The sequence below is a fragment of the Streptomyces sp. NPDC006687 genome (assembly GCF_040636215.1).
In the GTDB taxonomy this organism is placed as follows: Bacteria; Actinomycetota; Actinomycetes; order Streptomycetales; family Streptomycetaceae; genus Streptomyces.
The window spans coordinates 111,181-222,168 of record NZ_JBEYJJ010000005.1 but is presented as its reverse complement, the minus strand read 5'-3'; the positions used below and the strand labels follow the sequence as shown (position 1 = coordinate 222,168).

General features: G+C 72.9%; 103 protein-coding genes and 2 tRNA genes (2 of these 105 cut by a window edge). 59 read left to right on the top strand and 46 right to left on the bottom strand.

Annotated features, from left to right (window positions below; all coding sequences use genetic code 11):
• Positions 1 to 389, top strand: the 3' portion of a protein-coding gene (locus ABZ716_RS08945) for an NAD-dependent epimerase/dehydratase family protein (protein ID WP_358957716.1). The gene continues 529 nt to the left of window position 1, outside the view; the window shows 389 of its 918 coding nt (coding positions 530–918); its start codon lies beyond the left edge, outside the window; the stop codon is at positions 387 to 389.
• 3 nt (positions 390 to 392) lie between these two features.
• Here ABZ716_RS08945 and ABZ716_RS08940 read toward each other — a convergent pair whose 3' ends face one another.
• From ABZ716_RS08940 to ABZ716_RS08930, 3 genes are read right to left on the bottom strand one after another with little or no spacing between them, the layout of a single operon-like run.
• Positions 393 to 902 carry a pyridoxamine 5'-phosphate oxidase family protein gene (locus tag ABZ716_RS08940; RefSeq protein ID WP_358811917.1) on the bottom strand — a complete coding sequence of 170 codons (510 nt, stop codon included), beginning with the start codon at positions 900 to 902 and terminating at the stop codon, positions 393 to 395.
• A 36-nt stretch (positions 903 to 938) separates the two neighbouring features.
• Positions 939 to 1,682, bottom strand: coding sequence for a VWA domain-containing protein (locus ABZ716_RS08935; RefSeq protein WP_358957713.1), 744 nt, complete (start codon positions 1,680 to 1,682; stop codon positions 939 to 941).
• On the bottom strand, positions 1,679 to 2,305 hold the full coding sequence (locus ABZ716_RS08930) for a PadR family transcriptional regulator (protein WP_358957801.1): 627 nt from the start codon (positions 2,303 to 2,305) through the stop codon (positions 1,679 to 1,681). The genes ABZ716_RS08935 and ABZ716_RS08930 overlap by 4 nt, the downstream gene beginning before the upstream one ends.
• A gap of 119 nt (positions 2,306 to 2,424) precedes the next feature.
• On the opposite strand from ABZ716_RS08930, the gene ABZ716_RS08925 reads away from it, so the two are divergent.
• From ABZ716_RS08925 to ABZ716_RS08915, 3 genes are all read left to right on the top strand, one after another.
• Complete coding sequence (locus ABZ716_RS08925; RefSeq protein ID WP_358811915.1) at positions 2,425 to 3,153, top strand: glucose 1-dehydrogenase; 729 nt, start codon at positions 2,425 to 2,427, stop codon at positions 3,151 to 3,153.
• Positions 3,150 to 4,115: an alpha/beta hydrolase gene (locus ABZ716_RS08920; RefSeq protein WP_358957710.1), complete on the top strand. Its 966-nt coding sequence runs from the start codon at positions 3,150 to 3,152 to the stop codon at positions 4,113 to 4,115. The genes ABZ716_RS08925 and ABZ716_RS08920 overlap by 4 nt, the downstream gene beginning before the upstream one ends.
• 94 nt (positions 4,116 to 4,209) lie before the next feature.
• On the top strand, positions 4,210 to 4,650 hold the full coding sequence (locus ABZ716_RS08915) for a DUF1801 domain-containing protein (protein ID WP_358811913.1): 441 nt from the start codon (positions 4,210 to 4,212) through the stop codon (positions 4,648 to 4,650).
• 27 nt (positions 4,651 to 4,677) lie between these two features.
• Here the strand turns inward: ABZ716_RS08915 and ABZ716_RS08910 are convergent.
• Positions 4,678 to 4,752: transfer RNA gene (locus ABZ716_RS08910), tRNA-Ala, on the bottom strand.
• Between the two features lie 66 nt (positions 4,753 to 4,818).
• Here ABZ716_RS08910 and ABZ716_RS08905 point away from each other — a divergent pair.
• The 4 genes from ABZ716_RS08905 to ABZ716_RS08890 all read left to right on the top strand — a co-directional run bounded on the left by ABZ716_RS08905 (position 4,819) and on the right by ABZ716_RS08890 (position 6,757).
• Positions 4,819 to 5,157 (top strand): hypothetical protein, encoded by a 339-nt coding sequence (locus ABZ716_RS08905; protein ID WP_358957708.1) that lies wholly within the window; start codon positions 4,819 to 4,821, stop codon positions 5,155 to 5,157.
• A 124-nt stretch (positions 5,158 to 5,281) separates the two neighbouring features.
• Entirely contained in the window at positions 5,282 to 5,662 is a 381-nt protein-coding gene (locus ABZ716_RS08900; RefSeq protein ID WP_358957705.1) for a hypothetical protein, read from the top strand.
• Positions 5,649 to 6,035, top strand: a complete 387-nt coding sequence (locus ABZ716_RS08895) for a hypothetical protein (protein ID WP_358957703.1) — start codon at positions 5,649 to 5,651, stop codon at positions 6,033 to 6,035. Before ABZ716_RS08900 ends, ABZ716_RS08895 begins: the two co-directional genes overlap by 14 nt.
• Positions 6,032 to 6,757: a class I SAM-dependent methyltransferase gene (locus ABZ716_RS08890; protein WP_358957700.1), complete on the top strand. Its 726-nt coding sequence runs from the start codon at positions 6,032 to 6,034 to the stop codon at positions 6,755 to 6,757. Before ABZ716_RS08895 ends, ABZ716_RS08890 begins: the two co-directional genes overlap by 4 nt.
• Here ABZ716_RS08890 and ABZ716_RS08885 read toward each other — a convergent pair.
• Positions 6,724 to 7,779 carry an acyl-CoA dehydrogenase family protein gene (locus tag ABZ716_RS08885; protein ID WP_358957698.1) on the bottom strand — a complete coding sequence of 352 codons (1,056 nt, stop codon included), beginning with the start codon at positions 7,777 to 7,779 and terminating at the stop codon, positions 6,724 to 6,726. The two genes, ABZ716_RS08890 and ABZ716_RS08885, sit on opposite strands and share 34 nt — an antisense overlap.
• Positions 7,779 to 8,924, bottom strand: coding sequence for an acyl-CoA dehydrogenase family protein (locus tag ABZ716_RS08880; RefSeq protein ID WP_358957695.1), 1,146 nt, complete (start codon positions 8,922 to 8,924; stop codon positions 7,779 to 7,781). The genes ABZ716_RS08885 and ABZ716_RS08880 overlap by 1 nt, the downstream gene beginning before the upstream one ends.
• A gap of 61 nt (positions 8,925 to 8,985) precedes the next feature.
• Between ABZ716_RS08880 and ABZ716_RS08875 the strand changes: the two genes are divergently transcribed.
• The 5 genes from ABZ716_RS08875 to ABZ716_RS08855 all read left to right on the top strand — a co-directional run bounded on the left by ABZ716_RS08875 (position 8,986) and on the right by ABZ716_RS08855 (position 13,814).
• Complete coding sequence (locus tag ABZ716_RS08875) at positions 8,986 to 9,792, top strand: SDR family oxidoreductase (RefSeq protein ID WP_358811907.1); 807 nt, start codon at positions 8,986 to 8,988, stop codon at positions 9,790 to 9,792.
• A gap of 20 nt (positions 9,793 to 9,812) precedes the next feature.
• A complete protein-coding gene (locus ABZ716_RS08870) occupies positions 9,813 to 10,451 on the top strand; it encodes a TetR/AcrR family transcriptional regulator (RefSeq protein ID WP_358811906.1) in 639 nt (212 codons plus the stop codon).
• 37 nt (positions 10,452 to 10,488) lie between these two features.
• Positions 10,489 to 11,646 (top strand): acetyl-CoA C-acetyltransferase, encoded by a 1,158-nt coding sequence (locus ABZ716_RS08865; RefSeq protein WP_358957692.1) that lies wholly within the window; start codon positions 10,489 to 10,491, stop codon positions 11,644 to 11,646.
• A gap of 177 nt (positions 11,647 to 11,823) precedes the next feature.
• Positions 11,824 to 12,030 (top strand): cold-shock protein, encoded by a 207-nt coding sequence (locus ABZ716_RS08860; protein WP_030292052.1) that lies wholly within the window; start codon positions 11,824 to 11,826, stop codon positions 12,028 to 12,030.
• Between the two features lie 95 nt (positions 12,031 to 12,125).
• Positions 12,126 to 13,814 carry a DEAD/DEAH box helicase gene (locus ABZ716_RS08855; RefSeq protein ID WP_358957688.1) on the top strand — a complete coding sequence of 563 codons (1,689 nt, stop codon included), beginning with the start codon at positions 12,126 to 12,128 and terminating at the stop codon, positions 13,812 to 13,814.
• A gap of 77 nt (positions 13,815 to 13,891) precedes the next feature.
• Here the strand turns inward: ABZ716_RS08855 and ABZ716_RS08850 are convergent, their stop codons facing one another.
• The 5 genes from ABZ716_RS08850 to ABZ716_RS08830 are packed head-to-tail and all read right to left on the bottom strand — an operon-like array spanning position 13,892 to position 18,274.
• Positions 13,892 to 14,827 (bottom strand): tyrosine-protein phosphatase, encoded by a 936-nt coding sequence (locus ABZ716_RS08850; RefSeq protein WP_358957685.1) that lies wholly within the window; start codon positions 14,825 to 14,827, stop codon positions 13,892 to 13,894.
• Between the two features lie 28 nt (positions 14,828 to 14,855).
• On the bottom strand, positions 14,856 to 15,938 hold the full coding sequence (locus ABZ716_RS08845) for a nitronate monooxygenase (protein ID WP_358957799.1): 1,083 nt from the start codon (positions 15,936 to 15,938) through the stop codon (positions 14,856 to 14,858).
• 16 nt (positions 15,939 to 15,954) lie between these two features.
• The gene (locus ABZ716_RS08840) at positions 15,955 to 16,683 is read right to left on the bottom strand and encodes a CoA-transferase (RefSeq protein ID WP_358957683.1); all 729 of its coding nucleotides are present in this window, start codon (positions 16,681 to 16,683) and stop codon (positions 15,955 to 15,957) included.
• Positions 16,680 to 17,531, bottom strand: coding sequence for a CoA-transferase (locus ABZ716_RS08835; RefSeq protein ID WP_358811901.1), 852 nt, complete (start codon positions 17,529 to 17,531; stop codon positions 16,680 to 16,682). The genes ABZ716_RS08840 and ABZ716_RS08835 overlap by 4 nt, the downstream gene beginning before the upstream one ends.
• Positions 17,528 to 18,274, bottom strand: a complete 747-nt coding sequence (locus tag ABZ716_RS08830; protein ID WP_358957681.1) for an enoyl-CoA hydratase family protein — start codon at positions 18,272 to 18,274, stop codon at positions 17,528 to 17,530. Before ABZ716_RS08830 ends, ABZ716_RS08835 begins: the two co-directional genes overlap by 4 nt.
• A 56-nt stretch (positions 18,275 to 18,330) precedes the next feature.
• On the opposite strand from ABZ716_RS08830, the gene ABZ716_RS08825 reads away from it, so the two are divergent.
• Together ABZ716_RS08825 and ABZ716_RS08820 are read left to right on the top strand one after the other, a co-directional pair.
• On the top strand, positions 18,331 to 19,107 hold the full coding sequence (locus ABZ716_RS08825; RefSeq protein WP_358957678.1) for an SDR family oxidoreductase: 777 nt from the start codon (positions 18,331 to 18,333) through the stop codon (positions 19,105 to 19,107).
• A 104-nt stretch (positions 19,108 to 19,211) separates the two neighbouring features.
• On the top strand, positions 19,212 to 20,120 hold the full coding sequence (locus tag ABZ716_RS08820) for an SDR family oxidoreductase (RefSeq protein ID WP_358957675.1): 909 nt from the start codon (positions 19,212 to 19,214) through the stop codon (positions 20,118 to 20,120).
• Positions 20,121 to 20,242: 122 nt separating this feature from the next.
• On the opposite strand, the gene ABZ716_RS08815 is transcribed toward ABZ716_RS08820, so the two are convergent.
• On the bottom strand, positions 20,243 to 20,920 hold the full coding sequence (locus ABZ716_RS08815) for an HAD family acid phosphatase (RefSeq protein ID WP_351883374.1): 678 nt from the start codon (positions 20,918 to 20,920) through the stop codon (positions 20,243 to 20,245).
• 229 nt (positions 20,921 to 21,149) lie between these two features.
• Between ABZ716_RS08815 and ABZ716_RS08810 the strand changes: the two genes are divergently transcribed.
• The 4 genes from ABZ716_RS08810 (at position 21,150) to pepN (ending at position 25,824) form a co-directional block, all read left to right on the top strand.
• Positions 21,150 to 21,968, top strand: coding sequence for a serine protease (locus tag ABZ716_RS08810; protein ID WP_358811897.1), 819 nt, complete (start codon positions 21,150 to 21,152; stop codon positions 21,966 to 21,968).
• 186 nt (positions 21,969 to 22,154) lie between these two features.
• Entirely contained in the window at positions 22,155 to 22,790 is a 636-nt protein-coding gene (locus tag ABZ716_RS08805; protein WP_358957673.1) for a response regulator transcription factor, read from the top strand.
• A 70-nt stretch (positions 22,791 to 22,860) separates the two neighbouring features.
• Positions 22,861 to 23,205: a chorismate mutase gene (locus tag ABZ716_RS08800; protein ID WP_351883380.1), complete on the top strand. Its 345-nt coding sequence runs from the start codon at positions 22,861 to 22,863 to the stop codon at positions 23,203 to 23,205.
• Positions 23,206 to 23,289: 84 nt separating this feature from the next.
• The gene (gene pepN, locus ABZ716_RS08795; protein WP_358957671.1) at positions 23,290 to 25,824 is read left to right on the top strand and encodes an aminopeptidase N; all 2,535 of its coding nucleotides are present in this window, start codon (positions 23,290 to 23,292) and stop codon (positions 25,822 to 25,824) included.
• Here the strand turns inward: pepN and ABZ716_RS08790 are convergent.
• Complete coding sequence (locus tag ABZ716_RS08790) at positions 25,821 to 26,099, bottom strand: hypothetical protein (RefSeq protein ID WP_358957668.1); 279 nt, start codon at positions 26,097 to 26,099, stop codon at positions 25,821 to 25,823. The genes pepN and ABZ716_RS08790 overlap by 4 nt on opposite strands.
• A 458-nt stretch (positions 26,100 to 26,557) precedes the next feature.
• On the opposite strand from ABZ716_RS08790, the gene ABZ716_RS08785 reads away from it, so the two are divergent.
• Both ABZ716_RS08785 and ABZ716_RS08780 read left to right on the top strand, forming a co-directional pair.
• Complete coding sequence (locus ABZ716_RS08785) at positions 26,558 to 27,949, top strand: aminotransferase class V-fold PLP-dependent enzyme (RefSeq protein ID WP_358957666.1); 1,392 nt, start codon at positions 26,558 to 26,560, stop codon at positions 27,947 to 27,949.
• Positions 27,946 to 29,355, top strand: a complete 1,410-nt coding sequence (locus tag ABZ716_RS08780; protein WP_358957664.1) for a SidA/IucD/PvdA family monooxygenase — start codon at positions 27,946 to 27,948, stop codon at positions 29,353 to 29,355. The genes ABZ716_RS08785 and ABZ716_RS08780 overlap by 4 nt, the downstream gene beginning before the upstream one ends.
• Before the next feature lie 57 nt (positions 29,356 to 29,412).
• Here the strand turns inward: ABZ716_RS08780 and ABZ716_RS08775 are convergent, their stop codons facing one another.
• Entirely contained in the window at positions 29,413 to 31,221 is a 1,809-nt protein-coding gene (locus ABZ716_RS08775; RefSeq protein WP_358811891.1) for a 5'-nucleotidase C-terminal domain-containing protein, read from the bottom strand.
• Positions 31,222 to 31,374: 153 nt separating this feature from the next.
• Here ABZ716_RS08775 and ABZ716_RS08770 point away from each other — a divergent pair, with 153 nt between their 5' ends.
• Positions 31,375 to 32,100 (top strand): SIMPL domain-containing protein, encoded by a 726-nt coding sequence (locus ABZ716_RS08770; protein ID WP_358811890.1) that lies wholly within the window; start codon positions 31,375 to 31,377, stop codon positions 32,098 to 32,100.
• Positions 32,101 to 32,256: 156 nt separating this feature from the next.
• Positions 32,257 to 33,684 (top strand): pyruvate kinase, encoded by a 1,428-nt coding sequence (gene pyk / locus ABZ716_RS08765; protein ID WP_358811889.1) that lies wholly within the window; start codon positions 32,257 to 32,259, stop codon positions 33,682 to 33,684.
• A gap of 73 nt (positions 33,685 to 33,757) precedes the next feature.
• Here the strand turns inward: pyk and ABZ716_RS08760 are convergent, their stop codons facing one another.
• A complete protein-coding gene (locus ABZ716_RS08760; protein ID WP_358957797.1) occupies positions 33,758 to 34,855 on the bottom strand; it encodes a serine hydrolase domain-containing protein in 1,098 nt (365 codons plus the stop codon).
• Between the two features lie 127 nt (positions 34,856 to 34,982).
• Complete coding sequence (locus tag ABZ716_RS08755) at positions 34,983 to 35,648, bottom strand: MerR family transcriptional regulator (protein WP_358957661.1); 666 nt, start codon at positions 35,646 to 35,648, stop codon at positions 34,983 to 34,985.
• Between the two features lie 53 nt (positions 35,649 to 35,701).
• Between ABZ716_RS08755 and ABZ716_RS08750 the strand changes: the two genes are divergently transcribed.
• Positions 35,702 to 36,187 (top strand): GNAT family N-acetyltransferase, encoded by a 486-nt coding sequence (locus ABZ716_RS08750; RefSeq protein ID WP_358957658.1) that lies wholly within the window; start codon positions 35,702 to 35,704, stop codon positions 36,185 to 36,187.
• Positions 36,188 to 36,193: 6 nt separating this feature from the next.
• Here ABZ716_RS08750 and ABZ716_RS08745 read toward each other — a convergent pair whose 3' ends face one another.
• Positions 36,194 to 36,928 carry a transcriptional regulator gene (locus tag ABZ716_RS08745; RefSeq protein WP_358957656.1) on the bottom strand — a complete coding sequence of 245 codons (735 nt, stop codon included), beginning with the start codon at positions 36,926 to 36,928 and terminating at the stop codon, positions 36,194 to 36,196.
• Positions 36,929 to 37,039: 111 nt separating this feature from the next.
• Positions 37,040 to 37,114, bottom strand: a tRNA-Leu gene (locus tag ABZ716_RS08740).
• A 99-nt stretch (positions 37,115 to 37,213) separates the two neighbouring features.
• On the opposite strand from ABZ716_RS08740, the gene ABZ716_RS08735 reads away from it, so the two are divergent.
• Positions 37,214 to 37,870, top strand: a complete 657-nt coding sequence (locus tag ABZ716_RS08735) for a response regulator (RefSeq protein WP_351883404.1) — start codon at positions 37,214 to 37,216, stop codon at positions 37,868 to 37,870.
• Positions 37,871 to 37,940: 70 nt separating this feature from the next.
• Here the strand turns inward: ABZ716_RS08735 and ABZ716_RS08730 are convergent, their stop codons facing one another.
• From ABZ716_RS08730 to ABZ716_RS08695, 8 genes are all read right to left on the bottom strand, one after another.
• Complete coding sequence (locus tag ABZ716_RS08730; RefSeq protein ID WP_355965622.1) at positions 37,941 to 38,657, bottom strand: ABC transporter ATP-binding protein; 717 nt, start codon at positions 38,655 to 38,657, stop codon at positions 37,941 to 37,943.
• Positions 38,654 to 39,622, bottom strand: a complete 969-nt coding sequence (locus ABZ716_RS08725; protein ID WP_358957653.1) for an ABC transporter ATP-binding protein — start codon at positions 39,620 to 39,622, stop codon at positions 38,654 to 38,656. The genes ABZ716_RS08730 and ABZ716_RS08725 overlap by 4 nt, the downstream gene beginning before the upstream one ends.
• A gap of 2 nt (positions 39,623 to 39,624) precedes the next feature.
• Positions 39,625 to 41,442 (bottom strand): branched-chain amino acid ABC transporter permease, encoded by a 1,818-nt coding sequence (locus tag ABZ716_RS08720; protein WP_358957651.1) that lies wholly within the window; start codon positions 41,440 to 41,442, stop codon positions 39,625 to 39,627.
• Between the two features lie 5 nt (positions 41,443 to 41,447).
• Positions 41,448 to 42,377, bottom strand: a complete 930-nt coding sequence (locus ABZ716_RS08715; RefSeq protein WP_351883410.1) for a branched-chain amino acid ABC transporter permease — start codon at positions 42,375 to 42,377, stop codon at positions 41,448 to 41,450.
• A 96-nt stretch (positions 42,378 to 42,473) separates the two neighbouring features.
• Positions 42,474 to 43,706 (bottom strand): branched-chain amino acid ABC transporter substrate-binding protein, encoded by a 1,233-nt coding sequence (locus ABZ716_RS08710; protein ID WP_358811882.1) that lies wholly within the window; start codon positions 43,704 to 43,706, stop codon positions 42,474 to 42,476.
• A gap of 299 nt (positions 43,707 to 44,005) precedes the next feature.
• On the bottom strand, positions 44,006 to 44,647 hold the full coding sequence (locus ABZ716_RS08705; protein WP_358957648.1) for a Tat pathway signal sequence domain protein: 642 nt from the start codon (positions 44,645 to 44,647) through the stop codon (positions 44,006 to 44,008).
• Between the two features lie 188 nt (positions 44,648 to 44,835).
• Entirely contained in the window at positions 44,836 to 45,303 is a 468-nt protein-coding gene (locus ABZ716_RS08700; protein ID WP_351883416.1) for a hotdog fold thioesterase, read from the bottom strand.
• A 48-nt stretch (positions 45,304 to 45,351) separates the two neighbouring features.
• Positions 45,352 to 47,625: an FdhF/YdeP family oxidoreductase gene (locus tag ABZ716_RS08695; protein ID WP_358957645.1), complete on the bottom strand. Its 2,274-nt coding sequence runs from the start codon at positions 47,623 to 47,625 to the stop codon at positions 45,352 to 45,354.
• 103 nt (positions 47,626 to 47,728) lie between these two features.
• On the opposite strand from ABZ716_RS08695, the gene polA reads away from it, so the two are divergent.
• Positions 47,729 to 50,449, top strand: coding sequence for a DNA polymerase I (polA, locus tag ABZ716_RS08690; protein WP_358957642.1), 2,721 nt, complete (start codon positions 47,729 to 47,731; stop codon positions 50,447 to 50,449).
• Positions 50,450 to 50,480: 31 nt separating this feature from the next.
• On the opposite strand, the gene ABZ716_RS08685 is transcribed toward polA, so the two are convergent.
• Positions 50,481 to 51,338, bottom strand: coding sequence for a DUF4184 family protein (locus ABZ716_RS08685; RefSeq protein ID WP_358957639.1), 858 nt, complete (start codon positions 51,336 to 51,338; stop codon positions 50,481 to 50,483).
• Positions 51,339 to 51,494: 156 nt separating this feature from the next.
• On the opposite strand from ABZ716_RS08685, the gene ABZ716_RS08680 reads away from it, so the two are divergent.
• The 3 genes from ABZ716_RS08680 to ABZ716_RS08670 all read left to right on the top strand — a co-directional run bounded on the left by ABZ716_RS08680 (position 51,495) and on the right by ABZ716_RS08670 (position 53,946).
• Positions 51,495 to 52,706, top strand: coding sequence for a lytic murein transglycosylase (locus ABZ716_RS08680; RefSeq protein WP_358957636.1), 1,212 nt, complete (start codon positions 51,495 to 51,497; stop codon positions 52,704 to 52,706).
• 106 nt (positions 52,707 to 52,812) lie between these two features.
• Positions 52,813 to 52,956 carry an SPW_0924 family protein gene (locus ABZ716_RS08675; protein WP_351883426.1) on the top strand — a complete coding sequence of 48 codons (144 nt, stop codon included), beginning with the start codon at positions 52,813 to 52,815 and terminating at the stop codon, positions 52,954 to 52,956.
• Positions 52,957 to 52,968: 12 nt separating this feature from the next.
• Positions 52,969 to 53,946 carry a DUF3068 domain-containing protein gene (locus tag ABZ716_RS08670; RefSeq protein ID WP_358957633.1) on the top strand — a complete coding sequence of 326 codons (978 nt, stop codon included), beginning with the start codon at positions 52,969 to 52,971 and terminating at the stop codon, positions 53,944 to 53,946.
• Here ABZ716_RS08670 and ABZ716_RS08665 read toward each other — a convergent pair.
• Both ABZ716_RS08665 and ABZ716_RS08660 read right to left on the bottom strand, forming a co-directional pair.
• On the bottom strand, positions 53,933 to 56,665 hold the full coding sequence (locus ABZ716_RS08665; protein ID WP_358957631.1) for an ATP-dependent helicase C-terminal domain-containing protein: 2,733 nt from the start codon (positions 56,663 to 56,665) through the stop codon (positions 53,933 to 53,935). The two genes, ABZ716_RS08670 and ABZ716_RS08665, sit on opposite strands and share 14 nt — an antisense overlap.
• 6 nt (positions 56,666 to 56,671) lie before the next feature.
• Positions 56,672 to 57,517, bottom strand: coding sequence for a class I SAM-dependent methyltransferase (locus ABZ716_RS08660; RefSeq protein WP_358957628.1), 846 nt, complete (start codon positions 57,515 to 57,517; stop codon positions 56,672 to 56,674).
• Positions 57,518 to 57,898: 381 nt separating this feature from the next.
• Here ABZ716_RS08660 and rpsA point away from each other — a divergent pair, with 381 nt between their 5' ends.
• The 4 genes from rpsA to ABZ716_RS08640 all read left to right on the top strand — a co-directional run bounded on the left by rpsA (position 57,899) and on the right by ABZ716_RS08640 (position 61,794).
• Positions 57,899 to 59,413: a 30S ribosomal protein S1 gene (gene rpsA / locus ABZ716_RS08655; protein WP_079425789.1), complete on the top strand. Its 1,515-nt coding sequence runs from the start codon at positions 57,899 to 57,901 to the stop codon at positions 59,411 to 59,413.
• 232 nt (positions 59,414 to 59,645) lie between these two features.
• Positions 59,646 to 60,584: a PAC2 family protein gene (locus ABZ716_RS08650; RefSeq protein ID WP_351883434.1), complete on the top strand. Its 939-nt coding sequence runs from the start codon at positions 59,646 to 59,648 to the stop codon at positions 60,582 to 60,584.
• Between the two features lie 77 nt (positions 60,585 to 60,661).
• The gene (coaE, locus tag ABZ716_RS08645; RefSeq protein WP_358811874.1) at positions 60,662 to 61,306 is read left to right on the top strand and encodes a dephospho-CoA kinase; all 645 of its coding nucleotides are present in this window, start codon (positions 60,662 to 60,664) and stop codon (positions 61,304 to 61,306) included.
• Between the two features lie 83 nt (positions 61,307 to 61,389).
• Positions 61,390 to 61,794: a tetratricopeptide repeat protein gene (locus tag ABZ716_RS08640; protein ID WP_351883438.1), complete on the top strand. Its 405-nt coding sequence runs from the start codon at positions 61,390 to 61,392 to the stop codon at positions 61,792 to 61,794.
• A 96-nt stretch (positions 61,795 to 61,890) separates the two neighbouring features.
• On the opposite strand, the gene ABZ716_RS08635 is transcribed toward ABZ716_RS08640, so the two are convergent.
• Positions 61,891 to 62,151 (bottom strand): DUF6343 family protein, encoded by a 261-nt coding sequence (locus ABZ716_RS08635; protein ID WP_351883606.1) that lies wholly within the window; start codon positions 62,149 to 62,151, stop codon positions 61,891 to 61,893.
• A gap of 167 nt (positions 62,152 to 62,318) precedes the next feature.
• Here ABZ716_RS08635 and ABZ716_RS08630 point away from each other — a divergent pair, with 167 nt between their 5' ends.
• From ABZ716_RS08630 to ABZ716_RS08620, 3 genes are all read left to right on the top strand, one after another.
• Complete coding sequence (locus tag ABZ716_RS08630) at positions 62,319 to 65,144, top strand: DEAD/DEAH box helicase (RefSeq protein WP_358957626.1); 2,826 nt, start codon at positions 62,319 to 62,321, stop codon at positions 65,142 to 65,144.
• Positions 65,141 to 66,346: a hypothetical protein gene (locus ABZ716_RS08625; RefSeq protein WP_358957623.1), complete on the top strand. Its 1,206-nt coding sequence runs from the start codon at positions 65,141 to 65,143 to the stop codon at positions 66,344 to 66,346. The genes ABZ716_RS08630 and ABZ716_RS08625 overlap by 4 nt, the downstream gene beginning before the upstream one ends.
• Positions 66,347 to 66,498: 152 nt before the next feature.
• The gene (locus ABZ716_RS08620) at positions 66,499 to 67,188 is read left to right on the top strand and encodes a chaplin (protein ID WP_358811871.1); all 690 of its coding nucleotides are present in this window, start codon (positions 66,499 to 66,501) and stop codon (positions 67,186 to 67,188) included.
• Here the strand turns inward: ABZ716_RS08620 and ABZ716_RS08615 are convergent.
• Complete coding sequence (locus tag ABZ716_RS08615; protein WP_358957621.1) at positions 67,181 to 67,840, bottom strand: DUF2293 domain-containing protein; 660 nt, start codon at positions 67,838 to 67,840, stop codon at positions 67,181 to 67,183. The genes ABZ716_RS08620 and ABZ716_RS08615 overlap by 8 nt on opposite strands.
• 141 nt (positions 67,841 to 67,981) lie before the next feature.
• Here ABZ716_RS08615 and ABZ716_RS08610 point away from each other — a divergent pair, with 141 nt between their 5' ends.
• Entirely contained in the window at positions 67,982 to 68,389 is a 408-nt protein-coding gene (locus ABZ716_RS08610; protein WP_358811869.1) for a cupin domain-containing protein, read from the top strand.
• Here the strand turns inward: ABZ716_RS08610 and ABZ716_RS08605 are convergent.
• Positions 68,353 to 69,798 (bottom strand): WGR domain-containing protein, encoded by a 1,446-nt coding sequence (locus ABZ716_RS08605; protein WP_358957619.1) that lies wholly within the window; start codon positions 69,796 to 69,798, stop codon positions 68,353 to 68,355. The genes ABZ716_RS08610 and ABZ716_RS08605 overlap by 37 nt on opposite strands.
• Positions 69,799 to 69,890: 92 nt before the next feature.
• On the opposite strand from ABZ716_RS08605, the gene ABZ716_RS08600 reads away from it, so the two are divergent.
• Entirely contained in the window at positions 69,891 to 70,535 is a 645-nt protein-coding gene (locus tag ABZ716_RS08600; RefSeq protein ID WP_358957617.1) for a uridine kinase, read from the top strand.
• Here ABZ716_RS08600 and ABZ716_RS08595 read toward each other — a convergent pair.
• Positions 70,532 to 71,482 (bottom strand): PfkB family carbohydrate kinase, encoded by a 951-nt coding sequence (locus ABZ716_RS08595; RefSeq protein ID WP_358957615.1) that lies wholly within the window; start codon positions 71,480 to 71,482, stop codon positions 70,532 to 70,534. The two genes, ABZ716_RS08600 and ABZ716_RS08595, sit on opposite strands and share 4 nt — an antisense overlap.
• The gene (locus tag ABZ716_RS08590) at positions 71,479 to 72,411 is read right to left on the bottom strand and encodes a pseudouridine-5'-phosphate glycosidase (protein ID WP_358957612.1); all 933 of its coding nucleotides are present in this window, start codon (positions 72,409 to 72,411) and stop codon (positions 71,479 to 71,481) included. Before ABZ716_RS08590 ends, ABZ716_RS08595 begins: the two co-directional genes overlap by 4 nt.
• Positions 72,412 to 72,570: 159 nt before the next feature.
• Here ABZ716_RS08590 and ABZ716_RS08585 point away from each other — a divergent pair, with 159 nt between their 5' ends.
• Positions 72,571 to 72,945, top strand: coding sequence for a cupin domain-containing protein (locus ABZ716_RS08585; protein ID WP_351883458.1), 375 nt, complete (start codon positions 72,571 to 72,573; stop codon positions 72,943 to 72,945).
• A gap of 49 nt (positions 72,946 to 72,994) precedes the next feature.
• Here the strand turns inward: ABZ716_RS08585 and ABZ716_RS08580 are convergent, their stop codons facing one another.
• The 3 genes from ABZ716_RS08580 to ABZ716_RS08570 all read right to left on the bottom strand — a co-directional run bounded on the left by ABZ716_RS08580 (position 72,995) and on the right by ABZ716_RS08570 (position 75,975).
• A complete protein-coding gene (locus ABZ716_RS08580; RefSeq protein ID WP_358957609.1) occupies positions 72,995 to 74,299 on the bottom strand; it encodes an MFS transporter in 1,305 nt (434 codons plus the stop codon).
• A 151-nt stretch (positions 74,300 to 74,450) separates the two neighbouring features.
• Entirely contained in the window at positions 74,451 to 75,014 is a 564-nt protein-coding gene (locus ABZ716_RS08575; RefSeq protein ID WP_358811860.1) for a methylated-DNA--[protein]-cysteine S-methyltransferase, read from the bottom strand.
• Between the two features lie 55 nt (positions 75,015 to 75,069).
• Positions 75,070 to 75,975: a glycerophosphodiester phosphodiesterase family protein gene (locus tag ABZ716_RS08570; protein ID WP_358957607.1), complete on the bottom strand. Its 906-nt coding sequence runs from the start codon at positions 75,973 to 75,975 to the stop codon at positions 75,070 to 75,072.
• Between the two features lie 268 nt (positions 75,976 to 76,243).
• Between ABZ716_RS08570 and uvrB the strand changes: the two genes are divergently transcribed.
• The 4 genes from uvrB to ABZ716_RS08550 all read left to right on the top strand — a co-directional run bounded on the left by uvrB (position 76,244) and on the right by ABZ716_RS08550 (position 82,367).
• Positions 76,244 to 78,394 (top strand): excinuclease ABC subunit UvrB, encoded by a 2,151-nt coding sequence (uvrB, locus tag ABZ716_RS08565; RefSeq protein WP_358957605.1) that lies wholly within the window; start codon positions 76,244 to 76,246, stop codon positions 78,392 to 78,394.
• A gap of 77 nt (positions 78,395 to 78,471) precedes the next feature.
• A complete protein-coding gene (locus tag ABZ716_RS08560) occupies positions 78,472 to 79,050 on the top strand; it encodes a TerD family protein (protein ID WP_351883466.1) in 579 nt (192 codons plus the stop codon).
• 44 nt (positions 79,051 to 79,094) lie between these two features.
• Positions 79,095 to 81,125, top strand: coding sequence for a TerD family protein (locus tag ABZ716_RS08555; RefSeq protein ID WP_358957603.1), 2,031 nt, complete (start codon positions 79,095 to 79,097; stop codon positions 81,123 to 81,125).
• Positions 81,126 to 81,380: 255 nt separating this feature from the next.
• Positions 81,381 to 82,367, top strand: coding sequence for a TerC family protein (locus ABZ716_RS08550; protein WP_358811856.1), 987 nt, complete (start codon positions 81,381 to 81,383; stop codon positions 82,365 to 82,367).
• A gap of 19 nt (positions 82,368 to 82,386) precedes the next feature.
• On the opposite strand, the gene ABZ716_RS08545 is transcribed toward ABZ716_RS08550, so the two are convergent.
• The 3 genes from ABZ716_RS08545 to ABZ716_RS08535 form a co-directional block, all read right to left on the bottom strand.
• On the bottom strand, positions 82,387 to 83,718 hold the full coding sequence (locus tag ABZ716_RS08545; RefSeq protein WP_358957795.1) for an MFS transporter: 1,332 nt from the start codon (positions 83,716 to 83,718) through the stop codon (positions 82,387 to 82,389).
• Positions 83,719 to 83,852: 134 nt separating this feature from the next.
• Positions 83,853 to 84,509 (bottom strand): MBL fold metallo-hydrolase, encoded by a 657-nt coding sequence (locus tag ABZ716_RS08540; protein ID WP_358811855.1) that lies wholly within the window; start codon positions 84,507 to 84,509, stop codon positions 83,853 to 83,855.
• A 10-nt stretch (positions 84,510 to 84,519) separates the two neighbouring features.
• Positions 84,520 to 85,215, bottom strand: coding sequence for a maleylpyruvate isomerase family mycothiol-dependent enzyme (locus tag ABZ716_RS08535; RefSeq protein ID WP_358957601.1), 696 nt, complete (start codon positions 85,213 to 85,215; stop codon positions 84,520 to 84,522).
• A 187-nt stretch (positions 85,216 to 85,402) separates the two neighbouring features.
• Here ABZ716_RS08535 and uvrA point away from each other — a divergent pair, with 187 nt between their 5' ends.
• A complete protein-coding gene (gene uvrA / locus ABZ716_RS08530) occupies positions 85,403 to 88,342 on the top strand; it encodes an excinuclease ABC subunit UvrA (RefSeq protein WP_358957598.1) in 2,940 nt (979 codons plus the stop codon).
• Positions 88,343 to 88,593: 251 nt separating this feature from the next.
• On the opposite strand, the gene ABZ716_RS08525 is transcribed toward uvrA, so the two are convergent.
• A complete protein-coding gene (locus ABZ716_RS08525; RefSeq protein WP_358957596.1) occupies positions 88,594 to 89,244 on the bottom strand; it encodes an NAD(P)H-binding protein in 651 nt (216 codons plus the stop codon).
• Between the two features lie 72 nt (positions 89,245 to 89,316).
• Between ABZ716_RS08525 and ABZ716_RS08520 the strand changes: the two genes are divergently transcribed.
• Positions 89,317 to 89,928, top strand: a complete 612-nt coding sequence (locus ABZ716_RS08520; protein ID WP_358814636.1) for a TetR/AcrR family transcriptional regulator — start codon at positions 89,317 to 89,319, stop codon at positions 89,926 to 89,928.
• On the opposite strand, the gene ABZ716_RS08515 is transcribed toward ABZ716_RS08520, so the two are convergent.
• A complete protein-coding gene (locus tag ABZ716_RS08515) occupies positions 89,918 to 90,805 on the bottom strand; it encodes a carbohydrate kinase (protein ID WP_358814637.1) in 888 nt (295 codons plus the stop codon). The genes ABZ716_RS08520 and ABZ716_RS08515 overlap by 11 nt on opposite strands.
• A gap of 82 nt (positions 90,806 to 90,887) precedes the next feature.
• Between ABZ716_RS08515 and ABZ716_RS08510 the strand changes: the two genes are divergently transcribed.
• On the top strand, positions 90,888 to 91,322 hold the full coding sequence (locus ABZ716_RS08510; protein WP_358957595.1) for a Rieske (2Fe-2S) protein: 435 nt from the start codon (positions 90,888 to 90,890) through the stop codon (positions 91,320 to 91,322).
• A gap of 17 nt (positions 91,323 to 91,339) precedes the next feature.
• Here ABZ716_RS08510 and ABZ716_RS08505 read toward each other — a convergent pair whose 3' ends face one another.
• On the bottom strand, positions 91,340 to 92,335 hold the full coding sequence (locus ABZ716_RS08505; protein WP_358957593.1) for a hypothetical protein: 996 nt from the start codon (positions 92,333 to 92,335) through the stop codon (positions 91,340 to 91,342).
• 235 nt (positions 92,336 to 92,570) lie between these two features.
• On the opposite strand from ABZ716_RS08505, the gene ABZ716_RS08500 reads away from it, so the two are divergent.
• The 13 genes from ABZ716_RS08500 (at position 92,571) to pgi (ending at position 108,472) form a co-directional block, all read left to right on the top strand.
• Positions 92,571 to 93,191: a papain-like cysteine protease family protein gene (locus ABZ716_RS08500; protein WP_358814640.1), complete on the top strand. Its 621-nt coding sequence runs from the start codon at positions 92,571 to 92,573 to the stop codon at positions 93,189 to 93,191.
• A gap of 5 nt (positions 93,192 to 93,196) precedes the next feature.
• A complete protein-coding gene (locus ABZ716_RS08495; RefSeq protein WP_358957591.1) occupies positions 93,197 to 93,964 on the top strand; it encodes a hypothetical protein in 768 nt (255 codons plus the stop codon).
• A 281-nt stretch (positions 93,965 to 94,245) separates the two neighbouring features.
• Positions 94,246 to 96,246 carry an excinuclease ABC subunit UvrC gene (uvrC, locus tag ABZ716_RS08490; protein WP_358957589.1) on the top strand — a complete coding sequence of 667 codons (2,001 nt, stop codon included), beginning with the start codon at positions 94,246 to 94,248 and terminating at the stop codon, positions 96,244 to 96,246.
• The gene (gene rapZ, locus ABZ716_RS08485) at positions 96,243 to 97,190 is read left to right on the top strand and encodes an RNase adapter RapZ (RefSeq protein ID WP_351883492.1); all 948 of its coding nucleotides are present in this window, start codon (positions 96,243 to 96,245) and stop codon (positions 97,188 to 97,190) included. The genes uvrC and rapZ overlap by 4 nt, the downstream gene beginning before the upstream one ends.
• Positions 97,187 to 98,281, top strand: a complete 1,095-nt coding sequence (gene yvcK, locus ABZ716_RS08480; RefSeq protein WP_355965575.1) for a uridine diphosphate-N-acetylglucosamine-binding protein YvcK — start codon at positions 97,187 to 97,189, stop codon at positions 98,279 to 98,281. The genes rapZ and yvcK overlap by 4 nt, the downstream gene beginning before the upstream one ends.
• Positions 98,272 to 99,267 (top strand): DNA-binding protein WhiA, encoded by a 996-nt coding sequence (whiA, locus tag ABZ716_RS08475; protein ID WP_030237199.1) that lies wholly within the window; start codon positions 98,272 to 98,274, stop codon positions 99,265 to 99,267. The genes yvcK and whiA overlap by 10 nt, the downstream gene beginning before the upstream one ends.
• 197 nt (positions 99,268 to 99,464) lie before the next feature.
• A complete protein-coding gene (locus ABZ716_RS08470; RefSeq protein ID WP_358957585.1) occupies positions 99,465 to 102,428 on the top strand; it encodes a M14 family zinc carboxypeptidase in 2,964 nt (987 codons plus the stop codon).
• Positions 102,429 to 102,659: 231 nt separating this feature from the next.
• A complete protein-coding gene (gene gap, locus ABZ716_RS08465) occupies positions 102,660 to 103,667 on the top strand; it encodes a type I glyceraldehyde-3-phosphate dehydrogenase (protein WP_351883499.1) in 1,008 nt (335 codons plus the stop codon).
• A 138-nt stretch (positions 103,668 to 103,805) separates the two neighbouring features.
• Positions 103,806 to 105,020, top strand: a complete 1,215-nt coding sequence (locus tag ABZ716_RS08460) for a phosphoglycerate kinase (protein WP_358957583.1) — start codon at positions 103,806 to 103,808, stop codon at positions 105,018 to 105,020.
• A gap of 6 nt (positions 105,021 to 105,026) precedes the next feature.
• A complete protein-coding gene (tpiA, locus tag ABZ716_RS08455) occupies positions 105,027 to 105,815 on the top strand; it encodes a triose-phosphate isomerase (RefSeq protein WP_358814646.1) in 789 nt (262 codons plus the stop codon).
• Positions 105,816 to 105,937: 122 nt separating this feature from the next.
• Positions 105,938 to 106,171: a preprotein translocase subunit SecG gene (gene secG, locus ABZ716_RS08450; RefSeq protein WP_351883505.1), complete on the top strand. Its 234-nt coding sequence runs from the start codon at positions 105,938 to 105,940 to the stop codon at positions 106,169 to 106,171.
• 107 nt (positions 106,172 to 106,278) lie between these two features.
• Positions 106,279 to 106,614 carry an RNA polymerase-binding protein RbpA gene (locus ABZ716_RS08445; RefSeq protein ID WP_007263454.1) on the top strand — a complete coding sequence of 112 codons (336 nt, stop codon included), beginning with the start codon at positions 106,279 to 106,281 and terminating at the stop codon, positions 106,612 to 106,614.
• Positions 106,615 to 106,765: 151 nt separating this feature from the next.
• Entirely contained in the window at positions 106,766 to 108,472 is a 1,707-nt protein-coding gene (gene pgi / locus ABZ716_RS08440; protein ID WP_358957793.1) for a glucose-6-phosphate isomerase, read from the top strand.
• Positions 108,473 to 108,536: 64 nt separating this feature from the next.
• Here pgi and pgl read toward each other — a convergent pair whose 3' ends face one another.
• The 3 genes from pgl to zwf all read right to left on the bottom strand — a co-directional run.
• On the bottom strand, positions 108,537 to 109,319 hold the full coding sequence (gene pgl, locus ABZ716_RS08435; protein ID WP_358957581.1) for a 6-phosphogluconolactonase: 783 nt from the start codon (positions 109,317 to 109,319) through the stop codon (positions 108,537 to 108,539).
• A gap of 253 nt (positions 109,320 to 109,572) precedes the next feature.
• The gene (gene opcA, locus ABZ716_RS08430) at positions 109,573 to 110,634 is read right to left on the bottom strand and encodes a glucose-6-phosphate dehydrogenase assembly protein OpcA (RefSeq protein ID WP_358957578.1); all 1,062 of its coding nucleotides are present in this window, start codon (positions 110,632 to 110,634) and stop codon (positions 109,573 to 109,575) included.
• On the bottom strand, positions 110,631 to 110,988 hold the 3' portion of the coding sequence (gene zwf, locus ABZ716_RS08425; protein WP_351883616.1) for a glucose-6-phosphate dehydrogenase. 1,172 nt of this gene lie beyond the right edge of the window; 358 of the gene's 1,530 nt are visible here — the last part of the coding sequence; its start codon lies beyond the right edge, outside the window; it ends in the stop codon at positions 110,631 to 110,633. The genes opcA and zwf overlap by 4 nt, the downstream gene beginning before the upstream one ends.

Below are 110,988 nucleotides of genomic sequence, written 5' to 3'. Positions count from 1 at the left end.
CCGAGGCCGTGCTCCCCGTCGGCCTCGACCAGCCGCACGCCTGGTCCTACGCCGACGACGTCGCGCGCACCCTGATCGCCGCCGCGGGGCACGCCGACAGCTGGGGCCGGGCGTGGCACGTGCCGTCGTTCTCGGAGCTCACCCCGAGGCAGCTGATGGGCCGCCTCGCGCAGGCCGCCGGGGCGCCCGCCCCCCGGCTGCGGACGATGACACCGCAGGAACTGGAGGCGGCCTGCGCCGCCGACCCCCTGATGGCCGAGGTTCCGGAGACGGCCTATCTGTACGACCGCCCCCTGCTGCTCGACGCCTCGGCGACCCGACGCGTCCTCGGCGTGCGGGCCACGCCGCTGGACGCCGTACTGGAGGAGCTGGTGCGGACCGCGCCCTGACCGTCAGGCGGTGGGGACCTCGTGGGCCGGTTCGTCGTCGGGGCCCCGGCGCAGGGTGTGGAGGCCCCGGGCGGGGGTCCAGGTGCGCAGGACCAGTTCCGTGCCGTCGACCGTGGTGTGGACGACCTCCGCCAGGTCGGCGTGGAAGAGGTGGAAGGGGTGCGGGGTGTCCATCTCCTCGGCGTAGCGGTGGAGTTCGGGAGGGTCGACGATCTCCACCGCGCGCCCCGAGATCCGCACGTCCCCGTCGGGCATGGTGTCGTCCGGGCCGGGGTTGGTGTGCAGGGCGAAGCGGGGATCGCGCTGGAGGTCGCGGGCCTTCAGCGATCCCGCCATCATGCCCAGCCACAGCTCGCCGCCGCGGAACTCCACGGTGAGCCCGGTGAGCCGGGGGGAGCCGTCCTCGCGGAGGGTGGCCAGGACGTGGTGGGGGAACTGTGCGAAGCGGGCCCGCACGGCCGCCGCGAACTCCGGTTCCGCCTTCTCGAACGCTGCCCAGTTGTTCGTCGTCATACGGCCATGAAAGCGTGCCCCGCCGGTCCGGGCCGGTCAGGCGCGCACGATGCCCGCCAGGCGTGCCGCCTTCAGCCAGGACGGGAATTCGCTGATGAGGCGGTCGTAGAGGGCGGCGTCGGACACGGCGCGCGGGTCGGGGCCCGCGTGGAAGTAGCCCGCGTTGTCCACCGCCCGCTTCTGCGGCACGGGCAGTTCGTCCAGGCGGCGCAGGAAGTCGAACTGGTTGCTGCGGGTGTTGCCGAAGCCGACGAACTGCCAGAAGAGGGGCAGGCGCGCCGCCTTGCACAGGTAGCGCTCCGCCGCGGTCTTGTCCACCGGGCCGCCATCCGTCTGGAAGACGACCAGGGCCGGTTCGGCGGCGCCCGAGTCCAGGTAGTGGTCGATCACCGCGTCCATCGCGAGGTGGTAGGAGGTCCGGCCCATGTGGCCGAGGCCGGCGGCGATCTCCGTGACCCGGCCCTCGTGGCCGCTCAGGGGGACCTCCTCGATGGCGTCGACGCCGGTGGAGAAGAAGACGACCGGGACGCGGCCGTCGTCGTCGAGGTGCGCCGACAGGCCGAGGACGCGGTCGGCGAACGCCTGCACGGTGCCGTCGTCGTAGTAGGGGCGCATGGAGCCGGAGTAGTCCAGGACCAGGTAGACGGCCGCCCGTACGCCGTCCAGGCCGTGCTTGCGGAGCGAGACGCCGGCGCTCTTGTAGAGGCTGACCAGGGCCGGGGCCGTCTCCTCCAGCTTGCGCAGGCTGATGGCGCTGCCGCCGTCGCCGTCGCCGCTCATGACGCGGCGTCCGTGCGGGGACGGCCGTCCAGGGCCTCGATGTCCTCCAGCATGGCCGCCGCCAGGTCCCGCTCGGAGGCGTAGTACCGCTCGGCCCATCTGAGGGTGAGGGTGGGGTACGCCCAGGCCGCCTCCTCCGGTGCGGCCGCCCGGTCCGCCTCCGCCCCGCGTCGCATCTCCTCGGCGAAATCGCGCTGCTGGAGCAGGAGTCCGCGCATCTGTTCCGGCTCCAGCAGATGGCCGAGCCACAGCCGCAGCATCGGCCCGTGCTTGAGCACCGGCGGGTCGACGGGCGTCTCGCGCGCCCAGCGCCGCACGGCGTCCATGCCGGCGCCGGTGATCCGGTACACCCGCTTGTCACGGGTGCCGGAGTCCTGCGCCACCCTCCGGGAGGAGGCGTAACCGGCCCGCTCCAGGCGTTTCAGCTCGCTGTAGATCTGGCTGAAAGAGGGGCTCCAGTAGAAGAAGCGCAGCGACCAGTCCGACCATTTCTTCAGGTCGTAGCCGGAGAGCTCCTCGCCGAAGGAGAGCAGTCCGAGCACGGCCCAGCTGGTCGCGGGGAGTGCGCGCCGGGCCGCCGCGCCGGAGGTCTCTTCTGCCGTCTCGTCTGCCACGCAGCGCAGTCTACGACCGGTTCCGGCGGCGCCCTTCCCCCTGTGGGATGCGACTGCTAGAAGTATTTCAATTAGTCATATGGGGGTGCGTGGTGCCGCTCAACTCGCATGCCGGGCAAGGGGGAAGCATGGTCCGGCTGGACGGGAAGGTCGTCGTCATCACCGGCGCCGGGCGCGGTCAGGGGGCCGAGGAGGCCCGGCTGTGCGCGCGGGCCGGGGCGCGGGTCGTCGTGACGGACCTCCGGGAGGAGGAGGGCCGGGCCGTCGCCGGGGAGCTGGGCGACCAGGGGTTGTTCGTACGGCATGACGTGGCCGACGCCGGCAGCTGGGCCGGGGTGGTGCGTGCGGCCGTGGACGCCTTCGGGGGTGTCTCGGCCCTGGTCAACAACGCCGCCCTGTGGCGCACCGCGCACGTCGAGGAGCAGAGCGCGGAGGGGTTCGAGGAACTGCTGCGGGTCAACCTGCTGGGGCCGTTCCTGGGCATCCAGGCGGTGGCCCCGGTGCTGCGCGCGGGCGGGGGCGGCTCGATCGTCAACGTCTCCTCCACCGCCGGGCTGGTCGGTATCCCGGGCCATGCGGCGTACGGGTCCACCAAGTCCGGGCTGCGCGGGCTGACCCGGTCGGCGGCGCTGGACCTGGCCGGGGACGGGATCCGGGTCAACTCGGTGCATCCGGGCGCCGTCGACACGCCGATGGTGGCGGGGGCGGTCGAGGGGCGGGACTGGTCGGACGTGCCGCTGGGGCGGATGGGGAGGCCGGGGGAGGTGGGGGAGCTGGTGCTGTTCCTGTGTTCGGACGGCTCCTCGTACGTGACGGGCGCCGAGTTCGTGGTCGACGGGGGGATGACGGCGCGATGAGCGGGGGTGTGGGGAGGGGGGACCCGCTGTCGCCGGAGGCGCGGAGGCTGTGCGACGCGATGGCGGCGGCCTTCCCCGGGCCGGGGGACGTCGCCGCGCTGCGGGCGGCGGCCGGGGCGGGGGCGGGCGCGAGCGGTGCGGCGGCCGCGGGGGAGCCGTGGGCCGGGGCGGGCGCCGTACGGGATGCCGTCGCCTCCGGGGTTCCGGTGCGCGTCTACGATCCCGCGCCGGGCGGGCGGGGACGGGTGCTCGTCGTGTACCTCCACGGTGGCGGCTGGGTGATGTGCGGGCTCGACACCCACGACGCCCTCTGCCGTGAGCTGGCCGGGACCTCCGGGGCGGTGGTCGTCTCGGTGGGTTACCGGCTGGCACCGGAACACCCCTGGCCCGCGGCGGCGGACGACGCCCTGGCGGTGGTGCGGTGGGCGCGGGCCGAGGCGGGCCGGCTGGGCTGCGACCCGGGGCGGGTGGTGGTGGCGGGGGACTCCAGCGGGGGCAACCTGGCGGCCGTCACCGCGCTGCGTGCGCCCCGGCTGCTCGCCGGCCAGCTCCTGGTGTACCCGCCGCTGGACGCGTCGATGGGCTCGGAGTCGGTGGCGGCGTACGGGCGCGGGTACTTCCACACCGCCGCGCACATGGCCTGGTACTGGGAGCAGTACGGCGGCGACCCCGCCCACCCGTACGTCTCGCCGCTGCGGGCACCCGATCTGTCCGGGCTGCCGCGCACGCTGATCGTCCTCGCCGGCTGCGACCTGCTGCGGGACGAGGGGCTGGCGTACGGGCGCCGGCTGGCGGAGGCGGGGGTGGACTGCGAGGTCCGGCTCCACCCGGGGGTCTTCCACGGCTTCCTCGGCCTGCCGCTGCCGGCCGCCGCGTCGGCCCGGGCGGGCGCGGCGGCGTGGCTGGCCGCCACGGGGAGGCGGGGGGCGGACCCCGGAAGCGGACGAGTGGCCTCCTCCTGAGCCCTCGCTCCCGGGCGCCGGTCCGTCTGTCAGTGGGGAGGGCTACGGTTGGTCGCAGGTCGGCACATCAGGTCGTCTGAGGGGGAGATCTGCCATGAGCAGGGCGCACGAGGGGTTTTCGGCCGAGGAACGGGCCGCGATGAAGGACCACGCGCAGGAGCTGAAGACGGCCGCGCGCCGCGGCTCGCGCGCGGACAAGGAGGCGGCGGCGCTCCAGGAGGTCCTGGCGAAGATCGCCGAGATGCGGGAACCGGACCGGATCATGGCCGAGCGGGTGCATGCGGTGATCACCGCCAACGCCCCGGCGCTCGCGCCGAAGCTCTGGTACGGGATGCCGGCGTACGCGCTGGAGGGGAAGGTCGTCTGCTTCTTCCAGAGCGCGGAGAAGTTCAAGGCGCGGTACGCGACGCTCGGTTTCAGCGATGTGGCGCGGCTGGACGACGGCCCGATGTGGGCGGCCGGCTTCGCCCTCACGGAGGTGACGGACGAGGTGGAGGAGCGGATAGCCGAGTTGGTGAAGCGCGCGGTCGGCTGAGCCGTCGCTTCCCGGGAGGAGTAGGGGGGCGGGGCGGCCGGATTCGAACCGGCGTCCTCCTCCATGCTGTGTAGGCGCACTACCTCTGTGCTACGGCCCCGCCCTTGTGTTCGATCTTAGGCGGGCGGCGGCGGGTGTGCACCGGGATATCCCCGGCATGATGTGTCCATGCCTGGATTTCTCCTGCGCAACTGCCTGCTCCTCGCCGTGGAGTTCGGGGCCGCCGCGCTGCTGCGCGATCCCGGGACGCCGTGGATCCCCGTGCTGCTGGCGGTGTTCGTGGCCGGCTCGGCCGTGCCGCACGGCACCGGGGCGGAGTTCGGGGCCCGCTTCCTGGTCGCCCTCACCGCCGTGGGGGTGGCCCGGACCTGGGCCACGGCGTGGGTGGGGCACGGGCTCGCGGCCCAGGCGGGGCTCGGGGTGCTGTTGCTGCTCCAGACGGCGGCCCTGCTCCGGCTCTCGCGCCGCGGTCGCCGCCCGCGCCGCCGCCGGAGCCGCCGCCGCTGAACCCGCCGCCGCTGAACCCGCCGCCCCGCCCGGCCCCCCGGGCCGGCCCCGCCGCTCCCCGATTCGCCTTCCCCGCGCCCGAATTCGTTCGCCCGCCCGCGTCCCCGCGCCTAGGGTCGCCCGCATGTCCAGCACCCCGCCGCCCCTGCCGCCGTCCACCGCAGGGCCCACCACCACCCTCTGGCGTCCCACCGGCCCCGTGGAGCTCGACCTGGTCCGTGCCCTCGGCTACCGCGCCTGGCCGCCCCGGCTGCCCGAGCAGCCGATCTTCTACCCGGTGCTGAACGAGGACTACGCGGTCCGCATCGCCCGCGACTGGAACGTCAAGCACGACGGCGCGGGCTTCGTGACCCGCTTCGAGGTGGACTCGGCCTTCCTGGAGCGCTACCCCGTCCAGCGCGCGGGCGGCGAGACGATCCTGGAGCTCTGGGTCCCGGCGGAGGAGCTCCCGGAGTTCAACGCCCACATCGCCGGGCGGATCGAGGTGGTCCATGAGTTCCGCTGAGGGGGTGGCCTACCCCGCCCCCTGCCCGTCGTGCCCCGCCGACACGGAGGTCGAGGCGGGCCTCGTGTGGACCGGGGGCCGGCTGGAGTGGGGGTACGCGTACCGCTGTCCGGGCTGCGGGGCGGAGGCCGCCGCGTGCGGCCGGGGTGTGCCCCCGGCCGACCTGCGGGACCGGCTCCTCGCCGAACACGGCCCCAGCCGCCTGGATTTCCCCGGAGGCGGGGTCGCCGTGATGCAGGTGCTCCGGGCCGTGCTCGGGATCTCCCTCGGCGAGGCGCGGCGGGTCGTGCGGGAGGGGTACGAGGCCACCGGGCCCGAGGTCGCCAGGGTCGCCGAAGCGGTGCGCGCGGGGGCAAGGAGAATAGCCGGATGACGACTCGTGCACGGTCCTTCGATGCCGCCGCCGCCCTCTATCACGCCTCCCGGCCCGGATACCCCGGCGCGCTGTTCGACGCCGTCGAGGAGCTCGCCGGGATGACCCTGCGCGGGGCCCGGGTGGCCGACGTGGGGGCCGGGACGGGGATCGCCAGCGCCCTGCTGCACGCACGCGGGGCGCGGGTGCTCGCCGTCGAGCCCGGGGACGGCATGGCCGCCGAGTTCCGCCGCGCGCACCCGGCGATCCCCCTCATGCGCGGCGACGGCGACCGCCTTCCGCTCGCCTCCGGCGGCTTCGACCTCCTGACCTACGCCCAGGCATGGCACTGGACCGACCCCGCCCGTTCCGTCCCCGAGGCCCGCCGCGTGCTGCGCCCCGGCGGGGCCCTCGCCCTGTGGTGGAACGACCTGGACCTCTCCGTGCCCTGGATCGCCGAGCAGGACGAGCGCATCGCCGAGCTCTTCGGGGCCCCCGCGGGCCTCCAGCCCCGGGAGGAGCCGGAGGCCCTGGACCTGACCACCCGTGAGGTCCGCTGGTCGCGCCGGATCCCGATCGACGCACACCTCGCCAACCTCTCCAGCCACTCCGCCTTCCTCCTCCTCGGGGAGCCCCGCACCCGGGAGTTCACCGCCGCCGAGCGGGCGCGGCTGCTGGAGCTGTTCCCCGACGGGACGGTGGAGGAGTCCTACGTGGTCACCCTGCGCGTGGCCGTCGTCTGAGGCAGGCCGCGGACCACCTCCGCCCGGCACTGCGACGGCCCGCCCCACGCGTCCCGCAGCGGCCGGGCCTTGCGCAGCCACAGGGACAGGTCCAGTTCCTCGGTGTAGCCGACCGCGCCGTGCAGCTGGAGGGCGGTGCGGGCGGCCGCGTACGCCGCCTCGCCCGCCGCCAGCTTCGCCGCCGCGACGTCCGCGTCCGACAGGGACAGCGCCGCCGCCCACACCAGCGGCCGGGCGAACTCCAGCCCCAGGAGGGTGTCCGCCAGCCGGTGTTTGACCGCCTGGAAGCTCCCGACCGGCGCCCCGAACTGGCTGCGCTGCTTCACGTACTCCACCGTGCGCGCCAGCAGCGCCTCGCCGACGCCCAGGCACTGGGCCGCCGTCAGCAGCCGGGCCCACCGCGCGGCCGTCCCGGCGGCGGCCGCCACGACCGGACCGGCCGCCAGCAGCTCCCCGCCCGCCGCCGGGAGGCCGAGCCCGCGCGCCGGGTCGAGGGAGGCCAGCCGCTCCCCGCCCCCCGGCGCCAGCCACAGCTCGGCCGAAGCCGAAGCCGACACCGAAGCCGCACCTGAACCCGCCCCCGTCACCCTGAAGCGGTACCGTGCCGCGTCCGGGTCCACGGCGTACGGGGAGCCGCCCGGCAGGGTCAGGGTGGCCAGGGCCCCGCCCCCCGCCAGCCCCGGGAGGAACCGTTTCGCCGGGCCGTCCTCCCCCCGCCCCGCCAGCTCCCCCAGCAGCACCGCCGCTGCGGCCGTCTCCACCACCGGCCCCGCCACCCCCGCCCGCCCCAGCTCCACGAAGCCCAGCGCCAGCTCCACCGGCAGCGGCCCCAGCCCCTCGTACGCCTCCGGCGCGGCCAGCGCCCACAGGCCCGTCCCCGCGAGCCGGGACCACAGGGCGAGCCCGGGCCCGTGGACCCCGGCCGCCCAGGCCCGTACGGTCGCCGGGACATCCGCCGCGCCCAGCAGGGAGCGCAGGGTCCGGGCGAAGTCGGTCTGTTCACCGGTCGGCAGGAAGCGCATCAGCGGCGGCCCTTCGGGAGGCCGAGCAGCCGCTCGGCGATGATGTCGCGCTGGATCTCGTTCGTCCCCGCGTAGATCGGCCCGGCCAGCGCGAACACCCACGGCTCGGCCCAGGGCCCGTCCGCCAGCTCCGCGTCCGGGCCCAGCAGGTCCAGGGCCGTCTCGTGCAGGGCGATGTCGTACTGCGACCAGAACACCTTGTTCAGGCTGGACTCGGCGCCGATCTCCCCGCCCGCCGCGAAACGGGTGGCGCCGGCCCAGGTGAACAGCTCGTAGGCGCGGGCGCCGACCACCGCGTCCGCGACCCGGTCGCGCAGCGCCGTGTCCGACGGGTCCCCCTTCTCCCGCCACAGCGCGGCCAGCCGGCCGGCGGCGGCCAGGAACCGGCCGGGGGAGCGCAGGGTCAGCCCGCGCTCGTTGCCGGTGGTGGACATCGCGATCCGCCAGCCCTGCCCCGGCTCCCCGATCACGTCCTCGTCCGGGACGAAGACCCCGTCCAGGAAGAGCTCCGCGAAGGCCGGCTTGCCGTCGAGCCGCCCGATGGGCCGTACGGTCACACCCGGCGCGCGCAGGTCGAACATCAGGTACGTCAGCCCCTGGTGGGGTCTGGCGGCCCCCGGGTCCGTCCGGAAGATGCCGAAGGCCCGGTCGGCGAAGGCGGCCCGCGAGGACCAGGTCTTCTGCCCCGACAGCAGCCAGCCCCCCTCGGTGCGCACCGCCCGGGACCGCAGGGAGGCCAGGTCGGAGCCCGCCTCCGGCTCCGACCACGCCTGCGCCCAGATCACCTCGCCGCTCGCCATGGGCGGCAGCACCCGCGCCCGCTGCCCGGGCGTGGCGTGGTCGAAGAGGGTCGGGGCCAGCAGGCTGATGCCGTTCTGCGAGACCCGGCCGGGCGCGCCCGCCGCCCAGTACTCCTCCTCGAAGACCAGCCACCGCTCGATGTCCGCACCCCGGCCCCCGTACTCCTCGGGCCACGACACCGCCGACCAGCGGCCCGCGTACAGCCGCGCCTCCCACTCCCGGTGCGCCGCGAAGCCCTCCTCCGTCTCCAGCGAGGGCAGCGGGGTCTTCGGCACGTGCTCGCGCAGCCAGGCCCGGGCCTCGGCCCGGAACGCCGCCACCTCGGGGGAGTGGTCGAGGTCCATCAGCCGTCCGCCTCCTTCGGGAGCCTTCCCTAACAAGTGTTTGGTAGGTTAACGTACGGCCATGAGCAGCGTCGAGGACTCCCGCGACCAGGCGCCCCCGTACCACCCCGCCCACGGCCTGCTGCGCGGCCGCACCGCCGTCATCACGGCCGCGGCCGGGGCCGGGATCGGCGGCGCCACCGCCCGCCGCTTCCTGGAGGAGGGCGCCCGGGTCCTGATCAGCGACGCCCACATCCGCCGGCTCAAGGAGAGCGAGAGCGCCCTCGCCGCCGAGTTCGGCGCGGACCAGGTCGCCTCCCTGCCCTGCGACGTCACCGACGAGGAGCAGGTGCGGGCCCTCTTCGCGCACGCCGGACAGCTCCACGGCGGGCTCGACATCGTCGTCAACAACGCCGGACTCGGAGGTACGGCCGCCCTCGTCGACATGACCGACGAGCAGTGGACCCGCGTCCTGGACGTCACCCTGAACGGCACCTTCCGCTGCACCCGCGCCGCCCTGCGCGCCCTGAAGGACTCCGGCCGGCCCGGGGTCGTCGTCAACAACGCCTCCGTCGTCGGCTGGCGCGCCCAGACCGGGCAGGCCCACTACGCCGCCGCCAAGGCCGGGGTGATGGCCCTGACTCGCTGCGCGGCGCTGGAGGCCGCCGAGTTCGGCGTACGTGTCAACGCGGTCGCCCCGAGCCTGGCCATGCACCCGCACCTGGTGAAGGTCACCAGTGAGGAGCTGCTGGCGGAACTCACCGCCCGCGAGGCCCTCGGCCGCTACGCCGAACCCTGGGAGGTCGCCAACGTCATCGTCTTCCTGGCCAGCGGCTACTCCTCTTACATGACGGGCGAGACGGTCTCCGTCAGCAGCCAGCACCCCTAGGCCCGGACGAGAATGGGCCCGTGCCAACGAACAAGCCGACCGCGAAGCCTGTCGCGAAGAAGAAGCCGCAGGTGACCCCCTCGCCCGAGCGGCGCCGGGAGCTCCTCGACACCGCCGCGGAGGTCTTCGCCGCCCAGGGCTACAACGCCACCACCGTCCGCAAGATCGCCGACGCCGCCGGGATGCTCGCCGGCAGCCTCTACTACCACTTCGACTCCAAGGAGTCGATGCTCGACGAGATCCTCTCGGCCTTCCTGAACGAGCTGTGGGACGGGTACGACACCGTCCTCGCCGCCGGCCTCGGCCCCCGGGAGACCATCGAGGCCCTCGTCACCGAGTCCTTCCGGGAGATCGACCGGCACCGCGCCGCCGTCGCCATCTACCAGAAGGAGGCCCGCACCCTCTCCGCGCAGCCCCGCTTCCACTACCTCTCCGACTCGCAGGTGAAGTTCGAGAAGGCATGGCTGGGCACGCTGGAGCGGGGCGTCGCCGCCCGCGTCTTCCGCGCCGACCTCGACATCCGCCTCACCTACCGCTTCGTCCGCGACACGGTGTGGGTCGCGGCGTCCTGGTACCGGCCGGGCGGGCAGCACAGCCCCGAGGAGATCGCCCGCCAGTACCTGTCCATGGTGCTCGACGGGATCGCCGTACGCCCCTGACCCCGCAGGTACGCCCTGACCAGCAGAGGAGCCCCCGATGCCCGAGGCATACATCATCGACGCCGTACGCACCCCCGTGGGACGGCGCGGCGGCGGCCTGTCCCGGGTCCACCCCGCCGACCTCGGCGCGCACGTCCTCAAGGCGCTCGTCCAGCGGACCGGGGTGGACCCGGCGGCCGTGGAGGACGTGGTCTTCGGCTGCCTCGACACGGTGGGCCCGCAGGCGGGGGACATCGCCCGGACCGCCTGGCTGGCCGCCGGACTGCCCGAGGAGGTCCCCGGGGTCACCGTCGACCGGCAGTGCGGCTCCTCCCAGCAGGCCGTGCACTTCGCCGCGCAGGGCGTGCTCTCCGGCACCCAGGACCTGGTCGTCGCGGGCGGCACCCAGAACATGTCCATGATCCCCATCGCCTTCGCCTCCCGGCAGGCGGCCGAACCGCTGGGCCTCACCGAGGGCCCCTACGCGGGCTCGGCCGGCTGGCGCGCCCGCTACGGGGACGCCCCGGTCAACCAGTTCCACGGCGCCCAGCTCATCGCCGAGAAGTGGGGGATCTCCCGGCGCGACATGGAGGAGTACGCCCTCACCTCCCACCGGCGGGCCGTGCGCGCCATCGACGAGGGCCGCTTCGACCGCGAGACCGTCCCGTACGGGGACGTGGCGGTGGACGAGGGGCCGCGCCGGGACACCACCCTGGAGAAGATGGCCGCGCTGAAGCCGGTCGTCGAGGGAGGCACCATCACGGCCGCCGTCTCCTCCCAGGTCTCGGACGGCGCGGCGGCGCTGCTGATCGCCTCCGAACGGGCGGTCGCCGAGCACGGCCTGACCCCCCGCGCCCGCATCCACCACCTGTCGGTGCGCGGCGAGGACCCCATCCGGATGCTGTCGGCCCCCATCCCGGCCACCGCCCACGCACTGAAGAAGACCGGCCTGACCCTGGACGCCGTCGACCTGGTCGAGATCAACGAGGCGTTCGCACCCGTCGTGCTGGCCTGGCTGAAGGAGACGGGCGCCGACCCCGCCCGGGTGAACGTCAACGGGGGCGCGATCGCCCTCGGCCACCCGCTGGGGGCGACCGGGGTGAAGCTGATGACCACCCTCCTGCACGAGCTGGAGCGCACCGGCGGCCGCTACGGGCTGCAGACCATGTGCGAGGGCGGCGGCCAGGCCAACGTCACCATCATCGAGCGCCTCTGACACGCCCGGGGGAACGGGGAGCGGACATCCCGGCCGAGGTGTGCTAGCTTTGAGGCGTTGCAGTTGTGGTACCCATGAACTTTATGTGCGCCTGACGGGATTGCTCCGACAGGCGCTTTTATTGTTTTTGCCGGAATCTCCCGGATGGGGCCCTTGCCGCCTATTCAGGAGATTCTCATGGCACTTGGCACCGTGAAGTGGTTCAACTCGGAAAAGGGCTTCGGCTTCATCGAGCAGGACGGCGGCGGTCCGGACGTCTTCGCCCACTACTCGAACATCGCCACCCAGGGCTTCCGTGAGCTCACCGAGGGTCAGCGCGTCTCCTTCGACGTGACCCAGGGCCAGAAGGGCCCCCAGGCGGAGAACATCCTCCCCGCCAACTAGTTTTCCCAGCATGCCGGGGTCCGCACCGCGAGGTGCGGGCCCCGGCTTGTCTGCTGTTTCACCAGTACCTGCCGGCTTCAGGAGGGCTTTTCCGCATGACCAGCTCCAGCTCCGCACGACCCAGCCGCCGCCCCAGCCGGGGCCGAGGCGCGGCCCAGGGACGTCCGAAGGCTGGTGCGGGACGGCAGAAGCCCGCACCGATCGCCCGGCCCCAGGAATTCACCATGCCCGAACCGCAGACCCCGGCCCTCCCGCCGGTGGCCGCGTTCGAGGACATGGACATGCCCGAGGCGCTGCTGAAGACCCTCGCCGCCCAGGGCGTCACCGAGCCGTTCCCGATCCAGGCCGCCACCCTGCCGAACTCCCTCGCGGGGCGTGACCTGCTCGGCCGCGGCCGCACCGGCTCCGGCAAGACCCTCGCCTTCGGCCTGGCCGTGCTCTCCCGCACCGCCGGCCGCCGCGCCCAGCCCAAGGCGCCGCTCGCGCTGGTCCTCGTACCCACCCGCGAGCTGGCGCAGCAGGTGACCGACGCCCTGGCCCCGTACGCCACGGCCGTCAACCTGCGCATCGCGACCGTCGTCGGCGGTATGTCGATCAACCGGCAGTCCGGCGCCCTGCGCCGCGGCGCCGAGGTGCTCGTCGCCACCCCCGGCCGTCTGAAGGACCTCATCGACCGCGGTGACGCCGACCTCTCGCAGGTGTCGGTGACCGTCCTCGACGAGGCCGACCAGATGACCGACATGGGCTTCATGCCGCAGGTCACCGCCCTGCTCAAGCAGGTCGAACCGGGCGGCCAGACCATGCTGTTCTCGGCGACCCTCGACAAGAACGTCGACAAGCTCGTCAAGATGTTCCTCACCGACCCGGTCGGCCACTCCGTCGACCCGTCGGCCGGCGCGGTCACCACCATGGAGCACCACGTCCTGTACGTCATGGACGAGACCGACAAGAAGGCCGTGGCGACGCGTATAGCCGCACGTGACGGCCGGGTCATCATGTTCGTCGACACCAAGCGCGGCGTCGACCGCATGGTCAAGAAGCTCCTCGCGGACGGCGTCCGCGCCTCCGGCCTGCACGGCGGCCGCTCGCAGCCGCAGCGCAACCGCACCCTGGACTGGTTCAAGACCGGCGAGGTCACCGCGCTGATCGCCACCAACGTGGCCGCGCGCGGCATCCACATCGACGACCTCGACCTGGTCGTCAACATCGACCCGCCGGTCGACCACAAGGACTACCTGCACCGCGGCGGCCGCACCGCCCGCGCCGGCGAGTCCGGCAGCGTCGTCACCCTGGTCCTGCCGGACCAGAAGCGGGACATGACCCGGCTGATGTCGGACGCCGGGATCTCCCCGCGCACCGCCCAGATCAAGTCCTCCGACGAGGAACTCGTCCGGCTGACCGGCGCCCGCGTGCCCTCCGGCATCCCCGTGGTCCTGGAGGTCCCGCAGCCCGCGCAGGCCAAGCCGCGGGGCGGCTCCGGCTCCGGTTCCGGCTCCTCCCGCCGCCGCTCGGGCGCCGCCCGCACCGCCGCCCCCGGCGCCCCCGCCAACGGCGGCCGCGGCCGCCGCTCCGGCTCCGGCGCGCCCGGCGGTTCCGGCCAGGCCCCGGCCGGCTCCGGGTCGGGCCAGGCCCGGCGCGCCCAGGGCGGCGGCCAGGGCAGCGGTTCCGCCGGCCAGGGCCGGCGCGCTGCCGGTGGCTCCGCCTCCGGTGGCGGCGGCGCGGCCGCGGCCTCGGCGCGCAGCCGGGTCGGCACGGGCGGCCAGGGCCGGCGCCGGGCGGTCTGATCCCCGCACCCCCTGACACGAGCACGCCGAAGGCGCCGGGCAGACAGCTGCCCGGCGCCTTCGCGCATCCCCGGCGGTTACCGGACCAGCTTGTTCTGGAGCTTCGTCAGCGTCCGCAGGTCCAGGCCCAGACCGTCCGTCAGGTAGCCGTAGAAGCCGCCGTAGTCGGCCTCCATCCGGGCGGTCGCGGCGTCCAGGTAGTCCTGCCGGACCTCCTGGAGCGGGATCAGCAGGTCCGGGTTCTGCATCCGGCCCGACTGCTTGAGCCCCGCCCGCACCTGGGCGTCGTACGCCGCCCGGAAGGTGTTGGACGCCAGGTAGTCGCTCGCGGCCGTCTCCTTCGGCACGGCCAGCGCGCGCAGCAGGACGTAACTCATCCACCCCGTCCGGTCCTTGCCCGAGGTGCAGTGGTAGAGCAGCGGACCCTGGGACCCGTCCGCGATCTCCCGCAGGGTCGCCGCGAACTGCGCCCGGTTCTCGGGGCTCGTCACGAACGTGCGGTAGATGTCCTGCATGTACGCCTCGGCCCGCCCGCCGCCGAGCATCTGCTCCTGCTTGACGGGGTCGCCGCTGGAGATCGCGCCGACCAGCGTGGCGTACAGGCCCAGGTCGCTGACCGGGCGGGGGGTGGGGGAGAGCCCCGGCGGCAGCTTGTCGGCGCCGTCGTACTGGAGCTCCGTCGGGATGCGGAAATCGACGGCCCTCGTGAGGCCCAGACCGGCGACGGTGGTGATGTCCGCCGCGGTCAGCCTGCTCAGTGCGTCGGAGCGGTAGACCAGCCCCTGGCGGACCAGCCCGCCGCTGTAGGTGGGATAGCCGCCGATGTCCCGGAAGTTGACGGCCCCCTGGAGGGGGACCTGCAGGATCGCCGGGGACGGCGACTGGAGCGGGTGGCGCGGGGTACGGGCCGCGGCTGCCGGAGCCGCCGCCGCGTGGGCGGCGGCGGGCAGGGTCCCGGCGGCGAGCACGGCGGCGACCGCCGCGGTCGCCAGGCGGATGCGGGCACGTCTCATACGGGCGACTCCTGTGACGGAGAGGGGATCACCCTGGTGGTGGCAGGGTGCCGGGCGGGTGCGGACCGGGCGCGTACAGCCGGTCCAGCACGGCGTGCGCTTCGGCCATGACGCGGCCGACGAGCTCCGCACACGACGGAAGGTCCTCGATCACCCCCGCGACCTGGCCCGATGCCATGACACCGAGGTCCGTACGGCCCTCGACCATGGACGCCTTCAGGAGCATCGGGGTGTTCGCGGCGAGCAGGACCTGGCTCCAGGACAGGTCCTTGCCGTGTTTCATCGCCAGGCCGTCGCGCACCATCCGGGGCCAGGACAGCCCCGACAGCTTCCGGAAGGCGGCCGCGTGCCGCACCGCGCGGGCCAGCGCCCTCGCCCGGCCCGCCCGCTCCAGGGAGGCCACCAGCTCGGTGCGCAGCATCCGGTGCGGCAGCCCGTCCACGGCCGTGGTGACGGTGACGTCCTTGACGGTGGCCTTCAGGTACTCGGCCTTGACGGCGTCGGGGACGGTCGAGTCGGAGGTCAGCAGGAACCGCGTCCCCATGGCGATGCCCGCCGCCCCGTACGCCAGGGCCGCCACCAGCCCGCGCCCGTCGCGGAACCCGCCCGCCGCGACCACCGGGATGTCCACGGCGTCGACCACCTGCGGCAGCAGCACCGTCGTGGCCACCTCCCCGGTGTGCCCGCCGCCCTCCCCGCCCTGCACGATCACCGCGTCGGCGCCCCAGGCCGCGACCTTCTCGGCGTGCCGGCGCGCCCCCACCGAGGGGATCACCACCACCCCGGCGTCCTTGAGGCGGACGATCAGCTCCCGGGAGGGGGCCAGCGCGAACGAGGCCACCCGCACCCCCTCGTCGATGATCAGCCGCACCCGCTCCGCCGCGTCCCCGGCGTCGGCCCGCAGGTTGACCCCGAACGGCGCGTCCGTCCGGGAGCGCACCTCCTGGACCGCCGCCCGCAGCTGTTCGGTGGTCATCGTCGCCGAGGCCAGGATGCCCAGCGCCCCGGCCCGCGCCGCCGCCGACACCAGGCGCGGCCCGGCCACCCAGCCCATGCCCGTCTGCACGATCGGGTAACGGACCCCGACCAGCCGGGTGAACGCCGTCTCCAGCACCCCGTCCGCCATGTCAGCCCCGTACCTCCCGCTCGCGCAGCCCGTCCGGGTCGATCACCTCGCGGATCAGCCGCAGCTCCCGCGCGGTGGGCTCACGGGTGTACGGGACGTCCTCGCCGATGGCCAGCTCGAACCCGGTGGCCGCCCGGACCTGCTCCACCGTCACCCCCGGGTGCAGGGAGACCAGCCGCATCGTGCGGTCCGGGCCGGTGAAGTCGAAGACCCCGAGGTCGCTGACCACGCGCGGCAGCCGGTGGAAGCGGGAGGCCGAGGGGCCGGCCGCCTCCGCGCGGTCGTACCCGACCCCGCAGACCATGTCGACGCGCTCGACGAACACCCGCGGGGAGTGCCGGGGCACCCAGTAACTGACCGGGTTGTTAAGGGTGTTGACGGGAGCGCCGCGCACCCCCAGCAGCTGGCGCGAGGGCCGCTCCCAGGCGCCGATGCAGGAGATGTTCTGGTTGCCGTACCGGTCGATCTGGCTCGCGCCCATCATCACGTGCCGCCGCCCGCCGGTGACCATCGTCAGGTGGCGGCGGTAGGGCAGCCAGCCCTCCACCGTCCCGTCGAGGCCGACCAGCATCGCCTCGCCGTCGGTCAGCAGCAGATCGGGGGCGAAGGTCCGCTTGGCCAGCCGCGCCCCGAAGGAGGGGACCGGGCCCATCGGGCTGGCGAGGACCTCCCCGTCACCCCGCCACGCCTCGGCGCAGGCGATCACGCAGTACTCGGCGCGCGTGGTCATCGCTGTTCCTCCTGCCAGGTGCGGACGGCGCTCTGGTAGTCGTGCTCGCCCGCCCCGGACAGGAAGCGGGCCGCGAACCGGGGCCAGGGGGTGGTCGCGTACAGCTTCTGGAACGCCTCGTCGCGGTCGTAGTCGGGCACGCAGGAGGTGAAGTGCGCCCCGTTCGGGGTCTCCACGACCCCGGTGACCGCGTGCCGGCTCACCAGGAGGGACTGCGGCGGCCCGGACTTGAGGAGCTCGGCGCTCTCCACCAGCTGCTCGCAGGAGACGTACGCGGTGTCGGCGGCCTCGCAGAAGAGGTCGTCGAAGTACGGGTCGGGGCCCAGGTACTGGGCGTTGCCCAGGCGGTCGGCGCGGTTGAGGTGGACCAGGGCCGCGTCCATGCGCAGGGCGGGGACGGCGGTGAACTCCTCGCCGTCGTCGTAGGGGGAGGTGACGGTGCGCAGCTGCGGGTTGACCCGCATGACGTCGGAGCCGAGGCCGGCGCGGACCGGAAGGAAGGGCAGGCGGTTCGCGGCGGCGTGCAGCCCCCACATGAACATGGCCTCGTCGTACTCGGTGAGCGCGAGGGCTCCGGCCTCGCGGGCGGCCCGGAAGTGCGGCTCCAGCGGGATGGAGTCGAGGGTGGCGAACGGGGCGATCAGCCGGCGGATCCGTCCGGCGGCGGCGAGCAGCCCGACATCGGGGCCGCCGTACGAGACCACGGTGAGATCGGTGATCTCGGAGCGGAGCAGTGCTCGCACCAGGGCCATCGGCTTGCGCCGGGAGCCCCAGCCGCCGATGCCGAGGGTCATTCCGCTGCGCAGCCGTCCGGCGACCTCGTCGGGGGTCATGGTCTTGTCCGTCATGCGGTGCCCTTCCCGAAGGTGTCGCGGACCCGGTCGGCGACCCCGCTGAGGTTGGCCTCGAAGGTGAAGCCCTGCTCGAAGCGGTAGCTGCGGCGCACGTCCACGGGGTCGATGCCGTTGATGGCGGCCTTGGCCAGCCGGATCAGGGTGCCGTCCTTCCTGGCGATCTCGGCCGCCAGTTCCAGGGCGGCGGCGGACAGCTCCGAGCGCGGGACGACCTTCCACACCGAGCCGTGGGCGTGCAGTTCGGCGGCGGTGGCGGTGCGCGAGGTGTAGTAGAGGGCGCGCATCAGGTGCTGGGGGACCAGCCGGGCCAGGTGGGTGGCGGCGCCAAGGGCCCCGCGGTCCAGTTCGGGCAGCCCGAAGACGGCGTCCTCGGAGGCCACGATCGCGTCCGCGTTGCCGGCCAGGCCGATGCCGCCGCCCAGGCAGAACCCGTGCACGGCCGCGACCACCGGCACCTCGCACTCGTAGACGGCGGCGAACGCCTCGTAGCAGCCGCGGTTGGCGCCGACGAGGGCGCTGTGGCCGATGTCGCGCTGCATCTCCTTGATGTCCACCCCGGCGTTGAAGCCCCGGCCCTCGGCGGCCAGGACCACGCAGCGCACGCCGGGGTCGCGGCCGGCGGCGCGCAGGGCGTCGGCGAGCTCGTACCAGCCGTGTACGGGAAGGGCGTTGACGGGTGGGAAGTCCACGGTGACGCGTGCGACGCCCTCGTCCGGGCGGGAGGTGGAGACACCCATGAGCGGATCAGCTACCTTTCCACCAAACATTTGTTAGGTGAGGAAGGTAGCAGCCGATGGAGCTCAAGGGGAGGGTCGTGGTCGTCACCGGCGGAACGCGGGGCGTCGGCGCCGGGATCGCCCGCTCGTTCCTCGCGGCCGGGGCGGAGGTCGTCGTCTGCGCCCGGCGCCCGCCGCGGGCGCCGGTGGCCGGGGGCGGGCGGGAGGCCGCCTTCACCCCCGTGGACCTGCGCGATCCGGACGCCGTCCAGGGGTTCCTCGACGGGGTCGCGGGGCGGTACGGGCGGCTGGACTGCCTGGTGAACAACGCCGGCGGGACCCCGTACCGGCCGCTGGGGGAGGGCGGTGCCGAACGGCACGCGCGGGTCCTCGCCCTCAACCTCGTGGCGCCGATGACGGCCTCCCTCGCGGCCTACCCGTGGCTGCGGGAGAGCCGGGGCTCGGTGGTGATGATCGGCAGCGTCAGCGGGACCCGCCCCTCGCCGGGCACGGCCGCGTACGGGGCGGCCAAGGCGGGGCTGGAGAACCTGGCCCGCTCCATGGCAGTGGAGTGGGCGCCCGAGGTACGGGTCAACTCGCTGGTGCTCGGGATGGTCCGCACCGAGCTGGCGCACCTGCACTACGGGGACGCCGAGGGTCTCGCGGCGGTGGCCGCCACCGTACCGCTGGGCCGGCTGGCCGAGCCGTCGGACGTGGGGGAGGCGGCGGTGTTCCTGGCCTCGGACCGGGCGGCGTACGTGAGCGGGGCGAGCCTGCTGGTGCACGGGGGCGGGGAGCGCCCGGCGTTCCTCGCGGCGGCGACGGCCAACCGCCCGCCGGGCGGCACGGGGTGAGGGGCGGGGCCGCCGGAACGGGCGGCCGAGGGGCTTCCGCACGGACGCTGCGGATGGCGCGGATTTCGAGGGCGTCGAGGACTTCGAGGATGGGGAGAGCGGGCATGGGCATCGCGGACGGACGCGTGGTCATCGTGACGGGTGCGGGCCGGGGGCTGGGCCGGGCCCACGCGCTGGCCTTCGCGGCGGAGGGGGCGCGGGTGGTCGTCAACGACCTCGGGGTGGGACTCGACGGGCTCCCCGGGCCCGGGAGCCCGGCCGCGCGGGTGGTGGAGGAGATCCGCGCCCTGGGCGGGGAGGCGGTGGCCCACGGCGGGGACATCGCCACCGGCGAGGGCGCCGACTCGCTGGTGGCCTGCGCCCTGGACGCCTTCGGGCGGCTGGACACCCTGGTCAACAACGCCGGGTTCCTGCGGGACCGGATGCTCGTCAACCTCGGGGAGGAGGACTGGGACGCGGTGATGCGGGTCCACCTCAAGGGCCACTTCCTGCCGCTGCGGGCGGCGGCCGCCTGGTGGCGGGCCGAGGCGAAGGCCGGCCGGCCGGTCGCGGCCCGGGTCGTCAACACCTCGTCGGGGGCCGGACTGCTGGGCTCGGTGGGCCAGGGCAACTACAGCGCGGCCAAGGCGGGGATCCTCGGCCTGACGCTCGTGGCGGCGGCCGAGATGGGCCGGTACGGGGTGCAGGTCAACGCGGTCGCCCCGGCGGCGCGGACGCGGATGACGCAGGAGACCTTCGCCGCGACGATGGCCGCCCCGGCGGCGGGGGCCTTCGACGCGATGGCCCCGGAGAACGTGTCGCCACTGGTGGTGTGGCTGGGCTCCGAGGCGTCCGCCGGTGTCACGGGCCGGGTCTTCGAGGCGGAGGGCGGCCGGATCACGGTGATGGAGGGCTGGCGGCCGGGCCCCACCGCCGAGCGCGGCTCCCGCTGGACCCCGTCGGAGGCGGGCGAGGCCGCCGCCGGGCTCCTCGCCGCCGCGCGGCCGCAGCTCCCGGCGTACGGCGCCCAGTAGGCCGTCCGCCGGTCACGCGACGGGCCCGGCCCCCTGGCGAGGGGTCGGGCCCGGCACTCGTGCGATGGGATATGACTACCCGCCATACCCGGCGTTCGAACCGCTTCCGGCGTAACGATTCGTCAGGAAAGCTTGCCGCCGTAGTCGGGGAGCTTGACGGTGCGCTCGGCGTGGCCGCCGACCAGGTCGCTGTCGTTGTTCCCGATGTTGGCGATGATCGTGTAGCCGTTGGCCTCGATCTCGGCGCGCTTGGCCGTCTTGTACGCGCTGACCTGGCTGAACAGCGCCGGCAGGTCCCGTACGTACAGGCCGGTCACCGGGTAGCCGACCGCCTTGAGGTTCCGCTCGGTCAGGGAGTACACGATCCCCGGGCGGGCGGTGACGAAGAAGATCGCGACCCCGCGCTGGTTCGCGTACTGGGTCAGCGCGCGGACCTTCTCGATCGCCGGGGTCGGGAACGTCCAGAACCAGTGGAAGTCCGTCTCCAGGGAGGAGTTGTCGATGTCCAGGACGATCGCGGGCTTCTCGCCGGCCGGGGCGGCCGCGATCCGCTGCTCGATGGCCGGGCGGGCGGCGTCGACGACGGCGGCCACGTCCCGCTGCCAGGTGGCGTAGTCGATGCCGAGGAGGGCCGCGTTGCCGCCCGGCGCGGAGGCGGTGACCGCTGCCGGGGCCGGGGCGGGCGCCGCCGCCGGGGCCGCGGCGGCGGCTCCGGCGGGCAGCAGGGTCATCACGGCGGCCGCGGCCGCCACGGTGGCGGCGGCGGTGCGGGACGTGCGGGTGCGGCGGGTGCTGCGCATGGGGGGCGCTCCTCGGTCACGGCTTGGCGCGTACGTGCTCACGACTTGGCATGTACGTGCTCAGGGTTGGCCAGAACTCCCCGCATGTCTACTGGCCGGTAGGAAACTTTTCGTGGCCGCCGGATGAATCCCCGTCGCGGGGCGGGGATGGGCGGGGCGGGGATTGTCCGAAAACGCCTTCTTGATGCCGCCCCGGACCCGGATGTGTCATGGACCCGTCATTCATCGGATGGCGCGCACAGCCCAACCCCCCACGAAAGGCAGTGTGTTGACCGTGTCCACCTTCACCAAGGTCCTCAAGCGCGGCCTCGCCGTCGGCGCCGTGGCCCTCGCCGCCGTCAGCCTCCAGCCCACCGGCGCCAGCGCCTCACCCACCCCCGTGGTCGGCGGCACCCGCGCCGCCCAGGGCGAGTTCCCCTTCATGGTCCGCCTCTCCATGGGCTGCGGCGGCGCCCTCTACACCCAGCAGATCGTCCTCACCGCAGCCCACTGCGTGAACGGATCCGGCGCCAACACCTCCATCACCGCCACCGCCGGCGTCGTCGACCTCCAGAGCAGCAGCGCCATCAAGGTCAAGTCCACCAAGGTGCTCCAGGCCCCCGGCTACAACGGCCAGGGCAAGGACTGGGCCCTCATCAAGCTCGCCAAGCCCGTCAACCTCCCCACCCTGAAGATCGCCGACACCAAGGCGTACGACAACGGCACCTTCACCATCGCCGGCTGGGGCGCCGCCCGCGAAGGCGGATCCCAGCAGCGCTACCTCCTCAAGGCCACCGTCCCCTTCGTCTCCGACGCCGCCTGCCAGGCCGCCTACGGCAGCTCCCTCGTCCCCTCCGACGAGATCTGCGCCGGCTACGACCAGGGTGGCACCGACACCTGCCAGGGCGACTCCGGCGGCCCCATGTTCCGCCGCGACGACACCAACGCCTGGATCCAGGTCGGCATCGTCAGCTGGGGCGAGGGCTGCGCCCGCGCCGGATACCCCGGGGTCTACTCCGAGGTCTCCACCTTCGCCGCCGACATCCGCAACGCCGCCGCCGGCCTGTAACCGCGCCGCCGGCCCGTACCCCCCGGGCCGGCCCCGGCACCCCCCACCCCGCGCACCTCGCCCTTCCGGCCGGACCCGAACCGGCCGGAAGGGCGAGCCCCGCGGCCGCCCGGTTGCGGGCCGCCGCGCCCCCGGGTCCCATGGGACGGGGACACCGGGACCGGGCGACAGCGGGGCAGGCAGCGCATGACGATCAGCGTGGTCATCGCCGACGGCCAGGACGCCGTCAGGACCGGCTTCCGGACGACCCTCGACCACCGGCCCGGCATCGAGGTCCTCGCCGACGGACACACCGCCCTCGCCGCCGTCGCCGCCCACCGCCCCGACGTCCTCCTCCTGGGCCTGCGCACGCCCGGACCGGACGCCCTCGACGTCACCCGCCGCCTCTCCGCCGAGGACAGCCCGCGCGTCGTCCTCGTCACCGCCTCCGCCCTCGACCCCTACGTCCACGCCGCACTCCACGGCGGCGCCTGCGGCTTCCTCCTCCAGGACGCCGGCCCCGCCGCCCTCGTCGAAGCCGTACGGGCCGCGGCCGCCGGGGACGCCCTCGTCTCGCCCGCCCCCACCGTCCGCCTGCTGCGCGAACTCGCCCCCCGCATGGCCGGCCGCCACCCCGCCCCGCCGCTCACCGCCCGCGAACAGGACCTCGTACGCTGCCTCGCCCGCGGGCTGACCGACACCGAGATCGGCGCCGCACTGGACCTCCCCCTGCCCGCCGTCAGGAACCACCTCACCGCCGTCCAGGCCAAGCTCACCGCCCGCAACCGCGTCGAGATCGCCGCCTGGGCCTGGGAGACCGGCCTCGCCGCCACCCCCGCCTGAACCCCGCCCCACGCCCCGTCTCACCCACCGACATACCGGGGGTGGCGCGCGCGACCGCACCGTATTCTCGATGACCATGAACACCAGCGACCGCGACAGCGGCACCGACCCCGCCGCGATCGACGAGAACGTCACCGCCGAACTGGCCCGCCTGCGCGACAGCATCGACAACATCGACGCGGCCGTGGTCCACATGCTCGCCGAACGCTTCAAATGCACCCAGCAGGTCGGCCACCTCAAGGCGCGCCACCACCTGCCCCCCGCCGACCCCGGCCGCGAGTCCCGGCAGATCGCCCGCCTGCGCCAGCTCGCCGAGAACGCCAAGCTCGACCCGGCCTTCGCCGAGAAGCTCCTCAACTTCATCATCGCCGAGGTCATCCGCCACCACGAGACCATCGCCGCCGGCGAGGACTGACCTTCCACGCCGGGGCGGCCGCCGCCCCGCCCCGGCCACCGGAACCCCCTAGGACCGGGCCCGCCCATCCGGCAGCATGGCCCCATGTCCGCACTGACGCGCGCCGAAGCGCAGCTCCGAGCCCAGATCCTCGACGTCCACCACTACGCCGTCACCCTCGACCTCACCACCGGCGACGAGACCTTCGACTCCACCACCGTCATCCGCTTCAGCGCCCGCACCCCCGCGGACACCTTCATCGAGCTGAAGCCGGAAGAACTGCGCTCCGCCACGCTCGACGGCCACCCCCTCGACCCCGCCGCCCTCACCGGAAACCGCCTCCCCCTCACCGGCCTCACCGAAGGCCCCCACGAGCTGCGCCTCGACACCCGGATGCGCTACTCCCGCACCGGCGAGGGCCTCCACCGCTTCACCGACCCCGCCGACGGCGAGACGTACGTCTACACCCAGATGTTCATGGACGACGTCCAGCGCGTCTTCCCCGCCTTCGACCAGCCCGACCTCAAGGCCGTCTTCCAGTTCACCGTCACCGCCCCCGCCCACTGGACCGTCCTCGCCAACGGCACCACCACCCGTACCGGCGACCGCGCGAGCGACGGCGCCGGCATCTGGACCTCCGCCCCCACCCCCGTCATCTCCACCTACCTCGCCGCCGTCGCCGCCGGGCCCTGGCACAGCATCACCACCGAACACGCCGGACTCCCCTTCGGCATCCACTGCCGCCAGTCCCTCGCCCCCCACCTCGACGCCGACGCCGACGAGATCCTTTCCGTCACCACCGCCTGCTACGACCGCTACCACGAGAAGTTCACCGAGCCCTACCCCTTCGACTCCTACGACCAGGCGTTCGTCCCCGAGTTCAACGCCGGCGCCATGGAGAACCCGGGCCTGGTCACCTTCCGCGACGAGTTCGTCTTCCGCTCCGCCGTCACCGACACCGAACGCCAGCGCCGCGCCATGGTCATCGCCCATGAGATGGCCCACATGTGGTTCGGCGACCTCGTCACCCTCGCCTGGTTCGACGACATCTGGCTCAACGAGTCCTTCGCCGAGTACATGGGCTACCAGACCCTCACCGAAGCCACCCGCTTCACCGGCACCTGGACCGAGTTCGGCATGGAACGCAAGCCCTGGGGCTACGCCGCCGACCAGCGCCCCTCCACCCACCCCGTCGCCCCCGGCCCCGACGACGTCCCCGACACCGCCTCCGCCCTCCTCAACTTCGACGGCATCTCCTACGCCAAGGGCGCCTCCGCCCTGCGCCAGCTCGTCGCCTGGCTCGGCGAGAAGGACTTCCTCGCCGGCATCAACACCCACTTCGCCCGCCACAAGTTCGCCAACGCCACCCTCGCCGACTTCGTGGACTCCCTCGCCGCCCACACCGACCGCGACGTCCACGCCTGGGCCGACATCTGGCTGCGCACCACCGGCATCGACACCCTCACCCCCCACATCCAGGACGCCGGCACCGGAGGCGGCCCCGGCGGCTGGACCCTCACCGTCGACCGCCGCGGCAGCCGCCCCCACCGCATCACCGCCGGCACCTACGCCCGCACCCCCGACGGCCTCCTCGAACGCACCGCCCTCCTCGACCTCGACGTCCCCAGCGACGAGGTCCTCTCCGTCGGCGGCCCCCGGCCCGACCTCCTCGTCCTCAACGACGGCGACCTCAGCTACGCCAAGGTCCGCCTGGACGACACCTCCCTCGAAACCGTCCTGCGCGGCCTCTCCCGCATCCCCGACCCCCTCACCCGCGCCGTCGTCTGGGGCTCGCTGCGCGACATGGTCCGCGACGGCGAACTCGACCCCGCCGACTACCTCACCACCGCCGAGGCCCACCTGCCCGACGAGAGCGACCTCGCCATCGTCCAGGGCGTCCTCGCCTTCGCCCGCCACCACGTCGCCGACCTCTACACCGCCCCCGCCGACCGCACCAGCGCCCTCACCACCCTCACCGCCATCACCCGCGACCTGCTGCGCCGCACCGAGGACGGCACCGACCCCGGACTGCGCCTCGCCGCCCTGCGCGCCTTCATCGACAGCGCCACCCAGCCCGACACCCTCGCCGCCTGGCTCGCCGACGGCGCCGTCTCCGGCGGCCCCGAACTCGACCCGGAACTGCGCTGGCGCATCCTGGCCCGCCTCGCCGTCCTCGGCGCCGCCGACGAGGACGCCATCGACGCAGCCCTCGCCGCCGACCCCAGCGCCACCGGCCAGCAGGGCGCCGCCCGCTGCCGCGCCGCCCTGCCCACCGCGGAGGCCAAGGCCGCCGCCTGGCAGCGCCTCTTCCACGACGACACCCTGTCCAACTACCTGTTCACCGCCACCGCCCAGGGCTTCTGGCAGCCCGAACAGAGCGCCCTCGTCGAGGAATACGTCACCCGCTACTACCCCGACGCCATCGCCCTCGGAGCCCGCCGCGGCCCCGCCATCGGGCAGGCCGCCGGCCGCTGGGCCTTCCCCGCCCACCACGCGGACCAGACCCACCTCCAGGCCGGCTACACCGCCCTGGAGGACCCCGAGATCATCCCGATGCTGCGCCGCGCCCTCGTCGACCAGCTCGACGACCTCGCCCGCACCCTGCGGGTCCGCGCCGCCCAGGCCGTCCGGGCCGACTAGCGGACCCAGCCGGCGATCCGCACCGGCACCCGGGCACCGGCCGTCAGGCCGCTGCCCGGACCGGCCGCCGTGAACACCAGCGGACACGTCCCGTCGGGCAGCAGCGGCACCAGGAAGCTGCCCGACGGGCCCGCCCCCACCGCCTTCAGCTGCCACACCGTGTACTGCGGCCCGGTGACGGCCCGGTCACCGGGCCGGGTCCGCGCCGAACCGGCGAAGTCCTCATCGCACCCGCGCCGCAGCGTGCCACCGCTGCCCGGCTGCCGGATCACCACCGCCGGAGGCTGGGGCTGCTGCGGCGCACTCGCCGACGGCTGCGGATTCCCCCCGTCCGTGGGCCGGGCGGAGGAAGGGGAGGCGCCGGGGGAGTCCGGAGCACCGGACGACGGCGGGGCGTTGTGCCCGGGGGACCGCGACGGCGGCGCGGACGGGGACACCGACGGCGCACCCGACGGCACGGGGAAGGGTCCGTCACCCCCGGCACCGAAGGGACCTCCGGCCGCCCCACGGACGTCGGCGCCGGCCAACACCACGCCGCCGGCCGGGCCGCCGCCGACCGTCCCCGCCCCGCACCCGGTACCGGCCGGCCGGCCCGAAACCACCCTCACCGCATTCCGGCGGTTACCCCGTTCGGGTCTGATCGTTGTACCGGCCGGGTGTCCCGCCCGGCCTCGGCCACCGAACAGACGCCCCCAGGCCCGCGGACCCCCCCCGCCCAGCCACGGAGGCCCCCATGACCGCGCCCACGCACCCGCCCGCGCCCCCGCTCGCCGGCGGACACGGCGGAGCCGACGCCCTGCGGCCCCTCCTCGACACCGTCCTGGCCGCCCTGCGCACCGGAGCCGCCGCCCGCGGCGGCCCCCTCCCCGCCGGCGGCCCCGACACCACCGCCGCCCGCGTCCGCACCGCACTGGGCGACGTCCTGCCCGCCCACGGCACCGGCGACCACGAAGCCCTCACCACCCTCGTCCACACCCTCACCGCAGGCGCCGCCGACCCCGCCGACCCCCTCTGCGCCGCCCACCTGCACTGCCCCCCACTCGCCGTCGCCGCAGCCGCCGACCTCGCCGTCAGCGCCCTCAACCCCAGCCTCGACTCCTGGGACCAGGCCCCCGCCGCCTCCGCCGTCGAAGAACGCCTCACCGCCACCCTCGCCGCCGAGCTCTACCCCACCCCCCACCCCGACGCCCTCCTCACCACCGGCGGCACCGAAGCCAACCAGCTCGCCCTCCTCCTCGCCCGCGAACGCCACGGCCCCCACCTCACCGTCATCCACGGAGCCAACGCCCACCACTCCATCCCCCGCGCCGCCTGGCTCCTCGGCCTGCCCCCCACCCTCACCCTCCCCACCCCCACCGGCACCCTCGACCCCGCCACCCTCGACGCGGCCCTGGCCCGCACCCCCGGCCCCGTCCTCGTCACCGCCACCGCCGGCACCACCGACGCCGGCCTCATCGACCCCCTCCCCGCCCTCGCCGACCTCTGCGACCAGCACGGCGCCGAACTCCACATCGACGCCGCCTACGGCGGAACCCTCACCTTCAGCCCCCGCCACCGCCCCCAGCTCACCGGCCTCGACCGCGCCCACTCCCTCACCCTCGACCTGCACAAACTCGGCTGGCAACCCGTCGCCGCCGGCCTCCTCGCCGTCCCCGACACCCAGCTGCTCACCCCCCTCGCCCACCAGGCCGACTACCTCAACGCCCCCGACGACACCCACGCCGGCCTCCCCGACCTCCTCGGCCGCTCCCTGCGCACCACCCGCCGCCCCGACGCCGTCAAAATCGCCGCCACCCTCCGCTCCCTCGGCCGCGACGGCCTCGCCCACCTCATCGACCGCACCTGCGCCACCGCCCAGCACCTCGCCGACCTCCTCGACGCCCACCCCGGCTTCGAACTCCACGCCCGCCCCACCATCACCACCGTCCTCTTCCGCCCCACCCCCGCGGACGACGACGACATCGCCACCCTGCGCCGCACCCTCCTCCACGACGGCACCGCCGTCCTCGGCCGCGCCACCGCCGACGGCCGCCTCTGGCTCAAGGCCACCCTCCTCAACCCCCACACCACGGCCGGAGACCTGCACACCCTCATCACCCACCTGGAAGGCAGAACCCACCGATGACCGCCCAGCACGATGCACCCCACGACCTCGTCGGAATCGGCATCGGCCCCGCCAACCTCTCCCTCGCCGCCCTCAGCCACGGCCTGCCCGCCCAAGGCTCCGACCGCCTCGCCACCGCCTTCTACGACCAGCGCCGCGACTTCCGCTGGCACCCCGGACTCCTCATCGACGGAGCCACCCTCCAAGTCCCCTTCCTCGCCGACCTCGTCACCCTCGCCGACCCCGCCAGCCCCTGGACCTTCCTCAACTACCTCAAACACAAGGAACGGCTCTTCCCCTTCTACTTCGCCGAGCAGTTCCACATCCAGCGCGCCGAATACGACGCCTACTGCCGCTGGGTCGCCGGCCGCCTGCCCGGACTCCACTTCGGCCACCAGGTCGACGCCGTCCGCTGGAACCCCGAACGCGACCTCTTCGAAGTCGACTACACCCAGCTCGACGCCGACGGAGAAGCCGAAGCCCTCGGCCGCACCTACACCCGCAACCTCGCCCTCGGCATCGGCACCGCCCCCCACGTCCCCGAAGCCCTGCGCCCCCTCGCCGACGCCCCCACCGTCCCCGTCATCCACTCCGCCGACTACCTCGACCACCGCGACCGCATCCTCGGCGCCGAACACGTCACCGTCATCGGCTCGGGCCAGTCCGGAGCCGAGGTCTTCCTCGACCTCCTGCGCGCCCGCCCCGCCGGCCGCGAACGCCTCACCTGGCTCGCCCGCACCCCCTCCTTCGCCCCCATGGAGTACTCCAAGCTCGGCCTGGAACACTTCACCCCCGACTACACCCGCTACTTCCACTCCCTGCCCGAACCCGTCCGCGACCGCCTCCTGCCGGCCCAGTGGCAGCTCCACAAGGGCATCGACGCGACCACCATCGCCGCCATCCACGAGGAGCTCTACCGCCGCACCCTGCACGGCGGCTGGCCCGACACCGTCCTCACCCCCGGAGTCACCGTCCGCACCGCCGGCCGCGTCGCCACCACCAAGGTCGAACTCCACCTCGAACACACTCAGCAGGGCACCCGCTCCCGCCTCACCACCGACGCCGTCGTCCTCGCCACCGGCTACCGGGACAGGCCCCTCACCAGCCTCTTCGCCGGCCTCGACCCCTACATGCGCAAGGACTCCTGCGGCCGCCCCCGCATCGACGACCGCCACCGCATGGTCCTCGACCCCTCCGTCAGCGGAACCGTCTTCGTCCAGAACGGCGAACGCCACACCCACGGCGTCGGCGCCCCCGACCTCGGCCTCACCGCCTGGCGCAGCGCCGCCATCCTCAACACCCTCACCGGCAAGGCCCCCTACCCCCAGCCCGACCGCACCGCCTTCACCACCTTCGGCCTGGAACAGCGCGAGCACACCCGCCCCCGCCCCTCCGCCGGCCTCCTCCCGCTCGTCGACCACCCCTGAACGCACACAGGGCCGGAACCCGCCCCAGCGGATCCCGGCCCCCACCACACGGCGCCCCTAGAAGACCGGCACCCCGGCCCGCGTCAGCCGCCAGTCCACCGAGGCGAACTGCGCCGGGTCGATCGTCCCCTTCGCCTTCACCCACTGGATGATCGTGTTACGGATCTCCTCCGAGTTCGCCCACACCTGCTGCGCCTGCGGCACGTGCGGGAAGTTGCCGCCGCCCGAAGCCCGGTAGTTGTTCACCGCCAGCACGAACCGCGCCGCCGGGTCCACCGGCTTGCCCTGGAAGGACAGCCCCGAGATCCGCGAACCCGCCGGCTCGGCGATGTCTATGTCGTACGACAGCCCGTAGACGGCGTCGTAGTTGTAGTCCGGAGTGGCCTCCGCGTTCGTGATCTTCGCCGGGTCCACCACGCCACCCGGCGCCGTCCGCACGTAGTACTTCGCCGAGTACTCCAGGTAGTCCTTCAGCTGCGCACCCGTCAGCACACGCGCCTCCAGGGTGTTCTCGAACGGGTACAGACCCGCCGCGTCCTTGATCGTCACCTGGCCCGCGGGGATCGCCGCGGTCCGCGAGAAACAGGACGCCTGCGACAGCACCGGCAGCGCCGCCCACTGCGTACCCGCCAGAGCCGCCTTCACCGTCTCCGCCTGCACGTGGTTGATCAGATCGATGATCGGCACGTCCTTCACCGGACCGTCCGCCGAGCTCATCGCCTCCTTCGAGGTACCGATCACCTGGTTGACGTACGCCACCACCTTGCGGTGCTCGTCCGACAGCAGACCCGTGATCTTCGGGTCCTCCACGGCCGTGTTGGAGTTCAGCACCTTCGCCGACACCTTCGCCACCGACCAGCGGCCCCGCTCCCAGGCCAGCTCGAAGTCGAACAGCGTCAGCCGCTGCCCCCACTTCAGCGGCTCCGACAGCACCACGTCCTTGCCCGTCGCCTTGTTCTTCACCCGGTACTCCGGGATCTCCGTGTGGGCATGGCCGACCAGGATCGCGTCGATACCCGGCACCTGCTCCGCCACCAGAGCCGCCGCGTTCTCGATGTACGGCAGCTGGTCCCCGTAGGAGGAGGTACCGCTCGACCCCGAGTGCGCCGCCACGATCACCACGTCCGCGCCCATCGACCGCAGCCGCGGCACGTACTTGGCCGCCTGCTCCTCCAGACCCGGGAACGTCATCTTCCCCTGCACGTTCGCCTTGTCCCAGATCGCGATACCCGGGTTGGTCAGCCCCAGCACCGCCACCTTCACGTCCCGCCCGTGCGGGGTCCGCAGCCGGTGCATGCTGTACGGGGCGAACGCCGGCTTCAGCGTCTTCGCGTCCAGCGCGTTCGCCCCCAGCAGCGGGAAGCGGCACTGCTCCTCGAACTTCCGCAGCACCGGAATGCCGTAGTTGAACTCGTGGTTGCCCAGCGCCGCCGCGTCATAGCCGATCGCGTTCATCGCCTGCGCCATCGGATGCACCGGACCACGCCGCGCGGTGATCGGGTCGACCTTCGCGTAGTAGTACGACAGCTGCGTGCCCTGGATGGTGTCACCCGCGTCGATCAGAAGGGTGTTGCACCGGCCCTTCTGCGCCCGCACCTGCTCCACCAGCGTCGAGATCTTCGCCAGGCCCACATCGTTGTGCGCCTTGTCGTCGAACTCCTTGTCCGTGAAGTAGTCCCAGTTGAAGACGTTCCCGTGCAGATCCGTCGTCCCCATCACGGTGAACGCGTACGTCCGCTGCTTCGCCGAAGGCGCCTCGGCACCCGGCACGGCGGCGGCGGCCGGCGCAGCCGTTGCCCCCGCCAGCGCCACGGCCGCACCGGTCGCGGCCGAAGCCCCCATGAACGTCCTACGGTCGAACCCCATGCCATCTCCCACTCGTCAGGCGTATGTCAGTACAGCGTCAAGCGCATGGACAACGGGCGTAGATTCTGACCGATGGGTAACAAGACGCAACACCCCGGCCAGGTTTCGATCCGATGACCAGACGCCCACGACCCGCAGTGCGACAGTGAAACCATGACCCAGGACGCCACGCACCCCACCCCGCCCACCCCCCACCCGCCCTACGGCACCCCCGAAGCCCCCCGCGTCGCCGTCCGAGGCGAAGCACACCTCGAAGTCGACCCCGAAATCGCCCGCATCGGCATCACCGTCACCGCCCGCGGCACCGACCGCCGCACCGCCCTCGACGACCTCACCCGCCGCAACAACACCGTCCTCGACCTCATCAAGAGCTACGGCGACCCCGTCGAAAAACTCGAAACCGGCGCCTTCTCCATCACCCCCGAACTAGGCCGCCACGGCCGCGGCGAACGCGTCCGCTCCTACCAGGGAACCGTCCACACCACCGCCGAACTCAGCGACTTCACCGCCCTCGGCGAACTCACCACCCGCCTCGCCGACCTCGACCTCACCCGCGTCGACGGCCCCTGGTGGGCCCTGCGCCCCACCTCACCCGCCCACGCCGAAGCCCGCCGCCAAGCCGTCCTCGAAGCCGTCCAACGCGCCCGCGCCTACGCCCAGGCCCTCGGCGCCGACCTCGCCGCCCTCGTCGAACTCGCCGACCTCGGCGCCGAGGACGCCACCCCCCTCGCCATGGCCGCCCCCGCCGGCGCCTACCGCTCCATGGCCTTCGCCGGAGCCGAGGACGACAGCCCCCCGCCCCTCGACCTCCAGCCCCAGCGGCAGACCGTCACCGCCCAGGTCAACGCCCGCTTCACCATGACCCCGCCCCAGCTCTGAAACCCGCACAGAACACCGAAGCCATGACCCGTCGGGGGTGCTCATCGGAGCACCCCCACGCACATTCAACAAACGTCAACAAGCCTTTGCCCAACGGTTGTTGAGCCGACACGCCACCCACACGTCCTACCCCCCGGTAGGGCATACCCTCGCCCCATGCGCCGAGCGAAAATCGTATGTACCCTGGGCCCCGCCACCGACACCTACGACCAGATCAAAGCCCTGGTCGAAGCCGGAATGGACATCGCCCGCCTCAACCTCAGCCACGGCACCTACGCCGAACACGAGGAGCGCTACCACCACGTACGCAAGGCCGCCGACGAAACCGGCCACAGCGTCGGCATCCTCGCCGACCTTCAAGGCCCGAAGATCCGACTCGGCCACTTCCACGAAGGACCCGTACTCCTTGAACGCGGAGACGAGTTCACCATCACCGTCGAAGACCACGAAGGCGACCGCCACACCTGCGGCACCACCTACAAGGGCCTCGCCGACGACGTCACCCCCGGCGAACGCATCCTCGTCGACGACGGCCGCGTCACCCTCGAAGTCACCACCATCGACGGCCCCCGCGTCCACACCCGCGTCATCGAAGGCGGCATGGTCTCCGACCACAAGGGCCTCAACCTCCCCGGCGTCGCCGTCTCCGTCCCCGCCCTCTCCGACAAGGACATCGAAGACCTCCGCTGGGCCCTGCGCACCGGCGCCGACGTCATCGCCCTCTCCTTCGTCCGCACCGGCCGCGACATCGAAGACGTCCACCGCATCATGGACGAGGAAGGCCGCCGCCTCCCCGTCATCGCCAAAATCGAAAAACCCCAGGCCGTCGACAACATCGACGACATCGTCGCCGCCTTCGACGGCATCATGGTCGCCCGCGGCGACCTCGGCGTCGAAATGCCCCTGGAACAAGTCCCCATCGTCCAAAAGCGCGCCATCAAACTCGCCAAACGCAACGCCAAGCCGGTCATCGTCGCCACCCAGATGCTCGACTCGATGATCGACAACTCCCGGCCCACCCGCGCCGAAGCCTCCGACGTCGCCAACGCCGTCATCGACGGCACCGACGCCGTCATGCTCTCCGGCGAAACCAGCGTCGGCAAACACCCCGTCGAAACCGTCCGCACCATGGCCCGCATCGTCGAAGCCGCCGAAGAAGACATCCTCGCCAAGGGCCTCCCACCCCTCACCGACCGCAACAAACCCCGCACCCAAGGCGGCGCCGTCGCCCGCGCCGCCGCCGAAATGGGCGACTTCCTCGACGCCAAATACCTCGTCGCCTTCACCCAGAGCGGAGACACCGTCCGCCGCCTCTCCCGCTACCGCTCACCCATCCCCCTCCTCGCCTTCACCCCCGACCCCGCCACCCGCTCCCAGCTCAACCTCACCTGGGGCGTCGAAACCTTCCTCGGCCCCCACGTCGACTCCACCGACGCCATGGTCGCCCAAGTCGAAGAACAACTCCTGCGCATCGGACGCTGCCACCCCGGCGACATCGTCGTCATCACCGCCGGCTCACCCCCCGGCGTCACCGGCAAGACCAACCTCGTCCGCATCCACCACATCGGCGACCCCGTCCACTGACACACCCCCCCACACACGAAAGCGCCGCCGGAGCCCAGCCCCGGCGGCGTACGCACACCCACCCCTCACCCACTCACCCGCACAACACCCGATCCACCAACCCCTCCAACCGCTGCGTCACCGCGTAATCCGCCGGATCCGTCGTCACCGCGACACTCACCGCACGACCCCCCGACGTCACCCCACCCCGCGTCTCGAACCCCGTGATGTCACCACCGTGCCCCCAATACACCCCACCACACGACAACGGCCGCCTCATCAACCCCAACCCGTACCCCGCACCCGAATCACCGATCGGCACCGTCGTCACCATCGCCTCCTGCTGCTCCGCCCGCAGCAACCGCCCCCCCAGCAACGCGGTGAAGAACCGGTTCATATCCGAGTTCGTCGACACCATCTGACCCGCCGCCCACGCCGCCGACGGATCGATCTCCGTCACATCCCGCAGCCGGCCACCAGCCCCCTCCTGGTGATAGGCGTGCGGATGCGCCTCACGGATCGTGCGATCACGCGGCGCCGGAAAATACGTGTGCCGCAACCCCAGCCGCCGCACCACCCGCCGGTCGATCTCCTCCGCCAACGGCCGCCGCGCCACCTTCTCCACGATCAGCCCCGCCAGCACGTAATTCGTATTGCTGTAGTGGAACGTCTTCCCGTCACGCGACGTCGCCCCATGCCTGAACGCGATCTCCAGCAACTCCCGCGGCTCCATGTACCGCCCCTGCGTGATCGCCTCCTCCACCTCAGCCTCATAGTCCGGAATCCCACTCGTGTGCTGGAGCAGCTGCCGCACCGTGACGGTCCGCCCGTCGAACCCGCCCCCCCGCACCACACCCGGCAGATACTCCTCCACCCGGTCATCCAGCCCCAGCCGCCCCTCACCCACCAACTGCAACACCACCACAGCGGTGAACACCTTCGTATTGCTCCCGATCCGCACCTGCCCATCCCCAGGCACCGCCGCCCCCGACGCCAGATCACCCACCCCAGCCGTATACGACCGCGAACGCCCCTCCCCATCCGACACGGACGCCAACGCCCCCGGCACCCCACCCTCCCGCACCAACCCGTCCAGCCCCCGCTGCACCGCATCCGGCCGACCCGCGGCAAACGCCACCGGCTGCCCAGCCACCCCCAACGCCACCACCCCGACCGCCACCGCAGCCACCATCCGCCTCGCCACCACACCCATGGGCCAACCCCCAGCCATCGCAGGAACACCGTGCTCCCCACCATCCCCCGCACCCGCCCACGCACGGCATCCCGCTACCCACCGACCCCAGGTGGGGCAAACCCCCCTAAGGCACCAGCCCCGGAACCACCTCCCACCCGTTCACCGCCCACACCAACCGCCAATACCGCTCCACCCGCGGATCCACCGGCCCCTCCACCCCCGGACCCCGCCGGAACACCACCCCGAACTCCTCATCACCCATCAGCTCCACCAACTCCACCCACGCCGCCACCTGCCCCGCCGACGGATCCTCCGGCAGATCCGGCGCAGCCACCCGCACCATCGCCGCCACCGACTCCTCCGCCCCCTCCACCAGCGCATCCACCAACCGCCGACGCTCCCACGCCGACCACCGCGTCACCTTCTGCATCAACCCGACCTCCTCAGAACCCGAACCACACCCGGCCACCACCCGCAACACCGCCCGACGCCACCGCAACACCCGGATCTGAATCTCCACCGCATCAGCCTGCACAGCAGCCACCTCAGCCACCGACAACTCCCGATCCAGCACCCGACGCACCGTCGGCAGATCCACACCCAGCTCACGCAACGTCCGCACCAACTCCAGACGCACCAACGCCCCGACGTCGTACAACCGGTACCCGGCACGACTACGACCGGCCGGCACGACGATCCCCTCATCGGAGTAGAACCGAACGGTCCGCACCGCCAGCCCCGACCTCCGAGCCAGCTCCCCGATCGACAACAGATCCGCCACGCCGTCCATGCACCCACCCTCAGGTCTCCACCCACTGGAGACTCAAGGCTAGATTTCAGCCCATGATCACCACCGAACGCCTCCGCCTGCGCCCCCTCACCCCCGACGACACCGACTGGTGGGTACGCCTCCACGCCGACGAAGAGGTCAACCGCTACGTCGGCGGCTACACCCACGCCCAGGCCGAAGCACGCCTGCACGACATACAGCGACAGTGGACCGAACGCGGCCACGGCCTCTGCGCCGTCGAACTCCGCACCACCGGCGAGACGATCGGACGCAGCGGCCTCAACTGGTGGGAACAGTTCGGCGAAACCGAGATCGGCTGGACCTTCGCCCGCCCCCACTGGGGCCACGGCTACGCCACGGAGGCGGCCCGAGCCGTCCTCGCCTGGGGCTTCGGCCCCCTGGGCCTGAACCGGATCACCGCCATGATCCACCACGGCAACACGGCCTCGACCGCCGTCGCCGAACGCCTCGGCTTCACCCCCCTCCGCGAGGACACCGTCCTCGACCGCCCCTGCACCGTCTACGCCCTGGACCGCTGACGGGCGTCAGTACTTCGGCCCGACGTGGGCGTCCATGAGCGCGACGGAACCCTTCCGGGCGATGGACACGTTGCGTGCGTTCGCCTGCTTCCACTGGACGCCGACGCCGTCCAGGGTGCGTGTGAACAGGCGGATGATGTCGTCGGACTTGTTGGTGAAGAAGTACCGCGGGTACTCGTACCGCTTCCCGTTCCGCACGGTCCAGTTGGTGATCCGGCACCCGTCGGAATGGATGAGCCCCCGTATGAACTCCCAGGGGTGCGCGTCGACGATCTCCTGCTGCCAGGGTTCGAGGGCGATGCGGCGCTCGTGCTTCCTGCCGGGCGCGTGCTGGGGGAACAGGCACGTCCAGTGGCGCCCGTAGCTGGTGACGGCGACACACCCCTGGCGCTGCACCACGGAGACGCTGTCCGTCGGCCGCACCGCCAGGATCGCGCTGCGGCACTGCTGGATGAGGCCGGGCCAAGCGTCGGCACAGAAGACGCGCAGGTAGTGCCCGCCCCGCGGGTGCTCACTGATGCAGCCGTCGCCGAGGTAGAGCCCGAGCAGATACGCGTAGGCGGCCCCGTCAGTCGGACGGGAGCAGGGTGCGAACTGGTTGAGGCGGGGAAGCGGGTCGATGCGGGCCTGCCAGGAGCGGATGGCTGCCCGGGATATCCCGGTTTCCCAGCTGACGGAGTTCAGGCTGCGCCCCTCGGCGAGCAAAGTGAGGGCGCGCTTACGCGTGGGGAGGTCGTACATGCGGCCGACACTGGCGTCCGGAATTCGTGCATGCGGCGCAATTGGGCGGGGTGTCCCTAAAAGGGGTGAAGGCCGCGCAGATATCTTGTGACCTTGGAAAGGAAGGAAAAGTGCCCCGGGTCGGACTCGAACCGACACTGTGTGGGTTTTGAATCCACTGCCTGCTGCCAATTGGGCTACCGGGGCCCGCGGAATCGAAGGTGAGGACCGACCCGCTGCGGGTCCACCTTACCGCAGGTGGGTAGGCTCGGGGGAGCTTGTTATGCCCCGCAAAGAGGAGCCTCCGTGACCGCCGAGCACGAGTCGACGCCCACGCCCGACGCCGACCAGTCGCACGTTCCGCCGCTGACGACCCGTGTCGTCATCGCCGAGGACGAGGCGCTCATCCGTCTTGATCTCAAAGAGATGCTCGAAGAGGAGGGGTACTCCGTGGTCGGCGAGGCCGGCGACGGGCAGACGGCCGTCGAGCTCGCGCGGGAGCACCGCCCCGACCTGGTCATCCTCGATGTGAAGATGCCCGTCCTCGACGGGATCTCCGCCGCCGAGAAGATCGCCGGGGAGTCCATCGCCCCGGTCCTGATGCTCACCGCCTTCTCGCAGCGCGACCTGGTCGAGCGGGCGCGGGACGCCGGGGCCATGGCGTACCTGGTGAAGCCGTTCAGCAAGAGCGACGTGGTTCCGGCCATCGAGATGGCCGTGTCCCGGTTCGCGGAGCTGAAGGCGCTGGAGAAGGAGGTCGCGGACCTCTCGGCGCGGCTGGAGACGCGCAAGCTGGTGGACCGGGCGAAGAGCATCCTGCAGACCCAGTACGGGCTGAGCGAGCCGGCCGCGTTCCGGTGGATCCAGAAGACGTCCATGGACCGTCGTATGTCCATGCAGCAGGTGGCCGAGGCGGTCATCGAGGACGCCGAGGAGAAGAAGCAGAACGCCGCCGGCAAGTAGGGCCGGGTACGCGTGTGGCCCGTCTCCCCCCGAGGGGAGGCGGGCCACACGGGTTTCAGGGGGGCGGCGGTCAGTCCTCGCCGAGGTACGCCTTGCGGACGTCCTCGTTGACGAGGAGCTCGCGGCCGGGGCCGGTCAGGACGATCTTGCCGATCTCCATGACGTGGCCCTGGTCGGCGAGCGAGAGCGCGGCCTGGGCGTTCTGCTCGACCAGCAGGATGGTGGTGCCGGACGCCTTGAGCTCGGCGATGGTCGCCATGATCTTCTGCATCATCAGCGGGGAGAGGCCCATGGAGGGCTCGTCCAGCATGAGCAGCTTGGGCTGGGACATGAGCGCGCGGCCCATGGCGAGCATCTGCTGTTCGCCGCCGGAGAGGGTGCCGGCGGCCTGCTTCCGTCGTTCTCCCAGGATGGGGAAGAGGTCGTAGGCGCGCTGGACGTCCTTCTGGATGCCTTCTTTGTCGCTGCGCAGGAAGGCGCCGAGGAGGAGGTTGTCCTCGATGCTCATGCGGGGGAAGATGTGCCGGCCCTCGGGGGAGTGGGCGAGGCCGAGCGAGACGATGTGGTGTGCGGGGACCTTCTTGAGGGACTTGCCCTGGAACTTGACCTGGCCGCCCTTGGGCTTGATCAGTCCGGAGAGGGTGCGCAGGGTGGTCGTCTTGCCGGCGCCGTTGGTGCCGATGAGGGTGACGATCTGGCCTTCTTCGACGGTGAAGGAGATGCCTTTGACGGCTTCGATCTTGCCGTAGGCGACGCGGAGGTCTTCGACCTCCAGGAGTGCGGTCACTTGGCTTCTTCTCCGTCCGTGCTGGTGGTGCTGTGCGCCTCGGGCTCGGCCTCGGCGGCTTCCGCTTCGGCGGCCTCGGTTTCGGCCTCGTTTTCGGCCTCGGCTTCGGTCTCGGCGGCTTCGGCGTGGGCTTCGGCGGCTTCGGCTTCGGCTGCTTCTTCTGCGCCGGGGGCGCCTTCGAAGGGTTCGCCGAGGTAGGCGGCGACGACGCGTTCGTCGCTCTGGACTTCGGTGGCGGTGCCTTCGATGAGCTTTTCGCCCTGGACGAGGCAGGCGACGCGGTCGCAGAGGTTGAAGATGAAGCGCATGTCGTGCTCGATGACGAGGACGGCGATGCCCTTGTCCCGGATGGCGAAGATGAGTTCTTCGGCGGCCCGGGTCTCCTGGGGGTTCATGCCGGCGGTGGGCTCGTCGAGGAGGATGAGGCCGGGGTCGCTGGCGAGGGCGCGGGCGATTTCGAGCTTGCGCTGTTCGCCGTAGGGCAGGTTGCGCGCGAGGTGGTCGGCCTTGTGGTCCAACCCGATGAAGGCGAGGAGTTCCATGGCCTTGTCGCGGCTGGCCTGTTCCTCGCGGCCGAAGCTGGGGAGGCGCAGGAGGGCGGACCAGAGTCCTTCTTTGGTGCGGGTGTGGCGTCCGACGAGGACGTTTTCCAGGACCGTCATGTTGTTGAAGAGACGGATGTTCTGGAAGGTGCGGGCGATGCCGGCCGCGGTGACCTTGAAGGACTTGGGGGGCAGGACCGTGCCCTTGTACCGGACTTCGCCCTCGGTGGGGATATAGAGGCCGGTGAGGCAGTTGAAGAAGGTGGTCTTGCCGGCGCCGTTGGGGCCGATGAGGCCGACGATCTCGCCGCTGTTGACAGTGAGGTCGACGTTCTTGACGGCGGTGAGGCCGCCGAAGCGCATGGTGACGCCTCGTGCGTCGAGGACCGTTTCGGTGGTCGTCGTCGTGGTGGTCGTCGTCATGGTCAGGCCCCTGCCTTGCTGAGGACTGTCGGCGCTTCGAGGTCCTGGTGGAGCTCGAGCTGGTTGCGGCGGTTGGGGATGAGGCCCTCGGGGCGCAGGCGCATGAGGATGACGAGTGCGATGCCGAAGACGAGGAGCTGGTATTCGCCGAGGAACTGGAGCTTGTTGGGGATCATGAAGAGGAGGGCGCCGCCGACGAGGGGGCCGGAGATGGTGCCCATGCCGCCGAGGACGACGGCGGCGAGGAGGAAGGCGGAGTTCGGGGGGACGGCGTTGGCGAAGACGTACTGGTCCGGGGTGACGGTGTAGTTCACGTGGGCCTGTACGGCGCCGGCGAGGCCGGCGAGGGTGGCGCCGAGGGCGAAGGCGATGAGCTTGACGCGGAAGCCGTTGATGCCCATGGCTTCGGCGGCGGTCTCGTCTTCGCGGATGGCGACCCAGGCGCGGCCGATACGGGATTCGGCGCTGCGGCGGAAGACCATGATCACGATGAGGGTGACCAGGAGCATCAGCAGGAAGTAGTTGGCGAAGCGGCCGACGGTGAATCCGAGGAAATCGTGGTTGGCGCCGAAGTCGAATCCGAAGAGGTTGACGTTGGGGACGCCGGCGATTCCGTTGGGGCCGTTGGTGAGGTCGGGGCCGGAGACGCCGTCGAGGTTGTTCATCGAGATGCGGAAGATCTCTCCGAAGCCCAGGGTGACGATGGCGAGGTAGTCGCCGCGCAGGCGCAGGGTCGGGGCTCCGATGAGGACGCCGAAGACCATGGATGCGGCGGCGCCCAGGAGGATGGCGGCCCAGAAGGGGAGGTGGACTCCGAAGGGGGAGTTGGGGGAGCCGGAGACGAGGGCTGCGGTGTAGGCGCCGACGCCGAGGAAGGCGACGTAGCCGAGGTCGAGGAGGCCGGTGAGGCCGACGACGATGTTCAGGCCGAGGGCGACGGTGGCGAAGATGAGGATGTTGACGCCGAGGGTCGCGTACTGGTCGTCGGTCTGGGTGAGGGGGAAGGCGGCGGCCGCGGCGAAGGCGCCGACGAGGGCGACGTTGCGGTGCTTGGCGGTGAGTGCGGTGAAGCGGGCGACCAGGCCGGCCTTGTTGAGCGCGCCGAAGCCGAAGCCGGCGGTGATCAGGAAGCCGATGAAGAGTTCCTGGTAGGGGGTGGTGACGCCGTAGGTGAAGATGCCCAGGGTGACGGCGAGGACGGCCGCGATGAGGAGGATCTCGGCGTAGGCCGGGAGGACGCGGGCCGGCTTGGGGGTGCCGCTGGCGTGGGCGGCCTTGGTGACGGCCCAGCTGTTGGCGATGTTGTGCTTGGTCTGCTCCCACCAGGTGTCTTCGGGGTCCGCGGGTTCGGTGGCGGGGCGCTCGAAGGGGAGGGAGCGGGCGCCGAGGTAGGCGGCGAGTGCGGTGACGATGGCGACGATGCCGCCGGGTTCGAGGTTGACGAGGCCGCCGAGGGCGTTGCTGATCGCCCAGGCGGTGTAGGCCACGGTGAGCAGGGTGCCGAGGGCGCAGAGCTTGATGGCGGCGTCGGTTCCGGCGGGGGCGGTCCAGCGCAGGCCCTTGATCCCGTAGGAGGCGAGGCCGAAGAGGGTGGTGAGGGCGCCGCCGACGAGGACGAGCCACTGGAGGCCGCCGGGGTATCCGTAGACGGTGAGGTCGCCGGGGAAGGCGGAGGTCCAGGTCCAGGCGAGGAAGCAGGAGACGACGGTGAGGGCGCCGCCGGCGGTGGCGAGGGCGCGGGCGGTCTTCTCGGGGAAGGAGATGCCGGCGCGGCGGGTGGCCGTGGTCTGCTGGATGGTGTCGGTGGTGGTGGTCGTCATGTTTCTCACGCCCTGTCCGCCACGCGCTCGCCCATCAGACCCTGGGGCCGGAAGAGGAGCACGAGGATGAGGAGTACGAACGCCCAGGTGTTGCCCCAGGACTGGCCGCCGAGCTGCTGCATGCCGGGTACGTCGGCGATGTAGGCGGTGGTGAGGGTTTCGGCGAGGCCGAGGACGAGGCCGCCGATCATGGCGCCGTAGATGTTGCCGATTCCGCCGAGGACGGCTGCGGTGAATGCCTTGAGGCCGAGGATGAAGCCCATGCGGTAGTTGACTTCGCCGTACTTGAGGCCGTAGGCGACGGCGCCGATGGCGGCGAAGGCGGCGCCGAGGGCGAAGGCGACCGTGATGATGCGGTCGGTGTTGATGCCCATGAGCTTCGCGGTGTCGGGGTCCTGGGCGGTGGCCTGCATGCCGCGGCCGGTTCGGGTCTTCTTGACGAAGAAGCCGAGGAAGGCCATGGAGATGGGAGCGGCGATCAGGAGGAAGACGTCACCGGTCTGGATGGTGATGCTGCCGAGGTGGAAGGCGCCGCCGGGGAGTTCGGGGAACTTGACGGAGGACTTCGCGTCGGGGTACCAGGCCCATACGGCCTGCTGGAGGACGATGGAGAGGCCGATGGCGGTGATGAGCGGCGCGAGGCGGGGTGCGTTGCGCAGGGGCCGGTAGGCGAAGCGTTCGGCTCCGACGGCGATGAGCGTGGCGACGATGATGGCGCCTATGAGCATCAGCGGCAGGGCTATCCACATGGTGGTGCCGCCGGGGAGCATCAGCCAGACCGTGAGGGCTCCGAACCCGCCGGTCATGAAGATCTCGCCGTGGGCGAAGTTGATGAGCTGGACGATGCCATAGACCATCGTGTAGCCGATGGCGACGAGCCCGTACATGGATCCCAGTAGCAGGCCGTTGACCAGCTGTTGCGGCAGTTCGTGCACCGCAGGTCCTCCGAGTCTTTCGACGGATGTGACACCGCGCGGGGCGCTGTGGTGCGGCGCCCCGCGCGGCAGGTGAGGGGGTGAGGGCTAGGCAGGTCAGCCGGCGAGGGTGCCGGACTCGACGGTCTTGAAGTCGTCGCCGTCGACCTTGTAGACGGTCAGCTGCTTGTTGGTGGCGTCGCCGAACTCGTCGAAGGAGACCTTGCCGGTCACGCCGTCGAAGTTGACGCCCTGGACGGCTTCGAGGACCTTGGCGCGGGCGTCGGACGGGAGCTTGCCGTCGTTGGCCTCGACGACCTTCTTGACGGCCTCGATGACGGCCCAGGCGGAGTCGTAGGAGTAGCCGCCGTAGGCCGAGTAGTCGTCCTTGTAGCCGGCCTTCTTGTAGTTGTCGACGAACTCCTTGGCGGAGGGGAGGCTCTCGACGGGGGCGCCGACGGAGGTGCAGAGGTCGCCCTGGGCGCCGGGGCCGGCGAGCTCGACGTACTTCTTGTCCTTCATTCCGTCGCCGCCGACGAGCGGGATGTTGGTGCCGGAAGCCTTGATCTGCTTGCTGAGGGGGCCGGCGGCGGGGTACTCGCCGCCGTAGTAGACGACGTCGGCGCCGGAGGACTTGACCTGGGTGACGATGGCGGAGAAGTCCTTGCTCTCCGGGTCGATGTGGCCTTCGCCGGCGACCTGGCCGCCGAGCTTGGTGAACTCGGCCTTGAAGGTGCCGGCGAGGCCGGCGCCGTAGGTCTTCTTGTCGTCGATGATGAAGACCTTCTTCTTGCCCGCCTTGTTGAAGAGGTACTGCGCCGCGTACGGGCCCTGGATGGCGTCCGTGGTGGCGGTGCGGAAGTAGCTCTTGTAGGTGCGGGTCTTCTGGCCCTCGGCCCACTTGGGTCCCTGGGTCAGGGAGGGGCTGGTGTTCGCCGGGGAGATCTGGGTGAGCTTGGCGTCGTCGAAGACCTTCTGCATGGCTTCGGAGACGGAGGAGTTGAGCGGGCCGACGACGCCGAGGACGTTCTTGTCGGCGGTGAGCTTGGTGGCGTTCTGCTGACCGGAAGAGGCCTGCGCCTGGTCGTCGAGGGCTTCGATCTTGAAGGTGACGCCCTTGACGTACTTCTTCTCGTTGGCCTGCTTGGCGGCGAGGTCGGCGGAGTTCTTGATGCCGAGGCCGAGGGCGGAGAGGTCGCCCGTCAGCGGGGCGTCGACGCCGATGACGACGGTGGTGCCGCCGTCACCGTTGGCGGAGCCGCCGGTGTCGTTGCGCGAGCCGCAGGCGGTGAGAGTGAGGGCGCCCGCGGCGAGGGCGGCGGTCACGGCTATGAGCTGACGAGAACGCACAATCAGTCCTTTCCAGGCGCCGCGTCCCCCCTGGGACGCGTCGAGTCGAACGCGGGGAACCGAACTGAGTAAATCCGGCGGTCGCGGTAACTGGCCGTGACTCTAGGCGGCTCATAGGGGGATATGGAGGGCTGAGGCCAATGATGTGACTCTCTTGTTATGCCACGGCGTAATACATAGCGGATGTGGGCGGGTGGAACGGGGGAATTCAGGCCGGTTCGTCTTGTCCGGATGCTGAGATGCGGCAGGACCGTGCGGCGGTTTGGGTCCTGACATGCCAGGGCTCTAGGGGGTTTTGGTCATGACGGACTCGGCGAGGGCTCGTCTCGGGTTTCGGGACATGCCCTGGTCAGCGCGACAGAAAGATCCCTGGCATAACGGTCACCGGGGATGTAACTGTGATCCTCTTTCTGGGTTCCATTACTCAGGGTTACTTCGAGGAATGGCAGTCCGGAATTCCGTGCTACATGCACGCAGTCTTTTGTCTCGATCAGTACGAGGAGCTCGCGCACTTCTCCCGCCGCCACCGCGGCCGGGAGGCGTGGCCGGATCGAGACGCTCAGGGCCGGGGACGGCTGCCCGATCCGCTCCACCGTGACCGGAGGTCCCGACGAGGTCCGCACACGGACAGTGAACGCGAACGCGGCGCCGTCGGGCGCCGGCTCCACCGGCGCCCCGTAGGTCAGGGAGAGGGTCTGGGACGGCGGGGACGGCGGCAGCGCGGCCGTGGGCTCGGGGCGGGTGGCGTGGATCCGGACGGCCGCGGCGGCCAGGACGGCGACCGAGGCCGCGGTGAGGACGGCGCGGCGGTGGCGGGCGTAGAAGGCGCGCGGGCGTCCGGTCCAGCCGGGCGCGGCGGGCGTACGGGGCCCGGTGGGCGCGTCCTCGTGGTCCCAGGTGCCCTCGCCGGGCTCCAGGGGGCCTATCCCGCCGCCGGTCACGCGGCGGCGCCGGGATGGTGCGCCGCCCGGAGGGCGGTGCGCGGTGGTGTTGCCGTGGGGGTGGCGGTGATGTGCCGCGGCGCCGGTCCGGTTCCCATGCGGGAACGCTAGACCGGCGCCGAGGTGCCGCACAACGGCCTGTCCTGGCCCGCTTGTTAAGGCTCCGTGTCGGTTTTCGAAGCCCGGGGTCAGGAGTCGGTGTCGCGCAGGAGGCAGGTGAGGCGGGCGGTGCAGACGCGGCGGTCCTGCTCGTCGGTGACGACGATCTCGTACGTGGCGGTGGAGCGGCCCCGGTGGACGGGGGTGGCGGTGCCGGTGACGATGCCCTCGCGTACGCCGCGGTGGTGGGTGCAGTTGAGGTCGACGCCGACGGCGATCTTCCTGCTGCCGCCGTGGAGCATGGCGCCGACCGAGCCGAGGGTCTCGGCGAGGACGGCGGAGGCGCCGCCGTGCAGGAGGCCGTAGGGCTGGGTGTTGCCCTTGACCGGCATCGTGGCGACGACCCGGTCGGCGGACGCCTCCAGGATCCTGATCTCCATGCGCTCGCCCAGGGCGCCGGCGGAGAACAGGGCGGGCAGGTCTATGCCCAGGGCCGCGTACTCGTCGAGGACTTCCTGGGGGAACTTCACGGCGTGCTGCTGCTGCTCGTCGGCCATGGGCCTGCTCCGTTCGTCAACGATCGTTAACCATCTGGGCCCGTTGTATCAGGCCGGTTCGAAGCGCACGACGACGGACTTGCTGGCGGGGGTGTTGCTGGTGTCGGCGGTGGAGTCCAGGGGGACCAGGACGTTCGTCTCGGGGTAGTAGGCGGCGGCGCAGCCGCGGGCGGTGGGGTAGTGGACGACGCGGAAGCCGGGGGCGCGGCGCTCGACGCCGTCCTTCCACTCGCTGACGAGGTCGGTGGAGGAGCCGTCGGCGAGGCCCAGCTCGGCGGCGTCGTCGGGGTGGACCAGGACGACGCGGCGGCCGCCGGTGATGCCGCGGTAGCGGTCGTCGAGGCCGTAGATGGTGGTGTTGTACTGGTCGTGGCTGCGCAGGGTCTGCAGGAGCAGCCGCCCGGCGGGGACCTCGGGGTACTCGACGGGGGCGGCGGTGAAGTTCGCCTTGCCGGTCTTGGTGGGGAAGCGGCGTTCGTCGCGGGGGGCGTGGGGGAGCTGGAAGCCGCCGGGGCGGGCGACGCGGGCGTTGAAGTCCTCGAAGCCGGGGACGACGCGGGCGATCCGGTCGCGGATGGCGGCGTAGTCGGCTTCGAACTCCTCCCAGGGGGTCCGTGAGGCGGCGCCGAGGACGGCGCGGGCCATGCGGGCGACGATGGCGGGTTCGGAGAGCAGCTGGGGGGAGGCGGGGGCGAGGTTGCCGCGGGAGGCGTGGACCATTCCCATGGAGTCCTCGACGGTGACGAACTGCTTGCCGCTCGCCTGGACGTCCTTGTCGGTGCGGCCGAGGGTGGGCAGGATCAGGGCGCGCCGGCCGGTGACCGCGTGGGAGCGGTTGAGTTTGGTGGAGACGTGGACGGTGAGGGAGGCGCGCCGCATGGCCGCCTCGGTGACGTCGGTGTCGGGGGTGGCGCCGACGAAGTTGCCGCCCATGGCGAAGAAGACCTTGGCGTGGCCGTCGCGGAGGGCTTCGATGGCGCGGACGACGTCGTAGCCGTGGTGGCGGGGCGCGGTGATGCCGAACTCGCGGTCGAGGGCGTCGAGGAAGGCGGGTGCGGGGCGTTCGAAGATGCCCATGGTGCGGTCGCCCTGGACGTTGGAGTGGCCGCGGACGGGGCAGACGCCGGCGCCGGGGCGGCCGATGTCGCCGCGGAGCAGGAGGAGGTTGACGACCTCGCGGATGGTGGCGACGGCGTGCTTGTGCTGGGTGAGGCCCATGGCCCAGCAGACGATGGTGCGCCGGGAAGCGAGGATCATGGCGAGGGCGCGTTCGATCTCGGCGCGGGTGAGCCCGGTGGCCTTCAGGGTGTCGTCCCAGTCGGCTTCCCTGGCGGCGGCGGCGAAGGCGTCGTAGCCGTGGGTGTGCTCGCGGATGAACTCCTCGTCGAGGGCGCCGTCGCCCGCTTCGATGACGAGCTTGTTCAGGAGGCGGAAGAGGGCCTGGTCGCCGCCGATGCGGATCTGGAGGAACAGGTCGTTGAGGGGGGTGCCCTTGATCATGCCGAGGGGGTTCTGGGGGTTCTTGAACCGCTCCATCCCGGCTTCCGGCAGCGGGTTCACCGAGATGATCTTCGCCCCGGCGGACTTGGCCTTCTCCAGGGCGGAGAGCATGCGCGGGTGGTTGGTGCCCGGGTTCTGCCCGGCGACGATGATCAGGTCGGCCCGGTGGAGGTCCTCCAGGGTGACGCTGCCCTTGCCGATGCCGATGGTCTCGACGAGAGCGGAGCCGGAGGACTCGTGGCACATGTTGGAGCAGTCCGGCAGGTTGTTGGTGCCGAACTCGCGGGCGAAGAGCTGGAAGAGGAACGCCGCTTCGTTGCTGGTGCGGCCGGAGGTGTAGAAGACGGCCTCGTCCGGGGAGGCGAGGGCGTTCAGTTCCTCGGCGATGATCCGGAAGGCGCGGTCCCAGCTGATGGCCTCGTACCGGTCGCCGCCCTCGGGCAGGTACATGGGGTGGGTGATGCGGCCCTGCTGGCCGAGCCAGTAGCCGGAGCGTGCGGCGAGGTCGTCGAGGGGGTGCTCGGCGAAGAACGCGGGGGTGACCCGGCGCACGGTGGCCTCTTCGGCGACGGCCTTGGCGCCGTTCTCGCAGAATTCGGCGGTGTGCCGCCGGTCGCCCTCGGGCCAGGCGCAGCCGGGGCAGTCGAAGCCGTCCTTCTGGTTGACCTTGAGGAGGGTCCGCGCGGTGCGGCGCAGGCCCATCTGCTCGTAGCCGATCTTGAGGGTGTGGGCGATGGCGGGCAGGCCGGCCGCGGCGTTCCGAGGGGGCCCGACGTGCGGCGCGTCCTGTGCCGGATCACCTGCGGGCGGCTTGGTGGCCATGTCGCTCCCCTTCGAGCTGTCTTCTCGTACACCCCGATCCTGTCACGCTCCGCCGACATCGCCGACGGCGGATTTGTCGGTGGGGGCGCCTAGGATCGGGGGCGTGGCAGAGACAGCATCGAAGAAGACCGACCAGCCGACCGCAGCGGACCGCCCCCGCCTGATGCTCATGGACGGGCACTCCCTGGCGTACCGGGCGTTCTTCGCGCTGCCCGCGGAGAACTTCACGACGGCGACGGGGCAGCCGACCAATGCCATCTACGGCTTCGCGTCGATGCTGGCGAACACGCTGCGCGACGAGGCGCCCACGCATTTCGCGGTGGCGTTCGACGTGTCCCGCAAGACCTGGCGGTCGACGGAGTTCCCCGAGTACAAGGCGAACCGTTCCAAGACCCCCGACGAGTTCAAGGGGCAGGTCGAGCTGATCGGCGAGCTCCTGGACGCGATGAAGGTGCCGCGGTTCGCGGTGGACGGCTTCGAGGCCGACGACGTGATCGCCACGCTGGCGACGCAGGCCGAGGCGGCCGGCTTCGAGGTGCTGATCGTCACCGGTGACCGGGACTCCTTCCAGCTGGTCTCCGAGCACACGACGGTGCTGTACCCGACCAAGGGCGTCTCGGAGCTGACCCGGTTCACGCCGGAGAAGGTCGTGGAGAAGTACGGGCTCACCCCGCAGCAGTACCCGGACTTCGCGGCGCTGCGCGGCGACCCGTCCGACAACCTGCCGGGCATCCCGGGCGTCGGCGAGAAGACCGCGGCGAAGTGGATCAACCAGTTCGGTTCGTTCGCGGAGCTGGTGGAGCGGGCCGAGGAGGTCAAGGGCAAGGCCGGGCAGAACCTCCGCGACCACCTGGAGGCCGTGAAGCTCAACCGGGTCCTGACCGAGATGGTCAAGGACGTGGAGCTGCCCGGCACCCCGGCCGACCTGGCGCGCGCCCCCTACGACCGGACCGCGGTCAAGGGCGTGCTGGACGTGCTGGAGATCCGCAACGCCTCGCTGCGCGAGCGGCTGCTGGCCGTGGACCCGGGCGCGGAGCAGGAGGAGGCGCCGGCTCCGGCGGCCGGGGTGGAGCTGGACGGGTCGGTGCTGGGCGCGGGCGAGCTCGCGCCGTGGCTCGCGGCGCACGCGGGCGGCCCCCTCGGCATCTCCACCGTGGACAGCTGGGCGCTGGGCCAGGGCAATGTCGCCGAGGTGGCGCTGGCGGCGGCGGGCGGCGCGGCCGCCTGGTTCGACCCGTCCGCGCTGGACGAGGCGGACGAGCGGGCCTTCGCCGCCTGGGCGGCCGACGCGTCCGCCCCCAAGGTGGTGCACAACGCCAAGGGGCTGATGCGGGTCTTCCCCGAGCACGGCTGGACCCTGGCGGGGGTCACCATGGACACCGCGCTGGCCGCCTACCTCGTCAAGCCGGGCCGGCGCTCCTTCGCGCTGGACGCGCTGTCGGTGGAGTACCTGGGCCGCGAGCTCCAGCCGCCGGCCGCCGACGGGCAGCTGGCCTTCGGCGCGGACGAGACCGCCGAGGCGGACGCGCTGATGGCGCAGGCCCGCGCCGTCCTGGACCTGGGCGAGGCGTTCACCGCCAAGCTCCCCGAGGTGGGCGCCGTCGAGCTGCTGCACGAGATGGAGCTGCCCACCTCCGAGCTGCTGGCGCGCCTGGAGCGGGCCGGTATCGCCGCCGACCGCGACCACCTGGAGGGCCTGGAGCAGCAGTTCGCGGGCGCCGTGCAGCAGGCGGTGAAGGAGGCGCACGCGGCGGTGGGGCACGAGTTCAACCTGGGCTCGCCCAAGCAGCTCCAGGAGGTGTTCTTCGGGGAGCTGGACCTGCCCAAGACGAAGAAGACCAAGACCGGCTACACCACGGACGCCGACGCGCTGGCCTGGCTGGCCACGCAGACCGACCACGAACTCCCGGTGATCATGCTGCGCCACCGGGAGCAGGCCAAGCTGCGCGTGACCGTCGAGGGGCTGGTCAAGTCGATCGCCGCCGACGGCCGGGTGCACACCAGCTTCAGCCAGACCGTCGCCGCCACCGGACGGCTGTCCTCCACCGACCCGAACCTGCAGAACGTGCCGGTGCGCACCGACGAGGGCCGCGCCATCCGCCGCGGCTTCGTCGTCGGCGAGGGCTACGAGTCGCTGATGACGGCCGACTACAGCCAGATCGAGCTGCGCGTCATGGCCCACCTCTCCGAGGACGAGGGCCTCATCGAGGCGTTCACCTCCGGCGAGGACCTGCACACCACCGTCGCCTCCCAGGTGTTCGGCGTGGAGCGCTCCGGGGTGGACGCCGAGATGCGCCGCAAGATCAAGGCCATGTCCTACGGCCTGGCCTACGGTCTGTCGGCCTTCGGCCTCGCCCAGCAGCTGAACATCGAGCCCGCCGAGGCGCGCGGCCTGATGGAGACCTACTTCGAGCGGTTCGGCGGGGTGCGCGACTACCTGCGCCGCGTCGTCGACGAGGCCCGGGCCACCGGCTACACGGCGACCGTCTTCGGCCGCCGCCGCTACCTGCCCGACCTCAACAGCGACAACCGCCAGCGCCGCGAGGCCGCCGAGCGGATGGCGCTGAACGCCCCGATCCAGGGCACCGCCGCGGACATCGTCAAGGTGGCGATGCTGCGCGTGGACAAGGCCCTGGCCGAGGCGGGGCTGGGCTCGCGGATGCTGCTCCAGGTCCATGACGAGATCGTCCTGGAGATCGCCCCCGGCGAGCGGGAGCGGGTCGAGGAGCTGGTGCGCCGCGAGATGGGCGCCGCCGTCCAGCTGCGGGCCCCGCTGGACGTGTCCGTGGGGGTCGGCGGCGACTGGGAGTCCGCCGCGCACTGACCCCGCCGGCCCGCCCGCGCGCCCGTCCCCGCTACGCCGCGGGGACGGGCGTCCGCGTCCGCTGGTCCGGGCGGACGTCGTCCCGGTCGCGGCGGTGGCGCAGCCGCACCAGGGCCCCGTACAGCAGGAGGCCCACGACGAGGCCGCCGCCGGCTCCGAAGCAGAGCGTCGGGATGATGTCCAGGGGGCTGCGGACCCGGTCGTAGAAGGTGAAGAAGCGCACGACCCGCAGGAGCGTCCCGGCCGCCGCGCAGCCGCCGATCAGCAGCAGCGCCCCCCACCGCTCCGCCCGGGTGAGGACCGGCACCGGCGGCGGCACGGGCAGCGCCGGCAGCCGGCGCAGGGCGCTCACCGTGAACCAGAGCAGGGCGCAGGCGGCCACCGCCGAGGTGCCGTACTGGAGGAAGGTGTACGGGGCCAGGCCGAGAGCGATGGGCCGGGCGAGCCAGGGCAGCGCGTCGGTGCCCCAGCGGCCGCCGTGCGTGAAGCTGTCCCACACGACGTGGGTGAGGGAGCCGGTGACCGCCGAGAGGTAGAACCGGAGTGCGAGCGCGGGCAGCCGGTGGCCGGCCCAGTGCTCGCCGCGGACGAAGGCGTGGACCCGTCCGCGCGCCGAGGCGGGCAGCAGGGCCGGCAGCGGCTCGCGCAGCAGCAGCCAGCACGCGGTGAGGGCGGCGGTGATGACGGCGTCCACGGTGAGCACGCCCAGCAGCGAGTGCGCGAAGCCGCCGTAGTGCATGAGGCCGCCGACGACCGCGTCCGCGAAGAAGAAGGAGTCCGGCGCGAACGATCCCAGCACCAGCGCCGAGGCGACGAGCGGCCCACGCGCGCGGCCCGAGCGGCGGATGACCGGAAGTACGGCGGCCGCGTGGCTGAGAGTGAACGGCACGGAGCCTCCCGGGAGTAGCCGATGTCGGGACAGTATGCGCGATCCACGCAGGCTCGTGGGGATGTGGTGAACATCGGCCGCACGGTGCGTGCCCTGTGCAGGGAGTTGACGTAGGGTCACGCGGACGTCCGGACGTCCAGTGGAGGGTTCCCGCTCATGTCGGCACGAATATTCGGACGCGGTCTGCGCCGGGGCGCGGCCGCGGCACTGGTATCGGCGCTGGTGGCCGCCGCGCTGACGGCCTCCCAGGGCCCGGCGGTCGCCGGACCGGAGCGCGTCGCGGCGGCCGGGGAGGACGCGGGGCGGCCGCCCGTCGCCGGCGGGGGTGCCGACGGGGATTCGTCGTACTTGACCGAACTGCCGCCCGTCACCCCGGAGCCCGCGGCCGCCCCCGTGCCGGACGGCGGGGCCGCCGGCGGGCAGCCGGAACCCGGGCCCGCGGCGCCCGTGGTCCAGCCGCTGGGGGAGGGCGCGCAGGGCATACCGGCCAGCGTGCTCGCCGCGTACCGGCGGGCCGAGCAGCGGGTGGGGGAGAGCGACCCCGGCTGCGGGCTGCGCTGGCAGCTGCTCGCGGCGATCGGCAAGGTCGAGTCCGGGCAGGCCGGCGGCGGCCGGGTCGACGCGAACGGGACCACCCTGCGGCCGATCCTGGGGCCCGTGCTCGACGGCAACGGCTTCGCGAACATCTCCGACACCGACGGCGGGGCCTACGACGGCGACGCCCGCTACGACCGGGCCGTCGGCCCGATGCAGTTCATCCCCTCCACCTGGGCGGCCTGGGGCCAGGACGGCAACGGCGACGGCCGCCGCGACCCCAACAACGTGTACGACGCGGCCCTGGCGGCCGGACGCTACCTGTGCGCGGGCGACCGGGACCTGAGGACGGGCCCCGGCCTGGACCGGGCGGTGCTCTCCTACAACCAGTCCGCGGAGTACCTGCGGACGGTGCGGTCCTGGTACGCGTACTACCTCCGGGGGGCGCACGAGATCCCGGACGGCACCGGCCCGGCCCCGCTCCCGAACCCCCGCCCGACCCCGGGCACACCGAAGCCGACGCCTACCCCTACGCCCTCGACGCCGACGCCCTCGAAGCCGACGCCGACCCCCACGCCTACGCCGACGCCCTCGAAGCCGACGCCGACTCCGACTCCGACGCCGACTCCGACGCCGACTCCGACGCCTACGCCTACGCCTACGCCGACTCCCACGCCAACCCCCACCCCCACCCCCACCCCGAAGCCCAGCGCGACCCCGAGCCCCTCCGCCTCCCCGAGCCCCTCCGCCTCCCCGAAGCCGACGGCCACGCCCGCCCCCTCGGCTTCCCCGGCCCCCTCCGGCTCCCCGAAGGCCGCCCCCGCCGCCCCCTAGCGCCGCACGCGGCTCCGGGACGACGCCGCCCGGCCGTTCTCATCTGATCCCCGCGTTGCTACGGTACGCCTCCCTGACGACCCATCAGATCCAGGGAGGCCCCGCCGTGCGCGCACTCCTCGCCGCCGCCATCGGGCTGGCCGCCGCGCTGGCCCTCGTCCTCGCCGTGACGGCGGCCGGGGCGCCCGAGGGCAGGACCTCGCCCAAACCCCTGCTCACCACCGCGCCCCCCGCGCCCGGACAGGAGTAAGGAGGTCCGGCCGTGCGACGCAGAGCGAGCCTCGTCCTGCTTGCCTTCGCGGTGTTCTGCGCAGCCCTCGCACCGCTGCTGCGCTGGTACGCGTACCCCCGCCTGGCCAAGATCCCGGCGGGCCAGTACCAGGCGATGGTCCTGGAGGCCAAGGACGCCACCCTCCTCGACTACGCCGGCGGGATGCAGCCGAAGAAGGTCGGCAAGGTGACCATCGTCCAGACCCTCAAGGGCAACGTCGAGGCGTCCCGGGAGATCGAGGCCGACGCGGGCAAGGACGTCGTCGTCTGGGACACCCTCAGCTACATCATCGGCCCCGACGGCGCGATGGTCTCCCGGATCCCCGAGCGCTACATCTTCGACGCCCACACCCAGGACCCGGTTCACGCCACCGGCGAGATGGTCGACGGCGACCCCGTCACCCGCCAGGGCATCGAGTTCAAGTGGCCCTTCTTCACCGAGCCGCGCGACTACCTCTACTTCGACGCGCAGACCAGGACCGCCTCGCCCATCCACTACGTCGGACCGCGCACCTACCGCGGCATGGACGTCTACTACTTCGAGCAGACCGTCCCCTGGACCAAGGTCCCCATGCCGAAGAAGATGCCGATCGAGGGCATCGACCCCGCGACGATCGAGCAGACCACCGGAACCACCCTCTGGTACACCGTCACGGCCCGCTTCTGGGTCGATCCGGTGACCGGCGCGCCCGTCAACGCCGAGCAGGACATCCAGCAGGAGATGCGCGGCGGTATCGCGGCCAGCGCCCCCGACGGGCGGCTCACCGCCTTCGCCGGGCACGTCACGATGCGCGAGGACTACGCGAAGTACACCCGTGACCTCGTGGCCGCCAACCGTACGAAGATCCTCGCGCTGCACACCTACGCCCCGGCCGGCCTCGCCCTCGGCGCCCTCGCGCTCCTGGCGGCCGCCCTCTGGCTGGAGGCCCGGGGTCGCCGGGCCCCGGGCGTCCCGGTCACCGACCCCTGAGGCGGGCGTTGGTGTGGCGGGTGGGCTCGGCCGTGGCCGGGTCCTCGGGCCAGGGGTGCCTGGGGTAGCGTCCGCGCAGCCCGGCCCGGACGGCTCGGTAGCCGCCCCGCCAGAAGGAGGCCAGGTCGGCCGTGACGGCGGCGGGCCGGCCGGCGGGCGAGAGCAGGTGCACGAGTACGGGGACCCCCGCCACCGTCGGTGTCCGGGCCAGCCCGAACAGCTCCTGGAGCTTCACCGCCAGCACCGGCTGCTCGCCGGAGTAGTCCACCCGGATCCGGGAGCCGCTGGGCACCTCGATCCGCTCCGGGGCCAGCTCGTCCAGCCGGGCCGCCTCGCCCGTGGCCCAGGGCAGCAGCCGGTTCAGGGCCTGGCCGGCGTCGATCCGGCCCAGGTCGGCGCGGCGCCGGGCGCGCGACAGCTCGGGCTCCAGCCAGTCGCCGGCCCGCTCCAGCAGCGCCGCGTCGTCGGCCACCTCCGGCCAGGCGCCGCCGAGCGTACGGTGCAGGAAGCCGAGGCGGGCGCGCAGCGCCACCGCGTCGGGGGACCAGCGCAGCAGGCCGAGGCCCTCGTCGCGCAGCCCGTCCAGCAGGGCGGCCCGCACGAGCGCCGGGTCCGGGTCCCGCAGCGGCCGGGCCACCAGCTCCACCGCCCCGAGCCGTTCGACGGACCGGGCGACCACGTCACCGCCCTCCCAGCGGACCTCCTCGCCGGAGGCGAGCAGATGCGCGGCGGCGGCCCGGGCGGTGTCCTCGTCGAGGACGGCGGCCAGCCGCACCCGGGCGGACGCGGAGTGCGGGGCCCGGTCGGCGACGGCCACGGCCAGCCAGTCCGCGTCGCGCAGGCCCGAGCCGTCCCCCAGCTCGGCTCCGGTGCCGGAGGCCATGAGGTAGCTCCCCCGTGCCTTGGCCCGGGCCACCCGCTCGGGGAACGCCAGGGCCGCGATGAGCCCGGCGGCGTGGTCGTCGGTACCGGCTGCGTGCCCGCCGCCGGGAGGCAGGTCCCCTACCCGCCCTTCGCCCGTTCCCCGGGGCTCCGCCCCGGACCCCGTTCCGGGCGCCGCGCGCCCGGTGCGCTCGAACGCCGCGCGGGCTGGACTTTCGCGCAGCGGCACTCCGGCCTCGCCGGCGTTCGAGGCGCCGGGGCCCGGGGCGCAGGTCCCGGTTCCGGGAAGGGGCGGGGTGGGGGAGGAGCCCCGCGCAGCGGTACCCGCGGGCCCGACGACGTCCAGCGCCCGCCGCAGGCGGCCGGTCTCCGCACGCCACCGGGCCGCGTACGCGTCGCCGCCCCGCCGCGCCGCCCGCCACGCGGCGGCCAGGTCGTCCCCGTACTCCCGCGGCGGCTCCTCGCTCAGCAGCGCCACCACCTCCGCCGCCCGCCGCGCGCCCAGCGCCCCCGCCCCGTCCAGCAGCGCCCGCGCCAGCCGGGGGTGCAGGCCCAACCGGGACATCCGCAGCCCCCGCTCCGTAGGCCGCCCGGCCGCGTCCACCGCGCCCACGGCCGTCAGCACCTCCCGGGCGGCGGCCATCGCCCCGGCCGGCGGCGGATCCAGCAGGGCGATCCCCGACGCGTCCGGGTCGCCCCAGCAGGCGGCCTGGAGCGCGAACTGCGCCAGGTCCGCGATCCGGATCTCGGGGGAGGGGAAGGCGGGCAGCCGCCCGTCCTCCGCCTCGGCCCAGCACCGGTACACCGTGCCCGGCGCCTCGCGCCCGGCCCGGCCCGCCCGCTGGCGGCCCGCCGCACGGGAGGCCCGTACGGTCGCCAGCGCGCCCAGCCCCCGCGCGTGGTCCACCCGCGGCTCACGGGCCAGCCCGGAGTCCACCACCACCCGTACGCCCGGCACGGTCAGGCTCGACTCCGCGACGGCGGTGGAGAGGATGACCCGGCGGTGCGCCGAGGGGGCCAGCGCCGCGTCCTGCACCGCAGCCGGGGCCCGCCCGTGGACCTGGAGCACCTCCGCGCCCACCCCGCCCAGCTGCCCGGCCACCCGGGCGATCTCGCCCACGCCGGGCAGGAAGCACAGCACATCGCCGGAACGTTCCGCCAGCGCCCGCCGCACCACCGACGCCACATGCGCCAGCTGTGCCGGATCCACCCGCATCCCGTGGGGCGGCCGCACCGGCCGGGCCGGCGGCGCCCACACCGTCTCCACCGGGTACGAGATCCCCGCGGCCTCCACCACGGGCGCGTCCCCCAGCAGCCGCGCCCAGCCCGCCGCGTCGGTCGTCGCCGAGGCCGCGACCAGGCGGAGCTCCGGACGCAGCGTCTCGCGCACGTCCAGCAGGAAGGCGGCGACGGTATCGGCGTCCAGATGCCGCTCGTGGCACTCGTCGAGGACCACCACGTCCGTCCCGGGCAGCTCCTGGTCCCGCTGGAGCCGCTGGAGCAGCACCCCGGTGGTGACCACCTCCACGGCGGTGGACGGGCCGACGAGGCGCTCCCCGCGCACCGTGAAGCCCACCGACTCCCCGACCGCCTCGCCCAGCAGCCACGCCATCCGCCGGGCCGCCGCCCGGGCGGCGATCCGCCGGGGCTCGGCGACCACCACCCGGCGCCGCGGGCCCCCGCCGGCCAGCCCGGCCAGCACCAGCGGGACCAGCGTGGTCTTGCCGGTGCCCGGCGGGGCGCACAGCACGGCCGTGCCGTGGCCGTCCAGGGCGGAGAGGAGCGCGGGCACGGCCTCCCGTACGGGGAGGGCGTCGAGGGCGGCGGCGCGGATCACGTCAGCTCAGTCCCGCTCGCACACGAAGACCGCCGTGCCCGGGATCAGGTTCCCGCGCAGCGGGGACCAGCCGCCCCACTCCTGGGCGTTCCACTCCGGCCACTCCGGCTCCACCAGGTCCAGCAGCCGGAAGCCGCCCGCGACCACGTCCCGGACCCGGTCGCCGAGGGTGCGGTGGTGTTCGACGTAGACGGCGCGGCCCTGCTCGTCCTGCTCGACGTAGGGGGTCCGGTCGAAGTAGGAGGCGGCCACCGACAGGCCCTCGGGGCCGGGGTCGTCGGGGAAGGCCCAGCGGATGGGGTGGGTGACGGAGAAGACCCAGCGGCCGCCGGGGCGCAGGACGCGGTGCACCTCGCGCATCACGTTGACCGGGTCGGCGACGAAGGGCACGGCACCATAAGCGGAGCAGGCGAGGTCGAAGGAGGCGTCGTGGAAGGGCAGCCGGCCGGCGTCGGCCTCGACGAGGGGCACCTCGCCGCCGATGCGCAGGGCGTGCTGGAGCTGGCGGTGCGAGAGGTCCAGGGCCACGGGGCGGGCGCCCTGCGCGGCGAGCCAGCGGGAGCACTGGGCGGCGCCGGCGCCGATCTCCAGGACGCACTTGCCCTTCAGGGAGGCGGCCGGGCCCAGCAGCCCGGCCTGCTCCTCGTCCAGGCCCTCCGGACCCCACACGAAGCGGTCGTCGCCCAGGAACGCGCCGTGCTCGCTCTGGTACTCGTCGGCGTTGCGGTCCCACCAGCCGCGGCTCGCGCGGCTGCTCTCCGCCTCCCCGGCCTCGCGCCGGGTGGCCTCGGCGTCGTCGTACGCGTCCTCGTCCTGCCGCGCGTCCTGGGGGGCGTAGTCCTCTTGGTTCATGGGGCCCGTCGTCGTAGTCTGCGGATGGCTGGTATGGCTGGTATGGCACCCGGACGGCTGAAAATCCGTGCGGATCGCTCATCAGGGCGTTTCCGCCCACGAATTGTGCCGGTTATGAGGCGATCCGCCCGTGGTGTGCGCCTTCGCGCATTGACCCTGTCCGGCTGCCCCCGTATGCTACAAGTTGCGCTGCGAGCCTGTGCTCCTCAGACGTAGCAGGCTGCGCTTGCATCTGTTGAATGTCCCCTCGGTTTTCGAGGCCCCTACCCCTTGCGGGGGATGGGCTTCCTTGGCTGTCCGGCTTCATCGGCAGATGCCGATAAGGGCTCCCGGCGTAGCAGTACCTACGACTTTCTGTCCGTAACCGGAGCCCTTTCCCACATGACGAGCAGCACCGAGACCACCGCCACCACCACTCCGCAGGTAGCGGTCAACGACATCGGTAACGCGGAAGCCTTCCTGGCCGCGATCGACGAGACGATCAAGTACTTCAACGACGGCGACATCGTCGACGGCGTCATCGTGAAGGTCGACCGGGACGAGGTCCTGCTCGACATCGGTTACAAGACGGAAGGCGTGATCCCGAGCCGCGAGCTCTCGATCAAGCACGACGTCGACCCGAACGAGGTCGTCAAGGTCGGTGACGAGATCGAGGCCCTGGTTCTCCAGAAGGAGGACAAGGAAGGCCGCCTGATCCTGTCCAAGAAGCGCGCTCAGTACGAGCGTGCCTGGGGCACGATCGAGAAGATCAAGGAAGAAGACGGCATCGTCACCGGTACCGTCATCGAGGTCGTCAAGGGTGGTCTCATCCTCGACATCGGCCTCCGCGGCTTCCTCCCGGCCTCGCTGGTCGAGATGCGTCGCGTCCGCGACCTCCAGCCCTACGTGGGCAAGGAGCTCGAGGCGAAGATCATCGAGCTGGACAAGAACCGCAACAACGTGGTCCTGTCCCGCCGCGCCTGGCTCGAGCAGACCCAGTCCGAGGTCCGCCAGACGTTCCTCACCACCCTGCAGAAGGGTCAGGTCCGCTCCGGCGTCGTCTCCTCGATCGTCAACTTCGGTGCGTTCGTGGACCTGGGTGGCGTCGACGGCCTCGTGCACGTCTCCGAGCTGTCCTGGAAGCACATCGACCACCCGTCCGAGGTCGTCGAGGTCGGCCAGGAGGTCACCGTCGAGGTTCTCGACGTGGACATGGACCGCGAGCGCGTCTCCCTGTCGCTGAAGGCGACGCAGGAGGACCCGTGGCAGCAGTTCGCCCGGACCCACCAGATCGGTCAGGTCGTCCCGGGTAAGGTCACCAAGCTGGTTCCGTTCGGTGCGTTCGTCCGCGTGGACGAGGGCATCGAGGGTCTGGTCCACATCTCCGAGCTGGCCGAGCGCCACGTGGAGATCCCGGAGCAGGTCGTCCAGGTCAACGACGAGATCTTCGTCAAGGTCATCGACATCGACCTGGAGCGTCGCCGGATCTCGCTGTCCCTCAAGCAGGCCAACGAGTCCTTCGGTGCCGACCCGGCCTCGGTCGAGTTCGACCCGACCCTGTACGGCATGGCCGCGTCCTACGACGACCAGGGCAACTACATCTACCCCGAGGGCTTCGACCCCGAGACCAACGACTGGCTCGAGGGCTACGAGACCCAGCGCGAGACGTGGGAGCGCCAGTACGCCGAGGCGCAGGTCCGCTTCGAGCAGCACCAGGCGCAGGTCATCAAGAGCCGCGAGGCCGACGAGGCCGCCGCTGCCGCGGGCGAGGCCGCCCCGGCCGCCGGTGGCAACGCCGGTGCGGGCATCTCGGGTGGTTCCTACTCCTCCGAGGGTGCGGACGAGACCTCCGGCGCCCTCGCGTCGGACGAGGCCCTGGCCGCGCTCCGCGAGAAGCTGGCCGGCGGCCAGAGCTGATCGCACCCCGGCACATGCTCCACGCCGCGGCGTGAGCTGAGCTGAACGGCGAGGCCCGTCCCCTTCGGGGGGCGGGCCTCGTCGCGTTGCCGGGACGTCTGCGCAGGACGTGGGCCCGTACGGAGTCACGCGCTCCGGTGTTTCGTTCGGGTGAACAGGGCCAACTGGGGAATGGGCGGGCGCCCTTGGACGTTCAGTGAAATGAACACGGTGAGAGGGAGGAGTGGTGACGGTGCGTGATCCACAGGGTCTGTACGAATGGGACGCCAAGGGTCTGGCGGTGGCCGACCTGGCGCTCGCCCAGGACTCGGCCGGACTGGTCATGCTCTACCACTTCGAGGGGTACATCGACGCGGGTGAGACCGGGGAGCAGATCGTCGAGCGGCTGCTCGACACCCTGCCCCATCAGGTGGTGGCCCGCTTCGACGCGGACCGGCTGGTGGACTACCGGGCCCGCCGCCCGCTGCTGACCTTCCAGCGCGACCGCTGGACGGAGTTCGAGGAGCCCCGGCTGGAGGTCCGCCTGGTCCAGGACGCCACCGGCGCGCCCTTCCTGCTGCTCTCCGGCCCCGAGCCGGATGTGGAATGGGAGCGCTTCGCCGTCGCCGTCCGCCAGATCGTCGAGCGGCTCGGCGTCCGGCTCTCCGTCAACTTCCACGGCATCCCCATGGGCGTCCCGCACACCCGGCCCGTCGGCATCACCCCGCACGGCAACCGCACCGACCTCATGCCCGGTCACCGCAGCCCCTTCGACGAGGCGCAGGTCCCCGGCAGCGCGGAGTCGCTGATCGAGTTCCGCCTCGGCCAGGCCGGGCACGACGTGCTCGGCGTCGCGGCGCATGTCCCGCACTACGTCGCCCGCTCCCCGTATCCGGACGCCGCGCTGACCGCACTGGAGGCGATCACCGCCGCGACCGGGCTGGTCCTGCCGGCCGTCGCCCACGCCCTGCGCACCGAGGCGCACCGCACGCAGACGGAGATCGACCGGCAGATCCGCGAGGGGGACGAGGAGCTCGTCAGCCTGGTCCAGGGGCTGGAGCACCAGTACGACGCCGCCGCCGGGGCCGAGACCCGGGGCAACATGATCGCCGAGCCGGCCGAGATCCCGACGGCCGATGAGCTCGGCCGCGAGTTCGAGCGGTTCCTGGCCGAGCGCGAGGGCGAGGCGTAACGGGTCCCGCTTCCCGGTTTCCGGGGCGGCGCGGCCCGGCCGGGGACGGCCGGGGGAGGGGCGTTAGGGTGCTGGACATGCTGAAGGTGGGCCTGACAGGCGGAATCGGTGCCGGCAAGAGCGAGGTCTCGCGGCTGCTGGCGGGGTACGGGGCGGTCGTCGTGGACGCCGACCGGATCGCCCGGGAGGTCGTGGAGCCCGGCACGCCCGGCCTCGCGGCCGTGGTGGAGGCGTTCGGGAAGTCCGTCCTGACCGACGGCGGAGCGCTGGACCGGCCGAAGCTGGGCGCGGTCGTCTTCGCCGACCCCGACAAGCTCCGCACCCTGAACGCGATCGTGCACCCGCTGGTCGGGGCCCGCTCCGCCGAGCTGGAAGCGGCCGCCGGACCCGACGCGATCGTGGTGCACGACGTACCGCTGCTCACCGAGAACGGGCTCGCGCCGCTGTACGACCTGGTCGTCGTCGTGGACGCCGCGCCCGGGACGCAGCTGTCCCGGCTCACCGCGCTGCGCGGGATGACCGAGGAGGAGGCCAGGGCGCGGATGGCCGCGCAGGCCACCCGGGAGCAGCGGCTGGCGGTGGCCACGCTGGTGATCGACAACGACGGCCCCCTGGAGGCGCTGGAGCCCCAGGTGCGCGCGGTGTGGCGGGAACTGACCGCCCGGGCCGCTGCGATGGGCGCGGGGGAGCGGGAGACGCGCGGCGCGGCCCCCGCAGAGTAGCGGATCGCAGTCGTCGGGTCACGGAGGAACAAGCCTGCCGCCGACGCGCGTTGAGGGCGTGCGCAGAGGGAAGGAGACTTACTGTGCCCGACACCACGCCCACGCCGCCGTCCCCGCGGCGGCCCTCCGGCCCGCCCAGCCCCGAGACGCACGTCATCGACTACCGGGCCGCCGAGCAGCTCCTCGCCGCCCGGGACCCGCGCGGTGCGGTCCGGCTGCTGGACTCCGTCATAGCCGCCCACCCCGAGAACACCGCGGCGCGGCTGCTGCGCGCCCGGGCCTTCTTCGCCGCGGCCCAGCTGCGTCCCGCGCAGCTGGAGTTCGAGCTGGTCCTGGAGCGGGAGCCGGACAACGCCTTCGCCCACTTCGCGCTGGCCCGCACCCACCAGCGCGCCGGCCGTCCGGAGCAGGCCCGCCGCCACTTCCGCCTCGCCGCCGCCCTCGACCCCCAGCCGGAGTACCTGGCGGCGGCCCGCTTCGAGGGCTGACGCCGCCGTAGCGCGGCCTGGCGGCTGCGGGCGTCGGCGGTGGCGTGGGGCCGTGGGCGGCCGATGGTGCCGACGGTGGTCCGGCGGCCGCGGGTGTCAGCGGTGGCGTGGGGGTTCGTACGGGGGGATGTCCGGGCCCGGCTGGTAGTGCGGGCCCTGGTGGATGTGGTGTACGACGACCGCCATGTCCACGGCGGCCAGCAGCGCCACCGCCGCGCAGGCCGCGGCCCAGCCCGGCCGCTCGGCCAGGGAGAACGCCGCCGCCCCGCCGGCCGCCCAGATCAGGCCCCACAGGCTGAGCCAGAACCGCAGCCGCAGCGGGCTGCGGGCGTTCACGGGCTCGTTTCCGGTACGCATGGTCATCGCCTCGTCCTGACGCCCTGCCTCCCCTCCCCTGGTCGTACCCGCTCCGGGACGGGGTACGCGCAGGTCAGCTGCGTTGTCAGTGGCCGCACCTAGACTCGGCAGCAGGGCCACCGCCATGACCGGGCGGTGCCGCGACAACAGGGAGGGGGAGCCGTCACGTGACCGCACAGCCGTCGCCGCCGCAGCCGTTGCTGCGCCGGGCCGCCGTCTTCCTCCCCGCGGCCGTCCCGCGCGAGGGGCGGGTGGCCTTCTGGTGCCCCGAGGGGGAGCCGCTGCCCGAGGGCGCCGGGACCCCGCAGCCGCTCCAGGTGGTGCGGCCGCACGGCTCCGGCGTCCGTACCCGTACCGTGCCCGCCGTGACCCTGTCCGTGGCCGAGGCCCTGCCGCTGCTGGCCCGCGCCGCCCACAGCCCGGCGGCCCATCCCGCCACGCGGGCGTGGGGTACGGCGGCGGTGCAGGCGCTGGTCCTCGTCGCGCGGGGCCGTCTGCTGCCCGGGCTCACCCCCGAGGGGGCCGACGCCTGGCGCGCGGGGCCGCTCGACGCCGATGACGTGGGGTACCTGCGCGCGGTGGCCGCCGCCCTCCCGTACGAGGGGTACGCCACCCCGCTCGCCGGGCGCCGCCCGCTGGCGCTGCCCGAGCCGCAGGCCCTGGTCCGGGCCTTCCTCGACGCCGTCGCCGACACTCTGCCCCGCACTCCGGCCGCTCCGTTCGCCGCCGGGCTGCCGTTCGCCGCGGCGGAGCCGCAGCCCGTGCCCGGGATACAGGAGTGGGCCGCGCAGGTCGCGGCCGGCGCCGACGCCGGGGTGGGGATCTCCCTGCGGCTCGACCTGTCCGCCTTCCGCCTGTTCGACGAGGCCGAGCCGGAGGACGTCCGCCGCGCCGGTGCCGCCGTGGTCCAGGTGCACAGCCTCGCCGACCCGACGCTGGTGACGGACGCCGGGCCGCTGTGGGCCGGTACCGCCGCCGCCGGATTCGGGCCGCGCGCCCGGGTCGATGCCGTGCTCGCCCTGCGCCGGGCCGGCCGGGTCTGGCCGCCGCTGCTGCGCCTGCTCGACCAGCCCGTGCCCGACGCCCTCGCCCTCTCCGACGCCGAGCTCGAAGACCTGCTGGGCGCCGCCGCGACCCGGCTGGAGCGGGCCGGAGTCGTGGTGCGCTGGCCGCGCGAGCTCGCCCGTACCCTCACCGCGACCGCCGTCGTCCGCCAGGCGGCCCCCGGCTCCGCCACCGACGGCACCGCCTTCTTCGACGCCGCCGGGCTGTTCGCGTTCTCCTGGGAGCTCGCCCTGGGCGGCGACCGGCTCACCCCCTCGGAGATGGACGCCCTCGCGCAGGCGCACCGGCCGGTGGTACGGCTGCGCGACCAGTGGGTGCGGGTCGATCCCGAGCTCGTACGCAAGGCGCGCAAAAGGGAGTTGGGGCTGCTGGACCCGGTCGACGCGCTGGCCGCCGTCCTCACCGGGAGCGCCGAGGTCGACGGAGAGCCCGTGGAGGCCGTGCCCGTGGGGGCGCTCGCGGCGCTGCGGGACCGGCTGACGGGCGAGCCGGCGCCCGTGGCGGCCCCGGCGGGACTGAAGGCCACGCTGCGCGACTACCAGCTGCGCGGCCTGGCCTGGCTGGACCTGATGACCTCGCTCGGGCTGGGCGGCTGCCTGGCCGACGACATGGGTCTGGGCAAGACGGTCACGCTGATCGCGCTGCACCTGCACCGGGCCCGTCCGGAGCCCACCCTGGTGGTGTGCCCGGCCTCGCTGCTGGGCAACTGGCAGCGGGAGATCGAGCGGTTCGCGCCGGGCACACCCGTACGCCGCTTCCACGGCGGGGACCGCAGCCTGGATTCCCTCCAGGGCGGCTTCGTCCTCACCACCTACGGGACGATGCGGGCCTCGGCCGGGCGGCTGGCCGCCCAGAGCTGGGGGCTGGTCGTCGCCGATGAGGCCCAGCACGTCAAGAACCCCCATTCCGCGACGGCCAAGGCCCTGCGCACCCTCCCCGCCCCGGCGCGGGTGGCGCTGACGGGCACCCCGGTGGAGAACAACCTCTCCGAGCTGTGGGCCCTCCTCGACTGGACCACGCCCGGGCTGCTGGGCCCGCTCACCACCTTCCGGGCCCGCCACGCCCGCCCGGTGGAGCACCAGCAGGAGGAGGACGGGGGCAACGAGGCGGCCGTCGCCCGGCTGGCGGCGCTGGTCCGGCCGTTCCTGCTGCGCCGCAAGAAGTCCGACCCCGGTATCGCGCCCGAGCTGCCGCCGAAGACCGAGACCGACCACCCGGTGTCCCTGACTTGGGAGCAGGCGTCCCTCTACCAGGCGGCGGTGGAGGAGGCGATGGCGGTGATCGAGGGCAGCGAGGGCATCGAACGGCGCGGCATGATCATGAAGCTGCTGGGCTCGCTCAAGCAGATCTGCAACCACCCCGCCCAGTACCTGCGCGAGGCCGATCCGCGCATCCCGCACCGCTCGGGCAAACTCGCCCTGCTGGACGAGCTGCTGGACACCATCCTGGCCGAGGGCGGCTCGGTCCTGGTCTTCACCCAGTACGTCACCATGGCCCGCATCCTCGAACGCCACCTCGCCACCCGCGGCATCCCCAGCCAGCTCCTTCACGGCGGCACCCCCGTACCCCGCCGGGAGGAACTGGTCGACCGCTTCCAGTCCGGAGAGGTCCCCGTCTTCCTGCTCTCCCTCAAAGCCGCCGGAACGGGCCTGAACCTCACCCGCGCCGGCCACGTCATCCACTACGACCGCTGGTGGAACCCCGCCGTCGAGGAACAGGCCACCGACCGCGCCTACCGCATCGGGCAGACCCAGCCCGTCCAGGTCCACCGCATCATCGCCGAGGGCACCGTCGAGGACCGCATCGCCGAACTCCTCGAAACCAAACGGGCCCTGGCCGACGCCGTCCTCGGCTCCGGCGAAGCCGCCCTGACCGAACTCGGCGACCGCGAGCTGGCCGACCTCGTCTCCCTGCGCAGGCCCGCATGATCACCGCGCGGGACGACCGCCGCCGCACCTTCGACGCCGTCCCCGCCGGAGCGCAGGCCGCCACCTGGTGGGGCCGGGCCTGGGTACGCGCCCTGGAGGAGCGCGCACCGGATCCGGCCCGCCTGGCGCGCGGCCGTGCGTACGCCTGCGAAGGCCATGTCGAGACGGTCACCGTCACCCCGGGCCGGATCGTGGCCTACGTGCGCGGCAGCCGGGCCCGCCCCTACCGGACCGAGCTGTCCCTGGGCTCCTTCACCGACGCCGACTGGGCCGAGGTGCTGGAGGCGGTGGCCGCGGACCCCGCCGCTCTGGCGGCCCTGCTGGAGCGGGAGGTTCCGCAGTCCCTCGCCGAGCGGATCCTGCCCGGGCCGGGCGAGCTCTCGGCGCGCTGCTCCTGCCCGGACCCGGCCCGGCCTCCCTGCAAGCACACCGCCGCCCTCTGCTACAGCGCCGCGCACCTCCTCGACGCGGACCCGTTCGTCCTGCTGCTCCTGCGCGGCCGGGGCGAGCGGGAGCTCCTGGACGAGCTGGCCCGCCGCAGCGCCGCCCACGCCGCGCGCGAACAGCCCGACGCGGCGCGGGACTTCCCCGGGGTACCGGCCCGCGCCGAAGTGGCCCGCACCGGCCGGCTGCCGCTGCCCGCCCCGCTCTCCGCCCCCGCCGTGGCCGGCCCGCCGCCCGCCTACCCCTCGGACCCGGCGGCCCCCGACCCGCTGGCGCTGGAGCAGCTCGCCACCGACGCGGCCGCCCGCGCCCTGGCCCTGCTCACCACGGGCGAGGACCCGATCGGCGGGCTGAGCCTGTGGCAGGACGCCGTCCGGCTGGCCTCCGCGCATCCCACGGCCGGTCTCACCGGCGCCGCCCGCGCCCTCTACCGCGACCTGGCCCGGGCCACCGGGCGGACCACCACCGACCTGGCCCGGGCCGCGGCGGCCTGGCGGCAGGGCGGCCTGCCCGCGCTCACCGCCCTCGACGAGCCGTGGGACCCGCCGGCCGGCCCCTTCGACCGGGCCCGCCCCCTACTGCTCGCCGCCGGACTGGGCTCCTTCCGCCCCGACCGCAACCGCCTCACCGCCCACACCCGCCAGCTCCGGCTGGGCCGCGAGGGCCTCTGGTACGCCTACGAGGCCCGGCCGGGGACGGAAGACTGGTGGCCCGCGGGCCGGCCCTCCCCGGACCCGGTCAGCGCCCTGCGGCGCTGAACCGGCGGGCGGTTCCCGGATCCTTAAGTAGGCATAACCCAGTACACGATGGAGTGAAATGCCTACCGGCTCTATAACCCGAACGGGTCCACCCGCGTTGTCTCCGGTACGGGCTCCACGCCCCTGAAACCCTCCGGAAGGCAGGAAAGCTGATGCGTCACAGTCGTCGGAACGGTCTGATCGCGGCGGTGGTCGCGGGCGGCGGACTCGCGGTGGCAGGGGTCGGCGGCTTCGCCCACGCCGACGCGGAGGCGGGCGGCTCCGCCCAGGGCTCGCCGGGGCTGCTCTCGGGGAACCTGGCGCAGCTGCCGGTGCATGTGCCGGTGAACGTGTGCGGGAACACCGTGAACGTGGTAGGTGTCCTCAACCCCGCGGCGGGCAACCGCTGTACCAACGCCGGCTCCGACAGCGGGCATCCGGACCCCAGGCCCTCCCATCCGGCGAAACCCGGGTCCTCCGGGAACGGGGGAGGGGCCGTGGCGGAAGGCCGGGCGAAGGGTTCCCCGGGGGTGCTGTCCGGCAACGGCATCCAGCTCCCCGTCGACCTGCCGCTCAATGTCAGCGGGAACTCCGTGAACGTCGTCGGCGTCGGCAACGGCTCCCACGGGAACACCTCCGTCAACGGCGAGACCCCCACCGGCGCAAAGCCGCCCCAGCCGGTCACCGGACGGCCCGTCACCCCGCCGCCCGCGACCCCGGCCCCCTCCGTGCCCTCCGTGCCCTCCGGTGACGCCCAGGCCCTCGCCCACACCGGCTCCGACGGGCTCGGCTACCTGCTGCCGGGCAGCGGCGCCCTACTGCTCGGCGGGGTGCTCCTCTACCGCCGCTTCCGCGTCAGCTGACGGGGGCGGTACGCCAGCCGTCGAGGATCGCGTCGATCCGCGCCGCCAGCCGGGCGCGGGCCTCGAACCGGTGCACCCCGGCCATCAGCAGCGCGTCGTACTCGGTGTCGGTGTGGCGTACGGCGGCCCGTACGGCCATCGACACCGCCTGCTCGTCCAGGGCCCGGCCGGCCGCCGTGCGGCCGACCCGGCCGCTGCCGCGCACCGAGGCGTGAGCGGCGATGGCCCGCGCCCGCTCCGGCGGGCAGCCGGGGAACAGCCGCAGGATCTCGGCGGCGAAGGCCGCCGTGAACCGGACGTCCTCGGCGGCGCGGCGCAGCCGGTCGCGCTCGCGGCGCCGGGCCCGGGCGTCGGCGTCCGCGAGGCAGGCGCGTTCGGCACGGGCCAGGGCGGCGTCCTCGACCAGCAGCCCCTGACGCTCGTAGCGGCGCCGCCCCCGGTGCCGGCGCACCACGACGGCCGACAGCGAACTGGCCTCCCGCGCCCGGCGGGTGAGGGCCGCGTCGCCGCGCGGCAGGTACACCAGGTGCCCGAGGTCGGCGCAGTCCAGGCAGCGCGGCACCCCGGACTCGCGGACGACGTGCCGCAGGGGTCCCCGCCGGCACCCGGCGCAGTGGACCGGCCTCAGGCACTCGAAGACGACGAGACTCATGCTGTGGTGATACCGCTGCCGGAGTCCCCTATCACCTTGCAGGGGGAGGTTGTTGGTTATTCAGAAAATCTGTCCGGACCTCGTCGCCTCCGCCTAGCGTGAGCCGGTGAGGGCCGCAGGCGCGCCCGTGGAGGAGAGCACATGGGCGGACGGCAGGCGACGAGGGAACAGCACCGGAGAACGACGGTCCCCGCGGATCTCACGGGCCGGGAGGTCGTCATACCCCCCGGAGGCTGTACGGGCTGGCACTACCACCTCGTACCGCTGATGGCGGTGGTCGGGTCGGGCACGCTCACCCGGATCCTGGCCGACGGCAGCGTCGAGGTCCACACCCCGGGAGCGACCTTCGTCGAACCCGAAGGCGACGACCACGTCCACCTCGGCCGCAACCTCGGCGCCGACCCCGTCGTCCTGCGCGTCACCTGCGAGCTGGCCGACGACGACCCCTGGGCCGTCCCCGCCCCGGTACCGCCCGGCGCCGCCCCCTGCGGCTGCCCGGAACACACCGCGGCTCAGACCAGCCGGCGTATCTCGCCGCGCACCCGGTAGAAGCCGCCGCTCGCCGGATGCAGCCCGTCCACCACGTACCGGGCCCCGGCCTCCCGTATCCCGCGCGGGAACTGCACGTTCCATCCGGGCTGGAAGCCGTCCGACACCACCTGGACCCTCATGCGGCCGCCGACCTGCACGCACTCGACCACCACACCGCCCGACGGGACCGAAGCCACCGACACCGTGGCCACCGCCGCCGCCGAGGCCGCCGGGGTGAAGACCGGCAGCGCCGCCGCGGACTTCACATCCATGGCCGTCGGCACACGGCCCTGCTGGGCCGCCGCGATCGCCGCCTCGCTCGCGTCCACGCACACCAGCGAGCCGTCCGTCGTGACCAGATACAGCCGCTCGTCCAGGTACTGCATGGACAGCGCCGACCCGCCGCCGGTCCCCAGCTTCCACAGCCGGCGCCCGTCGGCGTCGAAGCAGTACACCGAGGACGAGGAGTCACCGGCGAAGACATGCCGTCCGTCCGGCGACGTCGCGCAGGAGTACACCGCCGCGTCGCACGTGTACCTCGCCTCCACCGCGCCCGTCGCCTTCGACAGCCGCAGCACGGTGTTGCGCGCCGTGCCCGCGTACACCGCGTACCGCTCCTGCCAGCCGAACAGCACTCCGCCGGGCGTCGTGGTGTGCCACAACTGGCCCGTGCCGTCGGCCGCGTAGGCCGTCACCCCCGCGCTGTGGCCGTGGTAGACCGCCCGCTCGTCGGCCCGGACCATCCAGGCGCCGCCGCCGGAGGAGCGGCGCGACCACTGGTGCTCGTCCTCGTGGTCGATGACGGTCAGGCCGCCGTTCGCGTCGGAGACGTGGAGCACGCCCTCATGGATGTCGAGCCAGTAGATGTCCACATCGGCGCCTATCCCGTACGCCCCGAACGGCACCTTGGAGGACAGGTCGTACACCGTGCCGTCGTCGCAGCCGGCGTATATCCAGAACTCGTCCGCGACCAGGCACTTCACCCCGTCCGGCAGCGAGTAGCGGGCCAGCACCTCGCCCCCGTGGCTCACGGTGTACACGTCGCCCGCCTGGTTGCCGACCCAGCAGCGGTCCTCGTCCACATGGATGCCGAAGGCCGCGGAACCGGTGCGGAAGCGCCACAGCACGGGCGCCACCGCACGCGCCGTCGACGGGGCGGAGGTCACCTGGCGGCGCGTCACCGACCGCGCGGCCCGGGCCCCCTGGACCGCCGGGGCGTACCCCTTGCGGACCTTCTCGCCGATCTTCTTGGCCGCGGCCGCCCGGGCCTTCTCCACCGTCGGGAACGACGAGCTCTGCAGCTGTCCGGCCGCGCCGATACGGCCGTACCGCACGGAGACGACGAGGCCGTCGACGCTCACCTCGTAGAACTTGTGCGCCGCGCCGTCCTCCTGCGACAGCTCCAGGTACGTCGTCTCCCGAGCCATGACAGACCCCTCCCCAAGAGTCGGGCCGCCGGCTCCTGTTCACCGGTGATCCCTCGTGAAAAACGCTACGGGCGACCACTGACAATGGGCGGGTGAAGCTGGAAGCGATCACCTGGCAGCGGATGGCCGAGCGGCTCGCCGGCCACCTCGACGCGCCGCCCGCGCAGGGCGGCCCGTGGCAGCGCGTGGGCATCGACGGGGCGCCCGCGGCCGGCACCGGTGTCCTGGCGGAGGAACTGGCCGGGGCGCTGCGGCTGCGCGGGCGGTCGGTGCTGGTGGTGGCGGCCGGGGGGTTCCTGCGGCCGGCGTCGCTGCGGTTCGAGTACGGCCGCCAGGACGTGGACGCCTACCTCGGCGGCTGGTACGACACGGGCGCGCTGTGGCGCGAGGTCTTCGGGCCGACCGACCCCGGCGGCAGCGGACGGGTCCTGCCGGACCTGTGGGACCCGCTGACCGACCGGGCCACCCGCAGCCCCTACGCCGAACTCCCGCCGGGCGGCGTCCTGATCGTGCACGGCCCGCTGCTGCTGGGGCACTGGTTCCCCTTCGACCTCAGCGTCCACATCAGCCTCTCACCAGCGGCCCTGGCCCGCCGCACACCCCCAGCCGACCACTGGACCCTCCCGGCCTTCGCCCGCTACGCCCGCGAGACGGCCCCGGAGTCGACGGCGGACGCCCTGGTCCGCGCGGACGACCCCCGGCACCCGGCATGGACCGGCATCCGCCAGGAGGACTAGGGGCGGCCGCCCAGGCGGGTTATGGCGAGGGCGGCCGTGTGGCAGCCCGCCCGGGCCGCGGCCGCCGGGGTGGCGCCGGTGAGGCGGGCCGCCAGGAAGGCGCCGGTGAAGGCGTCGCCCGCGCCCGTGGTGTCCAGGGCGTCCGCCGGTTCCGCCTCGACCTCGGCCGTGATCCGGCCGGCCTCGGCGACGAGTGCCCCGCCCGTGCCCCGCGTCACCACCACCAGGGGGATGCGCCGGCTGAGCGCCTGCGCGGCCCGGGCGGTGTCCGTGACGCCGGCCAGCAGGCGGGCCTCGTCCTCGTTCGGCAGCAGGACTGAGGCCCCCGCCACCGCCGTGAGGAAGGTCTCGGGGCCCAGCCCGGCCAGGAACCCCGCCGACGCCGGGTCCACGCTGACCGGGACCCCGCGCGTCTGCGCGGCCCGCAGCGCGACCAGGGCCAGCTCCCTGCTGGGTTCGGCGAAGAACAGGTAGCCGGACAGGTGGAGGTGGGCCGCCCCGTCCAGCAGCGCGGGCGCCCAGTCGGCCGGGCACAGCCGCAGCGAGGCCCCGCTGTCGGTCAGGAACGTCCGCTCCGCGTCCGCGCCGACCAGCGCCACCACCGTCCCGGTCGGCTCGGCCGGGTCCACCACCAGCCGGGGCCGTACCCCCGCGTCGACCAGCGCCCGCTCGTGCCAGCGCGCCGACTCGCGGCCGACCCGCGCGAGGAGCCGTACCTCGGCGGTGCCCGTACGGGCCGCCCAGCAGGCCGCGTTGGCGCCGGCGCCGCCGGGCAGGGTGCGGATCCGGGCGGGGGTGTCGGTGGCCGGGGTGAGGGGCTCCTGGTGCACCGCCACCACATCCGTGACCACGTCCCCGACGACCACCAGCGCCCCCGGCACCGCCTGCGGTGCCCCCGTCGCCCCCGCCCCCGGAGACTGCCGTGCGCCCGCCCCCGGTCCCGTCATGCCAGGGCCGCCCACGCCCCGGCGATCTGGGCCCCGAGCCGCACGTTGCCCCGTACCGCGGCCAGGTTCGCCTCCAGCGAGGCCCCGCCCGTGGCCCGTACCAGGAACCCCAGCAGGAACGGGGTCACCCCCTGCCCCGTGATCCCGCGCTCCTCGCACTCGGCCAGCGCCTGCGCCAGGACGCGGTCGTGCAGCCCGGGGTCCAGCTGCTCGGAGCGGGGGACGGGGTTGGCCACCACCAGGGCCGACTCCGGGCCCGCCACCGCGTCCTGGGCGGCCATCATCTCCGCCACCGCCTCCGGCCGCTCCACCGTCCAGTCGACCGTCTCGCCGGAGTCGGCCAGGTAGAACCCGGGGAAGGCGCGCGTGCGGTAGCCGACGACCGCCACGCCGAGGGTCTCCAGCCGCTGGAGCGTGGCGGGGACGTCCAGGAGGGACTTCACCCCCGCGCACACCACCGTGATCCGGGTACGGGCCAGCAGGGACAGGTCCGCCGACTCGTCCTGGGTCTGCGCGAACCCGCGGTGCACCCCGCCCAGCCCGCCCGTGGCGAAGACCCGCAGCCCGGCCCGCGCCGCCAGGCAGGCCGTCGCCGAGACCGTCGTGGCACCGGTGGCACCGGTGGCGAGGGCCGGGGCCAGGTCGCGGTGGCCGAGCTTGCGTACCCCCTCGCCCGCCGCGATCCGCTCCAGGCGGGCCTTGTCCAGGCCCGCGTACGCCACTCCGTCGACCACCGCGACCGTCGCCGGGACGGCGCCCTCCGCCCGTACGAGGTCCTCCAGTTCGAGGGCCACCGACAGGTTGCGGGGGCGGGGCAGGCCGTGCGCGATGATCGTCGACTCCAGGGCGACGACGGGCCTGCGCGCGGCCAGCGCCTCGCGCACCTCTTCCGACAGGACCGGGACCTCGGCTGTTCTGTGCTGTGGCATGTCCCCATCCATGGCACGGGGCGCGCACCCGCAAACGCGCCCCCGCCGACTCCGGCGCGAAGCCGCCCTCCGGGCTCGACGGAGTGACGTGTGCGCCGCGTCCGCGCTGGACGCTCTGATCACCCCGTGGCCGGTGCGCTCGCCCTACGCTGGCGCACCATGAGCACCAGTGACCACAGCGCCCCCGCCTCCTTCGCCGTCTCCGTCGCGGACCTGCCCGACAGCGAGCTGGAGGCCGAGGACCTCGACCCCGGCCAGATCGTCTCGGGCACCCCGGTGGTGACGGGCAAGGTGCTCTGGGAGTCCGGGGACGGCTCCCAGATCCGGGGCATCTGGCAGATCACCCCCGGGGTGGTCACCGACACCGAGGCCGACGAACTGTTCGTGGTCGTCAGCGGCCGCGCCACCGTGGAGGTGGAGGGCGGCGCGACGCTGGAGCTGGGCCCCGGCAGCGCCTGCGTGCTGCGCAAGGGCGACCGGACCACCTGGACCGTCCACGAGACGCTGCGCAAGGCGTACCACATCAACCTCTGAGGCCGTCCAGGCCGTCCAGGCCGTCCAGACCGTTCTGGCCGCCCGCGCGCTACGGCGTGGCGGCCGCCGGGTGCCGTCGCGCGGTGAACAGGGCCAGGGCCGCCATCGGCAGCAGCAGCGCGGCGCCGATGGCGTTGAGCCAGCCGTAGCCGGCCTGCGACATCACCAGGCCGGCGGCCGCGCCGCCCACGCCGGCCGCCGCGTTCATCGTCAGATCGCTCAGGCCCTGGACGGCGGCCCGCGCCGGCTGCGGCACCGAGTCGGTCAGCAGCGCCGAGCCGGAGACCATGCCGGCGGACCAGCCCAGGCCGAGCAGGAACAGCCCGGCCGCGCTCTGCGCGTGGTTCCCGCCGGCCGTACCGGCGAGCAGGGCGGCGAGCGAGAGCAGGCCGGCCGCGAGCCCGATCACCGAGAACCGGCCGAGCCGGTCGGCGAGCCAGCCCATGACGGGCGAGAAGGCGAACATGCCCGCGATGTGCCCGCTGATCACCAGCCCGACCAGCTTGAGCCCGGCCCCGTGGTGGCCGAGGTCCACCGGGGTCATCACCATGATCGAGACCATGGTGGTGTGCGACACCGCGACGGTCAGCAGCGCCAGCCGGGCCCGCGGCGAGGCCCTGACGGCGGCCACCCCGGCGCGCAGCGAGCGGCCCTGGCGGGTCTCCTCCCCGGGCGCGGCCAGCGCCCGGGCGGTCAGGAGCGGGTCCGGCCGCAGCAGGACGCCGAGCAGGGTGGCGGTGAGGACGAAGACGGCGGCGGCCCAGACGAAGGGCCCCGCCGTCTGGGGTATGGAGGTGCCGGCGAAGCTGTCGCTGGCCGGGGCGGAGAGGTTGGGGCCGAGCACCGCTCCGAGGGTGGAGGCCCAGACGACCACCGAGATGGCGCGGGCCCGCCGGTCGGGGGCGGCGAGGTCGGCGGCGGCGAAGCGGGCCTGGAGGTTGGCGGCGGAGGCCGCGCCGAAGGCGGCCATGCCGAGCATGAGCAGCGGGAAGCTCTTCACCGAGGCGGCCAGGACCACCAGGGCCGCCCCGAGCGTGCCGATCGCGTACCCCGCGAGCAGCCCTGCCCGTCGCCCGCGGGCGGTGGTCAGGGCGGCGAGCGGGAGGGAGACCAGCGCGGTGCCGATCACCGAGGCGGTGGAGGCGAACCCGGACAGGGCCTCGGTACCGCTGATCTCGGTGGCGAGGACGGGAGCCAGGGCGATGCTGATGGGCACGCCCAGACCGCCCGTCATCTGCGCGGCGATCAGCACCGTGGAGATCCGCCGCCGGATACGGGGCAGATCGGCCGCGGTGACGGCCGGGGCGCTGCCCCGGGCGGACGGCGCCGGCGGCGTCGCGGGCGAGGCGCTCACGCCGCACACCCCCGTCGCGGTCGCGCGGACGCGACGTCCGGGGCGGGACGGTGGGCGGAGGGGCCGCAGGCGGCAGCAGTGAGCACCGCCGCAGTCTCGCACCCCTTACCGTCTGGGGGAACGGGGCTGCGACGGCCATCTCCGGGAACGGCTAGAAGAGGGGTTGCGGGAGGACGCCCTCCAGGGCGAGCAGGGTGCGCTTGGTCTCCACCCCGCCCCCGAAGCCCCCGATGCCCCCGTCGTTCTCCACCACGCGGTGGCAGGCCACCACCAGCGGCAGCGGATTCGACCCCATGGCGTTGCCGACGGCCTGGGCCGCGCCCGGCTGCCCCACCCGGGCCGCCAGTTCCCCGTACCCGACGACCGACCCGTAGGGCACCGTACGGTCGAGCTCCCGCAGCACCTGGCGGTTGAAGCCGGAGCTGAGCCGCCAGTCCAGGGGCAGCTCGAAGCGGCGCAGCGAACCGGCGAAGTACGCCTTCAGCTGGCGTATCGGCTCGGCCAGCAGTACCTCCTGGCCCGGGTCCGGACGCCAGGCGTCGGCGCCGAGCCGCGAGACCAGCGCGGCGATCATCCGGCCGGCCCGCTCCGGCCCGGCATGGAACTCCACCCGGACCAGACCCTCGGGGGTCGCGGCCAGGAGCAGGGGACCGATCTCGCTGGGGAGGACGGTCCATTCGAGATGCGGCCCGCGGGGCCGCTCGGTGCTGTCCACGCCTCAACGGTACGGCGCCCCACCGACAGCCCCGTCCGCCCGGCCCGCCCCGGAGCTAGAAGTAGCTGCCCACGGCCCCGCGTACGACGTCCGGGGCGTTCGTGATGATCCCGTCCACCCCCATCTCCCGCACCTTGCGGGCCGTGGGGGCGTCGTCCACGATCCAGGTGTCCACCTCCATGGTCTTGCCGTGGGCGCCGCGCAGCCCGTGCACCGCCGCCACCCAGTCGGCCGAGATGGTGGTGTGCCAGGGGTTGATCCGGTCGGTGAACTCGGCGTACCGGGGGAGGTCGGCCACGGCGGGAGTGCCGAGGAAGGCCGTGACCAGGTCGGGGCGCAGGCGGTGCACGACGCGTACGGACTCGGCGCTGAAGCTCTGGACCACCAGCCGGCGCGAGACGTGCTGGGTGTCCAGCCAGCCGGTCTCCCCCAGGAGCTTGAGCGTCTGCTCCTCGATCCCGGGGTAGAGCTCCGGCTTCTTGATCTCCAGCAGCAGCCGCTGGCGGTTGCCGTCGACCCGCTCCATGTACTCCCGCAGGGTGGGTACCCGGGCGCCGGCGAAGCGCGGGCCGAACCAGCTGCCCGCGTCCAGCCGGGCGATTTCCGCCGCGGTGAAGTCCTTGACCCGCCAGGGCTTGCGGTCGGGGAACACCTGCTCGGCGTCGGTGGTGCGGGCCAGGGTGTCGTCGTGGATCACCACGAGCTCGCCGTCCCTGGTCCGCTGGACGTCGTTCTCCACCCAGGTGAAGCCCAGCCGCATCGCCAGGTCGATGGAGGCGAGGGTGTTCTCGGGGGCGTAAGCGGAGGCCCCCCGGTGGGCGTAGACGGTGGGGCCGAGGAGCCCCGCCGAGTCGGGCGCGGAGCCGGGCGCGGTGGCGGCGGGCGATGCCGAACCGCCCAGCAGGGTGAAGGTCAGGCCCAGGAAGGCGGCGGCCGCCACGGCGGCGGTTCGGACGTACATGTGCGTTCTCCTCGGGTCGTGAGCCCTGTTCCTGCGTCAGGCGGATGCGGAGCGGCAGATGTTGTGGCTGTGCACTTCACGGCGGAGCGTTCACCGCGATCATGGGCTCGAAGATCACAGGGTCGCCACCGAACTACGACAAACGGACCAGAAAGGAGGAGGCCCGCTCCCTCCGACCGGCCCCTCTCCGGGCCCGGCGCGGCCCCCCGGACGGGTGCGGGGCCCGTGGGGGCGCCCGCCTGTCAGTGGGGGGCCGTACGGTGGAGTCATGCGGCCCGTATCGAAGATCGAACGCACGGTGGCGCCTTTCGAGGTCGTCAGCCCCTACCAGCCCAGCGGCGACCAGCCGGCGGCCATCGCCGAGCTGGAGAAGCGCATCCGCGCAGGTGAGAAGGACGTCGTCCTGCTCGGTGCCACCGGCACCGGCAAGTCGGCCACCACCGCCTGGATGATCGAGAAGCTCCAGCGCCCGACCCTGGTGATGGCGCCGAACAAGACCCTCGCCGCGCAGCTGGCGAACGAGTTCCGCGAGCTCCTGCCGAACAACGCCGTCGAGTACTTCGTCTCGTACTACGACTACTATCAGCCCGAGGCTTACGTTCCGCAGTCGGACACTTACATCGAGAAGGACTCCTCGATCAACGAGGAGGTCGAGCGGCTGCGCCACTCCGCGACCAACTCGCTGCTCACCCGGCGTGACGTGATCGTCGTCGCCTCCGTGTCCTGCATCTACGGCCTCGGCACCCCGCAGGAGTACGTGGACCGCATGGTCCCCCTCAAGGTGGGCGAGGAGATCGACCGCGACCAGCTCCTGCGCCGCTTCGTCGACATCCAGTACACCCGCAACGACGTGGCCTTCACCCGGGGCACCTTCCGGGTGCGCGGGGACACCATCGAGATCTTCCCGGTCTACGAGGAACTGGCCGTCCGCATCGAGATGTTCGGTGACGAGATCGAGGCCCTGTCCACCCTGCACCCGCTGACCGGCGAGATCATCAGCGAGGACCGCGAGCTGTACGTCTTCCCCGCCAGCCACTACGTCGCAGGCCCCGAGCGCATGGAGAAGGCGATCCGCGGCATCGAGGCGGAGCTGGCGGAGCGCCTCGCCGAGCTGGAGAAGCAGGGCAAGATGCTGGAGGCCCAGCGGCTGCGCATGCGCACCACGTACGACCTGGAGATGATGCGCCAGATCGGCTCCTGCTCCGGCATCGAGAACTACTCGCTGCACATGGACGACCGCGAGCGCGGCTCGGCCCCCAACACCCTGATCGACTACTTCCCCGAGGACTTCCTCCTCGTCATCGACGAGTCGCATGTCACCGTGCCGCAGATCGGCGCCATGTACGAGGGCGACGCCTCGCGCAAGCGGACCCTCGTGGACCACGGCTTCCGGCTGCCCTCCGCGCTGGACAACCGGCCGCTGAAGTGGGAGGAGTTCCAGCAGCGGATCGGCCAGACCGTCTACCTGTCGGCCACCCCCGGCGCCTACGAGCTCTCGCGCGCCGACGGCTTCGTGGAGCAGATCATCCGCCCCACCGGCCTCGTGGACCCCGAGGTCGTCGTCAAGCCCACCGAGGGCCAGATCGACGACCTGGTGCACGAGATCCGCGCGCGGGTGGAGAAGGACGAGCGCGTCCTGGTCACCACCCTCACCAAGAAGATGGCCGAGGACCTCACCGACTACTTCCTGGAGCTCGGCATCCAGGTCCGCTACCTGCACAGCGACGTGGACACCCTGCGCCGCATCGAGCTGCTGCGCGAGCTGCGCTCCGGCGAGTACGACGTCCTGGTCGGCATCAACCTGCTGCGTGAGGGCCTCGACCTGCCCGAGGTCTCCCTGGTGGCCATCCTCGACGCCGACAAGGAGGGCTTCCTGCGCTCGGGGACCTCCCTCATCCAGACCATCGGCCGCGCCGCGCGCAACGTCTCCGGCCAGGTCCATATGTACGCGGACAAGATGACCCCGGCGATGGAGAAGGCCATCGACGAGACCAACCGGCGCCGCGAGAAGCAGATCGCGTACAACACGGCCCACGGGATCGACCCGCAGCCGCTCCGCAAGAAGATCAACGACATCGTCGCCACCATCGCCCGCGAGGAGCTCGACACCGAGCAGCTGCTCGGCACCGGCTACCGGCAGTCCAAGGACGGCAAGGGTGCCAAGGCGCCCGTCCCCGCGCTCGGCACGGCCGTCGCGGCCAGGACCGGCAAGGCGGCCAAGGGCGCCAAGGGTGCCAAGGCCGCCGAGGTGCTCACCGACCGGCCCGCCGCCGATCTGGCCGCCCTGATCGAGCAGATGACCGAGCGGATGAGAGCGGCCGCCGCCGAGCTCCAGTTCGAGGTCGCGGCGCGGATCCGGGACGAGGTGGGCGAGCTGAAGAAGGAGCTCCGGCAGATGCGCGAAGCGGGCCTCGCCTGACCCGTGGGCGGTCAGTAGGGTGTGGGAACGGCCGCAGGTACACGCTGCCTGGGGGTGGCTATGGAGAGGGGACGCGCGTGACGGTCAACATGACCAAGGGCCAGGCCATCAGTCTGGAGAAGCAGGGTGGGGGCACGCTGACCGCGGTCCGGATGGGCCTCGGCTGGCAGGCGGCCAAGCGCCGGGGGCTGTTCGGCTCGCGCACCCGCGAGATCGACCTGGACGCCTCGGCGGTGCTCTTCGCCGACAAGCAGCCCGTGGACGTGGTGTTCTTCCGGCACCTGCAGAGCGACGACGGCTCGGTCCGGCACACCGGTGACAACCTCGTCGGCGGCGTCGGCCAGGGCGGGGACGACGAGGCCATCCTGGTCGACCTCCAGCGCGTACCGGTCCACATCGACACGATCGTCTTCACGGTGAACTCGTTCACCGGCCAGACCTTCCAGGAGGTGCAGAACGCGTTCTGCCGCATCGTGGACGAGACCAACGGCCAGGAACTGGCCCGCTACACCCTCGACGGCGGCGGCCAGTACACCGCGCAGATCATGGCGAAGGTGTCCCGGGCCGGAAGCGGCTGGCAGATGACGGCCCTCGGCACCCCGGCCAACGGCCGCACCTTCCAGGACCTGATGCCGGCGATCCTGCCGCACCTGTAAGCAGCACCGCACAAGAGAAGAAGGCACGGGGGAGGGGCTGCACGATGACGGCCGAACTGGTCCGGGGGCAGAACCACCCCGTGTCCCACAGCCGGGTGGAGGTCGGTGTCTCGGCGGACACCGCCCTGCTCGCGCTGGTCTCGCTGGCCGACGAGGAGGGCAGGCTCGGCGGCCCGGGCGCCCTGGCGCATCCGGGCGCCCCCGGGCTTCCCGGGGTACGGGTGTCCGGCGCGCCGTCCGGCCGGCACACCGTGACCGTCGACCTCGACGCCGTCGCGGCGGAGGTCCACCGGATCGGCGTGCTCCTCGTCCTGGCGCCCGGCGGCCCCCCGCGCTTCGGTGCCGTACCGCCGCCGCGGGTGTGTCTCGCGGGGGAGGGCGGGCCCGAGTTCGCCGCCTTCGCCCTCACCGGGCTGGACGCCGAGACCGCCCTGGTGGCCGTGGAGCTCTACCGGCGCCAGGGTGCCTGGAAGGTCCGTGCCGTCGGCCAGGGGTACGCGGGCGGGCTCGCCGCCCTCCTCGCCGACGGGGGACTCCCCGCACCGCAGGCCGCAGCCCTGGCCACCGAGGCCCTGCACCGGGCGGCCCCCGCGTCGGCCCCCGCAACGCCCGCCGCGGCTCTGCCCACCGCCCCGGCCGCGCCCGCCCCGGCTTCTTCCCCGGCGGACCCCGACCCGGCTTCGCCCGCCGACCTGGCCGCGCCGGTGCCCTCCGCGGCCGCCCCGGCCCAGGCCGCGTCGGAGATCGCCCCCGCCCCGGCCGCGCCCGTCCCCACTCCGGCCGTGCCCGAGCCCGTGCCGGCCGCGCCCGAACCCTCCCCGGCGGAGTCCGGCGAGCCCCGTCCCGGGATCGACTACGCCCACCCGCGCCGGCGCCGGACCACCGCCGAGCCGCCCGAGCCGGCCCCCCGCCCCGCACCGGCCCCCGCCGGCGAGCCCGACGGGCCCCCGGTCCCCGTCGCCGGCGACGCCAGCGGGTGGTCCATGGACGAGCGGCTCTACAACCAGGTCTGGGGCATGTTCGAGGACCTGGCCCGCACCGTCGCCGCCTACCGCAGCGCCGTCGACTTCGCCGACTCCCGCCTCGACCGCGAGCTGGACGAGGCCCTGGCCGACCCGCGCCGGCGCCTCGGCGGCGACGCCCGCGCCACCGCCCGGGCCCGCCGCGACGACCTCGTCGCCCAGGCCCGCGCCGTCCTCGACCGCGACCTGGCCCAGCTCACCGCCGAGTCCGAGGTCGTCGAACCCGCGCTGCCGGCCGCGTACGCCCGCTGGGACAACCCCGTGTGGCACGGACCGGACACCACCCCCGAAGAGGGCCCCCTCGCCCTGCGCCTGGGCAACCTCAGCCTGCCCGAGCACCCCGGCCTGAAGATCCCCATGCTGATGCGGCTCCCGCTGGAGCGCGGCCTGTGGATCGACAACGGCCGCACCGGCTCCGAGGCCGCGATGGCCATGGACACCGACCGGCTGCGCCGCGCCGCCATGGACATGGCCGTCGCCCACGCCGCCCGGCTGCTCGCCGTCCACCCCGCCGGCCGGTTCTCCGTCCACGTCATCGACGCGGCGGGGTCGGGCTCCGCCTCCCTGGCCCCGCTGGTACGCGCCGGGGTGCTGGCGGCCCCGCCCGCCGCGGGCGCCGCCGGGGTGGCCGAGACCCTCGCGAGGCTGACCCGGCGGGTGGACCTCGTCCAGATGGCGATGCGGGCCGGCGCGCCCGAGGACCTGCCGCCGGACCTGGACCCGGCCGACCAGCTGCTCCTCGTCCACGACTTCCCGCACGGCTTCGACGACCGCGCCGTCACCCAGCTGCGCTACCTGGCCGACGAGGGCCCGTCGGCCGGCGTGCACCTGCTGATGGTGGCGGACCGCGACGAGTCCTCCGCGTACGGGCCGCTCCTGGACCCGCTCTGGCGCTCGCTGCTGCGGCTGTCGCCCGTACCGGACCACCACCTCGCCGACCCCTGGGTCCACCACGCCTGGACCTTCGAGCCGGACCTGCCCCCGCGGGGCAGCCGGGTCCTCGACCAGGCACTGGAACGGGTGGCGCGGGCCCGCCGGTCCCCCCGGCCGTGAGGCGTCCATGACCGGCGGATGACTTCCCGATGGTCCGTCCTTGGTGATCCCTTTACCTTTCACCCCTTCCACGGGTACCCTGAACTCGCGGAGGGGAGTATTCCCACCACATCCAGCGCGGCGTGCCCGTCAGTACGGATCCTTCACCGGTCCCGGGGCGCCGGCCCGCGGTCCCCGAGCGGCCCGGGTGGAAGAGACCTCCGGCAGCGATGACGCTGACCCTGTGCTGAGCCATCCGCCGGAGGCGTGAATACCGTGGACGTTTCGTTGACCCTCTGGGTGCTGACCATCGCCGGTCTGGGCATCCTCATCGGCGCCGATTTCCTGATCGGCCGCAAGCCCCATGACGTGTCGCTCAAGGAAGCGGGCATCTGGACGGTCGTCTGGATCGTCCTCGCCGGACTCTTCGGCCTCGGCCTGCTGTTCTTCGGCAACGGTCAGGCGTCCCAGGAGTTCTTCGCCGGCTTCATCACCGAGAAGTCCCTGAGCGTGGACAACCTCTTCGTCTTCGTCCTGATCATGGCGAAGTTCTCCGTGCCCTCCCACCTCCAGCAGCGCGTCCTGCTGATCGGCGTGCTGATAGCCCTGGTCCTGCGCGCGGTGTTCATCGCCGCCGGCGCCGCGATCATCACCACCTTCTCGTGGGTCTTCTTCCTCTTCGGCGCGTTCCTGATCTACACCGCCTGGAAGCTGATCCAGGAGGCCCGCAAGGGCGAGGAGGAAGAGGAGTTCGAGGAGAACCGCCTGCTGAAGTCGGTCGAGAAGAAGTTCGGCGTCGCCGACCGCTACCACGGCACCAAGCTCTTCCTCCGCGACAACGGCAAGCGGATCATGACCCCGCTGATGGTGGTCATGCTGGCCATCGGCACCACCGACGTCCTGTTCGCCCTGGACTCCATTCCGGCCATCTTCGGCCTCACCCAGGACCCGTACATCGTCTTCACCGCCAACGCCTTCGCCCTCATGGGCCTGCGCCAGCTGTACTTCCTCATCGGCGGCCTGCTCAAGAAGCTGGTCCACCTCAGCTACGGCCTGTCCGTGATCCTGGGCTTCATCGGCGTCAAGCTGGTGCTGCACGCCCTGCACGAGTCCGGGGTGCACGTCCCGCAGATCTCCATCCCCGTCTCCCTCGGCGTGATCTGCGGCGTCCTGGTGGTCACCACGATCACCAGCCTGATCGCCTCGAAGAAGCAGGCGGCGGCCGAAGCCGCCGCCACGGAGCCCCGGAGCGTCGACGCCTGATCCGGTCCGGTGCCGAGGGCTAGGCGGGGGCGGCTTCGGCCGCCCCCGCCGCCGCGTCCGCCGCGCTGCCGTCCCGCGCCGCGGGCGGGGACGGGGGCCGGGGCGCGGACGGGCGGGTTTCCGGCAGGAGGGCGAAGCAGCCGAGGCTGAGCAGGGCCACCGCCGTCAGGTACACCGCCACGCCCCACGGCGGGCCGGAGCCGTCCGCGAGAGCCGTCGCGACGACCGGGGTCAGGGCGCCGCCCACGACACCGCCCAGGTTGTAGCCGACGGCCGCGCCGGTGCAGCGGATCCGGGGGGCGTACAGCTCGGGCAGGTACGCGCCCGCCACCGCGTACATCAGGACCATCGCCAGCAGGGCCCCGGCGCAGGCCACCGTCACCAGCAGCGGATCCCGGCTGCTCAGCAGGGCCACGAAGGGGAACATCCACACCGCGCACGCCGCGCTGCCGGCCAGGCACAGAGGACGCCGCCCCCAGCGGTCGCCGAGGGCCGCCAGCGGGGCCGTCACCAGCCCCATCAGCAGGACGGCGGCCATCGCCACCGCGAGCATCAGGGTGCGGTCCATGCCGAGGCGCCCGGTGGTGTAGGCCAGGGACCAGGTGGTGACGGCGTAGAACACCGCGTACCCGACGGACATCGCCCCGCCGGTCAGCAGGAGCAGCCGCCAGTGGCCGCGCAGCACCTCCGGCAGCGGGGCCTCGGCCCGCCGGCCGGTCTCGGTGAGGGCCCGGAACTGCGGGGTCTCCTCCACCGACCGGCGCAGCCACAGCCCGGCCAGCGCCAGCAGCCCGGCGCACCAGAACGGTACCCGCCAGCCCCACGCGGTGAACTGCGCGTCGCTCAGCAGGCCCGACAGTGCCAGCGTCAGGCCGTTGGCCAGCAGGAAGCCGGCGGCCGGGCCCATCTGCGGGAAGCTCGACCACAGCCCGCGCCGCCCCTCGGGGGCGTGCTCGGCGGTCAGCAGCACCGCCCCGCCCCACTCCCCGCCGAGCCCCAGCCCCTGGAGGAAGCGCAGCATGAGCAGCAGGGCGGGGGCGCCGACGCCGATGGAGGCGTACGTCGGCACGCAGCCGACCGCCACCGTGGCCAGGCCCGTCAGCAGCAGCGAGGCCAGCAGCACCGGACGGCGCCCGTAGCGGTCGCCGATGTGCCCGAAGACGACGGAGCCCAGCGGCCGGGCCAGGAAGCCCACGCCGAACGTGCCGAAGGCGGCGAGGGTTCCCGCCAGCGGGGAGAACGAGGGGAAGAACAGCGGGCCGAGCACCAGGGCGGCGGCCGTGCCGTAGACGAAGAAGTCGTAGAACTCGATGGCGGTCCCGACCAGGGAGGCCAGGGCGAGCCGCAGCATGGAGGGCGGGGAGGGGTGGTGTCGCATGGTGCAGCAACTACCCTGCCCCGCCGCCCCAGGACGTGCGTTCGGTCGAGTTCGACCGGAAGGAGCGCATGGCCGCCCGAGGTTGACGGCGGCACATGCGCTCGGGGTCACCAGCCCCGCTCGCGCCATTCCGCGAGGTGGGGGCGCTCGGTGCCGAGCATGGTGTCGTTGCCGTGGCCCGGGTAGACCCAGGTCTCGTCCGGCAGCTGCGCGAACAGCTTGTTCTCGACGTCGTCGATGAGGCTGGCGAAATTCTTCGCGTCGCCCCCCGTGTTGCCGACCCCGCCGGGGAAGAGGCAGTCGCCGGTGAAGACGTGCGGGTGCCCGTGCGGGTCGTCGTAGATCAGCGCGATGGAGCCGGGGGTGTGGCCGACCAGGTGGCGGGCGGTCAGGGAGACCCGTCCGACGGTGATCACGTCCCCGTCCCGGACCGGGACGTCCGTGGGGACGGGGATGCCCTCCGCGTCCTCGGCGCCCGCGTAGGTCCGCGCCCCGGTGGCGTCGACGACCGCCTGGAGCGCGCCCCAGTGGTCGCCGTGCTGGTGGGTGGTGACGACGGACGCGATGCCGTCGTCACCGATCAGGTGCAGCAGCGTGTCCGGCTCGGCCGCCGCGTCGATCAGGAGCTGCTCGCCGGTGGCCCGGCAGCGCAGCAGGTACGCGTTGTTGTTCATGGAACCCACCGCGACCTTGGAGATCATCAGGTCCGCGAGTTCGTGTACGTCGGCGGGACCGCCGACCTTCACCGCTCCGCTGTACGTCATGTCGCAAATCCTAGAGCGCGGGGAGTTCGGGCACGGCGTCGCCGGCTTCGATGGCGAGGTGGGCGCCCTTGAGGCCGCGGCCGGCCAGCCAGCCGAGCAGGTCGTCCCGTGCGCCGCTGAGGACCACCGGGGTGCCCTCGGTGCCGCCCGTGCGCGCGACGAACCCGCCGTCGGAGAACCGGAGGGTGACCGGGGGGACGTCGGGGCGGCCGGACCAGCGGTCGGCGAGGAAGGCGATCTCCCGGTCGGCGAACTCCTCCGGCAGGTCGCAGAGCTCGTAGCCGATGTTCAGGTCGACGTGGTGGAGCTCGACCTCGACGAGCCGGCGGAAGGGCACGTTCGAGGCGAGGTCGGTGACCCCGTTGCGCAGCTCGACCGTGCGCTGCCAGTCCTGATCGCGCTCGGTGGTGGCGAGGAAGCGGGCCGCGGAATCACGGAGGTCCGTCAGGTGTTCTTCCAGGGGCCGGCCTGCGTCGCGCTCGATGTCCGCGTCGCGGGCGGCGGCGCTCTCGTACATGGGGCGGCCCTCGAAGACGTTGACGAGGGCGTCGGCGTTGCGTGCCAGGTGGGCCAGGATGTGGCCGCGGGTCCAGCCCGGGAGGTGTGACTCCTCGGAGAGGGAGGCGTTGTCCAGTTTCGCGACCGCGTTCAGCAGCCGGTCGGTGGCTTCACGTACAGAGGCCAGGTCGTGCACATGATCAGTCATGGGCCCGAGCCTAGTGGCCCTGAGGCCCCCGCCACACGATCGGGTGAAGCCGTCTCCGGCGTGCCGTAAATCGAATGTGCGTGCTATACGCTCGGAAGTCCAGACCCACTCCATCGCAGAGGCGCCCCCCATACCCTGGACAGCCGGGGCCCGTGCCCCCGCTCACTCAAGAAAGGTGCGGACCGGCGTGACCGACCGTCTCATCGTTCGTGGCGCTCGCGAGCACAACCTGAAGAACGTCTCGCTCGACCTGCCCCGCGATTCCCTCATCGTCTTCACCGGACTCTCCGGCTCGGGCAAGTCCTCCCTGGCCTTCGACACGATCTTCGCCGAGGGCCAGCGCCGCTACGTCGAGTCGCTCTCGTCGTACGCCCGCCAGTTCCTGGGGCAGATGGACAAGCCCGACGTCGACTTCATCGAGGGCCTCTCCCCGGCCGTCTCGATCGACCAGAAGTCCACCTCCCGCAACCCCCGCTCCACCGTCGGCACCATCACCGAGGTCTACGACTACCTCCGCCTGCTCTTCGCCCGCATCGGCAAGCCGCACTGTCCCGAGTGCCGCCGCCCGATCTCCCGGCAGTCGCCGCAGGCGATCGTCGACAAGGTCCTCGCGCTCCCCGAGGGCAGCCGCTTCCAGGTGCTGTCCCCGCTGGTCCGCGAGCGCAAGGGCGAGTTCGTCGACCTCTTCGCCGACCTCCAGACCAAGGGCTACAGCCGCGCCCGGGTGGACGGCCAGACCGTCCAGCTCTCCGAGCCGCCCACGCTGAAGAAGCAGGAGAAGCACACCATCGAGGTGGTCATCGACCGCCTCACCGTCAAGGACAGCGCCAAGCGCCGGCTCACCGACTCCGTCGAGACCGCGCTCGGCCTCTCCGGCGGCATGGTCATCCTGGACTTCGTCGACCTCGCCGAGGACGACCCCGAGCGTGAGCGGATGTTCTCCGAGCACCTCTACTGCCCCTACGACGACCTCTCCTTCGAGGAGCTGGAGCCGCGCTCCTTCTCCTTCAACTCCCCCTTCGGCGCCTGCCCCGAGTGCACGGGCATCGGTACGCGCATGGAGGTGGACCCGGAGCTGATCGTCCCGGACGAGGACAAGTCGCTGGACGAGGGCGCGGTCTCGCCGTGGTCGCTCGGGCACACCAAGGACTACTTCCAGCGGCTGGTCGGCGCGCTCGCCGCGGAGCTGGGCTTCCGGACCGACATCCCGTGGGCCGGGCTGCCGCAGCGGGCCAAGAAGGCCCTGCTGTACGGGCACAAGACCCAGATCGAGGTCCGCTACCGCAACCGGTACGGCCGTGAGCGCGCGTACACCACCGCCTTCGAGGGCGCCGTCCCGTTCGTCAAGCGGCGGCACTCGGAGTCCGAGAGCGACGCCAGCCGCGAGCGCTTCGAGGGCTACATGCGCGAGGTGCCCTGCCCGACCTGTGAGGGCACCCGGCTCAAGCCGATCGTCCTCGCGGTGACGGTGATGGAGCGGTCCATCGCCGAGGTCGCCGCGATGTCGATCAGCGAGTGCGCCGACTTCCTGGGCCGGCTGAAGCTGGACGCCCGCGACAAGAAGATCGCCGAGCGGGTCCTCAAGGAGGTCAACGAGCGGCTTCGCTTCCTGGTCGACGTGGGCCTGGACTACCTCTCGCTCAACCGCGCCGCCGGCACCCTCTCGGGCGGCGAGGCCCAGCGCATCCGCCTGGCGACGCAGATCGGCTCCGGCCTGGTCGGCGTGCTGTACGTGCTGGACGAGCCGTCCATCGGCCTCCACCAGCGCGACAACCACCGGCTGATCGAGACGCTGGTACGGCTGCGGGACATGGGCAACACGCTCATCGTCGTCGAGCACGACGAGGACACCATCAAGGTGGCCGACTGGGTCGTGGACATCGGCCCCGGCGCCGGTGAGCACGGCGGCAAGGTGGTGCACAGCGGCTCGCTGAAGGAGCTGCTGAAGAACACCGAGTCCATGACCGGCCAGTACCTGTCCGGCAAGAAGTCCATCCCGCTGCCGGACGTACGCCGTCCCGTGGATCCGAAGCGCCGGCTCACGGTCCACGGAGCCAAGGAGAACAACCTGCGGGACATCGACGTGTCCTTCCCGCTGGGCGTGCTCACGGCGGTCACGGGCGTGTCCGGCTCCGGCAAGTCCACGCTGGTCAACGACATCCTGTACACGCACCTGGCGCGCGAGCTGAACGGCGCCCGGTCGGTGCCGGGCCGCCACACCCGGGTGGAGGGCGACGACCTCGTCGACAAGGTCGTGCATGTGGACCAGTCGCCGATCGGCCGGACGCCGCGGTCCAACCCGGCGACGTACACGGGCGTCTTCGACCATGTGCGCAAGCTGTTCGCGGAGACGATGGAGGCGAAGGTGCGCGGCTACCTGCCGGGCCGCTTCTCCTTCAACGTCAAGGGCGGCCGGTGTGAGAACTGCTCCGGCGACGGCACGATCAAGATCGAGATGAACTTCCTGCCGGACGTGTACGTCCCGTGCGAGGTCTGCCACGGCGACCGGTACAACCGGGAGACCCTGGAGGTCCACTACAAGGGCAAGTCCATCGCGGAAGTCCTGAACATGCCGATCGAGGAGGCACTGGAGTTCTTCGAGGCGGTCCCGACGATCGCCCGGCACCTGAAGACGCTGACCGAGGTCGGCCTGGGCTACGTCCGTCTCGGGCAGTCGGCGCCGACCCTGTCGGGCGGTGAGGCGCAGCGGGTGAAGCTGGCCTCGGAGCTGCAGAAGCGGTCGACGGGGCGGACGGTGTACGTGCTGGACGAGCCGACGACCGGTCTGCACTTCGAGGACATCTCGAAGCTGATCAAGGTGCTGTCGGGGCTGGTGGACAAGGGGAACTCGGTGATCGTCATCGAGCACAACCTGGATGTCATCAAGACGGCGGACTGGGTCGTGGACATGGGGCCCGAGGGCGGTTACGGGGGCGGTCTCGTGGTCGCCGAGGGCACGCCGGAGCAGGTCGCGTCGGTGGGGGCGAGCCACACGGGCAAGTTCCTGCGGGACATCCTGGGGGCGGAGCGGATCTCTGACGCCGCGCCCGTGCCGGCGGCGCGGCGTACGCGGAAGAAGGCCGCCGCGGCCCCGGCGAAGCGGGCCGCCGCGCGGCGCAAGGCGTAGCCGGTCCCGGGGCGGGGCCGGGGGGCCGCTGCGCGGGCTGTCTCCCCGCCCCGCCCTTTCTCCGTTTCCACCTCAGGTGCCGGTGCGGCTCACCACACGGCGCTACCGCGCCCGCGTCTCAAACGCCGGCGACCGAATAGCCCCGCCGGCGTTTGAGGCGCGGGGTCTGGGGCGGAGCCCCAGGGAGCGGGCGAAGGGTGGGTAGGGGACCGGCCCCGCGCAGCGGCGCCCCGGCCACGGCCGGCCAGGGGCTACGCGGCGACGCCCACCGCGTGGCCCGCCGTCGTGGGGTCGGACAGGGTGTCCAGGAGGGCTGTCGCCACGTCCGCGCGGGCGATGACGCGGCCGGCCGGGACGTTGGCGTCGAGGGCGCGGCGGTAGCGGCCGGTGCCGGGGCGGTTCAGGAGGCGGGGCGGGCGGATCACCGTCCAGCGGAGTCCGCTCGCGGCGATGGCGGCCTCCATGACCCCCAGGTCCGCGTACACGTCACGCAGCGCCCACTTCAGCAGCGGGTAGCCCACCCTCCGCAGCAGCACCCCGTCCCCCTCCGCGTGCGGCCCCAGCGGCGCCGCGCTGACCGCCGCCAGCCGCGCGACCCCGGCCCGTTCCATCGCCGCGACGACCGACCGCAGGGCCGGCCCGGCGACGGGCCGCAGCCGGGCCTGCTTGTTGCCGGCCGCCCCGAGCGCCGAGACCACCGCGTCCTGCCCCGCCAGGACCGGCAGCAGGGCCGACTCGTCCGTCAGGTCCTTCACCACCGCCACCCGCAGCCGCTCCTGCGCCGGCACCCCCAGCCGCGCGGGGTCGCGGACGACCGCCGTCACCCCGTGGCCCGCCGCAAGGGCCTGCCGGACCACCTCGCGGCCCACGCCCCCCGTCGCCCCGAACACCGTGATCTTCATCGTTGGCCCCCGTCGAGAGGATGAATAGGTTGGTGAGTATTCACTCACCCCGGTGTCCACTAGGGTGAGTGAATGCCCACCCCCAAGTCAACCCGGCCCGCCGCCGAGCGGCTCCTGGACGCCGCCGAGACCCTCATGCGCACCATCGGCCTCGCCAACACCACCACCAAGGCCATCGCCCGCGAGGCCGGCTGCTCGGAGGCGGCGCTCTACAAGCACTACGCCAACAAGGAAGAGCTGTTCGTCCGCGTGCTCATGGAGCGCACCCCCAACGCCGGGCCGCTCATGGCCGCACTCGGCGCCGACGCGGCCCCCGGCGGGCATCCGCTCCCCGAGGCGCTGGCCGACATCGCCCGGCACGCCTCGCTGTTCTACGCCGAGGCCATGCCGATGGCCGCCTCGCTGTTCGCCGAGCCCGCCCTGCTCACCCGCCACCGCGAGGGGGTCCAGGAGATCGGCGCCGGCCCGCACGTGGTGCTCGACGCCCTCGAAGGACGGCTGCGCCGGGAGCTCGGCGCGGGCCGGCTCCGGGCGGACGCCGACCCCCGCGCCGCCGCCGCGCTGCTGCTCGGCGCCTGCTTCCAGCGGGCCTTCTTCCTGCACTTCTCCGGCGCCGAGGTGGTCCAGCCGGTGGAGGAGTTCGCCCCGGCGCTCGCCCGGACGCTGTGGGCCGCTATCGGCTGAGGCCGAGCTCGTCCGCGTACGGCGGTTCGCAGCCGGCCCGGGTGCAGGTCAGCGCGGCGGCGCGGGCGGCGAAGGCGAGGGTGTCGGGCCAGTCCACCGCACCGGGGTCCGCCGCCCCCGCCAGCCGGTGCAGCAGCGCCGCGTTGACGGTGTCGCCCGCGCCGATCGTGTCCACGACGGCCACCGGACGGCCCGCCGCCCGGTGCTCGGCGCCGTCGGAGGTCCACACCGTCAGACCGGCCGCGCCCCGGGTCAGCACCACGGCCGACGGGCCCGCCGCCAGCCAGTCCACGGGCCGCCCGCCCAGCCAGTCCGCGTCCTCCTCGGACAGCTTCAGCACCGAGACGTACGGCAGCCGGCGCAGGAACCGCTCCCGGTAGCCGGCCGGGTCCGTGATCAGCGCCGGGCGGATGTTGGGGTCGAGCAGGGTCAGCAGCCCGCGCCCCGACTCCCGCCGCAGCAGGGCCTCGTACGCGCTCGCACCCGGCTCCAGCACCAGTGAGCAGGTGCCCAGCGCCAGGGCCCGCGCCCCGGGCGGCAGCGCGGGCGGCAGGGCGAACAGCCGGTCGGCGGTGCCCTCGACGTAGAACCCGTACGAGGCCGAGCCGTCCGGCGCCAGCGAGGGCACGGCCAGGGTGGTCGGCTCGGGCCCGCGCTGCACCAGCGAGAGGTCCACCCCGGCGGCCCGCAGCCCGGCCAGCAGGCTCTCGCCGAAGCCGTCCGCCGAGACCCGGGAGCAGAAGGCCACCGGGGCCCCCAGCCGGCCCAGCGCCAGGGCGGTGTTGTACGGTCCGCCCCCGGGCCGGGGCAGCAGCGCGCCGGGCGGCTGCGCCAGGGGCACGAGGTCGATCAGGGCTTCTCCACCGACGACGATCACGCGGGGGAAGCTACCCCATCGGTCGCCGGTATCGTCGGGTGGGCCCCGCCCGGGGCCCGTCCCCTCGCGCCAGGAGAACCGCATGACCGCGTCCCAGCCCGCCGCCCGCCGTACCGTCCTCAAGGGCGCCGCCGCGCTCGCCGGGGCCGTGGGCGCGGGGGCGGCGCTCAGCGCCTGCTCGGCCGGCGGTGAGGGCGGTGGCGCGGGCGGCCCCGCCGTGCCGAAGGAGCCGGTCGAGCTGGGCGCCGCGACCGAGGTTCCCGTCGGCGGCGCGAAGCTGTTCCGCGAGCACAAGCTCGTCGTCAGCTGCCCGGCGGAGGGCCAGTACAAGGCGTTCAGCGCCCAGTGCACGCACGCCGGCTGCGTCCTCGACAAAATCGACAAGGGTGAGGGCAACTGCCCCTGCCACGGCAGCCGCTTCGACGTCACCACCGGCAAGGTGCTGCGCGGCCCGGCCTCCGACCCGCTCCCGGCCGTCCCCGTCAAGGCGGAGAACGGCAAGCTGATCGCGGGCTGAGCCGCGGCAGCCGCCCGCTACCCCCACTCCCAGCCGATGCCCAGGATCCCCGGGCGGACCGCCTCTTCCACCAGGTGGACGGCCCGGTGGCGGCCGCTCGGGGTGAGGTCGGACAGGCGGGTGCGGGGGGCCGCCGGGGAGGTACGGGCGAAGCGGTGGCAGCGGACGGGCAGGGCCGCCTCGTCGAAGCGGACCTGGAGCATGTACTGGCCGCCCGCGTAGGTGAAGCCGCGGACGTACTCGGTGCTGCGGGGGCCGGTGCCGTCCTCGATCCCGTAGCCGAAGACGTACGTGTCCCCGCGCCGCAGCCGCGCGTCGAAGAGCAGCTCCGCCACCACCACCCCGGCCTCCGGATGGCTGCGCACCCGGCCCGTACGGCAGTTCTCGTACGCCGTCACCGCCACCCGGGCCGCGTCGCAGCCGGGGTCGCCGTGGTGGACGGCCAGGTAGCGGTCGATCCCGTCGCGGTGGGCCCGGACGATCTGCTGCGACTCGCGCGTGCGCAGCTCTCCCTCCGGGCCGATCCGGACCCGCTCGTGGTGGCCGACCGTGTGCAGGCCGCCGTCCGCCGGGAGTTCCATCGCCGCCAGCAGCCGCTCCACCGCCGCACCGGCGCTGATCAGGGCCCGGTAGGGCCGGGCGGCCGGGCGGGCGGGGCCGGCGCCGGGTTCCGGGTCGGCCAGCAGGCGCAGGAGGGAGCCCCGGGGCAGCTCCAGGATCTCCTCCAGGGCGGAGACCGCCCGCAGCGACTCCCGGTGGCGCGGGCGCCGGGCGCCCTGCTGCCAGTAGCTGAGGCTGGTGACCCCGAGTTTGATGCCGCGGGCCCCGAGCCGGTGCTGCACCCGGTGCAGGGGCAGCCCGCGGGCGGCCAGGGCGGCGCGCAGGGCGAGGTGGAAGGGGCCGGTGCGGAGCAGCCGGCTGAGATCCGCCGCGTCCGTGGCGTCCGTGGCTTCCGTGGCGTCCGTCGCGCCGGCCGGGTCCGCCGTGCCTGACGTGCCGCCGGTCGGCAGCATGGCGACTCTCCTCTGTGAACGTTCACACGCGCCGGGGTGGGGGGCCGGGCCGTGGTTCGGGGAGACCAGGTGGAACGGGGGCATCCGTTCACACCGCAGCCCCACCGTTCACACTGCAATGTCACCGCGTATTGAAGCGTGTTGACCTGATCGCGACAACTCCCTGATGCTCCTCCACAGCGTCCGGACGCGCTCCTCCACCCCACACCTGAGTCCCCACCTCGGGAGGAACGCGATGCGCAACACAAGAGAGCGGCTCATCCCGGCCGCCTCGTTCCTGTCCGCCCTGCTGCTCGTCCTGCTGGCCTTCGGCCCGGGTGCCGGTACCGCCACCGCCGCCCCGGCCGCCGGAGCGGGCGCCGCCCCCTCGGCGCTCTCGTACAAGCGGCTCGACATCACCATGCAGGCCCAGCAGAAGAGCAACTGGTGCTGGGCCGCCAGCGGCAACACCGTCGCCACCTGGTTCGGCCGCTCCTACAGCCAGAACCAGTTCTGCAACGCCGCCTTCAACCGCCAGCAGGGCACCGAGTGCCCCAACAACCAGGCCACGCTGGGCAACGTCCAGACCGCGCTGCGCTGGGCCGGCATCAACTCCGGCAGCTACGTCACCGGCTGGCTCCAGTACTCCACCGTGCAGAACGAGATCAACGCCGACCGGCCCGTGGAGACGCGGATCCAGTGGTCGGGCGGCGGCGGCCACATGCACGTCCTCTACGGGTACGACACCGCCAGCAGCTGGGTCTACTGGGGCGACCCCTGGCCCTCCAGCGACCGCTACAACTGGGCCTCCCACGCCTGGTACGTGGACAACAACACCTTCTCCTGGACCCACTCCCTCTACCGGATCGGGGCGTGACCGCCATGACCGCTCGCGTCGCCGCCGCGGCCCTCGCGGCCGCCGCCCTCGTCGCCGCCCTGGCCGGGTCCGCCTCGGCGGCGCCCGTGCCGCAGCCGCAGAGCGCCACCGCCGAGATCCGGGCCGCCGCGCACCAGGCCGCTGCCGCGCCGGACACCCTGGCGACCCTGTCCCGGTTCTTCGCCCGCGAGGGCAAGGTGTCGGTGGCCGGGGCCCGGCCCCGGATCGAGGGGGACGCCATCCCGGTGAGCTACCTGGCGCCGGAGTTCGTCGCGGGGAAGGCCGGGGCCGCGGTGGCCCGGGTGGAGTTCCTGGCGAGCGAGGCCGTCTCCTCCGACGGGCAGAAGGCCGCGCTGTGGACCGCCAGGACGGGGTCCGGCTGGGAGGTGGTGAACATCGCCACCGGCGACGACGAGTTCCGCTACGCGCGGCTCGGGGAGGAGAAGCTGCCCGGGGGCACCGTGTTCCGGGAGCCGCAGATCGACGCGTGGTACGTCGCCGGGGGCCAGCGGGTGCTGCCGCTGGACGAGGACGCCGTACGGGCCGTGGGCCCGGGCGGGGTCTCGCTCGGGGCGTACCGGGCGCGGGTCGCCGCGGCGTACGGGGACAAGCTGCCGGGGTCCGCGTATGCCGAGCGGGGGCTGGCCGGCGGCTTCGCCTCGGCGGCGCCCGCCGCCGGTTCCGGCTCCGGGGACACGGTCGTGCTCGCCGGCGGGGCCGGGGTGCTGGCCCTGGGGGCCGGTGTCCTGCTTTGGCGGCGCCGTACCGCTTGAGGGTCTCTCCCGCAGGGTCCGGACCGGCCGGTGGTCGGTGCGGGCCCTGCGGGGCTTGGTCCCCTGCCCGCCCTTCCACCGTTCCCTGAGGGCTCCGCCCCCAGACCCCCGCGCCTCAAACGCCGGCGGGGCTGGATTCGGCTGGGGTGGGCGGGTCGCCTCAAACGCCGGCGGGGCTGGATTCGGCTGGGGTGGGCGGGTCGCCTCAAACGCCGGCGGGGCCCGATGTGGCGGAGGCGGGGTGCCCTTGGTTGTCGGAGGGCGACAGTAGGGTGGGCGGCATGGCCGACCCTTCCAGCTACCGACCCAAGCCCGGGGAGATTCCCGACTCCCCTGGGGTCTACAAGTTCCGCGACGAGCACCGACGGGTGATCTACGTCGGGAAGGCCAAGAGCCTGCGCCAACGGCTGGCCAGCTACTTCCAGGACCTCGCCGGGCTGCACCCCCGCACCGCCACCATGGTCACCACGGCCGCCTCCGTCGAGTGGACCGTGGTCTCCACCGAGGTCGAGGCGCTCCAGCTGGAGTACTCCTGGATCAAGGAGTACGACCCCCGGTTCAACGTGAAGTACCGGGACGACAAGAGCTACCCCTCCCTCGCCGTCACGCTGAACGAGCAGTACCCCCGCGTACAGGTCATGCGCGGCCCCAAGAAGAAGGGCGTGCGCTACTTCGGCCCCTACGGGCACGCCTGGGCGATCCGCGAGACCGTCGACCTCATGCTGCGCGTCTTCCCGGTGCGCACCTGCTCCGCCGGCGTGTTCAAGCGCTCCGCCCAGATCGGGCGGCCCTGCCTGCTCGGCTACATCGGAAAGTGCTCGGCGCCCTGCGTCGGCCGGATCAGCCCCGAGGACCACCGCGAACTCGCCGAGGACTTCTGCGACTTCATGGCCGGCCGCACCGGCGCCTACCTCTCCCGGCTGGAGAAGGAGATGCACGCCGCCGCCGAGGAGATGGAGTACGAGAAGGCCGCCCGGCTGCGGGACGACATAGGGGCCCTGCGCCGGGCCATGGAGAAGAACGCCGTCGTCCTGGCCGACGCCACCGACGCCGACCTGATCGCCGTCGCCGAGGACGAGCTCGAAGCGGCCGTCCAGATCTTCCACGTACGCGGCGGCCGGGTCCGCGGACAGCGCGGCTGGGTCACCGACAAGGTCGAGGCCGTCGACACCGCCGGGCTCGTCGAGCACGCCCTCCAGCAGCTCTACGGGGAGGAGAGCGGCGAGAGCGTGCCCAAGGAGGTCCTCGTCCCCGTCGTGCCCGAGGACGCGGCGGCGCTCGGGCAGTGGCTCGCCGAGCGGCGCGGCGCACAGGTCAGCCTGCGCGTCCCCCAGCGCGGGGACAAGAAGTCCCTCATGGAGACCGTCCACCGCAACGCCCAGCAGTCCCTCGCCCTGCACAAGACCAAGCGCGCCAGCGACCTCACCACCCGCTCCCGCGCCCTGGAGGAGATCGCCGAGGCCCTGGAGCTCGACGGGGCGCCCCTGCGCATCGAGTGCTTCGACATCTCCCACCTCCAGGGCGAGGACGTCGTCGCGTCCATGGTCGTCTTCGAGGACGGGCTCGCCCGCAAGAGCGAGTACCGCAGGTTCCAGGTCAAGGGCTTCGAGGGGCAGGACGACGTCCGGTCCATGCACGAGGTCGTCTCGCGGCGCTTCAAGCGCTACCTCCAGGAGAAGCTGAAGACGGGGGAGTGGTCCCCCGAGGACGGCGAGCCCGAGGACGACGGCCGCCCCAAGCGGTTCGCCTACCCGCCGCAGCTCGTCGTCGTCGACGGCGGCCGGCCCCAGGTGGCGGCCGCCCAGCGGGCCCTGGAGGAGCTCGGCATCGACGACGTCGCCGTGTGCGGCCTCGCCAAGCGGCTGGAGGAGGTCTGGCTGCCCGGCGAGGACGACCCCGTCGTCCTGCCCCGCACCAGCGAGGGCCTCTACCTGCTCCAGCGCGTACGGGACGAGGCCCACCGCTTCGCCATCCAGTACCAGCGCAACAAGCGCGGGAAGCGCCTCAAGGCGGGACCGCTGGACGAGGTGCCCGGCCTCGGCGAGAGCCGCAGGCAGGCCCTCGTGAAGCACTTCGGTTCGGTGAAGAAGCTGAGACAGGCGACAATCGACCAGATCTGCGAGGTCCCCGGCATAGGCCGCAAGACGGCCGAGACCGTGGCGGCGGCCCTCGCCCAGGCCGTTCCCGCTGGTCCTGCCGTCAACACGGCGACAGGAGAGATCATTGAGGACGAGGCCCCCGCGCCCGCGGGGCCTGCGTCCGAACGGGGGACCGAGCAATGACCGAGCACGAGACCGAGCACGACCGAGACGGAGCACAGGTGAGTACGGGCACGACAGCGGAGTCCGGCGACAACGCCGAGGCCGCCATCCCCGAGCTGGTGATCATCTCCGGTATGTCCGGAGCCGGCCGCAGCACGGCGGCCAAGTGCCTGGAGGACCTCGGCTGGTTCGTCGTCGACAACCTGCCGCCGGCCCTGATCCCCACCATGGTGGAGCTCGGCGCCCGCTCCCAGGGCAACGTGGCGCGGATCGCCGTCGTCGTGGACGTCCGCGGCCGGCAGTTCTTCGACGCCCTGCGCGAGTCCCTCTCCGACCTGGAGGCCCGCGGCGTCACCCGGCGCATCGTCTTCCTGGAGTCCTCCGACGACGCGCTGGTCCGCCGCTTCGAATCCGTCCGCCGCCCGCACCCGCTCCAGGGCGACGGGCGCATCGTGGACGGCATCGCCGCCGAGCGGGACCTGCTGCGCGAGCTGCGCGGCGACGCCGACCTGGTCATCGACACCTCCAGCCTGAACGTCCACGAGCTGCGCGCCAAGATGGACGCCCAGTTCGCGGGCGACGAGGAGCCCGAGCTGCGGGCCACCGTGATGTCCTTCGGCTTCAAGTACGGCCTGCCCGTCGACGCCGACCTCGTCGTGGACTGCCGCTTCATCCCCAACCCCCACTGGGTCCCGGAACTGCGCCCCTTCACCGGGCTCAACGAGGAGGTGTCGGGCTACGTCTTCAGCCAGCCCGGCGCCAAGGAGTTCCTCGACCGCTACACCGAGCTGCTCCAGCTCATCGCCGCCGGCTACCGCCGCGAGGGCAAGCGGTACGTGACCATCGCCGTCGGCTGCACCGGCGGCAAGCACCGCAGCGTCGCCATGTCCGAGAAGCTCGCCGCCCGCCTCGCCTCCGAGGGAGTCGAGACCGTCGTCGTCCACCGGGACATGGGGCGCGAGTGACCGGACGGACCCTGCGGCTGCGCCGCCTGCGCCGTCTGAACCCCGCCACGGGCGAGGACGGCACGGGCCGCGCCGGCCGCCGCGGGGCGGCCAAGGTGGTCGCGCCCAAGGTCGTCGCCCTCGGCGGCGGCATGGGCCTGTCGGCCTCCCTCGCCGCCCTGCGCCGGATCACCGGGGAGCTCACCGCGGTGGTCACCGTCGCCGACGACGGCGGCTCCAGCGGACGGCTCCGCGAGGAGCTGAGCGTGCTGCCCCCCGGCGACCTGCGCAAGGCGCTGGCCGCGCTGTGCGGGGACGACGACTGGGGCCAGACCTGGGCCCGGGTCATCCAGCACCGCTTCCAGTCCAAGGGCGACCTCCACGGGCACGCCGTCGGCAACCTGCTGATCGTCGCCCTCTGGGAGCAGCTCGGCGACCCCGTCCAGGCCCTCGACCTGGTGGGCAGGCTGCTCGGGGCGCAGGGGCGGGTGCTGCCGATGTCGGCGGTGCCGCTGGAGCTCCAGGCCCTGGTCAAGGGGCACGATCCGGCGCGCCCGGAGGAGGTGGACACCGTCCGGGGGCAGGCCACCGTCGCCCTGACACCGGGCGAGGTGCTCTCCGTCCAGGTGGTGCCGAGCGACCCGCCGGCCGTGCCGGAGGCCGTCGCCGCCGTGCTCGACGCCGACTGGGTGGTGCTCGGGCCGGGGTCCTGGTTCTCCTCCGTCATCCCGCACCTGCTGGTGCCGGAGCTGCTCGACGCGCTGGTGGCGACGAAGGCCCGCAAGGTGCTCTCCTTGAACCTCGCCCCCCAGCCGGGCGAAACAGAGGGCTTCTCTCCGCAGCGTCATTTGGAGGTTTTGGCCCGACACGCCCCTAAACTCGCCCTGGACGTGGTGCTGGCCGACGAGGCCGCCGTGCCCGACCGCGAGTCCCTCGCCGATGCCGCGAAGCGGTTCGGTGCGGCGGTCGAGCTGGCTCCAGTGGCCTGGCTTGGGGGCACCTCCCAGGCCGAAGGCTCTGGGGGAGGCTCTCCGAAGCACGACCCGGAGCTGCTGGCCGCCGCGTACGACCGTATTTTTCGGATGCATGGAAGGATCGGCCCATGGCGATGACGCCTGCGGTGAAGGATGAGATCTCCCGCCTCCCCGTCACCCGGACCTGCTGCAGGAAGGCGGAGGTCTCGGCGATCCTTCGGTTCGCGGGCGGACTCCACCTGGTGAGCGGCCGGATCGTCATCGAGGCGGAACTGGACACCGGGATCGCCGCGCGGAGACTGCGCAAGGACATCCTGGAGATCTTCGGCCACTCCTCCGACCTGGTGGTCATGGCCCCGGGCGGGCTGCGGCGCGGCAGCCGCTTCGTCGTACGGGTCGTCGCCGGCGGGGACCAGCTGGCACGCCAGACGGGCCTGGTCGACGGCCGGGGCCGCCCCATCCGCGGGCTTCCCCCGCAGGTGGTCTCCGGCGCGACCTGCGACGCCGAGGCGGCCTGGCGCGGTGCCTTCCTGGCCCACGGCTCCCTCACCGAGCCGGGCCGGTCCTCCTCCCTGGAGGTCACCTGCCCCGGCCCCGAGGCAGCCCTGGCCCTGGTGGGCGCCGCCCGGAGGCTCTCCATCGCCGCCAAGGCGCGCGAGGTGCGCGGGGTGGACCGGGTCGTCGTCCGCGACGGCGACGCGATCGGCGCCCTGCTGACCCGCCTCGGCGCGCACGAGTCGGTGCTGGCCTGGGAGGAGCGGCGGATGCGGCGCGAGGTCCGCGCCACCGCCAACCGCCTCGCCAATTTCGACGACGCCAACCTGCGCCGCTCGGCGCGGGCCGCGGTGGCCGCCGGAGCCCGGGTCCAGCGCGCCCTGGAGATCCTCGGCGAGGAGGTCCCCGAGCACCTCGCCGCGGCCGGCCGGCTGCGCATGGAGCACAAGCAGGCGTCCCTGGAGGAACTCGGCGCGCTCGCCGACCCGCCGCTGACCAAGGACGCCGTCGCGGGCCGGATCCGGCGCCTGCTGGCGATGGCCGACAAGCGGGCCCAGGACCTGGGCATCCCGGGGACCGAGTCCAACCTCGACCTCAGCGAGGAACTGGCCGACAACATGGCCGGCTAGCGCACCCCGGGCAGGGGCGGGGCGGTTGCCTTCGGGCGCCGCCCCGCCCCTTTTCCGTTCCTCCCCCCGGCTGCCGGGGGGCGTCCACGCGGCTGAATCCGCCCCGGCGCCCCGGTACGCCCCATTGACATGGGCATCGCCGGATCGTGAGCCTGGCCCCCGCACGCTTTCGTGGCCGACGACGCCCAGGGGGGCACATGAGGCAACGCGCGAGAACGATCCTCGCGGCAAGCGCACTCCTCCTCGGAACCACACTGGCCGCACTCCCCGCGGCGGCCCAGGCCCGGCCCGCCTCCGGCGCCCCCGGCGCCGACGGGGTACGGGTCTACGACGCCGACCTCACCCGCGAGCAGGTCCCGCTCGTCCTCGCCGCCGGCCAGGACGCCCACGAGCTCACCGAACGGGCGCCCGCGACCGGGACCGCGAAGGCCGAGCTCTTCCTCACCGGCGCCCAGGCCGAGCAACTCGCCGCGCAGGGCGTCAAGCTCGCCGAGCGCAAGGTCTCCGCCCAGGCCCTGGCCAAGGCCAAGGCCGCCGGGGACGGCGTCTTCCGCCCCTACAGCGGCAAGGGCGGCCTCCAGGAGGAGATCCTGCGCACCGCGCGGCAGAACCCCGGCCTGACCAAGGTCGTCTCCCTCGGCAAGACCCTCCAGGGCAAGGACATCCTCGCCCTGAAGGTCACCAAGGACGCCGGAAGGACCCGCGACGGCGACAAGCCCTCCGTGCTCTACATGTCCAACCAGCACGCCCGGGAGTGGATCACCCCCGAGATGACCCGGCGGCTGATGCACCACACCCTGGACAACTACGGCAAGGACCCCCGCATCACCCGGCTGGTGGACTCCACCGAGCTGTGGTTCCTGCTCTCGGCCAACCCCGACGGCTACGACTACACCTTCACCTCCGACAGCGCCCGCCTGTGGCGCAAGAACCTCCGCGACAACAACGGCGACGGAAGGATCACCGCCGAGGACGGCGTCGACCTCAACCGCAACTTCGCCTACAAGTGGGGCTGGGACGACGAGGGTTCCTCCCCGAACCCCTCCAGCGAGACCTACCGCGGCCCCCGCGCCCAGTCCGAGCCCGAGACCGTCGCCCTCGACTCCTTCGAGAAGCGCGTCGGCTTCCGGTACGCGATCAACTACCACTCGGCCTCCGAGCTGCTGCTGTACGGAGTGGGCTGGCAGGTCGCCACCCCCACCCCGGACGACGTCGCCTACAAGGCACTCGCCGGCACCCCGGAGCACCCGGCCGTCCCCGGCTACTACCCGCAGCTCTCCTCCGAGCTGTACACGACCAACGGCGAGGCCGACGGGCACGCCGCCAACGCCAACGGCGTCATGATGTTCACCCCGGAGATGACCACCTGCCAGACGGCCTCCCGGATCGACCCGGACGACCGGTGGAAGCCCGAGGACTGCGCGTCCGGGTTCAACTTCCCCGACGACGAGAAGCTGATCCAGCAGGAGTTCGCCAAGAACGTCCCCTTCGCCCTGTCCGTCGGGGAGAGCGCCGCCCACCCCGACCAGCCCTCCTCCTCCGTCGGGCTGCACGCGGCCGACTTCACCCCCGACCCCTTCACCACCTCCTACGCGGCCCGCGGCGAGGACCAGACGGTCTCCGTCACCGCCCGCAAGGCCCTGAAGGACAAGCGGCTCAACTTCCGCGTCAACGGCGGCCGTACGCACGACGAGGAGCTCAGGGCCTGGAAGGGCGGCGACGTCTACGGCGGCGAGGACGACAACTGGTTCGACGCCTACCGGGCGAAGGTGGGCGGCGCCAGGCCCGGGGACGAGGTCGAGGTCTGGTTCACCGGCCGCGACCACGGCACGACCGTCTCCAGCGAACACTTCACCTACACCGTGGCCGAACGCCCCCGCGCGGACGTGCTGGTGATCGCCGAGGAGGGCGCGAAGGCCCGGTATGCCCAGCGCTACGTCGACGCGCTGCGCGCCAACGGGAAGTCCGCCGCCGTGTGGGACGTGGCCGTCCAGGGCGCCCCGCACCCCCTCGGCGTGCTCTCCCACTTCCGTACGGCCGTCCACTACACCGGCGCCGCAGCCCCCGGCGGCCCCACGCAGCTGGCGGTCCGCGACTTCCTCAACGAGGGCGGCAAGCTCATCGAGGCCGGCGAGCTGGCGGGCGGCCAGGCCCAGGTCGGGCGGGCCCTCACCGACGACTTCAGCCAGTACTCCCTGGGCGCCTACAGCCGGGCCACGGTCACGGCCCCGACCGGCTTCACCGGCGCGGGCACCCTCACCGGCGCCCGGGGCGGCCTCGGTGACGCCGCGGGCAGCCCCGGCAACCCGCTCGACTCCGCCGGTGCCTTCACCGTCACCTCCGACTCCCTGCCGCCGGCGCGGTTCCCGCAGTTCACGAGCGCCCAGGCGGGCCGGTACGCCGGGGTCGTGAACCCGTACGCCCCCTACGCCGGCACCGGCATGGCCTCGGCCACCCACGCGGACGACGACTGGAAGCGCCTCACCCGCACCATCGACCTCACCCAGGTCACCGCCGCCGACCAGCCGAAGCTCAAGACGGCCCTCAGCTGGGACACCGAGGAGGGCTACGACCACGCCGTCCTGGAGGCCCGTACGGCCGGCGGGGAGGACTGGACCACACTTCCGGAAGCGAGCGGCTTGAGCTCCGCCACCGTCCCGGCGGAGTGCGGGGCCGGGTTCTTCGTCCACGGCCACCCGTTCCTGCGCCACTACCTCACCCTCGACGGCGGCGGCTGCTCACCGAGCGGCACCAGCGGGGCCTGGAACAGCTTCACCGGCTCCTCCGGCGGCTGGAAGCAGGTCTCCTTCGACCTGAGCGCCTACGCCGGGAAGACCGTCGAGGTTTCCTTGTCCTCCATCACCGACCCCGGAACGGGCGGCCGCGGCGTCTTCGCGGACGAGGCACGGGTCTCGGTGCGGGGCACCGACCAGCCCGCCGAGGGCTTCGAGACCTCCCTCGGGGCCTGGACCGCCCAGGGCGCCCCGGCCGGAAGCCCCGAGGTTCCGGGGGATTGGTCCAGGACCGGAGAGCTGTTCAAGACCTTCGCGGCCGTCACTACGCGTGACACGGTCCTGCTCGGTTTCGGGCTGGAGCACCTCCCGGCCGCGGCGGACCGCGCCCTGTTGATCGGCAAGGCCCTCCGCTCCCTGAAGGACTGATCGGCAACCCTCCCGCCACTCACCCTGAGTGACGGGCACCAGCGCCCCCGGGGTCCCGTACCACCGCAGTGGTACAGGGCTCCGGCGGGGGTACCCCCCGAAGTGGGGGAGTGTCAGCCTCCGGCCGATTCCACTCCCAAGCTCACGGAGAGGTAGGGTCGTAAGCGGTCGGGGACATCCCATACAGCTCGCCGGCGGGACAGGCCGGCGCACCAACGAGGAGATCGGTTCGTGACGATCCGCGTAGGCATCAATGGTTTTGGCCGCATTGGCCGCAACTACTTCCGGGCGCTTCTCGAGCAGGGGGCCGACATCGAGGTCGTCGGCGTCAATGACCTGACGGACAACGCCACCCTCGTGCACCTGCTGAAGTACGACACCATCCTGGGCCGCCTCAAGGCCGACGTCTCCCACACCGACGACACCATCACGGTGGACGGCAAGACCTTCAAGACCTTCGCCGAGCGCGACCCCGCGAACCTCCCCTGGGGTGAGCTGGGCGCCGACATCGTCATCGAGTCGACCGGCATCTTCACGAAGAAGGCCGACGCCGCCAAGCACCTCGCCGCCGGCGCGAAGAAGGTCCTCATCTCGGCTCCGGCCAAGGACGAGGACATCACCATTGTGATGGGCGTCAACCAGGACAAGTACGACGCGGCCAGCCACCACGTCATTTCCAACGCCTCCTGCACCACCAACTGCGTGGCGCCGATGGCCAAGGTCCTCGACGAGAACTTCGGCATCGTCAAGGGCATGATGACGACGGTCCACGCTTACACCAACGACCAGCGCATCCTTGACTTCCCGCACTCGGACCTGCGCCGCGCCCGCGCCGCCGCCGAGAACATCATCCCCACCTCCACCGGTGCCGCCAAGGCCACCGCGCTGGTCCTGCCGCAGCTCAAGGGCAAGCTCGACGGCATCGCCATGCGCGTCCCGGTCCCGACCGGCTCCGTGACCGACCTCGTCCTGGAGCTCTCCCGCGAGACCACCCGGGAAGAGATCAACGCCGCCTTCCAGAAGGCCGCCGAGGGCCAGCTCAAGGGCATCCTCGACTACACCGAGGACGCGATCGTCTCCTCCGACATCGTCAACTGGCCCGCCTCGTGCACCTTCGACTCCTCGCTGACCATGGTCCAGGACGGTACGCAGGTCAAGGTCGTCGGCTGGTACGACAACGAGTGGGGCTACTCCAACCGCCTCGTCGACCTCACCGTCTTCGTCGGCGGGCAGCTCTGAGAACGTAGGGCAAGGCAACACCATGTGAGCACAGGGTCCGCTCGGCGCGATGAGGCGCCGTCCGGGCCCTGTCGCTTGCCCCGTCCCATCCGCCCTGCACCTGTAACAGCCCTGTATGGGGACAAGGAGTAGAAACACATGAAGACGATCGACGAACTCCTCGCGGACGGCGTCGCCGGCAAGCGGGTCTTCGTACGCGCCGATCTCAACGTGCCGCTCAAGGAAGGCGTGATCACCGACGACGGCCGCATCCGCGCCGTCCAGCCGACCATCGCCAAGCTCGCCGAGGCGGGCGCCCGCGTGGTCGTCGCCTCGCACCTGGGCCGCCCCAGGGGCACCGGCACCGAGCCCGACTTCTCGCTCGCCCCCGCGGCGAAGCGGCTCGGCGAACTCCTCGGCGCGGAGGTCGCCTTCGCCACCGACACCGTCGGCTCCTCCGCCAAGGAGACCGTCGCCGCCCTCGCCGACGGCCAGGTCGCCGTCGTCGAGAACCTGCGCTTCAACGCCGGCGAGACCAGCAAGGACGACGCCGAACGCCGCGCCTTCGCCGAGCAGCTCGCCGAGCTCGCCGACGTCTACGTGGGCGACGGCTTCGGCGCCGTCCACCGCAAGCACGCCTCGGTCTTCGACCTGCCCCAGCTGCTCCCGCACGCGGCCGGTTACCTCATCGCCACCGAGGTCGGCGTCCTGAAGAAGCTCACCGCCGAGGTCAAGCGCCCGTACGTGGTCGTCCTCGGCGGCGCCAAGGTCTCCGACAAGCTCGCCGTCATCGACCAGCTGCTCGGCAAGGCCGACCGCATCCTCATCGGCGGCGGCATGGCCTACACCTTCCTCAAGGCCAAGGGCTACGAGGTCGGCATCTCCCTCCTCCAGGAGGACCAGATCCCGAAGGTCACCGAGTACATGGAGCGCGCCGAGAAGAACGGCGTCGAGCTCGTCCTGCCCGTCGACATCCTCGCCTCCGCGGAGTTCCCCGACATCAAGGGCGGGACCCCGGCCGAGTACGTCACCGTCGACGCCGACGAGATCCCCGCGGACAAGGAGGGCCTGGACATCGGCCCCCGCACCCGCGAGCTGTACGCCTCGAAGATCGCCGACGCCGAGACCGTCTTCTGGAACGGCCCCGTCGGTGTCTTCGAGCACCCCGACTACGCGAACGGCACCCGCGCCATCGCGCAGGCCCTCGTCGACAGCGACGCCTTCACCGTGGTCGGCGGCGGCGACAGCGCCGCGGCCGTCCGCATCCTGGGCTTCGACGAGAACGCCTTCGGTCACATTTCCACCGGTGGTGGCGCCAGCCTCGAATACCTCGAAGGCAAGACGCTCCCCGGCCTCGCCGCCCTGGAGGGCTGAACCACAATGACCTCTGTCGCACACGGCCGCACCCCGCTCATGGCGGGCAACTGGAAGATGAACCTCAACCACCTGGAGGCCATCGCCCACGTCCAGAAGCTCGCCTTCGCGCTCGCCGACAAGGACTACGACGCGGTCGACGTCGCGGTGCTCCCGCCCTTCACCGACCTGCGCTCGGTGCAGACCCTCGTCGACGGCGACAAGCTGAAGATCCAGTACGGCGCCCAGGACATCTCGGCCCACGACTCCGGCGCCTACACCGGCGAGATCTCCGGCCCGATGCTGGCGAAGCTGAAGTGCGCCTTCGTCGCCGTCGGCCACAGCGAGCGCCGCCAGTACCACGGCGAGACCGACGAGCTCTGCAACGCCAAGGTCAAGGCCGCCTACCGCAACGGGATCACCCCGATCCTCTGCGTCGGCGAGGGCCTCGACGTCCGCAAGGCCGGCCGGCAGGTCCCGCACACCCTGGCCCAGGTCGACGGCGGCCTCAAGGACGTCCCGGCCGAGCAGGTCGAGTCCCTCGTGATCGCCTACGAGCCCGTCTGGGCGATCGGCACCGGCGAGGTCGCCACCCCCGAGGACGCCCAGGAGGTCTGCGGGGCGATCCGCGGCCGCCTCGCCGAGCTGTACTCCCAGGAGCTGGCCGACAAGGTCCGCATCCAGTACGGCGGCTCGGTCAAGGCCGGCAACATCGCCGCGATCATGGCCCAGCCCGACGTCGACGGCGCCCTGGTCGGCGGCGCGGCGCTGGACGCCGACGAGTTCGTCAAGATCGTCCGCTTCCGCGACCAGTGAGTATGCGGTAGGGCCGATCCGTCGTACCCTTGCGGGGGCCGGGGGCTGCTGGTGCAGCCGTCGGCCCCCGCTTCCTCCCAAGCAGCAGACGTAAGCCCAGAAAGTAGGAATCAGCCGTGATTATGGGGTTTTCGATCGCCCTGATCGTCTTCAGCGCTCTGCTGATGCTGCTCGTGCTGATGCACAAGGGCAAGGGCGGCGGCCTTTCCGACATGTTCGGCGGCGGCATGCAGTCCTCCGTCGGCGGCTCCTCCGTGGCGGAGCGCAACCTGGACCGCATCACGGTCGTCATCGGCCTGCTGTGGTTCGCCTGCATCGTCGCGCTCGGCCTGCTCACGAAGTCGAACGGCAGCTGACGGTTCCGGCCATTTCGCCCGGCCCGCTCGGTCTTTACGTAAACTGAGGCGCCCACAGCGGGTATACCCTCACGCTGGGCGGCACCATCACGCAGGGAGTTACGACCGTGGCAAGTGGCAACGCGATTCGTGGAAGTCGGGTCGGAGCCGGGCCGATGGGCGAGGCCGAGCGCGGTGAGTCCGCGCCGCGCCTGCGCATCTCCTTCTGGTGCTCGAACGGGCACGAGACGCAGCCCAGCTTCGCCAGCGACGCGCAGGTCCCGGACACCTGGGACTGCCCGCGCTGCGGGTTCCCGGCCGGCCAGGACCGGGACAACCCGCCCGCACCGCCGCGCACCGAGCCGTACAAGACGCACCTCGCCTACGTACGGGAGCGCCGCACGGACGCCGACGGCGAGGCGATCCTCGCCGAGGCCCTCGCCAAGCTGCGCGGCGAGATCTGAGGGCGGCGCTCTCAAGAGTGACTCGGGGCCCGGCCCGCGGGAGAACGAATCCCGCGGGCCGGGCCCCTTTGTGCGCGTTGTCCCCCTTCGAATCCCTTAAGTTGGAGGTGGCGGGGCACAACAGGACGGAAGAAGTGGGTTGATGTCCGAGATGAACGCACACCAGGCCGCCGCGCGAAGCGCGTCAAGCAAGGGTGGTGGCGGGCGACGGGAGGGCCGCACGAGGCTCAACCGGCTGCCCGAGTGGAACGCGCTCGGCAAGCACCGGGAAGAGCTGGGGCAGACGCATCTGCGGGAGCTGTTCGAGGCGGATCCGGACCGGGGTACCGGGTACACCCTGCGGGTCGGCGACCTGCACATCGACTACTCGAAGCACCTCGTCACCGACGAGACCCTCGCGCTGCTGCGCGAGCTGGCGGCGGCGACGGGCGTGGCGGAGCTGCGGGACGCCATGTTCCGCGGCGAGAAGATCAACGTGACGGAGGACCGCGCGGTCCTGCACACCGCGCTGCGCGCCCCCGCGGACGCGGTCGTCGAGGTGGACGGGGAGAACGTCGTCCCCGAGGTGCACGAGGTCCTCGACAAGATGGCGGCCTTCTCCCGCCAGGTCCGGTCGGGGGAGTGGACCGGGTCCACCGGCAAGCGGATCAGGAACGTCGTCAACATCGGCATCGGCGGCTCCGACCTCGGTCCGGCGATGGCGTACGAGGCGCTGCGCGCCTTCACCGACCGCTCCCTGACGGTCAGGTTCGTCTCCAACGTGGACGGCGCCGACCTGCACGAGGCCCTGCGTGACCTGGACCCGGCCGAGACGCTGTTCATCATCGCCTCCAAGACCTTCACCACCATCGAGACCATCACCAACGCCACCTCGGCGCGGCAGTGGCTGCTGGAGGGTCTCGGCGGCGACCAGAAGGCCGTGGCACGGCACTTCGTGGCGCTGTCCACCAACGCCGAGAAGGTCACCGCGTTCGGTATCGACCCGGCCAACATGTTCGGCTTCTGGGACTGGGTCGGCGGCCGCTACTCCTTCGACTCGGCCATCGGCCTGTCGCTGATGATCGCGATCGGCCCGGACGCCTTCCGGGAGATGCTGGGCGGCTTCCGTGCCATGGACGAGCACTTCCGCACGGCGGCGCCGGAGGACAACGCCCCGCTGCTGCTGGGCCTGTTGGGCATCTGGTACGGGGCCTTCTTCGACGCCCAGTCGCACGCGGTGCTCCCGTACAGCCACTACCTCTCCCGTTTCACGGCCTACTTGCAGCAGCTGGACATGGAGTCCAACGGCAAGTCCGTGGACCGCGAGGGCGATCCGGTGGACTGGCAGACCGGGCCGGTGGTCTGGGGCACGCCCGGGACCAACGGGCAGCACGCTTACTACCAGTTGATCCACCAGGGCACCAAGGTGATCCCGGCGGACTTCATCGGCTTCGCCCGCCCGGTGGCGGAGCTGGAGCCGGCGCTGAAGGCGCAGCACGACCTGCTGATGGCGAACTTCTTCGCCCAGACCCAGGCGCTGGCCTTCGGCAAGACCGCCGAGGAGGTACGGGCCGAGGGCGCACCCGAGGCGCTCGTGCCGCACAAGACCTTCCAGGGCAACCACCCGACGACGACGATCCTCGCCACCGAGCTGACCCCGGCGGTGCTGGGCCAGCTCATCGCCCTCTACGAGCACAAGGTGTTCGTCCAGGGCGCGGTGTGGAACATCGACTCCTTCGACCAGTGGGGCGTCGAGCTCGGCAAGGTCCTCGCGAAGCGGGTGGAGCCGGCGCTGACGGAGGGCGCGGACGTCCCGGGCCTGGACCCCTCGACGCGGGCGCTGGTGGCGGTGTACCGGGAGCTGCGCGGGCGGCAGTAGGAAGCCGCCCGGACGGCGGAGCGCCCCCGCACCGTGCGGGGGCGCTCCGCCGTCTTCCGCCGCTTCAGGAGGAGGCGGGGGGATACAGCCCGGTGGGGAGCTTGGCCGCCGCGGCGCGGTCCAGCAGCCAGAGGGTGCGGCTGCGGCCGTACGCCTCGGCCGCCGGGGCCTGGATCCCGCCGGCCCCGCCGAGGGCGATGGAGACCGCCCCCGCCTTGTCCTCACCGGCCGCCAGCAGCCAGACCTCGCGGGCCGCGCGGATGGCCGGGAGGGTGAGCGAGACGCGGGTCGGCGGGGGCTTGGGGGCGCCGTGGACGCCGACGACGGTCCGCTCGGTCTCGCGGGTCGCCGGGTGCTCGGGGAACAGGGACGCCACGTGGGTGTCGGGGCCCACGCCCAGCATGAGCACGTCGAAACGCGGGACGGCGCCGTGGTCCTCGGGCGTGGCAGCCCGGGCCAGCTCGGCGGCGTACGCGGCCGCGGCGGCGTCCACGTCGGCGCCGTACGGGCCGTCGGAGGCGGGCATGGCGTGCACGCGCGCGGGGTCCACCGGGACGGAGTCCAGGAGGGCCTCGCGGGCCTGTACGTGGTTGCGCTCGGGGTCGTCGGCGGGGACGTAGCGCTCGTCGCCCCACCAGAGGTCGATACGGGACCAGTCGATGGCGTCCCGGGCGGGGGCCGCGGCGAGGGCCGCGAGGAGGCCGTTGCCGTTGCGGCCGCCGGTCAGCACCACGGAGGCGCTGCCGCGGGCGGCCTGTGCGTCCACGATCTTCGTGATGAGCCGGGCGGCTGCCGCCTGGGCCATCAGCTCCTTGTCCCGGTGGACGACCACCTGGGGAGTCGTCATACCCATGTGCTGCCGCCTTCTTGGTAGTTCTGGGTGATGTGCGGGGGGTGCGGGCGCGGGTGCGGTGCCGCTGCGCGGAGCCCTTCCCCCACCCCGCCCCTTCCCGAAACCGGAGCTCCGCCCCGGACCCCGCGCGTGCGCTTCGCGGGGTCTGGGGCGGAGCCCCTGGGGGCCCCTCCCAGCGGTAGCCGGGGGAGAACAGGCGAAGGGCGGGGCGGGGAGATGTACCCCCGCCCCGCCCCCGGCGGGCCGGCTACTTCGCCGGGGCCCGCTTCGTCGCCTTCGCCGGCTTGGCCGCCGGCTTCGCCGCCGGAGCCTCGGCCTCGGCCGGCGCGTCGGCGGAGGCCGGAGCCTCGGTGCCGGTGCCGGTTCCCGGTCCCCCGGTGGGAGCCGAGAGACGGGAGACGCCGAACTTCAGGGACGCCTCGTACGTGTTGTCCGGGTCCAGCCGGCGGAGTTCCTCCGCCAGCAGCTCGGCCGTCTCGCGCCGCTTCAGCGCCACCGCCCGGTCCGGCTGCCCCGGCATGCACAGCGTGGCCAGGGACCCGTCCGCGCGGTCCAGGACGATCACGCCGTCCTTGGTCTCCATACGGACGGCGGTCAGCCCCGGCCCCCCTGACAGGGTCCGGGTGACCGGAACCTTGAGACGGTCCGCCAGCCACATGGCCAGCAGCTCGCAGCTCGGGTTCTCGTCCTCGCCCTCCACGGTCGCCGAGACGACCGTGGACAGCGTCTGCTGGTCCAGCGCGGCGGCCAGCATGGAGCGCCACGGGGTGATCCGGGTCCAGGACAGGTCGGTGTCGCCCGGTGCGTACGCCTGCGCCCGCGAGGCGAGCGCCTCGATCGGGTGCTCGGAGGCGTAGGTGTCCGTGATCCGGCGCTGTCCCAGCGAGCCGAGCGGGTCGCCCGCCAGGTCCACCGGAGCGCCCTCCGGCCACCAGACCACCACGGGGGCGTCCGGCAGCAGCAGGGGCAGCACGACCGACTGGGCGTGGTCGACCAGTTCGCCGTGCAGACGCAGGACGACGGTTTCGCCGGTACCCGAGTCCGCCCCGACACGGATCTCCGCGTCCAGCCGGGCTTCGCGGCGGCTGCGCGGGGAGCGGCTGACCCGCTTGACCACGACGACGATCCGCGAAGGGTGTTCGTGGGACGCGTCGTTCGCCGACTTGAGCGCGTCGTACGCGTTCTCCTCGTCGGTCACGATCACCAGCGTGAGGACCATGCCGATGGCCGGCGTGCCGATGTCCCGGCGCGCCTGCACCAACGCGGCGTTGATCTTGCTGGAGGTGGTCTCCGTGAGGTCGATCTTCATGGCCGGCGCCAGCTCCGTCCGTCTCGTGCGAGCATCTCGTCCGCCTCGACCGGCCCCCACGTGCCCGCCGGGTACTGCGCGGGCTTGCCGTGCTTGTCCCAGTACTCCTCGATCGGGTCGAGGATGTTCCAGGACAGCTCGACTTCCTGGTGGCGCGGGAAGAGGTTCGCGTCACCGAGGAGGACGTCGAGGATGAGCCGCTCGTATGCCTCGGGGCTGGACTCCGTGAAGGACTCGCCGTAGGCGAAGTCCATCGTGACGTCCCGGACCTCCATGGAGGTGCCCGGCACCTTGGAGCCGAAGCGGACCGTCACGCCCTCGTCCGGCTGGACCCGGATGACCAGGGCGTTCTGC

What these genes read in the sequence shown, in the direction of transcription:
- ABZ716_RS08825 (WP_358957678.1), top strand. Translation starts at nt 18,331, where the DNA reads ATGGAGCTCAAGGGGAGGGTCGTGGTCGTCACCGGCGGAACGCGGGGC.
- ABZ716_RS08875 (WP_358811907.1), top strand. Translation starts at nt 8,986, where the DNA reads ATGAGCAGCGTCGAGGACTCCCGCGACCAGGCGCCCCCGTACCACCCC.
- ABZ716_RS08460 (WP_358957583.1), top strand. Translation starts at nt 103,806, where the DNA reads ATGAAGACGATCGACGAACTCCTCGCGGACGGCGTCGCCGGCAAGCGG.
- ABZ716_RS08770 (WP_358811890.1), top strand. Translation starts at nt 31,375, where the DNA reads ATGACCCAGGACGCCACGCACCCCACCCCGCCCACCCCCCACCCGCCC.
- ABZ716_RS08505 (WP_358957593.1), bottom strand. Translation starts at nt 92,335, where the DNA reads ATGCTGCCGACCGGCGGCACGTCAGGCACGGCGGACCCGGCCGGCGCG.
- ABZ716_RS08895 (WP_358957703.1), top strand. Translation starts at nt 5,649, where the DNA reads ATGAGTTCCGCTGAGGGGGTGGCCTACCCCGCCCCCTGCCCGTCGTGC.
- ABZ716_RS08925 (WP_358811915.1), top strand. Translation starts at nt 2,425, where the DNA reads ATGGTCCGGCTGGACGGGAAGGTCGTCGTCATCACCGGCGCCGGGCGC.
- ABZ716_RS08890 (WP_358957700.1), top strand. Translation starts at nt 6,032, where the DNA reads ATGACGACTCGTGCACGGTCCTTCGATGCCGCCGCCGCCCTCTATCAC.
- ABZ716_RS08555 (WP_358957603.1), top strand. Translation starts at nt 79,095, where the DNA reads ATGACGGCCGAACTGGTCCGGGGGCAGAACCACCCCGTGTCCCACAGC.
- ABZ716_RS08755 (WP_358957661.1), bottom strand. Translation starts at nt 35,648, where the DNA reads ATGGACGGCGTGGCGGATCTGTTGTCGATCGGGGAGCTGGCTCGGAGG.
- ABZ716_RS08840 (WP_358957683.1), bottom strand. Translation starts at nt 16,683, where the DNA reads ATGACCACGCGCGCCGAGTACTGCGTGATCGCCTGCGCCGAGGCGTGG.
- pgl (WP_358957581.1), bottom strand. Translation starts at nt 109,319, where the DNA reads ATGACGACTCCCCAGGTGGTCGTCCACCGGGACAAGGAGCTGATGGCC.
- tpiA (WP_358814646.1), top strand. Translation starts at nt 105,027, where the DNA reads ATGACCTCTGTCGCACACGGCCGCACCCCGCTCATGGCGGGCAACTGG.
- ABZ716_RS08830 (WP_358957681.1), bottom strand. Translation starts at nt 18,274, where the DNA reads ATGGGTGTCTCCACCTCCCGCCCGGACGAGGGCGTCGCACGCGTCACC.
- coaE (WP_358811874.1), top strand. Translation starts at nt 60,662, where the DNA reads ATGCTGAAGGTGGGCCTGACAGGCGGAATCGGTGCCGGCAAGAGCGAG.
- ABZ716_RS08915 (WP_358811913.1), top strand. Translation starts at nt 4,210, where the DNA reads ATGAGCAGGGCGCACGAGGGGTTTTCGGCCGAGGAACGGGCCGCGATG.
- ABZ716_RS08750 (WP_358957658.1), top strand. Translation starts at nt 35,702, where the DNA reads ATGATCACCACCGAACGCCTCCGCCTGCGCCCCCTCACCCCCGACGAC.
- ABZ716_RS08815 (WP_351883374.1), bottom strand. Translation starts at nt 20,920, where the DNA reads ATGCGCAGCACCCGCCGCACCCGCACGTCCCGCACCGCCGCCGCCACC.
- uvrC (WP_358957589.1), top strand. Translation starts at nt 94,246, where the DNA reads ATGGCCGACCCTTCCAGCTACCGACCCAAGCCCGGGGAGATTCCCGAC.
- pyk (WP_358811889.1), top strand. Translation starts at nt 32,257, where the DNA reads ATGCGCCGAGCGAAAATCGTATGTACCCTGGGCCCCGCCACCGACACC.
- ABZ716_RS08900 (WP_358957705.1), top strand. Translation starts at nt 5,282, where the DNA reads ATGTCCAGCACCCCGCCGCCCCTGCCGCCGTCCACCGCAGGGCCCACC.
- ABZ716_RS08495 (WP_358957591.1), top strand. Translation starts at nt 93,197, where the DNA reads ATGACCGCTCGCGTCGCCGCCGCGGCCCTCGCGGCCGCCGCCCTCGTC.
- opcA (WP_358957578.1), bottom strand. Translation starts at nt 110,634, where the DNA reads ATGAAGATCGACCTCACGGAGACCACCTCCAGCAAGATCAACGCCGCG.
- ABZ716_RS08545 (WP_358957795.1), bottom strand. Translation starts at nt 83,718, where the DNA reads ATGCTGCGGCTCGCCCTGGCCTCCCTGGTCGGGACCGCCATCGAGTTC.
- ABZ716_RS08500 (WP_358814640.1), top strand. Translation starts at nt 92,571, where the DNA reads ATGCGCAACACAAGAGAGCGGCTCATCCCGGCCGCCTCGTTCCTGTCC.
- ABZ716_RS08935 (WP_358957713.1), bottom strand. Translation starts at nt 1,682, where the DNA reads ATGAGCGGCGACGGCGACGGCGGCAGCGCCATCAGCCTGCGCAAGCTG.
- ABZ716_RS08905 (WP_358957708.1), top strand. Translation starts at nt 4,819, where the DNA reads ATGCCTGGATTTCTCCTGCGCAACTGCCTGCTCCTCGCCGTGGAGTTC.
- ABZ716_RS08780 (WP_358957664.1), top strand. Translation starts at nt 27,946, where the DNA reads ATGACCGCCCAGCACGATGCACCCCACGACCTCGTCGGAATCGGCATC.
- whiA (WP_030237199.1), top strand. Translation starts at nt 98,272, where the DNA reads ATGGCGATGACGCCTGCGGTGAAGGATGAGATCTCCCGCCTCCCCGTC.
- ABZ716_RS08615 (WP_358957621.1), bottom strand. Translation starts at nt 67,840, where the DNA reads ATGAGTCTCGTCGTCTTCGAGTGCCTGAGGCCGGTCCACTGCGCCGGG.
- ABZ716_RS08470 (WP_358957585.1), top strand. Translation starts at nt 99,465, where the DNA reads ATGAGGCAACGCGCGAGAACGATCCTCGCGGCAAGCGCACTCCTCCTC.
- ABZ716_RS08800 (WP_351883380.1), top strand. Translation starts at nt 22,861, where the DNA reads ATGACCATGAACACCAGCGACCGCGACAGCGGCACCGACCCCGCCGCG.
- uvrB (WP_358957605.1), top strand. Translation starts at nt 76,244, where the DNA reads ATGCGGCCCGTATCGAAGATCGAACGCACGGTGGCGCCTTTCGAGGTC.
- ABZ716_RS08760 (WP_358957797.1), bottom strand. Translation starts at nt 34,855, where the DNA reads ATGGTGGCTGCGGTGGCGGTCGGGGTGGTGGCGTTGGGGGTGGCTGGG.
- ABZ716_RS08775 (WP_358811891.1), bottom strand. Translation starts at nt 31,221, where the DNA reads ATGGGGTTCGACCGTAGGACGTTCATGGGGGCTTCGGCCGCGACCGGT.
- ABZ716_RS08835 (WP_358811901.1), bottom strand. Translation starts at nt 17,531, where the DNA reads ATGACGGACAAGACCATGACCCCCGACGAGGTCGCCGGACGGCTGCGC.
- secG (WP_351883505.1), top strand. Translation starts at nt 105,938, where the DNA reads ATGGGGTTTTCGATCGCCCTGATCGTCTTCAGCGCTCTGCTGATGCTG.
- ABZ716_RS08680 (WP_358957636.1), top strand. Translation starts at nt 51,495, where the DNA reads ATGTCGGCACGAATATTCGGACGCGGTCTGCGCCGGGGCGCGGCCGCG.
- ABZ716_RS08610 (WP_358811869.1), top strand. Translation starts at nt 67,982, where the DNA reads ATGGGCGGACGGCAGGCGACGAGGGAACAGCACCGGAGAACGACGGTC.
- ABZ716_RS08625 (WP_358957623.1), top strand. Translation starts at nt 65,141, where the DNA reads ATGATCACCGCGCGGGACGACCGCCGCCGCACCTTCGACGCCGTCCCC.
- ABZ716_RS08520 (WP_358814636.1), top strand. Translation starts at nt 89,317, where the DNA reads ATGCCCACCCCCAAGTCAACCCGGCCCGCCGCCGAGCGGCTCCTGGAC.
- ABZ716_RS08855 (WP_358957688.1), top strand. Translation starts at nt 12,126, where the DNA reads ATGACCAGCTCCAGCTCCGCACGACCCAGCCGCCGCCCCAGCCGGGGC.
- ABZ716_RS08510 (WP_358957595.1), top strand. Translation starts at nt 90,888, where the DNA reads ATGACCGCGTCCCAGCCCGCCGCCCGCCGTACCGTCCTCAAGGGCGCC.
- ABZ716_RS08585 (WP_351883458.1), top strand. Translation starts at nt 72,571, where the DNA reads ATGAGCACCAGTGACCACAGCGCCCCCGCCTCCTTCGCCGTCTCCGTC.
- ABZ716_RS08620 (WP_358811871.1), top strand. Translation starts at nt 66,499, where the DNA reads ATGCGTCACAGTCGTCGGAACGGTCTGATCGCGGCGGTGGTCGCGGGC.
- ABZ716_RS08700 (WP_351883416.1), bottom strand. Translation starts at nt 45,303, where the DNA reads ATGGCCGACGAGCAGCAGCAGCACGCCGTGAAGTTCCCCCAGGAAGTC.
- ABZ716_RS08590 (WP_358957612.1), bottom strand. Translation starts at nt 72,411, where the DNA reads ATGCCACAGCACAGAACAGCCGAGGTCCCGGTCCTGTCGGAAGAGGTG.
- ABZ716_RS08885 (WP_358957698.1), bottom strand. Translation starts at nt 7,779, where the DNA reads ATGCGCTTCCTGCCGACCGGTGAACAGACCGACTTCGCCCGGACCCTG.
- ABZ716_RS08605 (WP_358957619.1), bottom strand. Translation starts at nt 69,798, where the DNA reads ATGGCTCGGGAGACGACGTACCTGGAGCTGTCGCAGGAGGACGGCGCG.
- ABZ716_RS08635 (WP_351883606.1), bottom strand. Translation starts at nt 62,151, where the DNA reads ATGCGTACCGGAAACGAGCCCGTGAACGCCCGCAGCCCGCTGCGGCTG.
- ABZ716_RS08810 (WP_358811897.1), top strand. Translation starts at nt 21,150, where the DNA reads ATGGCGCGCACAGCCCAACCCCCCACGAAAGGCAGTGTGTTGACCGTG.
- ABZ716_RS08535 (WP_358957601.1), bottom strand. Translation starts at nt 85,215, where the DNA reads ATGACTGATCATGTGCACGACCTGGCCTCTGTACGTGAAGCCACCGAC.
- ABZ716_RS08725 (WP_358957653.1), bottom strand. Translation starts at nt 39,622, where the DNA reads ATGACGACGACCACCACGACGACGACCACCGAAACGGTCCTCGACGCA.
- ABZ716_RS08860 (WP_030292052.1), top strand. Translation starts at nt 11,824, where the DNA reads ATGGCACTTGGCACCGTGAAGTGGTTCAACTCGGAAAAGGGCTTCGGC.
- ABZ716_RS08695 (WP_358957645.1), bottom strand. Translation starts at nt 47,625, where the DNA reads ATGGCCACCAAGCCGCCCGCAGGTGATCCGGCACAGGACGCGCCGCAC.
- ABZ716_RS08595 (WP_358957615.1), bottom strand. Translation starts at nt 71,482, where the DNA reads ATGACGGGACCGGGGGCGGGCGCACGGCAGTCTCCGGGGGCGGGGGCG.
- ABZ716_RS08745 (WP_358957656.1), bottom strand. Translation starts at nt 36,928, where the DNA reads ATGTACGACCTCCCCACGCGTAAGCGCGCCCTCACTTTGCTCGCCGAG.
- ABZ716_RS08920 (WP_358957710.1), top strand. Translation starts at nt 3,150, where the DNA reads ATGAGCGGGGGTGTGGGGAGGGGGGACCCGCTGTCGCCGGAGGCGCGG.
- rapZ (WP_351883492.1), top strand. Translation starts at nt 96,243, where the DNA reads ATGACCGAGCACGAGACCGAGCACGACCGAGACGGAGCACAGGTGAGT.
- ABZ716_RS08720 (WP_358957651.1), bottom strand. Translation starts at nt 41,442, where the DNA reads ATGACGACCACCACCACCGACACCATCCAGCAGACCACGGCCACCCGC.
- pgi (WP_358957793.1), top strand. Translation starts at nt 106,766, where the DNA reads ATGAACGCACACCAGGCCGCCGCGCGAAGCGCGTCAAGCAAGGGTGGT.
- ABZ716_RS08805 (WP_358957673.1), top strand. Translation starts at nt 22,155, where the DNA reads ATGACGATCAGCGTGGTCATCGCCGACGGCCAGGACGCCGTCAGGACC.
- ABZ716_RS08820 (WP_358957675.1), top strand. Translation starts at nt 19,212, where the DNA reads ATGGGCATCGCGGACGGACGCGTGGTCATCGTGACGGGTGCGGGCCGG.
- ABZ716_RS08865 (WP_358957692.1), top strand. Translation starts at nt 10,489, where the DNA reads ATGCCCGAGGCATACATCATCGACGCCGTACGCACCCCCGTGGGACGG.
- ABZ716_RS08850 (WP_358957685.1), bottom strand. Translation starts at nt 14,827, where the DNA reads ATGAGACGTGCCCGCATCCGCCTGGCGACCGCGGCGGTCGCCGCCGTG.
- ABZ716_RS08570 (WP_358957607.1), bottom strand. Translation starts at nt 75,975, where the DNA reads ATGTACGTCCGAACCGCCGCCGTGGCGGCCGCCGCCTTCCTGGGCCTG.
- rpsA (WP_079425789.1), top strand. Translation starts at nt 57,899, where the DNA reads ATGACGAGCAGCACCGAGACCACCGCCACCACCACTCCGCAGGTAGCG.
- ABZ716_RS08880 (WP_358957695.1), bottom strand. Translation starts at nt 8,924, where the DNA reads ATGGACCTCGACCACTCCCCCGAGGTGGCGGCGTTCCGGGCCGAGGCC.
- ABZ716_RS08525 (WP_358957596.1), bottom strand. Translation starts at nt 89,244, where the DNA reads ATGAAGATCACGGTGTTCGGGGCGACGGGGGGCGTGGGCCGCGAGGTG.
- pepN (WP_358957671.1), top strand. Translation starts at nt 23,290, where the DNA reads ATGTCCGCACTGACGCGCGCCGAAGCGCAGCTCCGAGCCCAGATCCTC.
- ABZ716_RS08540 (WP_358811855.1), bottom strand. Translation starts at nt 84,509, where the DNA reads ATGACGTACAGCGGAGCGGTGAAGGTCGGCGGTCCCGCCGACGTACAC.
- ABZ716_RS08785 (WP_358957666.1), top strand. Translation starts at nt 26,558, where the DNA reads ATGACCGCGCCCACGCACCCGCCCGCGCCCCCGCTCGCCGGCGGACAC.
- ABZ716_RS08940 (WP_358811917.1), bottom strand. Translation starts at nt 902, where the DNA reads ATGACGACGAACAACTGGGCAGCGTTCGAGAAGGCGGAACCGGAGTTC.
- ABZ716_RS08660 (WP_358957628.1), bottom strand. Translation starts at nt 57,517, where the DNA reads ATGAACCAAGAGGACTACGCCCCCCAGGACGCGCGGCAGGACGAGGAC.